This is a genomic window from Arthrobacter horti, assembly GCF_030731045.1.
Lineage (GTDB): Bacteria > Actinomycetota > Actinomycetes > Actinomycetales > Micrococcaceae > Arthrobacter_E > Arthrobacter_E nanjingensis.
On record NZ_JAVALS010000001.1, the window covers coordinates 112772 to 227834 of the forward strand.

The following is a 115063-nucleotide window of genomic DNA, read 5'->3' on the forward strand; positions in this document are numbered from 1 at the left end:
TGAGGAGGAACTGTTCCGGGTTGTACCGGGTCTTGTCGCCGCGGAACGCCGGATCGGAGGACCCGGGCAGTTCCGGGAGGCCGGGCAGCTGGATGACGTGATCCCGGGAGTACTCGCGGTACGAACTGGTGCCCGTTCCCAGATTCCCGGTCCAGTCCACGGTCACGTCGTAATGGTGCAGGTCGATCGCCATGTGGCCAGCCTAAACGCCGGAAGGCCCGGGGCGGCGGGGTGACCCACCGTCCCGGACCTTCCGTACGGTCCGGTCAGGCGTCGGCGGCCTGGGCGCGAAGAGCCCGCTCCACGGCGTCGCGGCTTTCCAGCAGCGTGCGGCGGACGGCCGCACTGTCCCCGTCCAGGGCGTCCAGGAACGCGTTGGTCCTGTCCACGGTGGCCTGGGTGGTCTGGTAGGCCGGGTAGAGGCCGATCAGGATCTGCTGGGCCAGGGCCAAGGTGCGGGCCTTGACCACGGCCGGGACGGCCTCGAAGTACTTCTCCGTGTACGGGGCCAGGAGCGCCGCGTCATGCACGCGGGTGAAACCGCTGACGGCCGACCCCTGCAGTGCATTGGAGAGCGAACCCTCCTCGACGATTTTCCGCCAGGCGTCCGCCTTCGCCTCCGGCGTCGCGATCGCCGCCGAGGCCAAGGCGGCGGCGTTCTGGCCGTTGGCCGTGTTGTCCCGCTCGAGTTCGGCGTCGATCTGGGCCTGCGCGGCCCGTCCGCCGACCACCAGGGAGGTGAGGAGCTCCCAGCGGAGGTCCTGGTCGACGGCGAGGCCGGGAACCTCACGCGTGCCGTCCAGGATTTCGGCGACGGCGTCCAGCTGGGCCTGGCTGCGGGCGTGCAGCGCGAAGGCCTTGGTGAACTGGAGCTGGCTGTCGCTGCCCGGGGCCGCGCTCTCGGCGAGGACCAGCAGGGCGTCCGCCGCGTCGATGATGCTCCGCTCGCGGTGCTCCGGTGCCACGTAGAAGTTCAGGGTCGTGGCGAGCTGGCGCAGCTGGACCAGGATCACGGAGGAGTCGGTCTCCGCACCGATGTTGTTCAGCACCAGCTTGAGATACTCGCGGGCCGGGACCTCGGCATCGCGGGCGGCATCCCAGGCCGAGGCCCAGACCAGGGTGCGGGGGAGTGACTCGGCGAAGGCGGAGAGGTTCTGCTGGGCGTACGCCCAGGAGGAGGGATCCAGACGCACCTTCGTGTAGGCGAGGTCGTCGTCGTTGATGAGGATCAGACCCTCGTGCCGCACACCGACCAGCTCTGGCACCTCGGTGCGCTCGCCGTCGACGTCGAGCTCGAAACGGCGGGTCCGCGCGAGGCGGCCGTCCTCGCCCATCGCGTAGAGGCCGATGGCCAGACGGTGCGGGCGCAGCGTGGGGTGGTCGGCGGGGGCCGTCTGCAGGAGAGTGAAGGACTCGATGGTCCCGTCCGCGGCGAGGGAGAGCTCCGGCTTGACGGTGTTCACGCCCGCCGTCTCGAGCCACAGCTTGCCCCAGGTGCCCAGGTCGCGTCCGCTGGCGGCCTCGAGCTCCACCAGGAGGTCGTTCAGGACGGTGTTCTTCCAGGCGTGCTTGCCGAAGTAGGCGCGCACGCCGGCCATGAACTCCTCCTGGCCCACCCAGGCCACCAGCTGGCGGAGCACGGAGGCGCCCTTGGCGTAGGTGATGCCGTCGAAGTTGACCTCGACGTCGGCCAGGTCGTTGATTTGGGCGAAGATCGGGTGAGTGCTGGGCAGCTGATCCTGACGGTAGGCCCAGGACTTCTCCACGGAGGCGAAGGTGGTCCAGGCGTGCGTGAAGGACGTATTCTCCACGGCGGCCAGGTGGGACATGTACTCGGCGAAGGACTCGTTGAGCCACAGGTCGTTCCACCAGCGCATGGTCACCAGGTCGCCGAACCACATATGGGCCAGTTCGTGCAGCACCGTGATGGCACGGCGCTCCACCTGTGCCTGGGGGACCTTGCCGCGGAAGACGTAGCCCTCCAGGATGGTCACGGCCCCGGCGTTCTCCATGGCGCCGGCGTTGAACTCCGGCACGAACAGCTGATCGTACTTCTCGAACGGGTAGGGCACGCCGAACTGACCCTCGAAGAACTCGAAGCCCTGGCGGGTCAGTTCGAAGATGTTCTCCGCGTCCAAGTACTGCATGAGCGACTTGCGGGCGAAGACGCCCAGCGGCACGGTGCGGCCCTCGGAGTTGACCAGTTCGCTGCGCACCGACTGGTACGGTCCGGCGATCAACGCGGTGACGTAGGAGGACAGCCGCGGCGTCGGGGCGAACGTCCACGTGGCACGTGCGCCGCCGTCCTCGCCGGCGGGCCGGGCCACGGGCGCCGGGGTGGGGGAGTTGGAGACCAGGTCCCAATGGGCGGGCGCCGTGACCGTGAAGGCGAAGGTGGCCTTGAGGTCCGGCTGCTCGAACACGGCGAACATGCGGCGGGAGTCCGGGACCTCGAACTGCGTGTACAGGTAGACCTCGCCGTCCACCGGGTCCACGAAGCGGTGCAGGCCTTCGCCGGTGTTCATGTACGGGGCTTCGGCCACCACCGTGAGCTCGTTGTCGGCGGCCAGCCCGGGCAGCTGGATGCGGATGCCGTCGGAGACCGTGGCGGGATCCAGCTCGGTGCCATTGAGGGTGATGCGGGAGACGCTGTCGGTGACGGCGTCGATGAAGGTGGAGGCTCCTTCGGTGGCGGTGAAGCGCACCGTGGTGGTGGTCCCGAAGACGCGCTCGCCGCGGGTGAGGTCGAGGTTCACCGCGTAGGAGTCGACCGAGATCAGCGCCGAGCGCTCCTCGGCCTCGGCTCGGGTGAGGTTCAGTCCTGGCAAGTCGGTGCCTTTCCATGTGTTCCGTGGGGGTGGCACCACGGGGGCCACCATGAAACTGTCGTTTCACAACTATGCCGTGTGACCGCTCCTCTGCGCCAGAGAGTAGCGTGAAGTATATGGACAACGCCGAGGAAGATGAAACGCGACGACGGCGTGACGGGGCGGTGGACTGGAGGACCTTGCGTTTCGCCGTCGGCTTCCCGGTGCTGGTCGCCCTGGCGTTTCTGGTCTCGGCCCGCGCGGTGGCTCAACGGCTTCCCTCGCCGCTCGCCTTCCGCTGGGAGGACTCCGGAGGGGTCGCGTTCACGGACCTGCCGTCGTATCTGGCGCTCGCGATGACCCTCATCGTCGTCCCCTCCCTCCCGTTTCTGATCGCCTCCGGCTTCACCACACTGCCCGTGATCATGCGGCGGATCATGCTGTCCGTGGGGATCTCCCTGAGTCTCTTCCTGTGCACGGCGGCGGCCGCCGGCCTGGCCGGGCAGCTGGACCTGGCGGACGCCCGCCAGTCCCATGTGGACGGACTGGTCCTGCTCCTGGGCACCGGAGGTTCCCTCGGCCTCGGCATCCTGGTCCACTACGTCTACCGGCCGGACCCTCAATGGGATCCCCGGGACGACCGCGCGCTGCGGCGGGAGATGGAGTCGCTGGACTTCCCGGAGCTCGCCGCGGTGGAATCCGCGGTGTGGGCCCGGCCGCGGACCTCGGTCCTGGTGATGACAGGCCTCCTGGGGGTGTTCCCCGCGGCGTTCCTGAGCATCCTCAGTCCGTGGATCGGCCTGGTGCTGGTTCTCGTGGCCCTCTGCACGGTGCTCCTCCTGCTCCTGCGGATCACGGTGAGGCATGACGGATTGCGTCTGAAACTCGGGGGAGTCCTCCCGGTGGCGCGGCTCGGCCCGGAGGACATCTTCACCGCGGAGTCCGCCATGGTGCGGGCGGCCGACTACGGCGGCTGGGGGCCCCGGCATGGGGACGCCGGGCGGAGCTTCCTCGTGGCGAGCGGCCCCGCCGTCGTCGTCAGCACCGCCCCGGTCGAGAGCGGCCGGCGGCTCGTGTTCTCGGCGCCCACCGCGGACGCGGCCGAGCTGCTCGCGGCGGCCCTGAGGAGCCTGTCCACGCCACGCGGCGAAGGCCGCGCCGGGTAGTCTAGGAGGGACCCGACTCCTTCGAACCACCGGAGATCTCTGTGACCGACACCGTCGTCAAGCCCCGCGTCCACATCGCCACCGACCACGCAGGGATGGAGCTCAGCGCCCACCTGGTCACGCACCTCACGGCGCAGGGTTATGAGGTCATCGATCACGGTCCCGCCGAGTACGACGCTCTGGACGACTACCCGGGCTTCTGCATCAATGCGGCACTCGGCGTGGTGGCGGACCAGGAAGCCGGCGTGCACGCGCTCGGCATCGTGCTGGGCGGTTCCGGCAACGGCGAGCAGATCGCCGCCAACAAGGTCAAGGGCATCCGCGCCGCCCTGGCCTGGAACGACTCCACCGCCCGCCTGGCCCGCGAGCACAACGACGCCAACGTCGTCGCCGCCGGCGGCCGCCAGCACACCGTCGAGGAGGCCACCGCCCTGATCGAGGCGTTCCTCACCGAGCCGTTCAGCCACGACGAGCGCCACGTCCGCCGCATCGGCAAGATCGCCGACTACGAGCAGACCGGCGTCGTCCCGGCCTGATACCCACGGGCTCCCACCCACTGAAGGAGACGCTGTGCCTGAAGGGCATTCGGTCAGGCGACTGGCCATCCAGTTCCAGGACGTCTTCGCAGGCCGGCGCCTATCCGTGAGCAGCCCCCAGGGGCGGTTCGCGGAGGGCGCCGCCCTGTTGGACGGCCGGGTCATGACGCATGCCCATGCGCACGGCAAGCAATTGTTCCTCGGCTTCGAGGACGGCCTGTGGCTGCACGTGCACCTGGGGCTGTACGGGGCCTGGGAGTTCGGCGGCGACAGCAGTTTCCGTGGGGCCTCGAGCATCGGCGCCCCGCGCCGGATCGGCGAACGGGAGAAGTTCGACGACGACGGTGACGTCGCGTACGTGGGCCCGCCCGAGCCGGTGGGTGCCGTGCGTGTCCGCTTGGTGAGCGAGCACGGCTGGGCCGATCTGCGCGGGGCCAGCCGCTGCGACGCCGTGACCGGCACCGAAGCGGAGGCCGCCTGGTCCAAGCTGGGTCCCGATCCGCTGCATGATGGCTTCGAGGGCCATGACGGTGACGGGGCCGAATTCGTCCGTCGCCTGCGGGCGAAGCGCACCGCCGTGGGTCAACTGCTCATGGACCAGGGTGTGGTGGCCGGGATCGGCAACATCTACCGGGCGGAGATGCTGTACCGCGCAGGGATCGACCCGTTCCGGCCAGGAACGTCCTTGAGCGGAGAGGAGGCCGGAGCGCTGTGGCGGGACGCCGTGAAACTCCTGGCCGACGGAGTCCGCGACGGACGGATCATCACCACGGACCCCGGATCATGGGCCGGTGAGGCGCCTGCGGACGATGAGGCGTTTTACGTTTACCAGAAACAGGGCCGGCCCTGCGGACGTTGCGGGACGCCGATCGCGCTGAAGGAGATGGCCGGGCGCAAGCTGTACTGGTGCCCCGGCTGCCAGCACTGATCCCCAGGGTGAGCTGAGTGCTCAGTTGTGGTGGCCTGACCCTGTTTCAAGCCGCCAAGACTGAGCACTCAAGTCGGCGGCTTCAGGACCGGCTGTGGGCGTGGCGCTGCATAATGGGCAGCATGAACGTGGACGTCGAAGTGTCAGCCTTCATCGACCGGCCCGTGGATGATGTCGCCGCCTACGCGGGCGACCCCCGCAATGCGCCGGAGTGGTATGCCAACATCGCGACGGTGTCGGTGCACGGCGAAGGACCGCTCCGCCTCGGCACCACGATGGATTTCGTCGCCCGCTTCCTCGGGCGCCGGCTCAGCTACCGCTACGAGATCGTGGACTTCGCGCCCGGCAGGCGACTGGTGATGCGGACCTCCGACGGGCCGTTTCCCATGCAGACGGCATACCTGTGGGAAGCGGAGGGTGACGGCACCCGCATGCATCTGCGGAACACCGGTTCGCCGACAGGATTCGGGGCGGTCGCCGCACCCGCGATGCGTCTGGCCATGAAGGCGGCGACCACCAAGGACCTCCAGCGTCTCAAGGGGATCCTGGAAGCCGGTGCTTAGGCCCGCCCTGAGACCCGCGCGTCCCTTGGACAAAGAAAATGCCCCGGCTCACAAGAACCGGGGCATCGGGAGAGGGGACGACGGGAATCGAACCCGCGTAATCAGTTTGGAAGACTGAGGCTCTACCATTGAGCTACGTCCCCGTTGCGGGTTCGAGCTTAACAGCACGCGAGGCACATGGCAAAACGGGCGGCTTCGTGCGAGCGTCGTTCCGATTTAGGGATTGGGCGGCCCGGGCCTATAGACTGTCCTCTGCACTTACGGGGTGTAGCTCAGCTTGGCTAGAGCGCCTGCTTTGGGAGCAGGAAGTCGCAGGTTCAAATCCTGTCACCCCGACTCTGCGCACACATGAGCCATCGGTGCGTTCACTGCAAGCCGGCGGCGCAGAACTGAATCCAGACACCAATCAGGAGAACGAACGCCGTGAAGAGCGCTGTCGAGAACCTCACGCCCACCCGGGTCAAGCTCACCGTCGAGGTCCCCTTCGAGGAACTCAAGCCCAGCATCGACGAGGCTTACAAGACCATCGCCACCCAGATCCAGGTTCCGGGTTTCCGCAAGGGCAAGGTTCCGTCCAAGCTGATCGACCAGCGCGTCGGCCGCGGCTACGTCCTGGAGACCGCCATCAACGAGGGCCTCAACGGCTGGTACCAGCAGGCCATCGTGGAGACGGAGATCCGTCCCCTGAGCCGTCCCGAGGTCGAGATCACCGAGGTTCCGGACCCCTCCGCCACCGACGGTGAGCTGAAGTTCCAGGCCGAGGTGGACATCCGTCCCGAGGTCGAGCTTCCCGACTACGCCGGCATCAAGGTCGAGGTCGCCGTGGCAGAGGCCGGCGAGGACGACGTCGAGAAGGCCCTCGAAGACCTGCGTGGCCGCTTCGGCACGCTCGTCGCCGCCGACCGCCCGGCTGCCGACAAGGACTTCATCACCATCGACATCACCGCCAGCATCGACGATGAAGAGGTGGACACCGCCAGCGGCCTGTCCTACCAGGTGGGCTCCGGCACCATGCTGGACGGCCTGGACGAGGCCGTCACCGGCCTGTCCGTGGACGAGGACGCCGTCTTCAGCACCACCCTGGTGGGTGGCGAGAACGCCGGTAAGGAATCCCAGGTCAAGGTCGTCCTGAAGGGCGTCAAGACCCGTGAGCTGCCCGAGGCGAACGACGACTTCGCCCAGCTGGCCTCCGAGTTCGACACCATCGCCGAGCTGCGCGAGGACCTGGCCAAGCAGGCCGCCGAGGGCAAGATCGTGGAGCAGGGCGTCGAGGCCCGCGACAAGGTCCTGGACAAGCTCGTCGAGCTCATCGAGGTCCCGGTTCCCGAGTCCGTCATCGCCGAGCAGCTCGAGCAGCACTTCTCCGCCGAGAACAACCACGCCGGTGAGGATCACGACACCGAGGAGCACCGCGCCGAGGTGAAGGCCAACTCCGAGCGCGCCTTCAAGAACGAGATCATCCTGGACGCCATCGCCGACAAGGAGGAGGTGGGCGTCTCCCAGAACGAGCTCATCGACTACCTGGTGAGCACCTCCGCTCAGTACGGCATGGACCCGAACCAGTTCGCCCAGATCATCGACCAGGCCGGCCAGGTGCCGCTCATGGTCGCCGAGGTCCGTCGCCGCAAGGCACTGGCCGTGGTGCTGGGCCAGGCTGAGGTCGTCGACTCCGACGGCAAGGCCGTGGACCTGAGCGACTTCGTCAAGGGCCGCGAGGAGCTTGCCGCTGAGGCTGCTGAGGAGACGGTCGAGGAGACCGCCGACGCCCAGGCCTGAGCCTGAACGACGACGGCGCGTGGCCGCCGTCGTCGTCGATTGATCCGAGCGAAAGCCGCCGGGGGAGACCCCGGCGGCTTTCGCCGTCCCCGGACAGGGAGCCCGGGCCGGCGGGCCTGGCCCGTGCGCCTAAAGCGAACAGGGCCGTTTCCGCGAACAACGGCGCGGGGAAAACGGTTAGTGTCCAAGTAACCGAATTCCGTTTGCGGCCATCCACGAAAGAGGTAGGCAATCATGTCAGAGCAAACACCGGCACCCCGCATGGCGAGCGTCGATCCTGCGGCGCAGGACACGTACATCTACAACCGCCTGCTCAAGGAGCGCATCATCTGGCTGGGCTCCGAGGTGCGCGACGAGAACGCCAACGCCATCTGCTCCCAGCTCCTGCTCCTCTCCGCCGAGGATCCTGAGAAGGACATCTACCTCTACATCAACTCGCCCGGCGGTTCCGTCACCGCCGGCATGGCCATCTACGACACCATGCAGTTCATCCCGAACGACGTGGTGACCGTGGCCACCGGGCTTGCGGCCTCCATGGGCCAGTTCCTGCTCTCCTCCGGGACCAAGGGCAAGCGTTACGCCACCCCGAACGCCCGCATCCTGATGCACCAGCCGTCCGGCGGCATCGGCGGCACCGCCTCCGACATCAAGATCCAGGCCGAGCTGATCCTGCACATGAAGAAGGTCATGGCCGAGCTGACCGCCGATCAGACCGGACAGACCGTGGAGACCATCCTGAAGGACAACGACCGCGACAAGTGGTTCACGGCCAAGGAAGGCCTGGAGTACGGCTTCTTCGACAAGATCGCCGAGCACGCGGCCTCCGTCCCCGGTGGCGGCGGAACCAACAAGTAACCGGACAGATTCTCAAGGAGTCACTGCAATGAACTACAACTTCGGTTGGTCTGCCGGGAACCTGCCCAGCAACCGCTACGTGCTGCCGCAGTTCGAGGAGCGCACCCCGTACGGCTTCAAGCGCCAGGACCCGTACACCAAGCTCTTCGAAGACCGCATCATCTTCCTGGGCGTCCAGGTGGACGACGCGTCCGCCGATGACATCATGGCCCAGTTGCTGGTCCTCGAGTCGACAGACCCGGAGCGCGACATCACGCTCTACATCAACTCCCCGGGCGGCTCCTTCACGGCCATGACCGCCATCTACGACACCATGCAGTACATCCGCCCGGAAATCCAGACGGTCTGCCTCGGCCAGGCGGCCAGCGCGGCGGCCGTCCTGCTCGCCGCCGGCACCCCGGGTAAGCGCCTGGCCCTGCCGAACGCGCGTGTGCTGATCCACCAGCCGGCGCTCTCCGGTGGCCAGGGCGGCCAGGCCTCCGACCTGGAGATCCAGGCCAACGAGGTCATGCGCATGCGCTCCTGGCTGGAGGAGACGCTGGCTCAGCACTCCGGCCGCACGCCGGAGCAGCTGAACAACGACATCGAGCGGGACAAGATCCTGACCGCCGCCGAGGCCGTGGAATACGGCCTGGTGGACCAGGTTCTGGATTCCCGCAAGGTCAAGCGGAGCGCGATCGCCCGCTGATCTTCAGACGCCGCCGGGGCAACTTATCGCCCCGGCGGCGTTTGTCTTGGGCCAAAGTGTCGGGGCCCTGCCTTAGAGTGGAAAGACGACAGAAGCCCGGTGGCGTCCCGCCGCCGGGTGCATGAGGAAGGGATGTCCCCGATGGCCCGGATTGGCGAGAGCACCGACCTGCTCAAGTGCTCCTTCTGCGGGAAGAGCCAGAAGCAGGTGCGTAAGCTCATTGCAGGCCCCGGTGTGTACATCTGTGACGAGTGCATCGAACTCTGCAACGAGATCATCGAAGAGGAGCTGGCGGAGGTCAAGGACCTCGGGCCCACTGAACTGCCCAAGCCCCGGGAGATCTTCGACTTCCTGCAGCAGTACGTGATCGGCCAGGAACCCGCCAAGCGCGCACTCGCCGTCGCCGTCTACAACCACTACAAGCGCATCCGCTCCGGCAGCGCCGCGGGCAGCCTCGGGGAGAGCCTGGAGGACGTGGAGGTGGCCAAGTCCAACGTCCTGCTGGTGGGCCCCACCGGCTGCGGCAAGACCTACCTCGCGCAGACCCTGGCCAAACGGCTGAACGTGCCGTTCGCCGTCGCGGACGCCACCGCCCTCACGGAGGCGGGGTACGTGGGCGAGGACGTGGAGAACATCCTCCTCAAGCTGATCCAGGCCGCGGACTATGACGTCAAGAAGGCCGAGCAGGGCATCATCTACATCGACGAGATCGACAAGATCTCGCGCAAGAGCGAGAACCCCTCCATCACCCGTGACGTGTCCGGTGAGGGTGTTCAGCAGGCACTTCTGAAGATCCTGGAAGGCACGGTGGCCAGCGTGCCACCGCAGGGCGGCCGTAAGCACCCGCACCAGGAGTTCATCCAGATCGACACCACCAATGTGCTCTTCATCGTGGCAGGCGCCTTCGCCGGTCTGGAGGAGATCATCGGCTCCCGCGCCGGCAAGAAGGGCATCGGTTTCGGCGCCCCGCTGCACTCCGCGGAGGACCACACGGACAACTACGGCGACGTCATGCCGGAGGACCTGCTGAAGTTCGGCCTCATCCCCGAATTCATCGGCCGCCTCCCCGTCATCACCAGCGTCTCCAATCTGGACCGGCCTGCGCTCATCCGGATCCTCACGGAACCCCGGAACGCGCTCAGCAAGCAGTACCAGAAGATGTTCCACCTGGACGGTGTGGAACTCGAGTTCGAGCAGGAGGCCCTGGAAGCCATCGCGGACCAGGCCCTTGAACGGGGCACCGGCGCCCGCGGCCTGCGTGCCATCCTGGAGGAAGTGCTGCTGCCGATCATGTTCGACCTGCCCAGCCGGGAGGATGTGGCCACGGTGGTCGTCACCAAGGACGTGGTGACGGACAAGGCGGCCCCCACCCTCATCAGCCACGAGGTCCGGGCCAAGCGCAGGAACAAGTCGGCCTGATTCTCCGTTGAGGTGGACAGGAATGCGGAATCGCCGCACCACCGTCCAAGGAGGAACATGACCGCCGAACAGCAGCGCGCCGATTTCTGGTTCGATCCCACCTGCCCCTTCGCCTGGGTGACCAGCCGATGGATCGGCGAGGTGGAAGAGGTCCGTCCCATCACCACCCAGTGGCACGTCATGAGCCTGGCCGTGCTCAATGAGGGCCGGGAGCTTCCGGAGAAGTACCGGGACATGATGGAGAAGGCCTGGGGCCCGGTCCGCGTGATCATCGCCGCGAGCAAGGCCCACGGCGAGCAGGTCATCAAGCCGCTCTACGATGCCATGGGCACCGAGATCCACAACAACGGCAACAAGGACTACGAACAGGTCATCGCCAAGGCCCTCGCCGAAACCGGACTGCCTGCTGAGCTCGCCTCCGCCGCCGGCTCCGCTGAGCACGACGACGCCCTGCGCGCCTCCCACGAGGACGGCATCTCCCGCGTGGGCCAGGACGTCGGGACCCCCGTGGTGGCTTTCAACGGAACGGCGTTCTTCGGCCCGGTCCTGACCCGGATCCCGCGCGGTGAAGAGGCGGGCAAGATCTGGGACGCGGCGGTCACGCTCGGCGCCTACCCGCACTTCTTCGAACTCAAGCGCAGCCGCACCGAGAGCCCTGAATTCGACTGATCCCCGGCGGCTCCCAATCCTCGCAAGCTCGGATCGGGGCCCTCGCCGCCGTGGGCCCTCCAGCCGAATCGGCGGCGCTTCACCCACACCGGTGAGGCGCCTCCGTCGTTCATTGGAGGAAGCGCTGTTCATTTCAGGAAGCGGGACGTGCGCCGGTCCGCCAGGATCTTCCCCTTGGTCTGGCACGTGGGACAGTACTGCAGCGCCCGGTCGGCGAAGGAGACCTCACGGACGGTGTCGCCGCACACGGGACAGGGTTGCCCGGTCCTGCCGTGCACGCGCATCCCGCCCCGCTTGGCGTCCTTGAGCTTCTCCGGCGGCTTGCCCACGGCCTCCGCGACGGCACCGCCCAGGACCTCCCCGATCGCGGTGAAGATCCCGTCCCGGGTCTCCGCGTCCAGCGACTTCGCCACGGCGAACGGGGAGACCTTGGCGGCGTGGAGGATCTCGTCACTGTAGGCGTTGCCGATCCCGGCGATCACGCTCTGGCTCCGCAGGAGGCCTTTGATCTGCTGGGATGAGCCGGTGACGATCCCGTCGAACACCTCCTGGGTGAACGCCGGGTCCAAAGGCTCGGGTCCCAGAGTGGCGAGGGCCTGGATCTCCTGCGGGTCCCGGACCACGTGGACGGCCAGGCTCTTCCGGGTGCCGGCCTCGGTGAGATCGAAGCCGACGGCTCCTGCAGGGTGCTCCGCCGTGGCCGGGGCCGTGAATCGCAGCCGCGCGGCGATGGGACCAGCGCCGGGTTTGAGGGGCTTGTCCGAGGGTGCTTCCGTGAATCGCAGCCAGCCGGCCTTGGCCAGGTGGAAGACGAAGTGGATCCCGTCGGCGTCCAGATCCACGAACTTGCCGAAACGGTTCACCGCCGTGACGGTGCGTCCTTCCAGCGCCGTGTAGGGCGGATCCGCGGTCTTGAGAACCGCGAAGGAGGTGATCCGCACCGAGTCCACCACGGCACCGAGCAGCCGTGCCTCAAGGAAGGCCCGCAATCCGCTGACTTCAGGAAGTTCCGGCATGGCACCACTGTGCCACAGAGACGCCCCCGGCGGGCCGGCCAGCCCGCCTTCGCTGGGAACCGGGCCGGCCGGAATTACAGTCCAGTAGTTCACGGTGCGCCCTTGTGCCCGCCCGTGGGCAGGTCAAGAATAAGAGGTACCCGATTCGGAAGAACCGGGACGCGGATACCAGAGAAGCAGAGACGGGAACCTGACGCAGCCATCGGCGAAGCCAGGAACCGGCCACCGGTGACGAGGTGGCAAGACCTGCCGTCCGAGGAATCCGCCAGACCGCGCGGAACGTCACCAAGCGGCCGAAAGTCGAAGCCCCACCGACGGCGATTCGCCGATGGGGCTTCCCCTTTGCCCGGGTGCAGGTGCGTCCGGAGCGGCCCGTCTCAGCGCTGCGGACCCCTTTACGCTTGACGCTCCTTGGACGCGGCCCGCTGCTGGTGGGCCATCGACTTGAACTGGGCCAGACGTTCCGCCCGGAGGCGGGCATCCGTTCGTGCCGCCAGCCGGTCCGCTTCCCGCCGCAGCTTCCGGTAGCTGTCCAGCCGCCGTTCGGTGATCCATCCGGCGCTGATCGCGGAACGGACCGCGCACCCCGGCTCCCGGTCGTGGGCGCAATCGGAGAAGCGGCACTGCTCCGCAAGTTCCTCCAGATCGGAGAACGTCTCGCCCACGGCCACCTCCGAGCGGGTCACCCCGACGGAGCGGAGCCCGGGTGTGTCCAGCAGGACGCCGCCGCCAGGGACCGGGAGGAGCTCCCGCCAGGCCGTGGTGTGCCGGCCCTTGCCGTCCACGGCCCGGACTTCACCCGTGGCGAGCAGTTCGGAGCCGAGGAGACGATTGCCGAGGCTCGACTTTCCGGCCCCGGACGGGCCGATGAGGGCCACGGTGCCGTGGATCGCGGCGCGGAGCTCCTCCACACCGGCTCCCGTCCGGGAACTGGTGGCGATCACGTCCACGCCGGGCGCCAGGTCCCCGACCTCCACCACGGCGCTCTCCGGTGCGGAATGCTCGTCGGCTTTGGTCAGGGCCATCACCGGAGTGGCGCCGGAGGCCCAGGCGAGGGAGAGGAGACGCTCGGTCCGGGTGTGCCGCAGGGTCCCGGCAAGGGATACGGCGACCACCACGGTGTCCACGTTGACCGCCAGGATCTGCTCGCGGGAACTGCCCCCGGCGGAGGCTCGCGAGAGCACTGTGCTGCGCGGGAGCACGGTGAGGAACCGCGCGTCGTCGCAGGCTCTCCCGGGAAGGAAGGTGATCCAGTCCCCGGTGACGGGTGACGCTGCGGAATCGTGGCCGCCTGGCGGCACAGCGATCCGGGCCTGGCCGTCCGCGGTCACGACGTCGCAGAGACCGCGCTCGGCGCGGAGGACGCGCGCGGGGACGGCACCCGGCGTCGCGTGCTCGATGAAGGTTTCCTGCCACTCGGCGTTCCAGCCATGATCGTGCAGCAGGGGTGAATCCATGAGGTGAGAAGACACGAGAAGACTCTTTCGATGGGTCTCCTCGAGCGTCCGTGGCGCAGTCCGGCATGGGCCGGGGGCGAATCAGGACAGGTGGACGCTCAGGCGGAGACGAGGGAGGTGTGTGAGGTCGAAGCGTCGCCGGGCACGGCGACCATGAGCGCGACAGTCATGGTCACACCTCCTTTTCGTCTCGTGAGCCGCGGGCCGTGAGGGCCGCGTGATGCTGATCACCCTAGCATGAACCCCGAAGGGGTGGCCCCGCGCAGTGCGGGGCCACCCCTTCGGGACGATGGTGCGTGGTGTCAGCGCTGAATCGTCAGCCCTGGACGGGTGCCTCAGCGGGAGCCAGCTCGACGGCGCCCACGGTCAGCTCGCCGTCGGCGGCTTCCAGCGTGATCTCGCGGGCGTTCGCGGCGGCCTTGAGGTCGGACAGGCCGGCCTGAAGCTGCGCGACGCGGGCGGCGGACGCGGACACGGTCGCGGAGAGCACCTCGGTGCGCTGCTTGACCTTCGCCTCCGACTTGGCCTTGCGCAGACCGGACAGGGCCTCGCCCACGGTGCTGAGCAGGGTGGCGTCGCCGTCCACGGACAGCGGCGCCGGCCAGGCGGCGCGGTGCACCGAACCGGAACGCCACCAGCTCCAGACCTCTTCAGTGGCGAAGGGCAGGAACGGGGCGAAGAGGCGCAGCAGGGCGTCCAGCGTGGTGGCGAGGGCCGCCAGCACGGAGGCCTGGCCTTCCTCGCCCTGGGCTCCGTAGGCACGGTCCTTGATGAGCTCCACGTAGTCGTCCGTGAACTGCCAGAAGAAGGACTCGCTCACCTGCAGGGCACGGGCGTAGTCGTACTTCTCGAACGCCTCGGTGGCCTGGCGCACGACGTCGGCCAGCTGGTTCAGCAGGCCGCGGTCCAGCGGGTTGGACAGCACGGCGCTGTCCGCGCTGAGCACGGATGCCTCGGTGGCGCCCAGGTTCAGGACGAACTTGGAGGCGTTGAGCAGCTTGATGGCCAGGCGGCGGCCGATCTTCATCTGCGCGATCTCGTACGCGGTGTCCGCGCCGAGCTTGGCGGAGGAGGCCCAGTAGCGGACGGCGTCGGAACCGAATTCCTCGAGCACGGCGGTGGGGACCACCACGTTGCCCTTGGACTTGGACATCTTCTTGCGGTCCGGGTCCAGGATCCAGCCGGAGATGGCGGCGTGCTTCCACGGGGACACGTCCTGGAGGGCGTCCGCGCGGACCACGGAGGAGAAGAGCCAGGTGCGGATGATGTCGTGGCCCTGCGGGCGCAGATCGAACGGGAACACCTTGGCGAAGAGGTCCTCGTTCCGGCTCCAGCCGCCCACGATCTGCGGGGTCAGGGCGGACGTGGCCCAGGTGTCCAGCACATCGGCGTCGCCCACGAAGCCGCCGGCCACGCCACGCTGATCCTCAGTGAAGCCGGGGGCGGTGTCCGCGGCCGGATCCACCGGCAGCATCTCATCCGTGGGTACGATCGGGGACTCGTAGTCCGGGTTGCCCTCGGCATCCAGCGCGTACCAGACCGGCACGGGAACGCCGAAGAAGCGCTGACGGGAGACCAGCCAGTCGCCGTTCAGGCCCTCGATCCAGTTCTCGTAGCGGGAACGCATGAAGGCCGGGTGGAAGTCGATGTCGCGGCCGCGCTGGATGAGGCGCTCACGGCGGTCCTCATCGCGTCCGCCATTGCGGATGTACCACTGGCGGCTGGTGACTACCTCGAGGGGCTTGTCGCCCTTCTCGAAGAAGTTCACGGCGTGCATGATCTTCTTCGGCTCGCCGTCCAGGAGGTCCTGCTCGCGCAGCATCTCCACCACGGCCTCCTTGGCGGAGAACGAGGTCTTGCCGGCGATCCTCGCGTAGGCCTCGCGGCCGGCGTCGGTGGTGATCCATTCCGGGGTCTCGGCGGTCACGCGGCCGTCACGGCCGATGATCGCGCGGGTGGGCAGCTGCAGCTCACGCCACCAGGTCACGTCGGTCAGGTCGCCGAATGTGCAGACCATGGCGATGCCGGAGCCCTTGTCCGCCTTGGCGAGCGGGTGTGCCCGGACTTCCACCTCGACGCCGAACAGCGGAGAGGTGACCTTCTTGCCGAACAGCGGCTGGTAGCGCTCGTCGTCCGGGTTCGCCACGAGGGCGGCACAGGCGGCGAGGAGCTCGGGACGGGTGGTCTCGATGAAGATCTTCTCGCCGGTCTCCGTGAAGAACGGGTAGCGGTGGTAGGCACCGGCGACCTCACGGTCCTCCAGCTCGGCCTGGGCCACGGCGGTCCGGAAGGTCACGTCCCACAGGGTGGGGGCCTCGGAGAGGTAGGCGTCACCGGCGGCGTAGTTGGCCAGGAAGGCGCGCTGGGAGACGGCCCGGGACGCGTCGTCGATGGTCCGGTAGGTCATGTCCCAGTCCACGGACAGGCCGAGCGTCTTGAAGAGGTGCTCGAAGACCTTCTCGTCCTCCACGGCCAGGCGCTCGCACAGCTCGATGAAGTTTCGGCGGGACACCACGTCCCAGTCACGCTGGTTCTTGGCGGGCTCGGCCGGCGGCTGGTAGCCCTCCTGGTACGGGATGGCCGGATCGCAGCGGACGCCGTAGTAGTTCTGGACGCGGCGCTCGGTGGGCAGGCCGTTGTCGTCCCAGCCCATCGGGTAGAAGACGTTCTTGCCCTGCATGCGCTGGTAGCGCGCCAGGACGTCCGTCTGGGTGAAGGAGAACATGTGTCCCACGTGCAGCGAGCCGGAGGCCGTGGGAGGGGGCGTGTCGATCGAGTAGACTTCGGCCCGGGTGGTGTCCTGCTGGAACTTGTAGGTGCCGTCCTCAAGCCAGCGCTCGGTGAGCTTGGCTTCCAGGCCCTCCAGGGCCGGCTTCTCGGGAACGGTGATGGCGGTGGTTTCGGGCGTGTCTGTACCCTGCGTCGCGTCAGTCATAAGATCAATTCTTTCATGCCCGCCGCACGGAGCCGGCCTCAGCCGAGTGTGCCGGTGAACACCCACGGTTCGCGAGGGAGCCGCGCCGGGTCGAATGCGGCCAGGGCTTGCTCCAGCGGACCTTCCGGCAGAGCGAGCGATCGCAGCAGCGCGTCCCGGACTGCGCCGGCCGTCAACCCTTCCGCAGCCAGATCGGTGAGGGTCACCGCGCCGTCGCGCTTGGCCAGCCGCTTGCCGGTAGGCCCCAGCACCAAGGGCACATGCGCGTACGACGGCGGTGCGAAGCCCAGCACGCGCCCCAGGCGGAGTTGTGTGGGGGTCGAGGGGAGCAGGTCATCTCCGCGGACCACCTGGTCGATGCCCTGCGCGGCATCGTCGACGACGACGGCCAGGTTGTAGGCGACCGCGCCGTCGTTGCGTCGGAGGACGACGTCGTCCACCGGGCCCTCATGGTCGCCCGCCACGGCGTCGGTGAAGCGTTCCGTGCCGCCGCCCGAGCGGAAGCGCAACGCGGCGGGACGTTCGCGAAGGTGCTCCTGCCGCTCCTCCTCGCTGAGCTCGCGGCAGGTGCCGGGGTAGAGGGGGACCGGGCCATGGGCGGCGGAGGCGGCTTCGGCGATGTCCCGGCGGGTGCAGAAGCACTCGAAGGTGCGGCCGTCCGCCACGAGGCGGTCAAGCGCGGCGGTGTACAGCTCGCCGCGCTCCGACTGACGCACCACCTCGCCGTCCCAGGTCACGTCCACGGCGGCGAGGTCGCGCAGCTGTGATTCCTCCGCCCGGGCCCGCACGCGGTCCAGGTCCTCCACGCGGAGGAGGAAGCGGCGTCCCGTGCTGCGGGCGAAGAGCCAGGCGAGAAGCGCCGTGCGGAGATTGCCGAAATGCAGCTCACCGCTGGGGGAGGGGGCGAAGCGTCCGGCACCGGGGTTTTCCACATGGACACCCTAGCCGGGTCCCCGCGGAGAGGGCGGTGCCTAGCATGGGATATGGGCACACAGACGCAGGGAACGCTGAGCATCGCACGGATCTATGACGAGGTCCTGGAGGGGCCGTACCGGGTCCTGGTGGACCGGTTGTGGCCCCGGGGTGTCACCAAGGAACGGGCGGCCCTGGATGAGTGGCTCAAGGACATCGCTCCGAGCCCGGGACTCCGGAAGGATTTCGACCACATGGAGTCGCGGTTCGCAGCCTTCGCCGCCGCCTACCGGAGCGAGCTGGACGGGCACCACGAGCCGGTGGAGCATGTCCTGGACCTCCTCCGGTCCGGGACGGACGTGGTGCTGCTGTATGCGGCGAAGGACCGGGACGTGAACCACGCGACGGTGCTGAGGAACTACCTGGAGGGACGCCTCACCGGGTGAGGGGGCCGTCAGTGCTCGGGTGAAGGTCCATCGCCATGACGGTCCGGGCGTCAGCCGTGCCGGGACGATCGTCCTCGCGATGTTCCATGCCGAGCTTCTCCGCCACGCGGCGCGAGGCGAGGTTCTCCGGATGGATGATGGCCACCAGTTCCGGAGCAAGGAGGACCTCGCGGGCGTGGTCCCGGCAGGCGGATGCCGCCTCGGTGGCCAGGCCGTGCCCTTGGAACTCCGGCAGGACGTGATAGCCCACCTCGAGGCGTGGCAGACCGTTGACCCGCTGCCAGGTGAGCCCGCAATCTCCCACGAATCGCCCGTCGCGGTCCTCAAGGATCCAGAGCCCATAGCCGTGTTCGCGATAGTTCCGGCGGTTCCATTCGATCCAGTCCAGTGCCTCGGCACGAGTCTTGGGCCTTGGGTAGAAATGCATGACGTCCGGATCGCCGAGCAGCCGGGCCATGTCATCCACATCGGCCGGCAGCATTTCGCGGAAGAGGAGCCGGGCTGTCTGCTGGGGCGTCATGGATTCACCGTACGGGACGGCGTGGACGGACCTGCGGACGCGCCGACCTGGGAGACTGGCGGTGACTGACCGTCAGAGCGCCGAGGGCGGAGCTGAACTGAAGGAGCGTGCACCGATGGCCTGGCACTGGATCGCGGGGAGCTGGGGCACTCCAGATCACTGGAGTTTCGAGGAGTACACGCCCGCCGCACCCGGCGCCGGCGAAGTGACCATCCGCGTCCACGCCGCCGGGGTCAACCCCGCCGACGCCAAACACGTGGCCGCGCCCCGGCCCGGCATCGGACTGCCCGTGCCGATCGGCTACGAAGTCTCCGGCGAGATCACCGCCGTGGGACCCGGCACGTCCATCGTCACCGGGCCAGTGGCCGTGGGCGACGAGGTCCTCGCGTTCCGCGTCCGCGGAGGCTACGCCACGGAACTGACCGTCCCGGCGGACAAGGTCCTGCTCAAGCCTGCGTCCCTGGCGCACGCGGAGGCGGCGAACCTTCTCCTGGCCGGCACCACCGCTGCCGAGATGCTCGACGCGGCCGGTGCAGCGCCCGGCGAGACGATCCTGGTGCATGCCGCCTCCGGTGCCGTGGGCGCCGTCGTGCTCCAGCTCGCCGCGTTGCGCGGCATCACAGTCATCGGCACCGCCTCACCCGGACGCTTCGACGCGGTGACCCGGTTCGGCGGACACCCCGTGGCGCATGGGCCCGGGCTGCTGGCCCGCGTGCAAGCCACGCTGCGCGAGCTGGGCCGCTCCGGTATCGATGCCGCGCTGGATGCCGCCGGGACCGAGGAGGCCGTGGATGTATCCCTGGAGCTGGTGAAGGACCGGGACCGCATCGTGACCATCGCTGCCCCACGGCGGGCCGCGGGGTACGGATTCCGGGCGCTCGCGGGCACCCGGCCGGACAGTGCCCTGTTCCGCGATGCGGCGCGTGCAGATCTGGTGGCACTCGCAGGCAGGGGACTGCTGCGTGTACCGGTGGCCGCCACGTACCTGCTGGGCAATGCGCGGGAGGCCGTGCGGCATGTGATGCAGGGTCATCCCGGCGGCAAGGTCGTGTTGATCCCCTGAACCCCTGATCTCGTGTGCCCCTGATCTCCTGAAAGCGGCACGCCCGTGCGCCCCTTAAAGTGGTGTCATGACCTCCGCGAACACCACCGTGCCCCGTTCCGCCCTCGTCACCGGAGCCAGCACCGGCATCGGCGAGGCCACTGTCCGCCGGCTCCGTGCGGACGGCTGGACCGTGTTCGCCGTCGCACGCCGTGAAGACCGACTCGCGGCGCTCGCGGAGGAGACCGGCGCCGTCGCACTCACCGCGGATATCGCGGAGGACGACGACGTCGCGCGCCTCCTTGCGATCGTCGGCGAAACAGGCGGCATCGACACCCTCGTCAACGTCGCCGGGGGAGCACGCGGTGCGGACCGCGTGGCCGAGGCGTCTGTGGAGGACTGGGAGTGGATGTTCCGCGTCAACGTTCTGGGCACCCTCAAGCTGACCCGTGCCTTCCTCCCGATGCTCCGGGCCACGGGCCACGGCACCGTCCTGAATGTCACGTCCACCGCCGGCCACGTCGCCTACGAGGGCGGCGCCGGCTACAACGCGGCCAAGTTCGGCCAGGCCGCCCTCAATGACGCCCTGCGCCTGGAAGAGGCCGAGCACAACGTCCGCGTCATCGAGGTGGCACCGGGCCTGGTCCAGACGGAGGAGTTCGCCCTGCGGCGCCTGGGCGATGCGGACGCCGCCGCCAAGGTTTACCAGGGCGTGGAGAGCCCGCTGCTCGCCGAGGACGTCGCGGATCTGATCGCCTACGCGGTCCAGGCGCCGCACCATGTGAACCTGGCGCACGTCACCATCCGCCCGGTGGCCCAGCCCGCAGCCCACAAGCTCCTGCGCGGCCCGCTCGGCTGACTACTCCTTCCCGGGGGCGCCGCTCATCACGCCTGATAGCGAGTTCAGCGAGGAGCGGCGGGCATCGGAGGCGCCCGGGCGCGGGGACCCAGGCCGGGCGCCCATCCGCTAAACTGGACACAAAGCACCGACCCGGCCATCACCGGTGAGCTTCCGGAAGAAAACCCGCACCACGCGTCGTCGTACGCGCCAGCGGGTGAGTAGAACCGGACGGGCGCGCCCGTCACAGCGTCTCAATGAGAGGCCACCGGCCCGCGTGAGCGGGACGGGGGCAAGCGGGGTGGTACCGCGCCACCTGTCCCCAGCGGCAGGGAAGCGTCCTCGCGGTTGCACGCCGTAAACGCCAGGACGCCACAGTGACCATTTACCCCAAGGTCTCCTCCAGCGAGGATCGCACCGTCTCCGCCTCCGTCCGCTTCCCCGAGATCGAGAAGCGCATCCTCAAGTACTGGGATGAGGACGGCACCTTCCAGGCCAGCATCGATCAGCGTGACGCCGGGGTCGATGGGAGCAACGAGTTCGTCTTCTATGACGGCCCGCCCTTCGCCAACGGCCTGCCGCACTACGGCCACCTTCTGACCGGCTACGCCAAGGACCTGGTGGGCCGCTACCAGACCCAGCGCGGCAAGCGTGTGGAGCGCCGCTTCGGCTGGGACACCCACGGCCTGCCCGCCGAGCTGGAGGCCATGAAGCAGCTGGGCATGACGGACAAGACCCAGATCGCCGCCATGGGCATCGACAAGTTCAACGACGCCTGCCGCGCCTCCGTCATGAAGTACGCGGATGAGTGGAAGGACTACGTCCGCGCTCAGGCCCGCTGGGTGGACTTCGAGAACGACTACAAGACGCTCAACGTCGAGTACATGGAATCCGTCATCTGGGCCTTCAAGCAGCTGCATGAGAAGGGTCTGACCTACAACGGCTACCGCGTCCTCCCGTACTGCTGGAAGGATGAGACGCCGCTCTCCAACCATGAGCTGCGCATGGACGACGACGTCTACAAGAACCGTCAGGACCAGACCGTCACGGTCACCTTCCCCATCGTGGCGGGAGAGAACCCGGTCTCCCAGGAGCTGGAAGGCGTCCTGGCCCTCGCCTGGACCACCACGCCCTGGACCCTCCCCACCAACGCCGCGCTCGCCGTCGGCCCTGAGATCCAGTACGCCGTGGTTCCGGTGGGACCGAACGGCGTCAAGGCCTCCGAGGTGCCCGCCGACGCGCGCTTCCTGATCGCCGCGGATCTGCTGGGCGCCTATGCCAAGGATCTGGGCTACGACGACGCCGCTGCCGCCACCGAGGCGGTCACCGCCACCTACACGGGCGCCCAGCTCGAGGGCGTGGGCTACCAGCGCCTCTGGGACGACTTCGCCGATGCGGAGAAGTACGGCACCGAGAACGCCTGGCGCATCCTGGTGGCCGACTACGTCACCACCACCGACGGCACCGGCCTGGTTCACCAGGCCCCCGCCTACGGTGAGGATGACCAGAAGGTCTGTGAAGCCAACGGCATCCCCGTGGTCCTCTCCGTGGATGAGGGCGCCAAGTTCCTCCCGCTGTTCAAGCACGGCGAGCTGGCCGACATCGCCGGCGTCCAGGTCTTCGATGCCAACAAGACCATCACCCAGCACCTCAAGGCCGCCGGCCGTCTGGTCCGCCAGGCCAGCTACGAGCACAGCTACCCGCACTGCTGGCGCTGCCGCACGCCCCTGATCTACCGCGCCGTCTCCTCCTGGTACGTCTCCGTGACCACCTTCAAGGACCGCATGCTGGAGCTGAACCAGGACATCAACTGGATCCCCGGCAACGTCAAGGACGGCCAGTTCGGCAAGTGGCTGGCCAACGCCCGCGACTGGTCCATCTCCCGCAACCGCTTCTGGGGCAGCCCCATCCCGGTGTGGCAGTGCGACGGTGAGGAGTGCGAGCACCGTGAGGTGTACGGCTCCCTGGCCGAGATGCAGGAGGCTTTCGGCCGCCTACCCGTCAACCACGCCGGCGAGACGGACCTGCACCGCCCGTTCATCGACGAGCTCACCCGCGTCCACGAGGGCTGTGGCGGCACGCTGCGCCGTGTGGAGGACGTGCTGGACGTCTGGTTCGACTCAGGCTCCATGCCGTATGGCCAGGTCCACTACCCGTTCGAGAACGAGGACTGGTTCACCACCCACAACCCGGCGGACTTCATCGTCGAGTACATCGGGCAGACCCGCGGCTGGTTCTACATGCTGCACATCCTGTCCACCGCGCTCTTCGACCGCCCGGCCTTCCGCAACGTCATCAGCCACGGCATCGTCCTCGGCTCGGACGGGCAGAAGATGTCCAAGTCCCTGCGCAACTACCCGGACGTCTCCGAGGTCCTGGACCGTGACGGCTCCGACGCCATGCGCTGGTTCCTCATGTCCAGCCCCATCCTGCGCGGCGGCAACCTGATCGTCACCGAGCAGGGCATCCGCGACGGCGTCCGCCAGGTGCTGCTGCCCCTGTGGAACGTCTACAGCTTCTTCACCCTCTACTCCAACACCGCCGGCGGCGGCGCCGGCTACGAGGCGAAGCTCCGTTACGACGGCTACACGGACGAGCTGGACCGCTACCTGCTGGCCAACACGGGTGGGCTCGTGGAGACCGTCAAGGCGTCCCTGGACGCGTACGACATCTCCGACGCCTGCGACGCGCTGCGCGAGTACCTGGACATGCTCACGAATTGGTACGTCCGCCGCAGCCGCCAGCGCTTCTTCGACGAGAACGCCGACGCCTTCGACGCCCTGTACACCGCACTGGAGGCCGTGACCCGGGCCGCCGCCCCGCTCCTGCCGCTCGTAGCGGAGGAGATCTGGCGTGGCCTCACCGGCGGCCGCTCGGTGCACCTGACCGACTACCCCGAGGCCGCCCTCTTCCCGCAGGATGCCGGGCTCGTCGCCGCGATGGACCGCGTCCAGCAGATCTGCTCCACCGGTTCCTCCCTCCGCAAGGCCGCCAAGCTGCGCGTGCGCCTGCCGCTGCAGGAGCTCACCGTAGTGGCGCCCGCCGGAGCGACGCTGGAAGCGTTCGCCGGCGTCGTCGCCGACGAACTCAACGTCCGGAAGGTCCGCGTCCTGGACGCCGAGACCGCGTCCCCGGAGGAGTTCGGCATCGAACAGAAGCTCGTGGTCAACGCCCGGGCCGCCGGCCCGCGCCTGGGTAAGAACGTCCAGACGGTCATCAAGGCGAGCAAATCCGGAGACTGGTCCGTGGACGACGACGGCGTGGTCACCGCGGGCGGTCTGGCGCTCGAGGAGCACGAGTACGTGCTGGAGACCGTGGTCGCCGAGGCGGAGGGCGCCTCCTCGCGTGCAGCGGCTGTGCTGCCGGGCGGCGGCTTCGTGGTCCTGAACACCGAAGTCACCCCGGAACTCGAAGCCGAAGGCGTGGCCCGTGACATGATCCGCGCCATCCAGCAGGCCCGCAAGGACGCCGGTCTGGAGGTCTCGGACCGGATCCGCACGGTGGTGTCCGCCGACGCCGCCACCGTGGCCGCGCTCGGCACCCATGCCGAGCTGGTCAAGGGGGAGACCCTCTCCCTGGAGCTGGAATTGCAGGAGGCCGCCGAGGCGACCGTGACCGTGGAGAAGGTGCAGGCATGAGCGACGAATTCTCGGTGGAAAGCGTCTACGCGGAACTCCTGGGCCGTGCCCCGGAGAACAAGATGGAACCGCGCCTGGCTCCGCTGTTCCGGGCCATGGAGGTCCTGGGGGAGCCGAACAAGGCGTGCCCCATCGTCCACATCACGGGCACGAACGGCAAGACCAGCACCGCCAGGATGATCGAGCGCGGTCTGATGGCCCACGGCCTCACCACCGGCCGGTACACGAGCCCGCACCTGTCCAAGGTGACGGAGCGCATCAGCGTCAACGGTGAGCCCGTGGATGACGCCACCTTCGTGCGGATCTGGGATGAGATCCGCCCGTACCTGGCGATCGTGGACTCCGAGCTGGAGGCCGCGTCCCAGCCGCGCCTGACCTACTTCGAGTGCTTGACCATCCTGGCGTACGCGGTGTTCGCGGACCAGCCGGTGGATGTGGCCGTCATCGAAGTCGGCCTGGGCGGCATCACGGACGCCACCAATGTGGGCGACGGCGCGGTCTCCGTGATCACCCCGATCTCCCTCGACCACACGGATCTGCTGGGCGACACCACGGGGGAGATCGCCGTGGAGAAGGCCGGCATCATCAAGCCGGGCGGCTTCCTGGTGAGCGCGGCCCAGCCGCGCGACGCCGCCCAGGTGCTCCTGGAGAAGGCAAGGGAGCTCGACGTCCCGTTCCGCTTCGAGGGCGTCGAGTTCGGCGTGGACTCGCGCTCCGTGGCCGTCGGCGGACAGCTGGTCACCGTGCAGGGCCTGGCCGGCCGCTACGAGGACCTCTTCGTGCCGCTGCACGGTGCCCACCAGGCGGAGAACGCCGCCGTGGCCGTGGCCGCGCTGGAGGCGTTCTTCGGCGGTGGCGAGCGTGAGCTGGACCGGGACGTCCTCGTGGAGGCCTTCGCCGAGGTGACCTCCCCGGGCCGCCTGGAAGTGGTCCGCACCGCCCCCAGCATCATCGTGGACGCCGCCCACAACCCGGACGGCATCCGCGTCTCTGCCGAGGCGCTCCGGGAGGCGTTCAACTTCAGCAAGCTCGTGGTGGTCCTGGGCGTCCTTCAGGAGAAGGACGCCGAGGAGATCCTCACCCAGCTCAAGGAGTCCCTGGGAGACCTGGCGGAGGAGATCTGCCTGACGCAGTCCACCTCACCACGGGCGATTCCCGCCGCGGAGCTCGCCGAGCTGGCCGTGGACCTCGGCTGGGGCGAGGAGAACGTGCACATCGCGGAGAAACTGGACGACGCCATCGAATGGGCCGTGGAACGCGCCGAGGCCAATGACGACCTGGCCGGTGGCGTGCTCATCACCGGCTCCATCACCGTGGTGGCCGAAGCCCGTGTTCTCCTGCAGGCGAAGGAGGCGTGAGCATGGCGAAACCGACGCGCGCCCAGCGCGAGTGGCGTCCCGGGACCCCCAAGAAGGCACGCTCCGTCAAGACCACGTTCGCTTCCACCGTCCTGGTGCTGGAGGCCTTCGTGATGTTCTTCGCCGCCCTGGTGATCTTCGGGCTGCGCAAGAGCGACCCGATGGCCCCGGTGCTGCTCTGGGTCGGCATCGGGCTGAGTGTGCTGATGATCCTGGCGTGCGCCGTCCTGCGGAAGCCGTGGGGCTACGGCCTGGGCTGGGCCATCCAGCTGCTGCTGATCGCCGCCGGTTTCCTGGAACCGATGATGTTCCTGATCGGCGTGCTGTTCGCCATCGCGTGGTGGTACGGTCTGCGCGCCGGCGGCCGGTTGGACGTGGAGCAGAAGCAGCGGGACGCCGAGCAGGCGCGCTGGGAAGCCGAGCATCCGGACGAAGCCTGAGCCGCCGCGGTACCCCATAGAATCGTTACTGAACCGACCCTCTTCATCTGGAGAACCTGTGAGCACTGAGCGCACCCTTGTCCTCATCAAGCCTGACGGCGTCCGCCGCCAGCTGTCCGGCGCCATTCTGGCCCGCATCGAAGCCAAGGGCTATGTCCTGGCCGAGCTGAAGAAGCTGAGCGCCGGCCGCGAGCTGCTGGAGCAGCACTACGCCGAGCACGAAGGCAAGCCCTTCTACGAGCCGCTGCTGGAGTTCATGCAGTCCGGCCCCGTCGTCGCCGCCATCTTCGAAGGCGAGCGCGTCATCGAGGGCTTCCGCTCCCTGGCCGGCGTCACGGATCCGACGACGGCGGCGCCCGGCACCATCCGCGGCGACTTCGGCCGCGACTGGGGCCTGGCCGTGCAGCAGAATCTGGTGCACGGCTCCGACTCCGTGGAATCCGCCGAGCGCGAGATCGCCATCTGGTTCTGATCGCTTCCCTGAGACCAACTGGTCGGGTCTATCTGTCGTTATGAGGCTCTCATCCCGACAGTTAGACCCGACCAGTTGGCGTTAAGCGAGAGGTCACACGGCCAGCGGCCCCTGAACGAAGCCGGCCAGCCGTTCGATTTCGCGCGCCACGGCAAGGGCCTCGTGGTCGTGGAAGCGCCGGGCGACCACCTGGATACCGATCGGCAGTCCGTGAGCGTCGTGGCCCACGGGGACCGCGACGCTCGGCAGGTCCAGGATGCTCACGGCACGGCAGCTGGATGCCAGCTGGCCCCAGGGGACTTCGGTGCCTTCCACCTCCTCGCTGCTGGTGCCGATGAGCGGTGCCGTGACGCTCGCGACCGGCAGCAGAAGCACCGGGTGACGGTCCAGGAACGCCGTGACAGACGCGAGGACCGCATCACGGCGGAGAGTCGCGTCGAAGAGACTCGCCAGCGCCTCGGCGGCCGTCCGCCCGGAGAGCGAGGATCGGATGGCGCCGAGGTAGCTGAGAATGCCGGGCGTGATCTCCCCGGACCCCGGCTGCGCCTGGGCCGCCTGGACCGCGGCATCCACTTCGGGCAGGCCCTCGGCGTCCCGCAGTTCGATGAAGAGACCGGCCGCCTCGTCGAGCCGGGCCGGCCGTTCCTCCACCACGGACTTCACACTCCCGGCCAGCAGCCCGGCGACCCGGGCCAGCACGGCGACGATGTCGGCGCGCACGGGCACGTTCCCCTCACCCGCGCACCACGCGACGTCGAGCTCATTCAGGCGCACCTCGGACGACGGCGGAACCGCCACCGGGACACACAGGGAGTCGACGCCGTCGGGCCCGGCCATCAGCCGGACAAGGAGCTCGACGTCGGCCACGGTGCGGGCGATGGGTCCCACCGTCATGTGCCGGTGCAGGAAGGACGCGGAGTTGGGCGGGCCGATGGGGCTGGTCACATCGTAGGGGAGTGCGCCGGTGCCGGGCAGGAGCCCGATGCTGGGCCGCATGCTCACCACGCCCGTGCAGTGCGCGGGCCAGCGGATCGACCCGCCGAGGTCCGTCCCGATACCGAAGCTGGAGAGACCTGCGGCGACGGCCGCCGCCTCTCCGCCGGTGGAGCCGCCCGGGGTGCGGTCCAGGTCGAGCGGATTGCGGGTGTCGCCGAAGAGGAGGTTGCCGGCGTGGATGTCGACGGCGAACTCGGAGGTGTTGGTCTTCCCCAGCAGGATGGCGCCCGCCGCGAGGATCCGTTCAACGGTGGGTGCGGTGCTCTCCGGCACGTAGCCGGCCAGGATCGTGGAACCGGCGGTTGCGGGGAGACCCGCGACGGCGAGGGTGTCCTTCACGGTGAACGGCACACCGTGCAGCGGGCCGAGGAGCTCTCCCCGGGCGTGGGCCTCGTCAGCCCGGGCCGCTGCGTCGAGGGCGTCGCGCCGCAGCTCGGACAGTCCGGGGGAGACGATCGCACCGATCCGGCCGTTGAGGCGTTCGATGCGGTCCAGGCGCTCGGTGACAGCCTGGGTGGCCGTGACGGTCCCGTCGCGGAGCGCCTGCGCGAGTTCGACGACGGACAGGTCCTGCAGGGGTTTGGTCGAGGTGGCGGGGTTCATGCTCATTCCTTGTCGAAGTCACGGCGTCAGGCCGGCGCACGTCCATCATGGTCGCGCGCCGGCCCGGGGTTTGTGCGGACCGTTCAGCTTCTCAGCGTGTCCGGTCCCGCGGTTCTGGGCTGCACGACTGCGGTGCTGGCCGGGGAGGCGGTCACCGTGGCCGGGACGGCCTCCAGCTCTTCGACGGTGTCGTCCAGCTCGGAGATCTGCTCCAGGGAGCGCCCGAGGGTCTCCGGACCGAACTTCACGGCGACGGCGGCGATCAGGTACATCGCCACGACCATGCCGAAGATCCCGAATGCTCCGAAGGACTCCAGGACCTTGCCGGCGAACGGCGGGATGATCGAGCCGGCCATGGAGGCGATGAAGACTGAGGCGCCGACGCCGAAGGCACGGACGCGGGTGGGGTACATCTCCGGGGCCCAGACCCAGATGAGGGTGTTCAGGACCATGGACATGAGCTGGAAGAGCGAGCCGAAGAGCAGGACCAGGCCGAGGTTCGGCGACATGACGAAGCCGATGGCGGTGACGACGGCGCCGAGGCAGCCGTAGCCCAGGACGATCTTGCGGCGCCACTGGTGGGCGCCGAAGGCACCGAGGATGGAGCCGATCAGACCTCCGGCGTTGATGACCAGGGTGAAGCCGAGGCTGGTGGCCACGCCGTAGCCTTCCTTGACCAGGATGGACGGCATGAAGATGGTGATGGTGTCCTGCGCGCCGAAGGCCATGAAGGACACGATCCACAGGACCGCCGTGCGGCGGCGGAGGGCGCCGCGGAAGATGTCCAGAAGGCGGACGGACTCCTTGAGCGTGGTGCGGCCTTCCGGCGTCTTGACGAACTCGTGGACCGGGCCGCCGTCATTGCGGAGCCGGCTGCGGGAGAGCAGGCTCAGGACGGTGTTGGCCTCGTGCACCTGGCCGCGGGTCAGCAGGTAGCGGGGGCTTTCCGGCATGTAGCGGCGGTAGACGAAGACCAGGAGGGCCGGCACGGCGAGGACGCCCAGGAGCCAGCGCCAGCTCACATCGTCGCCACCGAACAGCTGTCCGCCCGGTACCAGGATGGCCCAGGAGAGAGCGCTGGAGAGGAAGATCCCGAGGCCTCCGCCGGCCACCTGGACGATCGCGGTGCAGGCGCCGCGGACCTTGGTGGGCACCATCTCGGAGACGATCGTAACGCCGGTGTTGAGCTCGCCGCCCAGGCCGATGCCGACCAGGATGCGTCCGATCACCAGGACAGTGAAGTCCGGGGCGAAGGCACAGACCAGGGCACCGAGCGTGTAGAGAGCCAGGTTGTACAGGTACGTGACCTTGCGGCCCCAGAGATCACCTGCGATGCCTGCCAGCAGACAGCCCGCGGCGACCCCGCCGAAGGTGGCGGTGCTCATGAGACCCACCTGGAGGTCCTGCAGGTGCCAGACCCGCTGGATCGCCGGGGCGGCGTAGCCGATGTTGAACTGCTCGATGGCGTCGAAGATGGTGCCGATCGCCACGAGCAGGATGATGATCTTCTGGGCCTTGCTGAGCCCGATGCGATCCATGGCATCGGCGAGCTGGGAATGCTGCTGCTGAGAAAGTGCGATGTCTTCCGGCGTGAGCTGAGTGCTCAAGGGGAGTCTCCCTTCTGCGGCAGGCCGGGTGGGGGCCACGTGCCTGCATCGTTGGAGGCGAACCGTGCGCCGAGCCGATGTGCTGCAGCGGGCGGTCTTCGCGCCAATGCGTTCCGGGCTCCAGCCGCCGAAGGTGGGGTGCTACTGGAGGGGAGCAGTTGGGATCCCGGATTGGGATCCCAAAATCACCATAGTGTGACGTGGAACACGCGTCAAGGAGGTTCTGAAAAGTCGTCCACAAATTTGTCACAAACATGACAAGAACGCGCGCTCGCGGGAGCGCCCTTGCCGGAAAACGGCAAGGGCCGGTCCCGGGGAATCCCGGACCGGCCCTCAGGAGCACCTGTCGATCACATGGTGGAGGGGAAGAACACGTTGCTGAAGCGGAACAGGATCGAGGCGATGACGCCGAGGTAGAGCAGGGCCACCACTGGCCATGCGAAATCGCCCACGCTCCGGCGCAGCCGTGCCGGTGCCGGGATGACGCCGTGCGCGATGTTGCGCGCGGTGACCCAGACGAACATCGGGATCATCATGGCCCAGACCGCCATGCAGAGCGGGCACAGGATGCCGATCGTGTACAGCGCCTGGGACCAGAGCCAGCACACCAGGGCGAAGCCGAGCGTGACGCCGGTCTGCAGGCCGAGCCAGTACCACCGGTTGAAACGGGCGCCGGCGAACAGTGCCATGGCAGTGGCGACGATGACCGGGAACGCGAAGACCCCGATGAACATGTTGGGGAATCCGAAGAGCTCGGCCTGCCAGGTCTGCATGACCTCGCCGCAGGAGATCCACGGGTTGATGTCGCAGATCGTGGTGTGATGCGGGTCCTTGAGCACGTCCAGCTTCTCGATGACGAGCCACCAGGATGCGGCGAAACCGACGATCCCGGTCACCAGCAGGAGCCAGGCGAAGGGCCGGGGGCGTGTCATCGCCGGCAGACTCTTCTCATCCGGGGGCAGGGTGGAGGCGGCTGCCGCGGCCTTGCTCATGTGTGGGGATTCCTCTCGACGCGGTGATTGCCGTACGGCCCTATGCCGCTGATTGTAACCAGGTGACCTCGGCGGAAACCCGAAAGGCCGGTGCCCCGTGCCGAGGGGCTCCGGCCGATCTTTTGTGGGATGATGGGAGCGGCTGGATCCGGTCCACACCCGGAATCCCGGCCCAGTGTGCAGCCCGCAAGATCCACGTGATGCGTCGGGCGCCCGGAATGGATCGGATGAGTGAGACATCCGCCCGGTGCCCGGTCGCCCTGAAGCCACTGTGGCACCTTGGCCGTAATTCCGTACGGCGGGTTCCCGGCTCCACTGGCCCGCAGCTGGTCGGCAGGCCGCGTTCGCGCGGAGTTCTGCCGCCGGCGGGTAGAGCTGACTTTCGCCGGTGCCCGAGGGTGCCGGCTTCGCGAAACGTCCCGCGTGGGGCCTGGTGTGGAGGCCTCCGGGGGACGGGAATGTTGTTAATAGATGGATACCGAGAACGTCCCGGCCGAGTCAACGCCCGCAGTGGAGGACGCCGCCGCGGCTCCCCGGAAGCCCGCGCGCACGCGCCGTCGGGCTTCCGCCCCGGTCGGTGCCCCCGCCGAAGCCGTCGTCGCAGAGGCCGCGAAGGCCGAGCTGTCCGACGAGGAGAAGAAGGCGCAGCGCGCCGCCAAGGCCGCCGCCACGCGGGCGGCCAACAAGGCCAAGAAGGAAGCGGAGAAGGCTGCGGCCGAAGCCGCGGCCTCCGCCCCGGAGGAGCCGGCGAAGGCCCCCGAGCGCAGGCCGAGCCGCCGCCGGGTGGCCCAGGCCCCTGTTCAGACTCCGGCGCCTGTCGAGATTCCGGCACCGGTGGAGGCTCCCGCACCCGAGGCCGCCGCCGTGCAGCCCGCCAAGACCTCGGAGGCCGGGCCCGCCGCTGCGCAGCAGCCCGAGCGGAGCCGTAAGAGCTCGTCCTCCCGCCGTCGCCGGAAGACGCGCGAGGCGCCTGCGGTGGAAGCCGAGGCTGTCGCCGAGCACGCCGTGGAGGAAGCTCCCGCCCCGGCCGCCCGGCGCCGTCGTGCCAGCAAGTACAAGGCCGCGCCGGTTTCCGAGGAGGCCGTCGTCGAGGCGGCGGAGACCGCCTCCGTGTCCGCCCCGGCCGTAGAATCCCCGGCCGTGGAGGAGACGCCTGAGACTGCGCCCGCCGTGGTGGAGACCGAAGCCGAGGCGACCGCCCCCGAGGCGCCGGCCGTGGAATCACCGGCCGCCGAATCACCGGTTGCCGAATCACCGGCTCAGGGCAGCCTCTTCCTGACTCCCGCGGACGCCACCTCGCTGCTCTTCCACGCCCCGGATCTGACGCGCGCCTTCCAAGCCGAGGATGCCCAGGACGAAGAGGACGACGAGGACGAGGCCGAAGAGAGCGGCGAAGGCGCCGCCAGCCGCTCGCGCCGCCGCCGTCGCGGCCGTTCCCGCGGCCGTGCCGGGGACGCCACCGAGCAGGAGGCCGACGACGACGTCGAGGGTGAGAACGACGGCGTGACGTCCCGCCGCCGTCGTCGCCGTCGCCGCGGCGAGATGGACCTGGAACTCACCGGCGGACTGGATGACGATCCGCCCAACACGGTCACCCGCGTGCGTGCCCCTCGCACTCCCTCCGAGAACGTCTCCAACAAGGTTGCGAGCGTCCGTGGCTCCACCCGTCTGGAGGCCAAGAAGCAGCGCCGCCGCGAGTCCCGTGAGTCGGGCCGCCGCCGTCAGGTCATCACCGAGGCCGAGTTCCTGGCCCGCCGCGAGTCCGTGGACCGCCAGATGGTGGTCCGCCAGAAGGACGACCGCATCCAGATCGCCGTTCTGGAGGACGGCGTGCTCGCCGAGCACTTCGTCTCCAAGACGCAGCAGGACTCCCTGATCGGCAATGTGTACCTGGGCAAGGTCCAGAACGTGCTCCCCAGCATGGAGGCCGCGTTCGTGGACATCGGGCGCGGCCGCAACGCCGTGCTGTACGCGGGTGAAGTCAACTGGGACAACGCGAACCTGGATGGGGCTCCCCGCCGGATCGAGAACGCCCTGAAGTCCGGCGACACCGTCCTGGTGCAGGTCTCCAAGGACCCGATCGGTCACAAGGGCGCACGCCTGACCAGCCAGATCTCCCTGCCGGGCCGCTACCTGGTGTATGTGCCGGGCGGCTCCATGACCGGTATCTCCCGCAAGCTCCCGGACGTGGAGCGCAACCGTCTGAAGAAGATCCTCAAGGACCGCCTGCCGGAGAATGCCGGCGTGATCGTGCGCACCGCAGCCGAGGGTGCGTCCGAGGAGGAGCTGACCAACGACATCAACCGTCTGCGGGCGCTCTGGGAGTCCATCGAGTCCCAGACGAACTCCACCAAGGTGCTGGCCCCCGAACTGCTGTACGGCGAGCCGGACCTGACCATCAAGGTGGTCCGCGACGTCTTCAATGAGGACTTCTCCAAGCTCATCGTCTCCGGCGAGGACGCCTGGGACACCATCGAGGCCTACGTGACGTACGTGGCCCCGGACCTGGTGGGCCGCCTGGAGAAGTGGAGCGGGGAGAAGGACATCTTCTCCGCATGGCGCATCGATGAGCAGCTGCACAAGGCGCTGGACCGCAAGGTCTTCCTGCCCTCCGGCGGCTCCCTGGTGATCGACCGCACCGAGGCCATGACCGTGGTGGACGTCAACACGGGCAAGTTCACGGGCAGTGGCGGCAACCTGGAGGAGACTGTCACCAAGAACAACCTGGAAGCTGCCGAGGAGGTGGTGCGCCAGCTCCGTCTGCGGGACATCGGCGGCATCATCGTCATCGACTTCATCGACATGGTCCTGGAGTCCAACCGGGACCTGGTGCTGCGCCGTCTGGTGGAGTGCCTGGGCCGCGACCGCACCAAGCATCAGGTGGCCGAGGTCACCTCACTGGGCCTGGTCCAGATGACCCGCAAGCGCATGGGCACCGGTCTGCTGGAGGTCTTCGGCGAGCAGTGCGAGGCGTGCGCCGGCCGCGGTGTCATCACGTACGACGAGCCGCTGGAGAATCGCCGCCCGAGCGGCAATCTGGAACACCAGCACGGTGTGCGCCCGGAGAACACCAACCAGCAGAACCCGCGCTCGGAGCGCAAGCGCCGCCGTGGCCGTTCCGGGAACACCCCCGTGGAGGAAGCGGTACCCGCTGCGCCTCAGCCGGCGGAGCCGGAGACCGAGGAGAAGGCCGCGAAGGCGGCCGCCACCCGCGCCGTGTTCGCGAACATCGCCGCAGCCGCGCACGCCGCACACGTGCACGACGACGAGCTGCACGCCGCGCAGGAGGGGGCGGAGCGTCAGGCTGCCGTCTTGACCATCGGCGGCGAAGAGGTCGAGCTGCCGCACGGCTCCGCCGAGGCTCCGGCACCTGCCGTGGCCCCGGCCTTCAGCCTCGACGCCCTGGCCGCGGCTTTCGAGGGACTCGGCGAGCCGGCGGAGGCGGCGTCCGCCGGTCCGGTGACGCCGGAGCTGGCCGCAGCCGAGGCGCCCGCCCTGGCACGGCGCAGCCCGCGCCGCAGCCCGCGCCGCAGCCGTGGTTCCCGCCGTGCGCAGAGTGCGGCCGGCGCCTCCGAGGTGCAGCAGGTCGAGGCGACCGCGGCGGAGGAGACCGGCACCGTGCGCCGCGCCTCCGTCAGCCAGGCGTCCAAGGCCACTGGGCCGAGTGGCGAGGAGCCGCTGGTGCTGGGCGTCGGGGTTCCGGCCTCGGAGCTCTGAGGCCCACCGGGCAGATATGACGGACAGCGCAGGGACGTGGTACATGCCGCGTCCCTGCGCTGTATTACATTGGTGGCACATCCCCCGATTGGAGCTCCCATGACCCGTGTGCCCGCCGCCTCCTCACTTCAGCCCGTTCCCGGCAAGCCCCGGCCCCGGGTGCTCAGCATCGCGGGCTCGGATCCGAGCGGGGGCGCGGGCATCCAGGCCGATCTGAAGAGCATCGCCGCCAACGGCGGATACGGCTTGGCGGTCATCACCGCCCTCACCGCCCAGAACACCCGGGGAGTCACCGGCGTTCACGTTCCGCCCGTGGAGTTCCTGACCCGGCAGCTGGAGGCCATCAGCGCCGATGTGACGGTGGACGCCGTGAAGATCGGCATGCTCGGCAACGCCGAGGTGATCGGTGCGGTGGCCGACTGGCTCGGCGCGCACCGGCCGGCCGTCGTGGTGCTGGACCCGGTCATGGTGGCCAGCAGCGGTGACCGCCTGCTCGACGCCGATGCGGAAGCCGCGCTGGGCCGCCTCATGGCGCTGGCCGACGTCGTCACCCCCAATGTGCCGGAACTCGCGGCGCTGCTGGGTGAAGCCGTGGCCGCGGACTGGGAGTCCGCGCTGGAGCAGGGCAAGCGCCTGGCCGCCGAACACGGCGTGTCCGTCCTGGTCAAGGGCGGTCATCTGGACGGGGACATCAGCTGGGACGCGCTCGTTGATCTGAGCGGCGCGTCGGCCTCGGACGTCACCGTGTTCGAGGCGCCGCGGGTGGACACGGTCAACACGCACGGCACAGGCTGCTCGCTCTCCTCTGCGCTGGCCACCCTCCTGGGTGCAGGTCTGGTCCCCACGGAGGCGGTGGGCGCTGCCAAGGCCTGGCTGCTCGAAGCCATCGCCACCTCCTCCGAACTCGCGGTGGGCGCCGGGCACGGCCCGGTGAACCATTTCCACCACGGTGTCCTGCCGTCCGCGCGTGACGTCGCCGGCTACGCCGCTGATCTGTGGACGACGGCGGCCGGTGACCTCGAGCGGATCTATGAGCTGCCGTTCATCGCCGCCCTCGGCGACGGGAGCCTCGAAGAGGCCGACTTCGCGTACTACCTGGCCCAGGACGCCCTCTACCTGAACACCTATTCCAGGGTGCTCGCCGCGGCCAGTTCCCTGGCGCCCACCGAGGCCGAGCAGGCCTTCTGGGCCAAGGGCGCCCGGGAGTGCCTTGATGTGGAGGCCGAGCTGCACCGCAGCTGGCTGGTGGGCCGTGAGGTGTCCATGGTGCAGGGGCCGGAGACCAAGCAGTACGTGGACCACCTCCTGGCCCGTGCGGGAGAGGGCGACTACGCGGTCCTGGTGGCCGCCATCCTGCCGTGCTACTGGCTTTACGCCGAGGTGGGCGCCGTGCTGTTCCGTGAGTTCGAGCAGGCCGGCGCGCCGGATTCCCACCAGTACGCGATGTGGCTGCGCAGCTACTCCGATCCGGCGTTCGCCGAGGCCACCCGCCAGGCGATCGCCTACACGGCCGAGGCTGCACGGCGGTCCACTCCCGCCCAGTGGACCGCGATGCAGGAGGCGTTCGCCCACTCCTCGCGCTTCGAAGTGGACTTCTTCGACGCGCCCAGCCGCCGTGTTCCGCGAGGACGAGCCTGAGATCCGGTAGACTGGATCGCTGGAAGGCGTCGGTGCGGCATGGCACGCATCGCGGCCTGCGTGCAAGACCGTCATTTGCGGGGTCGGCGCGCACTAGCGTAAGCTAGACCTTCGGTGCTAACGCCACACATGGGTATTGCGGGACGAACCACTTTCGGATTCACCCCGACTCCTTTATTCCGGGTCCTCGTCAGGAACCGGCGGCGCGTAAGGCACAGCTGGAACCACCCCGGGATTCCCCGGTGGGTTCCGCACGCAAACTTAGTAAGAATCGTCGAGAGAAGTGAGTTCCCAAGTGGTGTACGCGATTGTCCGCGCCGGCGGCCGTCAAGAAAAGGTCTCGGTTGGAGACTTCGTAACCCTGAACCGCGTCGCCGGTGAAGTGGGTAGCACCATCGAGCTGCCTGCCCTCCTGCTGGTGGATGGTGACAAGCTCACCACCAAGGCTGCCGACCTTGCCAACGTCAAGGTGACCGCCGAGATCCTGGAAGACCTGCGCGGCAAGAAGATCGTCATCCAGAAGTACAAGAACAAGACCGGTTACAAGAAGCGCCAGGGTCACCGTCAGGAACTGACCCGCGTCAAGATCACCGGCATCAAGTAAGACCCTTCGCGGGATTACTTCTACCAAGAAGGCAGGCATAAAGCATGGCACACAAGAAGGGTGCGAGTTCCACTCGCAACGGTCGTGATTCCAACCCTCAGTTCCTGGGCGTGAAGCGCTTCGGTGGTCAGGTCGTCTCCGCTGGTGAGATCCTGGTCCGTCAGCGTGGCACCCACTTCCACCCCGGCAACGGTGTCGGCCGTGGCAAGGACGACACCCTGTTCGCCCTGACCGCCGGTGCTGTCGAGTTCGGCACCCGCCGTGGCCGCCGCGTGGTGAACGTGGTCGGCGCTGCAGCTGAGTGATTTCAGCAGCATCCAGTCTGAAGGGGCGGGCCTGAGGCCCGCCCCTTCGGCGTTTAACACCGGTCCCGGCATTCCGGGACCATAGAATCTTTCCTGGGCACCGCGCACTCCGCGACCCGGGGCCGCCACGGCACGTGGCGTATCAGACCGACAAGAGGAGAACCCAGTGGCGAGCTTCGTGGACCGTGTGGTCCTGCACGTCTCCGGCGGCAATGGCGGGCACGGCTGTGTGTCCGTCAAACGGGAGAAGTTCAAGCCACTGGGTGGACCCGATGGTGGCAATGGCGGCAACGGCGGCGATGTGATCCTGCGCGTGGACACCCAGGTCACCACGCTCCTCGAGTATCACCACTCACCGCACCGTCACGCCGGCAACGGCGGCCCGGGCATGGGCGACTGGCGCGGTGGCAAGGCGGGGGAGACGCTGGTGCTCTCCGTTCCGGAAGGCACCGTGGTCAAGGACCGTGACGGCAACGTCGTGGCCGACCTGGTGGAGCCGGGCACCGAGTACGTCGCCGCGGCCGGCGGCCAGGGCGGCCTGGGCAACTCGGCGCTCGCCTCGGCACGCCGCAAGGCGCCCGGCTTCGCACTCCTGGGCATCGAGGGGGAGCAGCGGGACATCATCCTGGAGCTGAAGTCCATCGCCGACGTCGCACTGGTGGGCTTCCCGTCCGCCGGTAAGTCCAGCCTGATCGCCGCCATGTCCGCGGCACGGCCGAAGATCGCCGACTACCCGTTCACCACCCTGGTGCCGAACCTGGGCGTGGTCCAGGCGGGCGACGTGCGCTTCACCATCGCCGACGTGCCGGGACTCATCGAGGGCGCCAGCGAAGGCAAGGGCCTCGGACACAACTTCCTGCGCCACGTGGAACGCTGCGCGGCGATCGTGCACGTGCTGGACTGCGGCTCCCTGGAAAGTGACCGGGACCCCCTGAGCGATCTGGCCATCATCGAGGGCGAGCTGGACCGTTACGCCGTGGACATGGCCTACGGCGACGGTGAAGTGGTCCCGCTCAATGAACGTCCCCGGATCATCGCCCTGAACAAGGTGGACCTGCCGGACGGCAAGGACATGGCCGAGTTCGTACGCCCCGATCTGGAGGAGCGCGGTTACCGGGTCTTCGAAGTGTCCGCCACGAGTCACGAGGGCCTGCGGACTCTCGGCTTCGCCATGGCGGAGATCGTGCAGGAGGCCCGCGACCGGATCGCCGTGGCCCCGCCGAAGGTGGCTCCCGTGGTGCTCCGCCCGAGGGCCGTCAATGAGACCGGTTTCATCATCCGCCGTGAAGAGCGCAATCTGGAACCGCTCTTCCGGGTGCTGGGCGAGAAGCCGGAGCGCTGGGTCAAGCAGACCGACTTCGAGAACGAGGAGGCCATCGGCTACCTCGCGGACCGCCTGAACAAGCTGGGCGTGGAGACCGAACTCTTCAAGATGGGCGCCAAGCCGGGCGACACCGTGGTGATCGGCGACGACGGCGGCGTGGTGTTCGACTGGGAGCCCACCATGGCGGCGGGCGCCGAGCTCCTGGCCTCCCCGCGCGGCACGGACATCCGCATCGCGGACACCGGCGCACGCCCCACCCGTGCCCAGAAGCGCGAGGAGCAGCAGGAGCGGCGCGACGCCAAGGCGGCCGCCCGTGCCGAGCTTGAGGCCGAGCGCAAGGCCGGCGTGTGGACGGAGTCCGCGCAGGCACGCCACCAGGAGAAGCTGGGCGCCGTGGAGCGTGACTTCGGAGCCTGGGGCGACGAGGACGAGGAGTGAGCCTGGATCTTGCGACCGCTGCGGGGCGGGAAGCCCTGCGGGACGCCAAGCGCGTGGTGGTCAAGGTGGGCTCCTCCTCCTTGACGAGCATCAAGGGCGGGATCTCTGAGAAAGCCGTCCTGGCTCTCGTGACGGCCCTGGCGGAGCGGCGCAATGCGGGCACCGAGGTCATCCTGGTGTCCTCCGGCGCCATCGCGGCAGGCCTGGCACCGCTGGGCCTGGCCCGCCGGCCGAAGGACCTCGCCACCCAGCAGGCGGCCGCCAGCGTGGGCCAGGGACGGCTCATGTCCCGCTACACGCAGGCGTTCTCGGCGCACGGCATCACGGTCAGCCAGGTGCTCCTCACCGCGGAAGACCTGGTCCGGCGCACCCAGCACGCCAACGCCTTCCGCGCCCTGGACCGGCTGCTCAACCTCGGCGTCGTGCCGATCGTCAATGAGAACGACACGGTCGCCACGCATGAGATCCGCTTCGGCGACAACGACCGCCTGGCCGCCCTCGTGGCGCACCTGGTGCGGGCGGACGCCCTGTTGCTGCTCTCCGACGTCGACTCCGTGTACGACGGCCCTCCGAAGGACGGTGCCAAGCGCATCTCCGAGGTACGGCACACCGGTGACCTGGACGGCGTCGTCGTCGGCAGTGCCGGGAAGGCCGGCGTGGGCACCGGTGGCATGGCCACCAAGGTGCAGGCGGCGAGCATCGCGGCCGGTTCCGGGATTCCCGCGCTCGTGACGTCGACGGCCAACGCCTCGCAGGCGCTCCGCGGTGAGGATGTCGGCACCTGGTTCGCGGTGCAGGGCGACCGCAAGCCGATCCGGCTGCTGTGGCTGGCGCATCTGGCCACCGCGCGCGGTGAACTGGTGCTCGACGCCGGCGCCGTGCGCGCCGTGACGGAGAACCACCGCTCGCTGCTGCCGGCCGGCATCACGGACGTCCGCGGTGACTTCGAGCCGGGCGACCCGGTGGAGCTCCTCGGCCCGGACGGTGCCGTGGTGGCGCGTGGCCTGGTCAATTACGCGGCACATGAGCTGCCGCGCATGCTGGGCCGTTCCACCAAGGAGCTGGCGCGTGAGCTGGGTCACGAGTATGAACGTGAAGTGATTCATGTTGACGACCTGGTTGTCCTGGACCGGATGCCGCTGGCCTAAACTTGTGTCATGACTGACACCGCCATCTCCACCGGCCTGCCCGGCGACGGCGTGGACGACGTCGAGCGCGCCGTCCACGCGATCGCCGATCGGGCACGTCTGGCCTCCCGCCGGATCGCCCGGGCGCACCGCTCCCGCAAGGATGAAGGGCTGCGAGCCATTGCCGCGGCCCTGGTGGAGCACGCCCCACGCATTCTGGCCGCCAACGCCAAGGATGTGGAACGCGGCCGGGAGAACGGCACGTCCAAGGCCATGCTGGACCGGCTCAGCCTGAGCCCGGTCCGCATCCAGGGCCTGGCCGACGCCCTGGAGAACCTGGCGTCCCAGCCCGATCCCGTGGGCACCGTAGTCCGCGGCCAGACCCTGCCGAACGGCTTGCGCCTGCGCCAGGTGAGCGTCCCCATGGGCGTGGTGGCGGCCATCTACGAGGCCCGTCCCAATGTGACCGTGGACATCGCGGGCCTGGCGCTGAAGGCCGGGAATGCCGTGATCCTGCGCGGCGGCTCCGCGGCCCAGGTGACGAATGAGACGCTCGTGGAGATCCTCCGTGACGCGCTGGATTCCGTGGGCCTGCCGGCCGAGGCCGTTCAGACCGTGGACGCTTACGGCCGGGCCGGCGCGAACGTCCTGATGAAGGCCCGCGGCCGGGTGGACGTGCTGATCCCGCGCGGCGGGCGCGAGCTCATCCAGACCGTGGTGCAGAACTCCTCCGTTCCCGTCATCGAGACCGGTGAGGGCAACGTCCACATCTACATCGACGAGTCCGCGTCCGAGGACATGGCCGTGGAGATCCTCCTCAATGCCAAGACTCAGCGCCCCAGCGTGTGCAACACGGTGGAGACACTCCTGGTGAACTCGCGCTCCAGCGTGCTGCCCGCCGTCGCGCGCGCCCTGAGGGAAGCCGGCGTGCGGCTGCACGTGGACGGCCGTGTCGCCGCGCTCCTGCCCCCGGGCGAGGATGTGCTGGCCGCCACCGACGAGGACTGGGCCACCGAGTACATGGACCTGGACCTGGCTGTCGGCATGGTGGACAGCATGGATGAGGCCCTGGAGCACATCCGCACCTGGAGCACCGGCCACACGGAGGCCATCCTGACCAACGATCTGGGCAATGCGGAGAAGTTCATCGCGGAGATCGACTCGGCAGCGGTGATCGTCAACGCCTCCACGCGTTTCACGGACGGCGGCGAATTCGGGCTCGGTGCCGAGGTTGGCATCTCCACGCAGAAGTTGCACGCCCGAGGCCCCATGGGCCTGGGGGAGCTGACCACCACCAAGTGGATCGTCCAGGGCGAGGGCCAGACCCGAGCCTGAGCCGCGCTCCGTGGCGTGCTGCATGCCGTGGGGGAGCGAAACAGACTAGGATTACAGGAAGTCACGACGGGCGGTCCGCCGCCCGTCACCGGAGCGATCCGGGCACGAACACTCTGAAGGGAACACCATGTTGGCTCAGCTGGCCACCACCGTCATCCACGTCAGCGCGGAGGCCGCCGAAGCGCCCGCCCCGCTGATCGCACCGCCCTTCGTGATCGGTGGGTCCATGTTCGCCCTCCTGCTCGTGCTGCTCTTCGTGTGCCTGTCCTTCATGAGCCTGGGCAACCGTCACGAGGCCGTGGAGGAGCACGCGGACCCGCACCGCCAGCACACCAACAAGCACGATCACGGCCAGGCTGAGCCTCAGGGTCACTGAGATTCAGTCCTCCGGCCAGGAGCCGCGCCGTCACCGTCTGGGAGTGATGGGCGGCACCTTCGATCCGATCCACCACGGACACTTGGTGGCCGCCAGTGAGGTGGCCGCCAAGTTCCATTTGGACGAAGTCGTCTTCGTCCCCACCGGCGAGCCGTGGCAGAAGGCCAAGCGGCGGGTCAGCACCGCCGAGCACCGCTATCTGATGACCGTGATCGCCACGGCCTCCAACCCGCGTTTCTCGGTCAGCCGTGTGGACATCGACCGCCCCGGTCCCACCTACACGATCGACACGCTGCGGGATCTGCACACTGAGCGTCCCGGCTCTGACCTCTTCTTCATCACAGGCGCGGACGCCATGGAGCAGATCGTCTCCTGGAAGGATTCCGAGGAGCTCTGGGACCTGGCGCACTTCGTGGGCGTCACCCGTCCGGGTCATGAGCTCACCGACCTGGGCCGGGACGGCGTCAGCCTGCTGGAGGTGCCGGCCCTGGCGATCTCCTCGACCGACTGCCGGGACCGTGTGGCCGATGGCAATCCCGTCTGGTACCTCGTGCCGGACGGCGTGGTGCAGTACATTGCCAAGTACGGCCTGTACGACCGGGATGAACCTCCGACGCCGCCGGGGAACCTCGCAGGGGTCTCGCGCGTTGGCCCTCGAGACAAGCAATAGTCGATAGAGAGCTTTCAGGGCGTCCGGCATGGGCGCAGAGCAACTGAGGCAGCACTGGATGATGAACTGATGAGTCAGGAAGAGCAACCCCGTCGCACGCGACGTCAATTGCGTGAAGAACGAGAGCGTGCCACGGCCCAGGCCGGGGACGCCTCAGAGGTGACCCTGGAGGACGCTCTTCCTGCCCCGGCCGAGAGGGCCCCGCGTCCGGAACCCGGCATGCACAGTGGAATGATCGACGCCGTGCCGACGGCCCTGACGGCGACCGTGCCGGCTGGGGGGCCTTCAGGGTCCGCGCCGACGGTTCCCGGGCCGCAGACCGCTCGCAACCGTCGGGTCGCTGCGGGCCCCGTGGATGCCGTCCCGGAGCGGGAGGAGCGTTCCTCCCAGGCGCGGGCCCGCGACCGCGCGGCGCTGCGCACCATCAAGGATCTGGCGGCCAAGGAGGAGCAGCTCAGCGGAGGCGTCCAGACCCGGCGCCAGCGCAGGCTGCAGGAACTGGCCACGGAGACCACGCAGCGTCCCGTGGTTCCCCCGGCGTCCGGGTCTGTTCCCGGGGCACCGGGCGGCCGCCCGGACATGGGTGTCTCCGCGCGTCCGGATCCTGCCACGGCACCTGTCCGGGTGAATCACCGTCCCGTGGGCGATGAGATCCCCGAGGACATGAGCGTGGAGGAGGCTCTGGCCGAGCGTGAGCGCTTCACGGCCGAGGCACAGGAGTACTTCGAGCGCATGGCGGAGCGCCCGGGCGGCAGCACCGGCGAGGTCGATCCCAAGGTCCTGGCCGAGCAGATCGCGATGGCCGAGCGCATCGCCATTCTGAACCAGCGTGCGCAGCGTAAAGAGGAGCTCGCACGCGAAGCCGACGCGGCCAAGGGCCGGCCGCAGAGCGAGAGTTCCTCGGCGCCCACCATGGCGCACAACCTGGGGTCGGTGACCCGCCAGGAGACACGGAAGGTGCCCGGTGTCGCCCATGAGGTAATCGCCGCCCCGACCACGCAGGTCCCGGTCAGTCTGCCCCGGCCGGCGGCGCCGGCCGTGGGGGAACCCGCGCCGGAGACCGTTCAGGTCCAGCGGGTCGAAGCCCCGGGGGCGTCGCAGTCCGCTGGAACGCCTGGTTCGAAGAAGGCGAAGAAGTCCGCCAACCGGCGCGCACAGCTGCTGGCACAGGCGGAGGCGATCGCCAATGCCGAGGAAGCTCTGGACGCGCCGGATGGAGGCCGCATGGTCCCGGCTCCGGTTGCGGCCGCCGTCGTTCCTCAGCCCGTGAAAGCCGCCCCGGCGGCAAAGCCTGTGGCGCAGACCTCGGTGTCTGTCGCCGCCCGGCCTTCCGCGGCGGTGAAGCCGGGTGAGCCCGCTCAGGTAGCCGCCCGAGATGCTCACGGCCTCGACCCGCTCGACGTCGGCACGGCCGGCGTGCAGACGGCCATCCGTCTGAGGCTGCTCCACTGGGGCGCGCTCGGGCTGGGCGCCGTCGCACTGGTGGTCGGCGTCATCCTGGCGGTAACCGCCGGCGGCCGATGACCGCCCTTGAAACGAAACCCCTTGGGCCCCGGAACACCGGAGGCCCTCAATCCCGATGTGAGGAGATCCGTGAGCGCCAGCGCTTCGGCAATTGAGACGGCCCGACTGATCGGCAAGGCCGCCGACGACAAGCAGGCCGAGGAGATCGTGGCCCTGGACGTCAGCGAACGCATGCCGTTCTCCGACATCTTCGTGATCGCCTCCGCCGAGACGGAACGTCAGGTGAAGTCCATCGCCGACGAGATCGAGGAGCAGCTGCTGGCCAGCGGCCGCAAGATCCTCCGCCAGGAAGGCCGCGCCGCCGGCCGCTGGATCCTGCTGGACTTCTCCGACGTGGTGGTGCACGTGCAGCACGGCGAGGAGCGGGCGTTCTACGCACTGGAGCGCCTGTGGCAGGACTGCCCGTCGGTGGACCTTGAGCTGCCGGAACACCCGGGCCGGGATGCTGTCAGCGCCTGAGCGGATTTGCTGCTCAGAGGCCTGATGGTCTATGCTGGATGAGTTGCCGCGGCCGGGAATGAACGTTCCGGAGGCGGGAAAACAACTCAATACGGGGGTATGGCGCAGTTGGTAGCGCGTCTGCATGGCATGCAGAAGGTCAGGGGTTCGAATCCCCTTACCTCCACAGATGAAGGGCCGGTCGGAAGACCGGCCCTTCGGCGTTTGCGGCCAGGGAATCGCCCGCCCGGTGAGCGTCAGAGGCCGGTTGCTGTTCCTCGCGTCGTTGTGAAGGCGTTACGAGGAACAACAACCGGCTCTGGAGATTTTACGGCCTAGAGGGCCGGAGGCGTATGCCAGATTCCGTTGATGTAGTCGCGCATGGAGCGGTCCGACGAGAAGAATCCGCAGCGGGCCACGTTGAGGATCGCCGCACGGTTCCAGGCATCCTGGTCGGCGTAGGCGGCGTCCACCTCTCGCTGGGCCCTGATGTATTCCGCGAAGTCGGCAAGGACCATGAAGCGATCGTCGTAGAGCAGATTGGAGACCACGGGTTCGAAGGTGGACCGGTCGCCGCCGGAGAAGGCCCCGGACGCGATGAGGTCCAGTGCCCGTCGGAGATCCTCATCGGCTTGGTAGAACTCACCTGGCCGGTAGCCGGTGCTCCAGAGTGCCTCGACCTCGGGTTCGGTCATGCCGAAGAGGAAGAAGTTCTCGTCTCCCACCAAGCGACGGATCTCGACGTTGGCGCCGTCGTCGGTGCCGATGGTCAGCGCACCATTGAGGGCGAACTTCATGTTGCCGGTGCCTGAGGCCTCCTTGCCGGCCAGAGAGATCTGTTCCGAGAGGTCCGCCGCAGGGATGACCCGTTCGGCGAGCGTGACGTTGTAGTTCGGCGGGAAGAGGACCTTGAGACGACCCTCCACCCGTGGGTCATCGTTGATCACGGAGCCGACGGCGTTGATCAGGTGGATGATGCGCTTGGCCATGGCGTATCCTGGGGCGGCCTTGGCTCCGAAGATGAAGGTCCGAGGGGTGACCTCGGCAGCGGCGACTCTGCCGGAGGCGATGCCTTCGTACAGGCTCACGATGTGCAGGACTTTGAGCATCTGGCGCTTGTACTCGTGCAGTCGCTTCACCATGACGTCCATCAGGTGATCCTCGCCGACCACGAGGCCGTCCCGGGCGAGGAGCTCGTGCCGGAGCCGGACCTTGTTCTGAGCCTTGACCTCCGCGAACGCCGTCCGGAAGCCGGCGTCGTCGGCGTAGGCTTCCAGTCCCTGCAAGCGGTCCAGGTCGGTTTCCCAGCCTGGGCCCACGGCTTCCGTGATCAGGGAGGAGAGGCCCGGGTTCGCCAGACGCAGGAAGCGGCGCGGCGTCACGCCGTTGGTGACATTGGTGAACTTGCCGGGGAAGAACGCGGCGAAGTCGGGCAGCACCTTGTCCCTGAGCAGCTGGGAGTGGAGTTCTGCGACGCCGTTGACCTTGGCACCTGCCACGGTGGCCAGATAGGCCATCCGGATGGCGCGTTCGGGATGCTCTGCGATGATCGACATGTTGCGGATACGCAGTTCGTCGTCGCCGTAGGTTTCCCGCACCTCGGCGAGGAACTCCTCGTTGATGCGGTAGATGATCTCCAGGTGACGGGGGAGGAGCCGTCCCAGCAGGTCCACGGACCACTCCTCGAGAGCCTCCGGCAACAGCGTGTGGCAGGTGTAGGCGAAACAGCCGCGGGTGATCTCCCAGGCAGCGTCCCATTCGAGGCCACGCACGTCGACCAGCACCCTCATGAGTTCCGGTACCGCGATCACCGGATGGGTGTCGTTGAGCTGGAAGATCACGCGGTCCGGCAGTTTCGTCAGATCGAATCCGTCTGCCAGGTGGTGGTCCAGGAAATCGCTGACGGATGCGGCAACGAAGAAATACTGCTGCTGCAGCCGCAGTTCCTTGCCTTGAGGGGTCGAATCCTCCGGGTAGAGCACCTTGGAGATGTTGGACGCGAACGTCTGTGCCCGGACCGCTTCGGCGTAGTCGCCCGAGTTGAAGATCCGCAGGTCAAAGGCGTGAGTGGCGACCGCGCTCCAGAGCCGGAGGGTGTTGACCCGGCCGTTGTGGTAGCCCGGGACCATGTAGTTGTATGGCACGGCCTGAACGTTCCATGCCGGAATCCACCGGGTGCGTTCGACATCCCCGTCCTGGTAGCGCTCGGTGTGACCACCGAAGGAGACGATCTGCGCGGCTTCAGGATGCGGGAACTCCCAGGGAGAGCCGAGTGCCAGCCACTGGTCAGGCTGCTCGGCCTGCTGCCCGTCCACGAAGGTCTGCCGGAAGATCCCGTACTCGTAACGGATGCCGTAGCCGATGGAGGGGACACTCATGGTGGCCAGAGAGTCGACGAAACATGCGGCGAGGCGGCCCAGACCGCCATTTCCGAGTCCTGGTTCCACCTCCAGGCCCCGCAGTTCGTCCAGGTCGATCCCACAGACCGACATGGCCTCAGCGGCGATGCCGCCGAGATCGGAGGCGAGGAGGTTGTTGTCCAGCTGCCGGCCGAGCAGGTACTCCGCGGAGAGATAGCAGACCCCCTTGGACTGGCGCTCGAACTGGGCGCGCTGGTCCTCCAGCCACCGGGCCATCAGGTAGTCGCGCACGGTCTGGGCGAGTGCCAGGTAGCGGTCGTTCTGGCTGGACGAGGACAGGGCGACACCCTGCCGGAAGTTGAGGTTGTTGAGGAACTCCTGGACGAAGCCGTCAACGGTGCTGGCCGGCGGAATGACCGGGGCCAGGGCGAGTGTGTGAGTGGCGCGAATCTCGGACATGGCAAGACGGTATAGGACTGGCGGCGAAGATCAAGCTGAAATCAGATATGTTTCGGACGCTTCGCGAAAGGCGATGAGACCGCGGTGGGACGCGACGGTGGTACAAGGGAGCTTTTCCTGGAACGCCGTTCAGGGAACGATACAGCTCCCTGAACGGCGATCGGCAGATGGAGTTCGCCTCGCAGTGACAGCCGTCTGCCGCCGTACGCCAGACCACCCGGAACGAACTATGGGACGGTGGTCGCTGCCTCTGCTGCGTGCTCGGCCACCTCGCGACCGTCCAGGACGGTGGCGACGACGGCGGTCCTGGCCAGCTCTTCGGCGCTCACCGACAGCGGGTCTGCGGCGAAGACGGTGAAGTCCGCGCGCTTTCCCGGCGCGATGGTCCCCGACGCGGCGGACAGCCCGGCCGAAGCGGCCGCGTGGCTGGTGTACCCCTCCAGTGCCTGGAGGGAGGTGAGACCCTGCTCCGGCTGCACCGGCGCCCAGTGCGGGCGCTCCACTGGCCGCCGCAGCATGGAGTCGGCCATCATGGCCCGCGGGTCGTACGGGGTGATGGGCCAGTCGGAGCCGAGCGCAAGGATTGCTCCTGCCTGGCGGAGGTCCTGGCATCGCCAGCCGTGCCCGGCTCGTTCCTCGCCGAGCCGCACAGACCAGTTGTCGCTCCGGTCCGCCTTGGTGTGGTGGGTGCCGTGGACAGGCTGCATGCTCGCGGCCACGCCCAGGGCGGCGAACCGGGGCACCAGATCGTCCGGGATCGTCTCGATGTGCTCGATCCGGTGCGCCGCCAGCCCCCGGACGTCTCCCAGGCCCTCCAGTGCGTCCAGGACATACCGCACACCCTGATCCCCGATGGCGTGCGTGGCCGTCGGCACGCCGCGGGAGGCGAAGAACCCCAGCGCCCGGCGGTACTGCTCGGGGTCCGTCCACACCGGATCGGTGCCCTGACCGTACAGGTCCGGGTGCTCCAGCCAGGCCGTGCCGTTGTCCACGGTCCCGTCGATCAGGAACTTGACGCCCTCGATCACCCAGCGGCGACCGCTCCGGCCCTGAAGCCCGGCGATGGCCGCCCAGCCATCCTCGCTCAGGTGCGGCTGCACCATCGGCGAGAAGCGCAGGCGCACCGGCAGTTCGCCGTCGCGCTCCAGCTCCTCGACCAGCGCCACGGCGTCGTCCGCGAGATCCAGCACATGAGTGGCAGTGATCCCCGTGGCGGCCATGCCGTCCAGGATCTCCCGCAGCCGTGCCGCACGGACCGGGAAGGGCTCCTGCGGGATGGCCGCCAGTGCCAGCTCCATGGCCTCGAACTCCACCAGATACCCGGTCGGCCGGCCGTCGTCCCCGAGCGCCACGAGGGACTCGTCGGAGAACTCCTCGTCACCCGTGATCCCGGCCTGTCGGATGGCCGCCGAGTTCACCACAGCCGAGTGCCCGTCCCTCATCCGCAGGAACAGCGGCACCTCGCCGGTGGCGCCGTCGAACACCAGGCCCTGGAAACCGATGCCCGTGAACAGATTGGGGTCCAGCCCCCAGCCCTGCAGCCACTCGCCGCCGGCCAGCCGTGCGGCGGCCTCGGCGAGGCGGCGCTGCACCTCTCCGAGCGGCCCGACGTCGGTCAGGTTGAGTCCGCGCGCCAGGTCCAGGCCCAGCACCACATGGGTGTGGCTGTCGGTCAGGCCCGGGACTGCGGTGGCCTGGCCGTAGTCGAGCACCGTGGTGGCAGGTCCGGACAGGGCGAGGATCGCCTCGCGATCTCCGGCGCGGATGATCCTGCCGCCGGAGATCGCGACGGCGGTGGCCTTCGGCAGGTCCGGATCGAGGGTGTGGATGGTCTGGGCGAGGAGGATGGTCTCGGCCGGGGTCATGGGGATTCCTTTCACGGGAGGATGCTCAGAGGGCTGCCGAGTCGACGACGGCGGCCGGCGGCTGGGGCGCCGCGGTTCCGGGAGCGACGGCGGAGCCTTCCTTGAGGCTGTCGAAGAGCCGGTTCACGCGCTCCCGCTCAGCCGTGGGGGCGGGCTTGAGCAGCGAGATCGCCAGATACACCATGAGATTGACCACCAGGCCCACGCCGCCGGAGGTGAGACCACCGAGCCACGGCACGGACAGCGGGTAGTTCACCTCGAAGTAGACGGCCACCAGGATGCCCGTGATCATGCTGGCGTTCGCTGCCAGGGCCGTGCCCCGGCGCCAGAAGATGCCCAGGAGCAGCATGGGCGCCAGCTGGCAGATGGCCTGGTAGGAGATCAGCGCCAGGATGAACAGGCCGCTCGTGACATTGGCGGTGGCCAGGGCGGCGATCGCGGAGACGACCGTGACGGCGGCGACCGCGATCTTGGCACCCTCCGCGGAGCCGGCGCCCGCCGCGCGGCCCGGCCGGACGACGTCGTTGGCCAGCTGCGTGCCGATGGCCTGCAGATTGGCGCCCACATTGCCCATGGTGGCTGCCACCACGCAGATGCCCGCGGCGGTCACCAGTCCCACGCCGCCCAGGCCCGCCAGGATGAACCACGTGGTGTCCGGCGCCTCGGTGACCCCCGGAACGGTGGTGGCCAGGAGGGTGACGGTGGTCAGCGCACCGGAGAAGAGGAAGAGCAGTGGCGCCGCCTGCACGGCGGACTTCTGCACGCCCCGCGGGGACTCCACACTGAAGAGCCGGACGAACAGGTCCGGCCAGGACCAGGCGCCGAGCAGGCCCGTGAGGACCAGGGAGAAGAGATAAAGCGGCCCCACCGGGCTGTCCAGCGGTGGCAGGGACAGCAATGCGGGATTGACCGCGCCGAAACCGTGACCGTTGCTCAAAAGCCAGACGAGGAAGCCGATGGCCATCAGGAATCCGATGCCATAGGCGAAGACGCCCTGGACCATGTCGCTGATGATGAGGCCGCGGGTGCCGTAGCGGACGGTCCAGGCCTGGCGGGCGGCGATGAAGAGGATGCCGATCACGGTGGCGGCCACCGGGGTGACCGCACCGAAGGACAGGGCCGCGAAGACCACGCCCAGGGACTGCATGCCCAGGACCACCCACGGGATGGAGGCCAGGACGCCGATCACTGCTGCGATGACGCGCACCGAGGTGGAGCCGTACCGCAGCCCCAGGAGGTCTGCCTGGGTCTTCAGATCGTGCACGCGGCCCCAGGTGTTGACCGGGCGGCCCAGGAAGAACATGAGGACGACGGCAAGGACTGAGTAGGAGAGCGAATAGAAGCCCAGCACGCCCTGGGTCACCGTGAATCCGGCGAATGCCACGAAGACGGAGCCGGCCAGCCAGGTGTTGAGGAAGGTCATGGTGCCGAACCAGGGGCTGAAGCTGCGACCGCCGGTGGCGTATTCGCTGAGGCTGGTCTTCTTGCGGCCGGTGCGGCTCATGGCCACCAGGACCACGATGGTGAAGACGGTGATGCCTCCGTAGCCGATGAGCATGTTCACGAGTTTTTCCCGCTTCCGTTCTCCAGAGCCCACAGGAGGGGCAGGGACAGCACCACGGCGGCATTGCCGAGGATGAAGTAGAGGTATGCGGCGGGCTGGGTGCCGGGGCCGAACAGGAGGTACACGAGGGGACAGAGGAGCACCAGCAGGTCCGCGGCGAAGATCAGCCGGCGGGCGGCTCGTCTTCCGGAGGGCAGTGGGGGATGGTTTGGCATGACGGGTCACTCTTCCTCACCGCGGTGTGCGGCGGGTCGGTTGTCTGAGGCGGGGGAGGCGCGACGGCCAGGGTCCCACCCAAGGGTGAAGGGTGATGGATCGTTGGTGGAACGTTCCATCAATGACACCAGTGTGAGTGCGGTCACGTCCGCTGTCAAGGGAGGTGGACGCATAGAATGCCCTTATGAGCCCGCGCCGCGTCACGATCGTCGACATCGCCCGGGAGCTGGGCATCTCCAAGTCCACTGTGGCGAACGTCCTCAACGGCACCGGCCGCTTCTCTGCGGAGACCGATTCGCAGGTGCATGGCGCCGCGCAGCGCCTGGGCTATGTCTCCAACCGGGCCGCCCGGAGCCTGCGGGCCTCACGCATCGGGGCGATCGGTCTGTACGTGCCGCGCTCGGTGCGCAATCTGTCCTTCTACATGGAATTCGCCTTCGGCGCCGCCACGGGGGCCGAACGTTCCGGGGCCGACCTCATGCTCTTCTCCCCGGAGCCCCGTGGGCCGCGAGGATTCCAGGTGGACGGTGCGTTGGTGATCGATCCGGAGCCCGCGGACCCGATGGTCCAGGCGCTGCTGGACGCCGGGGTCACGGTGGTCAGCGTGGGCGAGTTCCACGGGGCGGGGCGGGAACGGATCGCGGGGACCCTTCAGGCGCGGCACCGGGATCTTCAACGGGAGGTCTTCCAGGATCTGCTGCGCCGGGGGAGACGGACGCCCGTCTTCCTGGGAATCGACCACCATCACGCCCCGTCATGGGGTCTCGACACGGCGGAGAACTACCGGCAGTGGTGCCGGGAGGCCGGGCTGGAGTCCGTGCTGTATGAGCTTCCGCTGGATCTTGAGCAGGACGGCCTCGACCGGCTGCTGGACCGGATCGTGGAGACGCCGGGTGCGGACGCCTTCATCTGTGCCGGCCAGGGGTACACGCGCCCGGTCCTGGAGCGGCTCCTGGCGGCGGGCCGCACTCCTGGATCAGACGTCGATCTGGCTTCCCTGGCCGCGTCCCACGACGAGTCGGAGAGTGGCGAGCTGGCCGCCATCGATCTGAAGCCGCACGCTTATGGCATGGCCGCCGTCGCGCTCCTCGGCGATCTGCTGGACGGCGTGCAGGCGCCGGTGCACCGGTGGTTCGACGACGCGGAGTACCGCCCGCCGTCGACCTGATGCGGCCGTCCGCCGGGCGGCCGCATCAGGAGGCGTCTGCGGGTGGACGGCCGGTGGCCGTGGGCATGGCGGTGGCGGTGAGGCCGGCGGCGAGAGTGCGGGCGAGGAAGTCGAAGCGGTCGATCCGCTCCTGGGCCGTGGCCGTCTGGGCGCGGAGCAGGTGCGGGAACTCCATGGCATTCGGGTCTGGGACCTTGAGCGCATTCTCCATGGTCTGCATGTCCTGTGCCGCGCCGATCGCGGCGCTGTCGATCGCTTCGATCGCGGGCAGGATGAAGCGGTCCGGAATTCCCGCGGCCAGAAGCGCTTGGGCGATCCGGTCGTAGATCGCGAGGACTTTCAGGTTGGTCACGGGCTGAACCAGGATCAGCGGCAGCAGCGCAGGGACGCTCTGATACGTGGTCCGCAGGGTGTCGAAGACCTGCGTGACCAGCGTGGGGAGATCCCCGGAGAGCGGGCCGAGCACCACGCGCTCGGACAGGGCGCCGCGGGCCAGCTCCACGATGTCGGCCCTGCTGCTGACATGCTTGTAGAACGCCGATTGGCGGACGCCGAGGCGTTCCGCCAATCGGGGCAGTGAGAGGAAGCCCTCCTCCTCGAGGAGGGCCAGCGCCTCATGTCCGATCTTGTCCACGCTCAGGCGTGGCGTGCTGGGACGGCCGAGCCGGTGGGCCCGGCCGTCCTCGGGGTGCGCTTCCTGCGCAGGGCTCATTTACGAGTGTCCGATCCGTGCGAAGACGTCAGTCCTGTTCTTCTTCAGCCACCACGCTACGCCAAGGCCCAGGACGAAAGTGACCGGGGCGATCACCAGAAGGGTCGTGTTGATCGGGTCGCCCGCCGGGATTCCGGTCAGGTACTGGATGTTGGTCACGCTGAGCCAGATGACCACCACCATCACCAGGGTCGCCAGCACGGCGGACGGGATGACATACCAGCGGGTGTCCCGCTCCCGGCGGCGCAGGAAGAACATCACCACGCCGATGCCCATGAGGGCCTGCAGGCCGAGGATTCCGATGATCCCCGGGGAGTTCAGCCAGACCACGAACTGGGTGAACGGGTCCAGGGACAGTGCGGCGCCCACGACGACGGCGGCCACGCTGAGTCCTGTCTGCAGCACTCCGGCGTTCCCGGGCGTCTGGTGGCGGCTGATACGGGCCATGGCACGGGGGAAGATGCCTTCCCGGCCGAGCGAGAGGGTGTACCGGTTGATGGTGTTGTGGAAGGCCAGCTGGGAGGCGAAGATGCTGGTCACGATCAGCACGCTCATGAGATTGACCAGCCAGTCACCGGCGAAGGTGCCGGCCAGGACGTAGGCGGTGTCCCCGGAGTCCAGGTGCTTGCCTGCGAACTCCTGGATCGCGTCGAATCCGCCCGCCTGCACCAGGACCCACACGGCGAAGGCGTAGAAGGCACCGATGAAGGCGATGGAGATGTAGGTGGCACGGGGGACGGTGCGGTCCGGATTGCGCGCCTCTTCGCGGTAGAGGGCGCCGGACTCGAAGCCCATGAAGGCGGAGAACCCCATGCTGAGCACCGCCGCCATGCCGGGCGTGAACACCGCGGACGGAGTGAAGGAGTCCAGGTTGATGCCGTGCGCTCCGCCGCGGGACAGGACCGCCACGGCGAGGATGACCACGATGACCGTCTCTAGCGTCAGCAGCACGCCCACCACCTTCGCGCCGACGTCGATGCCCCGCCAGCCGAGGTAGTGCACCGCGGCGATGGACACCAGTCCGTACACCCACCAGGGCAGGTCCAGGCCGGTGAACTGCTTGACGGCCAGATTGGCCTGAATGCCGAGCAGGCCGTAGAGCCCGATCTGGATGCCGTTGTAGCTGAGCCATGCCGTCAGCCCGGCGCCCAGGCCGGCCACACGGCCGAGCGTCTTTGCGATGTATCCGTAGAAGCCGCTGTAGGACAGGATGTGCCGGGTCAGGGCCATGAAGCCGACGGCGAAGAGGGCCAGGCCGAGCGCGGCGGCCACGTAGATGACGGGTGCGCCGGCGCCGCCGACGGCGAGGGCGAGTGGGGAGACGCCCACCACGATGGTCAGCGGCGCCGCTGCCGAGACCAGCATGAAGACGATGTCACGCGTGCCGAGGGAATTCTTCTTCAGGCCGGCCTGGGGAGCGCCGGACGCGGTCGGCTGGGGATCCGCCGCGGATTTAGTGAAAGCCATACACTTAAATGTGAGGCACGCCATAGGGGTCGTCAAGAGGTTCGGGCCAGAAAATTTCCAGCGATTTTCGGACGGGTCATTCCGTTGCCAATACGGGGATTCTGGCCGTATTCCGGGGAATTCGGGGCACGACTGAGAGGCCCGCGACCGAAGGGTCGGGGCCTCTCGGGGCGGGTGGGACGCCGCGTCCGCTCAGTAGAACCAGGGCACCGCGTCGTGGTTGAAGTCGCGGAACGCGCCGAACTTTCCTGAGTAGAACGCCAGCGGTTCGCCGTCGCGGTACCGGGCGGACTTCACCTCACCGAAGAAGACCTGATGGTCTCCCACCGTGATGCTCTGCACCACCTCGCATTCGGCCTGGGAGAGGGCTCCCGCGACCACCGGCAGGCCGCCCGGGGTGAGATCGAAGACCCCGTCCTCGAAGCGCCTGCCCCCGCGGACGGCGAACTGCCGGCCGACTCCTTCCTGCTTGGCACCCAGGATGGAGACCCCGAACCGCCCGCTGCCCGTCAGGGCGTCCCCCGTGCGCGTGCCGAAGTTCAACGACACCATGAGGATGGGCGGTTCCAGGCTGATGGACGTCAGCGAGCTGATGGTCATTCCGACCTTCTCGCCGTCGTGTTCGGCCGTCACCACGGCCACGCCGGTCAGGAAGCGGCCCAGCGTCCGCCGCATGTCCGAGGAATCCGGGGTGACGAAGGCCGGGGGAGCCACCTCAGGCCTCTTCCCGCGGGTAGTAGCGGACCTCGAACATCCGGGCGCCCTCCTCGGAGACCCACGGCCCGTGCTCCATGCCCGGCGGGCGGGTGGCCCAGTCCCCGGCCTTGAAAACCTGGTTCAGGCGCAGGTCCCGGAACGAGCCGGAGAAGATGAACACCTCTTCCCAGAAGTCGTGACGGAGCGCCCCGTTCGGCGAGGTGTCGGTGCCGGGCTCGAACTTCAAGATGCGGGTGACGGCGTCACTGCTGTCATCCCGCGCCAGGATCGCCTCGGACAGTCCCTCGATGTGCGGAGTGCAGTCGGTGAATTCCACCCGGTCCACGGGTCCGAACTCGAATTCAGGCTTGGCCATGGTTCAGGCCTCCTCTCCGGCGCCCACCAGCGCCTCCAGGGCCGGGGATCCGGCCGTTCGTCCATCGACGGTGTAGCCGGCCAGGAACTCGTCCAGCTCCGCCACGTGCAACTCAAACCCGAAGTTGCGGTAGGTGTAGACGCCCTTCACCACGAACGGTGCACCGGCGTAGAACAGCTCGTACTGCTGGTGACGGCCGGCGAATTCGGTGCCGATGATGTCCCAGGCGAGCCGGAACAGCTTGATCCGTTCCTCGCTGCTGACGTTCGGGGACGCCACGTACTTCTCCACGTCCGCCGCGGTGACCTCGCTCTTCATGTCCGCCACGCCGGAGGGCAGCTGCAGAACGCCTCCGCCGGCCAGATCGCGCAGGATCTGGATGACGCGCGGGTACGTCTCGGACTGCAGGCCCATGATGCCGTACAAGGCCCGCTTGCCCGGGACCATCATCCCGTCGGCGTCGGGGGAGGCGCTGTACTCCGCGGCCAGCAGCGCCGACTCCACGGAGGAGACGACGGCGGCCAGCTCGCCCAGACGCTCCTGGACGCCGGGGATGCGGTCGGTGCCGTTGACGGCCGCGATCTTGCGGGCCACGGCGGCGATGAACTGCAGCTTGACCGTCAGGCGGGTCTGGGCCTGCCAATTGCCCAGGGCGTGCGCGCCCGTGTCGAAGAACTGGCGGCGCAGTTTCTCCACGTCGCGGTCGATGAACACGCGGTCCCACGGCACCAGCACGTCGTCGAAGATGACCAGGGCGTCCGGCTCGTCGTAGCGGCTGGTGAGCGGGTAGTCGAACTCGCTCGTGGCGCTCGTCGCGTAGGGGCGGCGGCAGAGGAACTTCAGACCCTCGGTCGCGGCCGGCAGGGCGAAGGAGACGGCGAAGTCCACATCGTCCGGGCCGAGCGGCTTGATGCACGTCACGAACACTTCGTCGCTGATGGCGCCGCCGGTGGCGAGCATCTGCGAACCGCGGACGATCAGGCCCTCCTCGGTCTCCCCGACCACGCCGACCTGGATGTTGTCGCCCTCCCAGCCGGACGCCGTCGTCGCCCGTGAATACTGCGGCGGGATGATGGCGTAGGAGACGTAGAGGTTCTCGCGCAGGATGCGCTCGTAGTAGCGCGTCAGGTTGCCCGCGAAGTCGCGCTCGTCGTGCGCGAAGACCTCGGGGTGCGCGGCGAAGGCCGCGAAGAAGGTGCCCACGTGATCGGGGCTCCGGCCCACCCAGCCGTGGGTGTGCTTCGCCCAGCGTTCTACGGCGGCGCGGCGCGCCTTCATGTCCTCCGACGTGCGCGGGATGCTGAACACCCGGTTGGCCGGGCCGTCGATCTCCGGGCTGTGGTACTGCATGCCGTTGGCGGGGTCCGCGGCGATGTCGAAGAGTTCTCCGACGGTCTGGACGACCTTGCTGAACGCGGGATGCCCGGCGACATCGCGGACGGCCTGGCCGTCGATCAGGACGGTACGGCCGTCGTTGAGGGATGAGATGTACTCGGCTCCGGTCCTCATGGTTCAGGCTCCTTCGGAAGTGGTGGACGGGGAGGTGGTGTACTGATGGCTGATGCTGGAGCCGTCCGGGAGGCTGAGTTCCAGCGTCCACTCGGTTCCGTAGACGAAGGTGCCGCCCAGCAGCGGCAAGGTGCCGCCCAGGCAGACGAAGTCTCCGTCGCCGGGCTGCCTGCGCTGCAGGAAGAGTCCGACGACGTCGGCCGGGGTCCGGAGGTTGGACAGCGTTCCTTCCTGGTAGAGCTCGCCGTCCACCCAGCTGCGGGCGGTGCACTCGTCCAGGGAGAGCGCGGCGAGATCGTCGACCGGGATCACGGTTCCGGCCACCGGCTTGGGGCAGGCCTTCTTGGAATCCCCGATGTCCACCGTCTCCAGCCGGCGGTCGGTATGGTCCGAGGCGATGCCGAGGTAGTACCGGCCCGCATGGCGGATGTAGAGCGGCTCGATCTCTCCCGAGGTCTCCGCGCCGGTCACGTGGAAGGCCGCGGAGGTACTCACGCTCTCCGGGGCGACCGGGTAGAACATGGGGACTTCGGGCGGCGGGGCGACGCCGATGGCGGCGAGTTCGTCGATGTGGTGCTGCACTGCGGCGGCGTCGCGCCCCGTGTAGCCGGCGACGACGGCGGTGAACTCGGTCAGTTCGATCCGCTCGCCGGTTCCGGACACGGCAAAGCTGAGGGCATGGGGCATGGAGGTTCCGTTCGATCGGGGATCGGGTGGGTCTGGGTGGTTCGTCCGGCCCGGCAGAGGGGCCGGCTCCGTCAGTGGTTCAGCGAGGCGTAGTCGGCCAGGCGGTCCGTGATGACGGGGAATTCCCGGCGGACGGTGTCCACCTGAGAGGGGTCGATGGTGACGCGGAGGATCTCCTCCTGCGGTCCGGCTTCGGCCAGGAGGCGGCCGGCGGGGTCCACGACGCGGCTGGTGCCGCCGAGTTCCACGCCTTCCTGCACGCCCGCGGCGTTGCAGGCCAGGACGAACATCTGGTGTTCGACGGCGCGGGCCGACGTCAGGAGCCTCCAGTGTTCCCGGCGGGCGGCAGGCCAGGCGGCGGGAACCACGACGATCCCGGCGCCGCGAGTGCTCAGCTCGGACCAGAGGCCGGGGAAGCGGAGGTCGTAGCAGGTGATGCCTGCGACGGTCCCGAAGGGGGTTACGGCGACGGGCAGGCTGTCGCCGGGGGTCAGGAGCTCGGCTTCCAAGGACTGGTAGCCGAAGACGTGGATCTTGGAGTACCGGTGGACGATCGCGCCATCCGGGCCCAGGAGGAGCGAGGTGTTCCGGAGCGCCCCGGAATCCGTGCGCTCGACGATGCTGCCCAGGTGCACATGGGTTTCGAGTTCCCGGGCCACTGCGGAGCACATGGCCACCGTGGGGCCGTGAAGGTCTTCCGCGAGGTCCGGGTACTCATCGAAGTGGAAGTATCCGGCGCTCCAGAGCTCGGGAAGGACGATGAGGTCCGCCCCGTCCTGGGCGCGGATCAGGCTCTCGGCGCGGTCGATGCGCTGCGCCTGGCTCTCGGTGTCCGGGCTGGACAGCTGGATCAGCGAGATCTCCATTGATGCTCCTGGGTGGGTCTGCGGCGGCCTGTCAGCTCGACGGGCCGGGACGGTGGGGTATGTGAAGGGCGGTGAGGGTCGAGTTCAGGTGGGCCAGTGACGCCGCGGAGGCTTTGTCCGGGTCGCCGGTCTGCAGCGCCTCGACGATCGTCTGGTGCTCGTCCAGGACGCGCCGGCTGCGCTCTTCGCTGCCGACCACCGCCCTGAGGCCCATGCGGAGCTGCTTGAAGCGCTGCGCCTCGTAGACGGAGGCGAAGATCGGATTGCCGGCGGCGCTCACGATGCGCTGGTGGAACAGGACGTCCGCCTCGATGAAGGCGACCGGGTCCTGGAGTGCTTCCGCCTGGCGGTTCAGGAGCTCCTGGAGCTCCTCCACGGGGACCGGTCCCTGGGACACCTTGCGGACGGCCCAGTCTCCGATCACCCGCCTGACTTCCACCATGTCGTCGATGTCCCGCCCGGTCAGGGCGGGGACGAAAGCCCCCTTGTGAGCCACCCGGCGGATGAGTCCGGATGCCTCCAGGCGAAGCAGTGCTTCCCTCACCGGAGTTCGGGAGACCCCGGCGGCCTCTGCGATGGCCGACTCACTGAGGAAGATCTCCTGGTCCCAGGGCAGGGCGGAGATCTCCCGGCGCAGCCATTCATAAGCGATTTCAGGCGCCGTCGGTGCGGGCTTGTGATAGATCGACATGATGGCCAGCCTAGTGCGTTGCGGTCTCGGGTCGGCGCCGTGGTTGTGGCGACACTCACACTGTAGACGATCGGTATACAACTTGTCTACAGGTCATCCCGAACCTCGGCGAGCAAGCCGGCCACCCCAGGGTCTTGAGGGAGGGGTGAGCTGCGTCATAGAGTTATAGTGAATTACTTTCACTTAATGATCGATGGCGATCATCGTCTGCCCGGAGGTTCACGCATGGCTCCCACCCTCTTCCATAACGCCAGGATCTTCACCGCGAACGGGGGTGACGGTGACGACTGGGCCGAGGCGCTTGTGGTCGAGGCGGGCGTGATCACCTACGCCGGCGGCCTTGCGGGAGCCCGGGAGGCAGCCGGCCCGGAGGCGGAGCACGAGGATCTGGGCGGTCGTCTGGTGCTGCCGGGTTTCGTGGACGCCCATACGCACCTGCTCATGACCGGCGAAGCGCTGGGGAAGGTCGAACTGACGAGTGCCCGGAGCCTGGAGGAGATCCAGCTTCGCCTGGCGCAGGCGCGCGCCGCCACCCCGGACGCCGCGCGTCTGCTCGGCCGCGGCTGGCTCTTCGATTCGGTCCCCGGCGGTGAGCCGACGGCCGCCATGATCGACGCCGTCGTCGCCGATGTTCCGGTCTATCTGGACGCCAACGATCTCCACTCCTGCTGGGTGAACTCCGCGGCATTGGCCGAACTCGGGATCACGCGGGACACCCCCGATCCGATCGGTGGGCGCATCGAACGGAACGCGGACGGTGAGCCCACCGGCATGCTTTTCGAAACGGCGGCCCAGCAGCACGTGTGGACACTGCTGGCCGAGGCGAGCAGTGACTCCGAGCGCGACGCCGCCATCGACCGGACCTTCGAGGCCTACCTCGCGGCCGGGGTCACCGGGGCCGTGGACATGGCCATGGACGAAGTGGGCCTCGCCACGCTCGAGCGGGCGCTGGAACGTCATGGAGGCGAGCTTCCGATCCGGGTCGCGGCACACTGGTTCATCGAGAACACCGGCGACGACGCGGCAAATCTCGCTCAGGTGCGGCGGGCCGCCGAGCACGCGGAACGGCTGAGCCATCCGTCGCTCCGCGTGGTCGGCGTCAAGTTCATCATCGACGGTGTCATCGATGCCTGCACCGCCGCCATGCGCCGTCCCTATGCTGACGGACGCGATGCCGAGGCCATCTGGCCTCTGGAGCGGCTGAAGCCAGCCTTGGCCGCGGCCGACGCCGCCGGCCTGCAGGCCGCACTGCATGCGATCGGCGACGCGGCCAGCGATATCGCGCTGGCCGCCGTCGAGCACGCCATGGAGGTCAACGGCGACCGTCCCCGCCGCCACCGGGTGGAGCACCTGGAGTACGCGGCTCCCGGGACGGCGCAGCGGCTCGCGGCGCTGGGCGTCACCGCATCGATGCAGCCGGTGCACACGGACGCCGCCGTCCGCGCGAACTGGGACGCGATGCTGGGGGATGATCGCGTGGAGCGTGGCTTCGCCTGGCCGGAGTACGAGGAGGCCGGAGCGCTGCTGGCGTTCTCCACGGATGCGCCCACCGCTCCGCATGCCGCTCTGCCGAACATGTATGTGGCCACCACCCGCAAGTCCGCTCTGGATCCGTCCTACGAAGCCGTCCAGCCGGAGCTCGCAGTACCGCTGCTGAGGGCCATCGGACACGCCACGCGGGACGCTGCTGCCTCAGCAGGCGATGGGCTGACGCACGGCAGGCTCTCCGCAGGGTACGCGGCGGACTTCGCCGTCGTGGACATCGATCCGTTCGCACTGGGCGACGAATCGCTCCTGAGCGCGAAAGTCCTCCGCACCGTGGTGTCCGGACGCACGGCCTTCGACGTCGCATGAGCATCGAAAACACCCCGCGGCCAGAGGGTCTGGACCTGTCGAGCTGGCAGGAACCGGAAAACCTCCGATGGTCTTTCCAGCACATGGATTCGCTGTTCCCCGTTCGCGCCATCGGCGCTCGGGGCCCGGCGGCGGAGCTGGTGACGGACCCCATGGACGTTCACAAGCTCCCGGTCGCGATGCCCGGAGGGGTGTCCAGCACTGTGACGGACATTCTTGATGCCACGGACACCGATGCCTGGCTCCTGCTCCACGGGAACAGGATTCTGGCGGAGGAGTACCGCGCCGGGATGAGCGCGAGCAGCCCTCATCTGCTCATGTCCGTCAGCAAGTCCCTGGTTTCTTCGGTGCTCAGCACCTTGGTCGATGACGGACGTGTTGGCCTGGGTCAGAGGATCGGGGAGTGGATTCCAGCGCTCCGGGGCTCCGGCTATGGGGACGCGACCGTGCGCCAGGTCCTGGACATGCGCAGCGGAGTCCGCTTCTCCGAGGACTACCTCGATCCGCAGTCCGAAGTGCGTGGACTGGATGCCGCCGTGGGCTGGGCTCCTCCGCTGCCCGGCGGCCCGGGAACCCTCCGCGAGTTCCTGGCGGGACTGGAAGCGGATCGTCCGCACGGCGGCTACTTCCAGTACCGCAGCTGCGAGACCGATGTGCTTGGCTGGCTGTGCGAGGCGGTGTCCGGCCGCCCGTTCCCGGAGCTCGCCTCCGAGGTGCTGTGGTCCCGTGTCGGATCCGCTCACGACGCCTACATCACGGCGGATGCGGCCGGCCAGGGAATGTTCGACGGCGGCATCTGCGCCACGCTGCGGGATCTCGCCTGCTTCGGCGCCATGATCCGTGATGGCGGCCGCTCGCTGACAGGCGAGCGGGTGCTCTCCGAGGAGTGGGTGCAGGACATCTTCGAAGGCGGCGAGGACGCGGCCGAGGCGTTCGCCGCCGGACCCGAAGGCGCCTCATTCCCCGGCGGGCGTTACCGGAGTCAGTTCTGGTTCCCTTCAGAACGCCAAGATGTGGCGCTGTGCCTGGGCATTCACGGTCAGATGGTCTACATCGATCGCAGTGCCGGCCTGGTCGGCGTGAAATTCTCCAGCACCGCACTTCCCGTGGACCCCGGGAAAGGCCAGTCAACCGTGGCGCTCTTTGAAGCGATCGCGCGCGAGCTGGATGGCTGACGGGCCGGCGCCGCCCGGAAGCTGAGCTCTCCCTCCAGCACCGTGGCGAGCACCGGATTGTCCGCCTGCTCCTCCGGGCTGAGGTCCACCGGGTTGGCCGCGAAGACGGTGAAGTCGGCGGTCATCCCCACCTCCACCCGGCCCGCGCGCGCCTGCCGGCCCCCTGCGAAGGCGGCCGCGCGGGTCATGCCGCGGTACGCCTGGCGCACATTGAGAGCCTGCTCGGCCTGGACGGGCCGGACCGTCGGGTCCTCCACGGGTCGGCGCAGCTGGGCATCGGCGAGTCCCACCCGCGGGTCGCCCGGGCCGATCGGCCAGTCCGAACCGAGCGCCACCACGGCGCCGGCGTCGAGCAGGTCGCGGGTCCGCCAGCCGTGGGCCGCGCGGTCCGTGCCGATGCGGCGCGACCAGTTGTCCTCGCCGCCGGCGTCGGTCAGACGTGCGCCGTGGCTGGGCTGCAGGCTCGCCACGACGCCGAGCTCCGCGAAGCGCGGCAGCAGTCCGTCCGGAATGGACTCGAGGTGTTCGATGCGGTGCGGACCGCCCGATGCCGGCCCGGCCGCTTCGATGGCGTCCAGGGCGTGCCGCACGGCACGGTCGCCGATGGCGTGCGTGGCGGTGGGGATGCCCCGGGCGGTGAAGAACGCGATGGCGGCGCTGAACGCCCGCGGGTCGCGCCACAGGGCATCCCGGTTCTCTCCGTGGCAGTCCTCCTGCTCGAACCAGGCGGTGCCGTTGTCCGCTGTCCCGTCCAGCATGAACTTCACGCCTTCCACCACCCAGCGCCGGCCACCGCGGCCCATGAGGGACGCGGCCTCCGCCCAGGCCTCGGGCCCGGAATCCGCGGGGATCAGCGGTGAGCAGCGCAGCCGCACGGGGAGCTCTCCCTGCTCCTCGATCCAGCGGTAGACGTCCTCGCCGGGCTCGCCGAAGTCCAGGGCGTGGAGCCCGGTCAGGCCCTGCGAAGCGAACTTCTCCAGCTGTGTCTTGACGTATTCCGCGGATTCCTCCAGCGGCAGCACCGGATAGTGTTCGAACACCAGGTCCATGGCCTGGAGTTCCAGGATGTAGCCGCTCGGGTGGCCGTCCTCGGCCAGCTCCACGGAGGATTTGTCATCGAATGACTCGGCTCCCGTCAGTCCCACCACCTCCACGGCGCGCGGGCTGATGATCAGGCTGTGCGCATCGGCGGTCAGCAGGGAGACGGCCGTGTCCGGGAACCGTGCGCCGAGGAACCGCCCTTCCGGGGTGCCGGGGAAGACGTTGAGATCCAGGCCGTAGCCCGTGATCCAGGTTTCCCCGGCCTTGAGCGGGTGCTCGGCCAGGAGATCCAGGACCTCCTCCAGCGTGGTGGCGCCGCCGAGGTCCGCGCCCTGGCCCTGCTCGATCGAGCCCCAGACGGGGTGGCTGTGCGCGTCCACCAGGCCTGGGACGAGCGTGGCCCCCGGGAACTCGTGCACCCGGGTGCCCGGGCCGGCCAGGGCGTCCGCATCCGCCCCGACCGCCAGCACGCGGCCGTCCCGGACGGCGACAGTGACCCCCAGCGGGTCCGGGGTGTGGCGATGCGAGGTCGCCGCGCCGTCGTCGGCGTTCACCGCATCGTCGAAGTTCTCCACGGCCGCGACGCGGAAGAGCGCGTCGGCGAGGTGTGCTGTCACGTCCGGCATCAGGCGCAGACCTCCCGGAAGAGTCCGAAGCGGCTGGTACGGCCCACCAGGAAGTAGACCGCGGCTGCCACGGCCATGCCGGCCGGGATGGCGAGGCTGGCACCGCCGGCCGCCTCGGCCCAGGGGCCGGTCCAGAAGCTGGTGGACACGAAGAGTGTCGCCACCAGGCCGCCGACCACCATGGCGGCGATGCCCGCCCAGTTGACGCCGCCGTCGTACCAATGGGCACTGCCGCGGCTCTCGTCCAGCAGCTGCTTGCCGTCGTAGTGGTTGCGGCGCATCAGGATGTCCGTGACGAAGACGGCCATGGCCGGGCCGGTGACCACCGTGACGAGTTCAAGCATCGTCTGAACGCTGGTGAGGAAGTCGAAAACCAGGATCGAGTACAGCGTCATGGCCGTGCCGAGGATGCCGATCACCAGCACGCCCCAGACCCGGCTGATGCGCAGGCCGATGGACTGCAGGGTCAGGCCTGCGCTGTACGCGGTGAGCCCGTTGTTGCTGACTGTGTTCAGGACCACCGCCACCACGAACACCGGAACGAACCAGCCGGGCATGATGCCTTCCAGGGCCTTCTCCGGGTCGCTCATGTCCAGTGCGGTGGCGGCGAAGGCTCCCATGGCGGTGAAGACGACGCTCGGCAGGAAGCCGCCGAGGAACGTCCAGCCGGCGACGGCGGACGGCCGGGTGTCGCCGGGCAGGTACCGGGCGAGGTCGGGGCTGTTGTTGTAGGACAGGGGAGCCGAGGCGATGATCACGAAGCCGCCTGCCAGCGCGGCCCACAGCGGCGCGCCTTCCAGCTGCTGCTGCGGCTGGTAGCCCCAGTCGGTGTTGGCCAGGATGAAGGCGCTGAGCACCACGAACACCACCGTGAGCAGGACGCTGAGCGGGCCGTAGAGCCGCAGGATGGTGTTGTGCCCGTAGACGGCGACGGCGATCGTGGCTGCGGCGATGACCACGATGACCACGCCGCTGAGCACCGCGCCGCCGCCCAGGCCCATCTGCTGGGCGAGCCCCACCCCTGCCACCGACGCCGCCGACCAGTTGAGTGCGAGGTAGGCGGCCGCGATGAGCCAGCCCGTGAGCACGAGGACCACCTTGTTGCCGCGGATGCCGTAAATGGCGCGGGTGATGACGGATCCGGTGGTGCCGGCAGAGGGACCGCTGACCGCGATGACTCCCGTGAACGCCCAGAAGAGATTGCCGGCCACGATCACCCACAGGGCCTGCGCCAGGCTGAGCCCCATGAGGATCAGGGCCGAGCCCACCACCAGGCTCAGGTAGCTGACGTTGGGCGCCGCCCAGACGGCGAAGAGCCCACGGGCCTTGCCGTAACGCTCACCTTCCGGGATGTAGCCGATGCCGTGGGCTTCGAGAGTGCCGGAGGAATCAAGGGTCGTGGTCGCCGCGGCCGTCACCGTGGGGGCGTCCTCGCCCTCCTGTCCGGTGCCGATTGCGACAGGGATGCTGTCCAGTACAGCCATGCGTTTCCTCCGGGATCGAGGCGGGGAGAGTCTTTCCAGTGCTATTGGTCACATGTCCAATAAACGTGACTCATCTAATAGGATGGAGGCCATGGTGTCAAGACTCACGGCCCCGCGGACCCGGAAAGCCCCCGCCGAGCGGCGCGATGAGATCCTGCGGACCGCGGCCCGGATCGCTCTGGGGGAAGGGCTGGAACTCATCACGGTGCGGCGAGTCGCGGAGGAGCTGGACGTCCGCCCCGGACTCATCAGTCACTACTTCCCATCCGCCGAGGAAATGGTCAGCGAGGCGTTCTCCCGCGCGGCTCTCGGCGAACTGGAGACCCTGCTGCCGAGGGCATCCGGAGCACCCCTGGAACGCCTCCGGACCTTCTTCCGGCGTTCCGAGGGGGAGGGCTACCTCGCTCTCAGCCGGCTCTGGCTCAACGCCCGGCATACCAGCCGCTTCCGCCCCCGCCTTCAGGCCGCCGTGGAGCAGCAGGAGGGCATCATGCGGGACCGTCTTCTGGACCTGGTCCGCGACGGCGTGGCCTCCGGCGCCTTCCACTGCGAGGACCCCATGCAGGCCACCCTGGAGATCCTTGTGGTCATCGACGGCATGGGGTCCTACGCCAACGCCTCAGACAGGTTCTGGCACCCGAGCCTGGACGGCATGATGACCCGCGCCGCCGAACGCGTGCTCGGCCTGCAGGCCGGGGCCCTGCAAGGCTGAGGGAACGACGGCGCGGCATCAAGCCGTCGCAATACGAAACTTTTTCCTTTGCTATTCTCCGCCGGGCTTCCGCTGCGATAGCGTCACCGGAGCGGCTCCACCGCTCCTCCCCGCCTTGGCCCACCCAGGCCGATCCCCCCCGAAAGGCCCGACGATGACCCGCCGCGCACTTCTGACCCTGTCCACGGCAGCCTCCCTGGCCGCACTCACGCTCAGTGGGTGTTCCATGCAAAGCGGCCCCGCGCCGTCGTCGTCCACTCCGGTGGCCGGGACCACCATCACCGTTTACAACGCCCAGCACGCCGAACTGACCTCGGCCTGGGTCGCGGAGTTCACCCAGGCCACCGGCATCAAGGTCATCCAGCGCAATGGTGACGACCTGGAGATGGGCAATCAGATCATCCAGGAGGGCAAGGCGTCCCCTGCGGACGTGTTCCTGACCGAGAACTCGCCCGCCATGGACCAGGTGGAGCAGGCGCATCTGCTGGCCACGCTGGATCAATCGACCTTGGACCAGGTTCCGGCGGGGTACCGGCCCGCGGCAGGGGACTGGACCGGCATCGCGGCACGGTCCACCGTGCTGGCGTACAACGGAAATGAGCTGAAGGATCCGGAGCTGCCGAAGTCCCTGATGGATCTGTCCGGTCCGTCCTGGAAGGGCAAGATCGGTGCTTCGACCGCCGGAGCCGACTTCCAGGCCATCGTCAGCGCGATGTACCAGCTCAAGGGCAGTGACGCCACCTTGGCGTGGCTGAAAGGCATCAAGGACAACGCCAAGACCTACCAGGACGACACTCCGGTGCTCGCCGCGGTCAACAAGGGTGAGATCGAGGCCGGCATCCTGTACCACTACTACTCGTTCGTGGACCAGGCGGCGACGGGCGAGAACAGCAACAACGTGAAGCTGCACTACTTCAAGAACCAGGACCCGGGTGCCTTCGTCTCGGTCTCCGGCGGAGCGGTTCTTGCCTCGAGCAAACATCCCGCGGAAGCCCAGGCGTTCCTCAAATTCATCACTTCCAAGACCGGTCAGCAGGTCCTGGAGAACGGCAAGTCCTTCGAATACACGGTGGGCTCCGGTGTCCCCGCGAACCCCAAGCTGGTGCCGCTTTCTCAGCTCCAGGCGCCGAGCGTTGACCCCGGCACCCTCAACAGCCCCGCGGTCAACGACCTGATGACCAAGGCCGGACTGCTCTGAAGGGTCCTTGACGCCGAGTCCCGGGGGTCCTCTCCGGCGACTCGGCGTCTGCCTGAGCATTCTCGCGTGCTCCAGGAGGACTGACTCCCGGAGCGCCCAATGGTGCACTATGCAGTATTTGATCTCAGGCTTCGGAATATACTGCGGTATGCACTATGAGAAGGGCTGCCGGGAACGGCTCTGACGGTGCTGCGCAACCAGCTCGGGAGGGGAGCTCTGATGGCCGATATCTCCTTGACGGGATACCTCGTCCTCGGCGTGCTCAGTGTGAACGATGCGTCGGCCTACGAGCTGGTGGAGCAGTTCAGCAAAGGCATCGGCGAGGTGTGGCGCCGCGCCGACCGGAACCTCTACGACGTGCCCAAGCGGCTCACTCAGCGCGGCCTGCTCACTGCTCGGCAGGAGACCTCTGTGGGGCGCCGCAAACGCACCGTCTACTCGATCACGCCGGCGGGCCGGGAAGCGCTCAAGGCCTGGATCGGGACCGACATTCAGCCGGCGGCCATGGAGTTCGAAGGACTCGTGCGGCTGCTCTTCGCGGATCAGGGCGGAGTCGACGAGCTGCGAGCCACCTTGGCCACCGTCGCGGAACAGGCCCGTGAGCGGCGAGACCTCTTCATCTCCCACGCCGAGTACATCCTGGCCACGGCCGGCGGAAGTCAGCCGGAGCGGGCGCATGTTTTCGCGTTCGCCAACCGCTACATGATCGACCACTTCAGTCTGATGTCCGACTGGGCCGAATGGGTGCTCGGAAGCATCCGGGACTGGCCGGACACCGTCACTGCGCTCGTTTCGGATCGGGAGCGTACCCGGCGGATTTTCCGGGACAATGCGCTCCCCGCCTCCGCCCGGCCGGTGGAGCCGCTGCCGGTCGCCGCCCTGCGAACGGAAGCCACGACGCCGGAAGGCGAGCTGCGGCAGGCCCTGCTCAGGGCGGCGTCGGCGCACATCCCCCTGGTCTCCGCGCATCTGATGATCGCCGACGCGATCCCTCCGGACTCCATGCGGCGCTCCGCCCGCCTGGCTCACCGTGCAGAGGCCTTCGCTCACCAATGGTGCGCCCTCCTCGAGTCGCCGGGCATGGACCCGGCGTGCGTCGTCGAACTCATCGACGCGGAGACCACCCTCAGTTCCTCGGATGGGCGGAGGATCTCCGGTGTGGAGGACATCTGCGCCTGGTTCGCCGCCACGGCCACCGCCGTCGCCCAGGCGGCCCATTCGATCACGGCCTTCCATGCCGAAGAGCGGGACCCGGGCCGGGTCCATGTGACGCTCGAATTCGCCTGGCAGGGCCTGGCGGAGGCCGGGCAGGCCATGCGCGCCCGGACTCGTCATGAGTGGACGCTGCAGGAAGGGCCTGGCCGGCTGCCGGTCCTGAGAAGGTTCCGCGTGGAGATCCTGGAGCCCTTCGCGCCCGCTTCGGTGGAGCAGGTTCTGGCGTCCCTGCGGTCCGTGTGGGCCTCCTGAGTCCGCCGGGCCTCATCGCCTGACTTATTAGGGCATGTGCGGGTGACCTAATTTGGAAGTTAGGCATACCTTCCTCCATGATGGTCCCGGGACATCGTCACGGTCCCGCCGCGCCCCGCCGGGCCCTCCCGGCACGAGTGAAGTTGGACTCCGCATGCCCCAGAAGCCCGCCGCGACGATGGCCGACGCGATCGCCGCCTACCACAGCTACGTCTCGGGACAGCTCGACGAGCTGAGGAACCACCTCGGCACGCTGCGCGCCGCCGTCGCGAACGCCGACACTCCCGGTGCGCAGGGCGCCTGGCTTCAGGCGCAGCAGTGCTGGCAGCGCGTCGGTGCCGCCTATGGAAGCTTCGGCGAACTGGGCGATGCGATCGCCCCGGGTTCCCGTGGCCTTCAGGGCGGATCCGCCGATCCGGAGTTCAAGGGACTCCGCCGGATCGAGTACGGGCTGTGGCACGGCCAGGGCGCCCCGCAGCTTCTGCCGGCGATCGACCAGCTGGCCAAGGACCTTCAGGCCCTGGCGGCGAAGCTTCCCGGGCTGTCCACGGATCCGGCCGACATGCCGCTGCGGCTGCACGAGATCCTGGAGGACTCCCAGCGGGACCACCTCTCCGGCAACGGGGACCAGGGGTCCGGCATGGCGATCGCGCTGACCCGCGCCGATGTGGAGGCCACCCAGGAGGTCCTCGATCTCCTCCGCACTCTCCTGCAAGGACTCAAGGCCGGTTTCCCCGCACTTCTGGACCAGCAGCTGGCCGCCCTGCTCAAGGTCATCGACCAGACCCGCACGGGCGGTACCTGGACGCCCTATCGCTCGCTGTCCCTCCTGCAGCGGCAGCGGATCAACGGGGCGCTGGGCCGGGTGCTCGAGTCGCTCGCACTGGTGCCCGCACTCTTCTCCACCGACTGACGCCGGACCGCCCGGCCTCGCCGGACCGCCCGGCCTCGCCGGACACCCGCTCCACGAATGACCTGACGAAAGACCTCCCATGAATCTCGAACGCCGCTCCTTCCTGATGGGCTCCGCGACCACCGCCGCCGGCGGCCTCCTGGTGGCCTGCGCGCCGGAACAGAAGGAACAGAGCCCGGCCGTGACCGACGTCGTGCCCTTCCACGGGGACAACCAGGCCGGCGTCTACCGCCCCGCCGATCAGCAGGCGTCCGCCTGTTTCGCGTCCTTCACCGTCATTGCGGACAACCGGGCCGAGCTGAAGACCTTGTTCCAGCGGCTGACCACCAAGGCGCGGATCCTCACGGGAGGGCACCGTCATGACCAGGCGCTGCCGACGGAGGAACTCAATGGCGTGGACGGGGCGCCTCCCGTCAATTCCGGAGTGCTGGGCGAGGACGTCCCCGCGGCGAACATCTCCCTGAGCTTCGGGGTGGCCGGCAGCCTCTTCGACCGAGAGGAGTTCGGCCTGAAGGCCCGCAAGCCCAAGGGGCTCACGGAGATGAAGGTGTTCCCCAAGGACCAGATCGACGCCGCCTGGGTGGGGGGAGACCTCATGATCCAGATCTGCGCGGACTCCCAGGATGCGGTCCACTACGCTCTGCGCGACATCATGAAGGCCACCCGTGGCCAATTGCAGCTGGCCTGGAAGATCAACGGCTTCCACAACAAGCCGCGCCCGGACGGGGCGCCCCGCAACCTCTTCGGATATAAGGACGGGATCGTCAATCCGGCCTCCACGGAGAGCCTGGTGTGGATCAACGGGAACTCCGGCCAGCCGGGCTGGACCGAAGGCGGCACGTTCCTGGTGGTCCGCCTGATCCGCATGCTCGTGGAATTCTGGGACCGGGTGGGCCTGGGGGAGCAGGACGGCATGATCGGCCGGCACCGTGCCTCCGGCGCACCCCTGGGCAAGGACAAGGAGACGGACGAGCCGGACTATGCCAATGACCCGGAGGGGAATGAGATCCCGCTGGACGCGCATATCCGCCTGGCCAATCCGCGCACCAAGGAGACGTCCGGGTCCCGGATGCTCCGCCGCGGTTACAACTACGACCTGGGCGTCGATCTCAACGGCAATATGCAGGCCGGCCTGATCTTCGCCTCCTATCAGCAGAACATCCAGGAGCAGTTCGAGGCCACCCAGACCCGGCTGGCCGATGAGCCCATGACGGATTACATCGAACCCTTCGGCGGCGGGTATTTCCTCATGCTTCCCGGAGTGAAGGATGAGAACGACCACCTGGCCAGCGGGCTCTTCGCGTGAGCGGCCGCCTTCCTGACGGGCTTCAGTCCGTCAGGAAGGCGGTGACGGCCTCCGTGCACACGTCCGGCTGATCGATCCAGGGAAGATGCCCGGCGTCCTCCACCACCTGGAGACGGGCGTGCGGCATGAGTGAAGCCAGTGCCTGGCCGGCCTCGGGCGGCCCCAGGGGGTCCTGCCGTCCCCAGAGAAACAGTGCCGGTGCGGTGATCCGGGACAGCTCGGGGCGCAGAGCGTACGTGGCGATCAGATCGCGGGCCATCAGGCCCCGTCCTGGTGGCACGAACACCTGTTCCACCATGGTGGTCCAGCTCCGGCTGGCCCCCGGCAGCCGGCTCCCGGCGGCCAGACAGTCCCCCAATTCCTCCGGGACGCGTTCGGGGTGGGTGACCAGCCGGGCCTTCCGCCAGGAGGCCCGGACGCCGGCGGCGTCGTGCGGCGGCCGCAGCGCAGTTGCGTAGAGGAGGGAGTTGAGCCCGCGCGTGCCCACCATCCGGTGGAACCGGCCCGCAGTAGGGGAGGAGCCGGCGGGTTCGCCGAGAAGGACTAGCTTCTTCACATACTCAGGGTGGGCCAGCGCCAGGCATAGGGCGAAGTACCCGCCCATCGAATTGCCCACGATGCTGACGGGTCCGAGCCCGAGGCCGTCGCAGACGTGCTTGAGGAATCCGGCGCCGTGGGCCTTCAGATCCACCCCGCGGTAGTCGAATGGCCCGGTGAGCCCGCATCCGGGCCGGTCCACCAGGTGGAGGCTGAAGTGATCCACCCGGCCAGGGAGCAGGGGGAGCCACGAGGCCGACGAGCTGTTCCCGCCGTGCACCAGCAGCACCGCCTTGCCGCCGCGCCCGGCCTCCAGGACGTGCGCGCGAAGGGGCGGCGAGCCCAGGGTCAGGTACCGCGACGTCGCCTCAACGCCGTAGGAGGCCAGCGCCTGCCGCTGCAGGTGCATGAAGTCCGCGCTGCCGGGCCGGTCCATGGCGTCTCCTCTATATTCACTGAGCGATACTCACCGAATATGAACTATCGTGAACCTCATGGCTGACAACGTCAAGGGCCGCTCCTACGTCTCTCAGGCCCGCCAGGCTCAGGCGGAGGCCACCCGGACCCGGACTCTCGCCGCGGCGGCCGAGCTCTTCCTCGCGAACGGATACGCAGGCACCAGCGGACGGGCCGTGGCTCAGGCGGCCGGCGTGTCCGAGGCCACGGTCTTCGCCGTCTTCGGGTCCAAGGCCGGGTTGCTGCTTCAGGTGATCGTGGGCCGCGTGGCGGACGACGGCGACTTCCCCATCCGGAGGCTGGAGGCCTGGGAGGGTCTCGGGCCGGGTGGTCGGCTGGAGCGTTTCGCGCGGATCGTGCGCCGCGCACACGAGCGGAGCTGGCGCCTGCTGGCGATCTGTGCGGCTGCGGCGGAGTCCGACCGGAAGCTGGCGGACGCGATGGTGCGGGGTGCGGAACGCCGTCACGGGGACATCGCCTGGCTGCTGCGGGAGGTGTTCGGCGTTCCGGAGACGTCGCTGGGCCGTGTGGCGGACGAGGTGTGGGCCGTGTCGAGCGTGGACGGCTACCGGCAGCTGGTGGTGGACCGTGGCCGCCCGGCGGAAGACTATGAGGCCTGGCTGGTCCGTGTCACGGGGGCTCTGGTCTGACGTACTGGTTGGAGCGCCGGCCTGACGCGCCGGAGGGCTTGCTGGAGAAGCCAGAGGTGCGGCCGGTGACCGCACCTCCCCCCAACACTGCTCCGCTGACTGAGGCAGCGCGGGGCGGCCGATGTCAACCCGTCCAGTGTAATCCCGGACGATGGATTAAACAAACCGATCGCCCGGTTTAATGGCCCGGTTCAATGGGTAGTGACGAGGCGGTCAGAGCCCGGCATCCCGGTAGGCCCGCCACGTCCCGGCGTCCGGCAACCGCGGACCCAGGTCCACCTGTGGGAGCGCTGCACGGAGCGCCTTCACGGAGTACCAGTGGTCCTGGGTCACCAGTTCCACCTGATGCGGGCTGAATCCTTCGGCCTTCAGCGCCGCCTTGGCCTCCGGCGCCTCGCTGCCCGCCTCGAACCGTGGCCGGGGCGTACCCAACTCCCGCTCCACGGCCGCCAGCAACTCGGTGACGCCCGTCGGTCCGGAGGCCGCCGCGTGGAACGCCCTGCCTGGGAGGGGGTCGCTCAGCGCGAGCGAGGCGAGGATCCGGCCGAGCGCGCCGACGTCGATCATGGACAGACGGGCGGATCCGTCACCCGGCCAGCGGCCGGCCCGCATCATCCGCACGATGCCGGGGATCACCCACCGGTCACCGATGCCGAACACCAGATTGGGCCGCACCACGGTGCCGCCGAAGTCCAGGACCTCGGCTTCGGCGACCGCCCGGCCGGCACTTGCCGCCGACTGCGGATGATAGCCGGCGCCGTCCTCCGTGATGCCCCGGTGCAGCCCGCTCCCGTAGACGCTCGTGGTGCTCAGCTGGATCACGCGCCGGATGCCGAGGCTCCGGCATCCGGCCAGGAGGTTCCTGGTCCCGGTCACGTTGACCTCCCGGGCAAGGGCCGCGTCGCGGCCCACATAGGAGGCGGCATTGATGACGACGTCGACGCCGTGCAGGGCGTTCGCAACGGCGCCGGGGTCCCGGAGATCGCCGACGAGGGTGGTAGCGTGTGGGAATGGGGGCGGTTCGAGGGTGCGCCGTGACATGGTCACGAGCCGTATCCCGCCGGCAGCCAGGAGCGATGCAGCCACTCGGCACCCCACGAATCCCGTGGATCCGAGCAGGAGGACCCGGAGTCCTGGCGTCGCGAAAGGCCCCGCGTGCTCCGTCCCGGCAGTGGAAGCATTCATGGGGACCAGTATGGCCCGTGACGGCGTGAAGAAAGGACCTGAGCCGCCATGCAGCAGCGAGCCATCGAGACCCGTAACGCCGTGATCGAGGGCTCTTCCAGAGTCTTCGAGGCGTCCGGCTACGGCGATACGAGCCTCAGCGACATCGCCTCCGAGTCCAGCGTCACCAAGGGTGCCCTGTACTTCCACTTCAAATCCAAGGAAGAGATCGCGCTCGCGGTGATCGCCGAGCAGCACAATCGTTCCCGCCTGGCCGGCGAACGCGTCATGGAGCGCGGGCTCCCGGCGCTGGCCACCATGCGGGAGCTGTGCCGGGTGTTCGGGCAGCAGATGCTCGACGACGCGGTGGTCCGGGCGGGCATCCGTCTCACCTTTGAGGCCTCCGCCTTCGACGCCGATGTCACCGGCCCGTACCAGGACTGGGTGGACACCATGACCTTCCTCGGATCCAAGGCCCAGGACGAGGGGGACATGCGGCCGGAGATCAACGTGCAGGACTTCGCACGGTTCCTGGTGGGCACCTTCACGGGCGGCCAGATGGTGTCGAATGTGCTCACCGGCCGTGCCGATCTGATGGAGCGCATCGAGCAGATGTGGGGCTTCATGCTCCCCGCCATCGCCGTGGAGGGCTGGGCCTGACCGCTCACGGCGTCAGGCCCAGCCGGCTCGCACCTTCGCGAGCTGCTGCCCCGCGTGGCTGATCACGGCCACGGCCTCCGTGTCCGAAAGCAGCGTCAGTTCGAGCTCCGGATCGTGCCAGAGCTCCACGATCCGGCCGAAGTCCGCCGTGAACGCGGTGACATCCAGTCCTGGCCGGCCCGTGCCCAGCCGTACCGCCTGCCGCACCGCCTCCAAGAGGAGCATGCCCGGCACGTGATCCAGCGGGTGATCGAAGAACGCCGGGTGTGCCGTGTCCACCACGAGGGGCCACACCCCTGCGCCGCGGCCCACGCCCAGCACCACATTGCGGGGATCCTGGTGCCCCACGGCGGCGGGGTCGAGACGGCGCGGGGTGCGGTACAGCGATTCGTGCTGCATCCGTGCCGCCCGGAAGCGGCGGTAGGTGGCGGCGTCGAGCATCCGTGCGGCGGCGCCGCCCTCGCCCAGCACAGTGCCGTCCGTCAGCCGGAAGCGCGCCGTCACGTCCAGCTCCGCGAGATTCCCGGACCGGACGGTCGCGGCATCGGCGGTGGTCTCCAGGATCACTTCGGCGGGGCGGAGCGGGTCCAGGAGCGCCGGGACCACCTGGAGTGACATCCGGGGCATGAGGAACTTGTGGTCCAGTGGGACGCCGCAGCCGTGCGCCAGGAGGATGACGGCCTGGCGCAGGGTCTCCGCCATGAGGGCCGAATCGGGGGAGCGCTCGGTGCCCGTGTAGAAGAAGTGCCGCCGGGGCCACTGGGCGGCTATGAGGAATCGCGCCTCCTGAATGCGCGTCATGCCCGTGGGGAAGACCTCTGCGAGGGACGCGCGGTGCACCATATGCCGGGAGATGGTTGCGTCGAATCGGAGGGGGTCCTCCAGGGGCGGTCCCTCGTACCTTTCACCGGTCGCCCCCACGGCCGTCGAGTGCCATTCCATGCCAGCATCCCTCCGTAGGACGATGCTATCCCCGCTGGGCCGCTCCGGTGGAACGGGCCGGAAACAGCCGGGAACGGCAAGGGGCGGCCCACCCGAAGGTGGACCGCCCCGCGGTGCCGTGATCGTCAGTTGGCCACGAAGTACAGGCGCTTGTTGACGAACTCGTCCATGCCCAGCGGGCCGAGCTCGCGGCCGAAGCCGGAGCGCTTCACGCCGCCGAAGGGCAGCTCGGCACCCTCGCCGGCCGGGGTGTTGACGTTGGCCATGCCCACCTGGAGCTTGTCCGCGATCTTGCGGGCGCGGGCCTCGTCCTTGGCGAAGACGGCGCCGCCCAGGCCGTACGGCGTGTTGTTCGCCAGTTCCAGGGCCTCTGCATCGCTGGAGACCTTGTAGACGACGGCGACGGGGCCGAAGAGCTCCTCCTGGTAGGCACGCATGTCCGGGGTGACGCCGGTCAGGACCGCGGGGGAGTAGTAGGAGTCGCCGCCCTCGGAGAGCACGCCGCCCGCGTGCAGGGTGGCGCCCTTGGACACCGCGTCCTGGACCTGGGCGTTCAGGTCCTCGGCCGCACGGCGGGAGGACATGGGGCCGTAGGAGTTCTCGCCCGGTTCCAGCGGGTTGGCCGGGGAGACGGCCTGGGCCAGGGTGGTGAGTTCGGCGACGAACTCGTCGAAGATGTCGTCCATGACGATCATGCGCTTGTTGGAGTTGCAGGCCTGGCCCGTGTTGTAAATGCGGATGCCCCAAGCCTGGGACGCGGCGCCCTTGATGTCATCCGAGTCCAGGATGACGTAGGGGTCGGAGCCGCCGAGTTCCAGCACGGCCTTCTTCAGGGCCTTGCCGGCCTGGGCGCCGATGATGGCGCCGGCACGCTCGGAGCCGGTCAGGGAGACGCCCTGCACGCGGTTGTCCTCGATGATCGTGGAGATCTGCTCGTGGGTGGCGAAGAGGTTGATGTACGCGCCCTCGGGGACGCCGGCGTCGCGGAAGATCTCCTCGATGGCCAGGGCGGAACGGGGGCAGGACTCGGCGTGCTTGAGCAGCACGGTGTTGCCCAGCACCAGGTTGGGGCCGGCGAAGCGGGCGACCTGGTAGTACGGGAAGTTCCACGGCATGATGCCCAGCAGCACGCCGATGGGCAGGCGCTGAATCATGGCCTTGCCGTCGGCCAGAGTCGGGACCTCCTGATCGGCCACGAAGGCCGGGCCGTGCTCGGCGTAGTAGCCGACGATGGCGCTGGAGAACTCCGCCTCCTCGATACCCTCGTGGAACGGCTTGCCCATCTCCGTGGCGGCGATGCGGGCGAGCTCCTCCTTGCGCTCCTCGAAGAGTTCGGCGGCACGCTGAACGATGGCGGCGCGCTCCTGAATGGTGCGCGAACCCCAGTCCTCATATGCGGCCTGGGACTTGGCCAAGGCCTCCTGCACCTCGGCATCGGTGGAGAAGCCGAACTCCTCCACAACCTCGCCGGTGGCGGGGTTCGTGACCCGGTAGCCATTTGTTGTGGTCGTCGCCATTGAACGTGTCCTTTTCACTTCAGCTACGAGGCCCGGAGAGTCCGGGCCTAATTTCCTACACGCATTCATTTTCCACCGGAAGGGTGCGCATGGCCAGCCCGGCGCGCCAAGGATTGTGACTCCCATCACGCGGCGGCATGTAAATACTACGGTTCCAGAGGTTTTATTGCCAGTCGGCGGAAGCCGTCTCGTCCACCGCCGATGTTCCCACCCTGGCCGGGCTCTTGCTAGCCTGCCAATGTCCTGTGGCCCGGATCACCATCCAGCGGGCCACCTCATCCCGGACGGCGGCGGTGGATCCTGACCGCCAGGCCCGGGCACCCGGAACGGAGCCACCATGGAACTGTCCTCGACCGCCGCACTCGTCACCGGAGGGGCCTCCGGGCTCGGCGCCGCCACGGCCGCCGCCCTCGCGGCGCGCGGTGCCACCGTCTACGCCCTCGACCTCCCCAGCCAGATCGAGGCCGTGGTGAGCTCCGGTGCGACGGTGCCGGAAGGAGTGACCTTCATCCCCGGGGACGTGACGGACGCCGCCCAGGTGCGGGCCGCCGTCGAGCAGGCCGCCTCCGCCGTCCCGCTGCGGACCGTGGTGAACTGCGCCGGCATCGCTCCCAGCCGCCGCATCCTCGGCCGTCAGGGGCCGCATGACACCGAGCTGTTCGCCCGCGTGGTGTCCATCAATCTGGTGGGCACCTTCACGGTGATGGCCCTCGCTGCCGAGGCGATCGCCGCGACGGAGGCCGACGACGCCGGCCAGCGCGGCGTCGTCGTGAACACCGCCTCGGTGGCGGCGTTCGAAGGGCAGATCGGCCAAGTGGCCTACGCGGCGTCCAAGGGCGGTGTGGTGGGCATGACCCTTCCGGCGGCCCGCGACCTGGCGCGCCACGGGATCCGGGTCTGCACCATCGCACCCGGGATCGTCGACACCCCGCTGCTGGCCACGGTCAGCGATGAATACCGCGCCGGGCTCGCGGCCAGCGTCCCGTTCCCGCAGCGTCTCTGCCGCCCGGACGAGTACGCCCGGATGGTGACCATGATCGTGGAGCACGACTACCTCAACGGCGAGACCATCCGGATGGACGGGGCGCTGCGGATGGCGCCTCAGTAGCCGGCCGGGTGATCCCCAGCTTGGGAGCGTAGAGTGAAGGTGAGGGAATGGTGCCCCGTGAACTAGGGTCGCGCCGAGCCTCCCACGCATCGGCGGAAACAAATGAAGAACGACCTGGCGCAGCGACCCGCGCAGCCCAACCCCGTGGTGAACAGCTTCGTGGAACTGCAGCGGCAGGTGAAAGGGGCCGGGCTCCTGGGCCGCCGCCGCCGCTTCTACCTCACGCTGTTCTCGATCCTCCTCCTCGCCTGGGGCGGGGCCTGGACCGGGTTCGGACTCCTGGGACACAGCGGTTTTCAGCTCCTGGTCGCCGTCGGTCTGGGGATACTCATGACCCAGTTCGGCTTCCTGGCGCACGAGGCGGCCCACCGCCAGGTCTTCTCCTCGTGGGGTGCCAATGACTGGTTCGCCCGCCTCGTGGCCACGGGCCTCTCCGGTATCAGCTATGCCATGTGGCAGCAGAAGCACACCCGCCACCATGCGAACCCCAATATGATCGGCAAGGACCCGGACATCCGGCCGGGGTTCGTGGCCTTCCACGATGAGGCGGCGGCCAAGCGTCCCCGCAGGCTGCATTTCATCGCGAAGATCCAGGGGTACCTTCTCTTCCTTCTCCTGCCGTTCCTCGGTTTCAGCCTGCAGGTGGACTCTTATCGCCACCTGCTCAGCAAGGGCAAGGTGGACCGGCGTGCTCTGGAACTCGTCATCCTCACCGCGCGGATCGCGGTGGTTCCGGTACTCGGCTTCATCTTCCTCCCGCCGGCCCTGGCAATCGGCTTCGTCCTGATCCAGCAGGCCGTCTTCGGCTTCTACATGGGTGCCACCTTCGCTCCCAATCACAAGGGCATGAAGGTGTTCGCCGAGAATGAGCGTGCCGACTTCCTGACGCGTCAGGTCCGGTCCTCCCGCAACATCAGCGGGGGTCCGTTCATGGACTTCCTCATGGGTGGTCTCAACTACCAGATCGAGCATCATCTCTTCCCTTCCATGCCGCGCCCGGCATTGCGCAAGGCCGCCGCGTTCGTCCGGAACAGCTGCCGCGAACAGGACATCCCCTACACCTCCGCCTCCCTGCTGAGGTCCTACGGCATCGTGATCAGGTACCTGAACGCCGTGGGCCACGGGCAGGGCTCGGTGTTCTCCTGCCCTCTGGCCCAGGAACTGCGGCAGCCCCTGGTGCGTCCCTGAAGCAGCCGGGGCTGTCCGGCGGTTCCGGACAGCCCCGGCGCAAGACCTGGTGGGCAGGCCGACGATGCCCTGCTCGCCAGGGCCGCTGAGGTTCAGTCCTGACTGAACACCCGGAGCGGCACGTGGACCAGCCGCACGCCGCCGGCCGCCACGGCCTGCGCGACGGCGGGACGCACCTCCGCCGCGGAGGACACCGTTACACCGTGGCCGCCGAACGCCGTGGCGAGGGCCGGCCAGTCGGGCTGGTGGAGTTCCACGCCCACCGCCGGGATACCGCGGTCCGCCTCATTCTGCTTGATCTCGGCGTATCCGCCGTTGTCCACGCAGATCACCACGAGGTCCAGCCCCTGCTCCACCGCGGTGGCCAGTTCCTGCACAGCGAACATGAGTGCGCCATCGCCCACTACGGCCACGACGGGACGTTCAGGTGCCCCGACCTTGGCGCCGATGGCGGCGGGCAGGCCGTAGCCGAGGGTGGCGTAGGCCGGGGTGTACAGGAACGAGTGGGGCGCGTCCTGCGGGATGAACGTGGACGTGCCGAAGTAGGTGATCTGTGAGGAGTCGCCCGCGATCACGGTGTCCGCGGGGACGGCCGCCTGGATTTCGCATGCCAGGGCTGCGAGTTGCGGCGCCATGGCCCGGGCGCCATCCTTCAGCTCCGCCCGCAGCGCCGACAGGTCCCGGGGCTCAGCCGCTTCGGGGCGGAGAGCCGCGACTGCCTCGGCGAGCTGAGGCAGCACGGCCGCGCTGTGGCCCACCAGGCGCACGTCCGCGGTGACGTTCGTGTCCATCTGACGTTCCAGGATGTCCACGCGGATCACCGTGCCCTGCGGGGCGACCTCGCCGCCCCAGAGTTCGGCCTCCCCGAGCTTGGAACCCACCATGAGCAGGACGTCCGCCTCATTGCAGAGCGCCTGGGCACCCGGCAGGCGGATGTCCGAGCCCAGGGAGAGCGGGTGGCTTTCCGGGAGCGCGCCCTTCCCGTTGAGGGTGGTCACCACCGGCGCGCCGAGCCGCTCCACGAGCTCCAGCAGGGCGCCGCGGCCGGGCAGCGAGCCGCCCCCGGCCAGGACCGCCGGCCGTTCCGCCCCGGCGAGGAGACGCGCGGCCATGGCGACGGCGTCGTCGTCGGCAGGCTGCGGGGCGGGGGCCGGGCGGGCGGCGAGCAGTGCCTCGGACGGCTCCGCCAGGCCCTCCAGTACGTCGAGCGGGATCTCGATGTGGACGGGCCGGGGACGTGTGCCGCGGAAGAGGGCGAATGCCCGGTGGACGGCCTCCACGGCCTCCTCAGCCGATGAAACTCTGAGGCTCCATTCGACGATGGCGCCCGCTGCGCCGGTGGAGTCCTTGGTCTCATGAAGGGTGCCTCGGTCCGCGAACTCATCGCCGAGGGCCGGGCCGGGGGAGAGCAGGAGCAGCGGCCGGGACTCGCAGTAGGCGGTGCCTGCCGCGGAGAGGGCGTTCAGCAGCCCCGGGCCGGACGTGGTGATGACGACGCCGGGCAGTCCGGTCTGCTGAGACCAGCCGTCCGCGGCGTACCCGGCGCCCTGCTCATGGCGGCTGGTGACCGGGCGGATGCCGAGGGGCGCCAGATGGCGGTAGAGCTCCAGATTGTGGGTTCCAGGGATGCCGAACACGGTGTCGATGCTGTAGTTCCTCAGCGTGGTCATGACGGCGAGCCCGGCGTTGCGATGATCCGAGGCCGTGTTGGCCGGGGTGAGAGGGGAGACGGTGAGGGTGGGCGTGGTGAGGGTGCTCATGGGTCACTCCTGGGTGGCGAGGACGGGGGCGGGGGACGCAGCGGCGACGAAGCGGCACTCGCCGTCCACCCAGGTCTGCAGGACCCGGACGCCGGCGATCTCCTCCTCCGGGACGGTGAGCGGGTCCGCGGAGAGGACGGCGAAGTCGGCGCGCTTGCCGACGGCGAGGGAGCCGAGGTCCTCCTCGCGCCCGATCGCCCGGGCGGCCGTGAGGGTGTGCGCCTTCAGCGCTTCCTCGCGGCCGATCCGCAGATCGAGCGGGCCGAGGCGGTGTCCACGGCGCGTGACGCGGGTGACGGCGGCCTGGACGGCCTCCAGGGGGAGCGGTTCGGCGACGGGTGCGTCAGAACTGATGGTGACGGGGACCCCGGCCCGGACGAACTCGCCGAGCGGATTGAAGCGTTCGCCGGGAGTGCCGACGGCCGCCGTGACGCCCTCGCCCCAGTTGAAGTAGTGCTGCGGCTGGTTGACCGGGAAGATCCCGGCGTCCGCCATGCGGCCGATCTGCTCCGGGGTGGGCAGCCCGCAGTGCTCGATCCGGTGCCGGGAGTCTGTGTCCGGCCGTTCGGCGAGCGCCGCTTCGATGGCGGAGATGACCATCTCCAAGGCGGTGGGAGACTGTGCGTGAGTGGCGGTCTGGATCCCGGCCGCGTGGGCCTTGCGGATGAGCTCCCGGTACTCGGCTGGCTCGTGGTACAGCTGCCCGGTGCGGCACGGATCGCCCACGTAGCCGTCGGGGAAGTAGGCGGTCCAGCCGCCCAGCGTCCCGTCGGCGTACAGCTTGATGCCCGCGAAGCTCAGCATGTCATTGCCGAAGGCGCCGTGCAGGCCCATCTCCAGGGCGTCGTCGAGCAGGTGGGAGAGCAGGTACATGCTGACGCGGGTCTTCAGCCCGTCCGCGGCGGCGAGCCGGAGGTACATGTCGAACTCGCGGCGGGACACCTGCGCGTCACCGATCGTGGTGACGCCGCCGGCCAGGAAGCGCTCCTGCGCGACGGCGAGCTGCCGCAGGTGCTCCTCGGGGGCGTCCTCGAGGTGGAAGTTGGGGCCGTGGTGGCCCACCTTCACGCCGTGCACGCCGGTGAGGATGTTGCAGGCCGCGTCGGAGAGCTCACCGGTCAGTTCGCCGTCGGCGTCGCGGAAGAATTCGCCGCCCGCCGGGTTGGGGGTGTCCCGCGTGACGCCGTGCAGCTCCAGGGTGAAGCTGTTCACCACACCGCCGTGACCGGAGGCGTTCATCAGGTAGACCTCGCGGTCCGTCGCCACCTGGTCCAGCTCGCGCCGGGTGGGGTGGCGCTCCTCGGCCAGGTTCCTGTGCTCGTAGCCGAAGCCGCGCACGGGCCGTCCCGCCGGAAGCTCCCGAGCGGCCTCCTGGAGGAGGGCGATGATCTCCGGGATGGATCCCGCCTTCTCCGGTCCGCAGTCCACCCAGCTCAGGAGCTGGCCGTACATGAGTGGGTGAGCGTGGGCGTCGATGAAGCCGGGGACGACGACGGCGCCGTCCAGGTCCCGCAGCTCAGGCTCGGCGGGGCTGAGGGCGGCCGCCTCGGCGCGGCAGTGCGCCATGGTGCCGGCGGCGGCGATGTCGGAACCGAAGACGAGCACGGCTTCCGGGGCCGGGCCGTCCTCCAGGGTGTGGAAGGTGGCGTGATGGAGGATGAGCGGCCGTGCGGCGGCGGCCGGGCGGTGGAACGATTTGAGGGTGCGCATGGTGGGCTTTCGCTGGTGGTCTGAGCGGGTCAGAGGACTTTGGAGAGGAAGGACCGGGTGCGGTCGTGCTGCGGGTTCAGGAGGACGTCGTCCGGAAGGCCCTGTTCCACGATCACGCCGTCGTCCATGAAGACCACGACGTCCGCCACCTCCCGGGCGAAGCCCATCTCATGGGTGACCACGATCATGGTCATGCCGCTCGCGGCGAGCTGCTTCATGACGTCCAGGACTTCGCCCACCAGTTCCGGGTCCAGGGCGGAGGTGGGCTCGTCGAAGAGCATGAGGTCCGGTTTCATGGCCAGGGCGCGGGCGATGGCGACGCGCTGCTGCTGGCCGCCGGAGAGCTGGGACGGGTAGTTGTTCGCGCGGTCCGCCAGGCCGACCCGGGCCAGGAGCTCGCGCGCCTCCGTCTCCGCCTGGGCCTTGGGAATCCTGAGCAGCTTGGTGGGGCCGAACATGACGTTCTCCAGGGCGGTCATGTGGCCGAACAGGTTGAAGTTCTGGAACACCATGCCGATGGTGGAGCGGCGGCGGTCGATCTCCGCGTCGGATGCCTCCACGAGGCGCTCACCGTGGACGTCGTAACCGATCATCCGGTCGTTGACCAGGATGGCGCCGGAGGTGGTGACCTCCAGGTGGTTGACGCAGCGCAGCAGCGTGGATTTTCCGGAGCCGGAGGGGCCGATCAGGCAGACCACCTGGCTGGGCTCCACCCGGAAGTCGATGCCCTTGAGCACCTCGACGGGGCCGAAGCTCTTGTGGACGTTGAGGAACTCGACGGTGGCCATCAGCGGGCCTCCTTCCGGGCGGGCTTGGCGACGGTGCGGGCGGTGCCGCGGGAGTAGCGCTTCTCCAGCCGGGACTGGAACCAGCTGAGAATGGTGGTCAGGACGATGTACCAGATGCTCGCCACGATCAGCAGGGGGATCTGTTTGAGGTTCTGGGCGTAGATCTGCTGTGCGTTGTACAGCAGATCGCCCACGCCGATCACGATCACCAGGGAGGTGGTCTTGAGCATGGAGATCACGTTGTTGCCGATGGGCGGGATGATGACCTTCATGGACTGGGGGATCACCACGTACCAGAGGGTTTTCAGATGGCTGAAGCCCATCGCCCGGCTGGCCTCGCTCTGGCCTGCGGGGACGCTGAGCAGGCCGGCACGGATGATCTCCGCGGTGTAGGCGGCCTCGTTCAGGCCGAGGCCCAGGATGGCGGCGCCCATGAGGGAGATGACGTCATTGGTGTTCCACTCGATGAAGTTCGGGCCGATGAACGGGATCCCGATGCCGATGGTGGGGAACAGGGCGGCCGCGAAGCCCCAGAACAGCAGCTGGACCAACAGCGGGGTGCCGCGGAAGAACCAGATGTACACGCCGGCCACGCCGGCGATGAGCCGGTTGGGGCTCATGCGCATGACGGCCAGGATCATGCCGACGGCGAAGCCGATGACCTCCGCGATGACCGTCAGTTCCAGGGTCAGGAGGAGACCGGCGAGGATGCGGGTGTCGAAGAGGTACTTGCCCACCGTGACCCAGCCGAAGCCGGGGTTGGTGACCAGGGTCCCGGCTGCCAGGACGATCAGGAAGGCGATGACGATGACGGACACGATCTGCCCGGGCCGCCGCCGCTTGAGGACGGGCCGTCCGGACATGGCCACGTAGTCGATCCGCTCGTGTTCGGAGACGACGGTGCCGGTGGGACTCATGGGGTGCTCCTGCATGGGGGTCCGGGGCCTCACTGGGCCGGGTTGATCTCGGACGAGGTGATCTCCGAGGCGGACATGCCCCAGGCGGAGAGGATCTTCTTGTAGCTGCCGTCCGCCATGAGCGAGCCGATGGCCTTCTGGAACGCCTTGGCCAGGCCGGCGTTGTCCTTGTTGGAGATGACGCCGCTGACGGCGGGCTCCACCAGGATGCTGTCCACGGAGGTGAACACGTCCGGCTGGAGCTGGGCGTAGTAGGCCACCAGGGCGTTGTCCGCGGCCATGGCCTGGGCGCGGCCGGTGGAGACGGCCTGGTTGACGTTGTCCTGCTGCGGGAGGATCAGCGGGGTGACAGTGCCCTTGCCGGCATCCGCGCACTGCTTCTGGAATGCCGGAAGGACGGAGAGGGCCTGCGTGGTGCCGGTCTGCGCGGCCACGGTCTTGCCACAGAGGTCCATGACCTGGGCGATCTTGTCCGGATTGCCCTTCTTCACCATGACAGAGGTGCCGCCCTTCATGTAGCTGACCATGTCCACCTGGGCCTCGCGGTCAGAGGTGATGGAGAAGGCGGCCCAAGAGGCGTCGTACCGCTTGGCCTGGATGCCGGCGATGATGCCGTTGAAGTCGCCCTTGCTGAAGTCGCTCTTGAGTCCCATCTTCTTCGCCACGGCGAGGGCCAGATCCGGCTCCAGGCCCACGATCGCGCCGGTGCTGTCCGTGAAGGTGATGGGCGCGTAGGTGGGGTCGGTGACCAGGCTGAGGGTGCCCTTCTGCTTGATCGCCTCGGGCACCAGGGCCTGAACGGCGGGATCCGCCTGGACGGCCTCAGCGGCGGCGCGACCTCCCGCCCCGACCCCCTGCGCGGCGCTGGTTCCGGTGCCCGCGGCGGCGGCCGGCGTCGTCGTCTCCGAATTGGTGCAGGCGGTGGAGCCGGCCACGAGTGCGACGGCGGTCAGAGCCAGGGCGGTACGCCCGGCGAGGCGGCGGGAGGCGATCTTCTTCATGGGATGTCCTTGCGGGGAGTCGGGAGGCTGACGTGCTGTTGAAAACTTCAATAAGTTCAACTTATTATTTGAGTGATACGGGTCACTGTCAAGGGAGATCCGCTAGCGTTCTGAGTGTCACGTCATACCGGGAAAGGGGAAAACCGCATGGGCACCGTGGTGCGCCGCAGGAGCAACGCGATCACCGAGGAGGCCATCGCCGAACGCAGGGTGGAGATCCTGCGGGCCACAGCGGAGGTCATCGTGGCCTCCGGCCTGAACGGCTGTTCCTTCGGGGCCGTTTCCGACGCCACGGGCTTCAGCGTGGGCATGATCCAGCACTACTTCCGCACCCGTGACAAGCTCATCGACGCCTGCGTGGACCACCGGATGGAGGAGTCCGAGTCCGAGTGGCGGCGCACCGCCGCCGCGGACGGTGACGCCGTCCGGCGGCTGCGCGCGCTGATCGACTACGCCGTGATGGGGGAGAAGGACTTCTCCAACGCGTGGGGCTTCTGGTTCGAGCTCTACGCCGCGGCCCGGCTGGATCCGCGCCTGGCGGAACGCGTCAACGAGCGGCTCAGCTACTGGCGACGGCTGTTCGCGGAGGCCATCGAACAGGTGTTCGCGGCCGGCCTGGCCGCCGGCACGCGGCCGCTGGACGAGGTGGTCAACGCGCTCCTGGGGCTCACGGACGGGCTGGCGTTCCAGACGATCAACGGCACCTTCGGCATGACCGTGCCCAGGATGCACCGGCTCCTCTACGGCTTCGTGGACGCGGAACTGGGCCTCTCCCTTGGCGAACCCGATCTGGCGAGCGCCAGGTACCACTGACCATCCGGCACGGCCGGAGAACACACCGACACGAGCGAGGCAACGATGAGCACCACGCCAACCTTCCTTCAGCCGGCGGCCCGGGCGGCCGGCTACCGTCCCTCACCGGTGAGGGACTTCTGGGAGGTCTCCATGCAGCCGGGATTCATCTCCCTGGCCGGTGGGAACCCGGACCTGTCCGTCCTGCCGCTGGCGGAGCTGGGGGCCACGGCCTCCCGGATCATCACCGAGCGGGGGATGGACGCCCTCCAGTACGGCTCCGGCACCGGCACGCCCGGCGCGCGCGACGCCGCGGCGCGCGTCATGGCGGCCGAGGGCAATCCGGTGGATCCGTCCGCCATCCAGATCACGGCGGGTTCACAGATGGCGCTGGAACTGGTGGTGAAGCTGCTGTGCGACCCGGGGGACGTGATCCTGGCGGAGGGACCGACCTATGTGGGCGCGCTCGGCGTCTTCGCCGGGATGGAGGCCGAGGTGGTGCATGTGCCCATGGACGCCGACGGTCTGCAGCCTGACGCGCTGGAGGAGACGATCGGGCGGCTGCGCTCGCAGGGCCGCACCATCAAGGCGCTGTACACGATCCCGAACTTCCACAACCCCACGGGCATCACGCTGTCCGCCGAGCGCCGTCCCCGCGTGGTGGAGATCTGCTCCCGGGCCGGCATCCCCATCATCGAGGACAACCCGTACGGTCTCCTGGCCTTCGACGGGAGCACACTGCCGAGCATGCACCAGCTGGATCCGGAGAACGTCATCTACCTGGGGTCGTTCTCCAAGATCGTGGCGCCGGGCCTGCGGGTGGGCTGGGCCGTGGCGCCGGAGTCGTTGCGCCGTCCGCTCCAGCTCGCTTCCGAGGCCACCACGATCTGCGCCTCGGTGCTGAGCCAGACCCTCATCGAGGAGTACGTCCTGGGCAGCGACTGGCAGGGGATCCTCGACAAGGCACGGGCCCTGTACCGGGAGCGGTCCGCCGCGGTGCAGGAGGCACTGCGTGAACACCTGCCCTCCGGGACCCGCTGGAGCGAGCCGCGGGGCGGCTTCTTCACCTGGCTGGACCTGGCCGAAGGCTCGGACTGCCATGCGGTCCTGGACGCCGCGATCGACGCCAAAGTGGTGTTCGTCCCCGGCACGGCGTTCTACTCGGGCCCGGACCGGGGCCCCGGGGCGCCGGGCATCTCGCAGCTGCGGCTCGCCTTCTCTCTTGAGGACGCCGACACGCTGCGGGAAGGCGTCAAGCGCCTCGCCGCCGCGATCCGCGGCTGAGCCCTCCCCCTGACGCGGCAGGCCGCCGTCGTGCACTCTGCGAAGAGTGCGCGACGGCGGCCTGTGTGCTTGCGCCGGGCGGTCGGGTCAGATGACGCCGAGGGCCAGCATGGCGTCGGCGACCTTGATGAAGCCGGCGATGTTGGCGCCCGCGGTGTAGCTGCCGGGGACGCCGTAGTCGTCGGCGGTCTCGAGGCAGCGGTCGTGCACGCCGCGCATGATCTCCTGAAGGCGGTTCTCCGTGTATTCGAAGGTCCAGGAGTCGCGGGAGGCGTTCTGCTGCATCTCGAGGCCGCTGGTGGCCACGCCACCGGCGTTGGCGGCCTTGCCGGGGGCGAAGGTGATGCCGGTCTCGGCGAAGACCTTCACGGCGTCCGGGCTGCAAGGCATGTTGGCGCCCTCGGCGACGATGGTGCAGCCGTTGTAGGCCAGGACCTTGGCGTCGTCGCCGTTGAGCTCGTTCTGCGTGGCGCACGGGATGGCGATGTCACACGGAACGTTCCAAATGGTGGAGCCGGTGATGAAACGGGCCTGCGGGCGCTGCTTCACGTACTCCTCGATGCGGGCGCGGCGGACCTCCTTGACGTCCTTCAGGAGGTCCAGGTCGATGCCGTCCTCGTCCACGATGTAGCCGCTGGAGTCGGACACGGCCACGACCTTGCCGCCGAGCTGGTGGACCTTCTGGACCGCGTAGATGGCCACGTTGCCGGAGCCGGACACGACCACGCGCTTGCCGTCGAAGGACTCGCCGCGAGTCTTGAGGATCTCCTCGGCGAAGAAGACCACGCCGTAACCGGTGGCCTCGGTGCGGACCAGGGAGCCGCCCCAGGACAGGCCCTTGCCGGTCAGAACGCCGGACTCGTAGCGGTTGGTGATGCGCTTGTACTGGCCGAAGAGGTAACCGATCTCACGGCCGCCCACGCCGATGTCGCCGGCCGGGACGTCGGTGTGCTCACCGATGTGGCGGTACAGCTCGGTCATGAAGGACTGGCAGAAGCGCATGATCTCCGCGTCGGAGCGGCCCTTGGGATCGAAGTCGCTGCCGCCCTTGCCGCCGCCGATGGGCAGGCCGGTGAGGGAGTTCTTGAAGATCTGCTCGAAGCCGAGGAACTTCACGATGCCGAGGTACACGGAGGGGTGGAAGCGCAGGCCGCCCTTGTACGGGCCCAGGGCGGAGTTGAACTCGACGCGGAAGCCACGGTTGAGCTGGGTGACGCCCTTGTCGTCAACCCACGGCACACGGAAGATGATCTGGCGCTCGGGCTCGCACATGCGCTGGATGATGGCGGCGTTGGTGTATTCCGGGTGCTTGGCGACCACGGGGCCCAGGCTGTCCAGAACCTCATGGACGGCCTGGTGGAACTCGGCCTCGCCGGCGTTCCGCTGGAGGACAACGTCATAGATGTCCTGCAGGTCGGGATGCAAAATTGCCATGGATTCACCTGATTCGTAGTGGGACAGTGGTGCGGGGGCACCCTGGAGTATCCGGGGAGTGGGACTCTTCACACCAGTGTCCGGCCAAGCGTTTTTCTCAACGAATGTGACTGGAGACCCATAAAATCTGAAGTATGTCTGAAACTCTGCCTCCGTGCCCCGAATGCTCCAGTGCCTACACCTACGAGATGGGCGCCCTGCTCGTCTGCCCCGAATGCGGTCATGAATGGGAGGCCGCCGCCGAGCCGGACGGCGTGTCCGCCGACGACGGTGTGATCCGGGATGCCGTGGGGAACATCCTGGCGGACGGGGATTCGGTGACGATCGTGAAGACCATGAAGGTCAAGGGCAGCCCGACGCCGTTGAAGGCCGGGACGAAGGTCCGCAACATCCGCCTGGTGCCGGGCGTGGGCGACCACGACATCGACGCCAAGGTGGACGGTTTCGGCCCCATGCAGCTGAAGTCCAGCGTGGTCAAGAAGGCCTGACCGCCCGGGCGGCCGCGCGCCGTCGTCGCTGGCCAGAGGTATTTTCCTCGGCGAGTCCCTTGTGCCGCCCGCCGTGCGGGTGTTGGGTGGAGACTAGTGCGGGCCACGGGGCCAGGGCGGCTCTGAAGTCCGTTTCGTCAAGCGGAGCGAAGGAGCATGTGTCATGGCACCACACGGCGGAGGGGACGCCTCCGGAACCGCATCCATCTACACGGACGACGGCGCGGCGGGGCCTGCGGGAGCGGTGGTCAAAGTCGCCGTCGTGGCGGCCCTGGGCGGCTTCCTGTTCGGGTACGACAGCGCCGTGATCAATGGGGCGGTCTCCGCGGTGGAGTCGACGTTCACCGTGGATCCCGTTTCACTCGGCTTCGCGGTGGCGTCCGCACTGATCGGTGCCGCGGCCGGTTCGCTGCTGGCAGGGACGATCGCAGACCGCCTCGGCCGGCTGTCCGTCATGCGGATCGCCGCCGTGTTCTTCCTGCTCTCGGCGCTGGGCGCCGCCTTCGCGCCGGCGCTGGGTGTGCTGGTGGTGTTCCGCATCATCGGTGGCCTGGGTGTCGGCATGGCGAGTGTGATCGCACCCGCGTACATCGCCGAGGTGTCGCCCGCCCATATCCGCGGGCGGCTGGCGTCGCTGCAGCAGCTGGCGATCGTGACCGGCATCTTCATCTCGCTGCTGGTGGACTTCCTCCTGGCGACGGCCGCGGGAGGCTCGGGCGCGATGCTCGGCGGCATGGAGGCCTGGCGGTGGATGTTCCTGGCCATGGCGGTGCCGTCGCTCGTGTACGGGGGCCTGTCCTTGACCATTCCCGAGTCGCCGCGCTATCTGATCTCGAAGCACAAAGTCAGCGAGGCAACGGTCATTCTGAAGAGGCTGACGGGTGGGATCGACGTGGGAGCCACCGTGGCGCGGATCCAGCAGTCGGTGGAGCGGGACACGGCGCCGTCCTGGCATGATCTGAAGAATCCGGGCGGAAGGATCGCCGGGATCGTGTGGGTGGGCCTGTTGCTGTCCGTCTTCCAGCAGTTCGTGGGCATCAACGTGATCTTCTACTACTCGAATGTTCTGTGGGAGGCCGTGGGCTTCAAGGAGGACCAGGCGTTCGTCATCACCGTCATCAGTGCGACGATCAACATCCTCACCACGCTCGTGGCGATCGCGACGGTGGACCGCTTCGGCCGTAAGCCGCTGCTGATCATCGGCTCGATCGGCATGACGGTCACGCTGGCCACCATGGCCGTCATCTTCGGCACGGCGCCCGTGGTGAACGGGGCGCCGGAGCTCAGTGGGGCGGCGGGCCCGATCGCGCTGGTGGCGGCCAATCTGTTCGTGGTGGCGTTCGGCATGTCCTGGGGCCCGGTGGTGTGGGTGCTGCTGGGGGAGATCTTCCCCAACCGCATGCGGGCCGCCGCCTTGTCCCTGGCCGCCGGAGCACAGTGGGTGGCGAACTGGGTGATCACGGTGTCCTTCCCGGGGCTGAAGGACGTGTCCCTGGCGCTGGCGTACGGGCTGTACGCGGCGTTCGCGCTGCTGTCTCTGTTGTTCGTGATGCGGTTCGTGCACGAGACCAAGGGCAAGACGCTGGAGGACATGAAGGCGTAGTGGCCGAAGCTTGCTCGGGGGCCGCATGGGCCGGCCCCGGAGCTTGTGTCCTGGGTGGTCAGGCGCGAGGAGCAGAGCCGGCGGACGAAGGCGCGGACGCTGGGGCCTTTGCGGGGGTGGCCTTCAGGAGCCGGGGAACGGCGAGGAGCGGGGTCCACGGGACCAAGGTGAAGAGGACCGGGGTCGCCAGGCACATTGCGACGGGGATCAGGGCCGGCCAGTTCTTCCGGGCCGCCATGACCACCAAGGCGACCGACGCCAGGCAACGGAGCACGAAGCTCCACGACGGGTCAGGTGTATTTCCCTGATTGGTGATCAGGAAGCCGATCCACGCTCGCCACGTGTCTCCGTCGATCAGGAAGCCGATGCCGACGATCGCCGCAACGGTGCCTGCTCCTATGCTGAACCGCTTCCACTCGCCGCGCGCTGCGAACCACACGAGGCCGACGCCGGTGGTGACCTTGGTGAGCGCGGCCCAGGCGAACGCCCAGGGGTGGCGAAGCCCGATGACCGCGACGAGTGCCAGGAACACCCAGATGTTCCCCACGACCAGGTCGAGGAGGCCGGAGATACCGATCGGCACGGCCCACTGCCACTTCAAGGGGCGGACCAGCCAATAGATGATGGCAGCCCCGATGAGCACCCAGAGGGCGCAGAACACCGGCCAGGGGAGCCAGGTGAGCGGGCGGATCAGCATCAGGAAAAATGGCGAGTACAGGAAGGCGTCCCGCGTGCCGGGAGGCCGTCCGTAGGGGTCCGTGGACTGAGCGGCCAGCCAGTATGCATGTGAGTCCTGACCGGGCTCGCCGCCCATGACAAAGAACTTCACCGCGGTCGCAATGACTGCCACTGCAAGGATCCAGAATCCGATGGGCGCGAAGCGTGTCAGCAGCGGGAATTTCGCTGCGAAGACCTCCACGACATCAGGAGTGTGATTCATTTCGGACTCTGTGCGTCCCCCCATTGGCACCATGGGTCGATTCTCGCATCGGAGAAGGCCGTCGTGAACGGTCTTGAGGAACATGACAGCTGAGCGTGTGCTGGTGCATCCGGCGCCGATTTGGGGGATCGGCGCCGGATGGTCTAAGCTAGATGAGTCGCTTCGACGGGGGAACTCAGCGAAGCGATGACTTATGAATACGGGGGTATGGCGCAGTTGGTAGCGCGTCTGCATGGCATGCAGAAGGTCAGGGGTTCGAATCCCCTTACCTCCACAGATGAAGGGCCGGTCGGAAGACCGGCCCTTTGGCGTTCTTCCCGTGGGAACCGCCCGGCCTTGGCTGCACCGTGATCGGACCTTGTGAGTTGTCCCTGGCGGGGGTTTGTACGTTGAACGGTGGAACTCTGAATCGGGAGATGCATGGTGACTGGCTTGTCCCGTGACCTGAATTCTTCAGGTGGGTCCTGGACGGGGTGCCTCTTGTGTTTTGCTTCGCTGTGGAGGTAAACAAGGCGGGTGGGGATGTTCGTGGGGGATCTCTGGCAGTCGCTCATACTGCCGAACTTCGGTTGGCTGATTATGGCGCTGGCCGCTATTGCCGTCTTGCTGTGTCCAAGTCCAGGTCGGGGGCCACGGTCTTCGGCGCGGGATCCGTGGCGAACCTTCAGATTCGGTCCGCGGGCCGAAGTGATTCGTCGCGCGGGCGGGCGATGCGAAGCCCCGGTGTTGCTTGTCTGGGGGAGATGCCACGAAGCCGCCGTAGAAGTGGATCACGTCTATCCGTGGTCCAAGGGTGGGCCGACCATTGTGAGTAACGCTCAGGCCTTGTGCAGGGGCCACAACCGTCGCAAGGGTGCAGTGACACCACCTTGGTGGTATGTGGCCGGCCTCGAGCGGAGGCGCCGCAAGTATTTCCCGGCTGCGGGATCGGTGCGAGTCAGTTGCGCTCCGGTTTCCGACTGACCGGGTGGAATTCGTATGTTGAGGACCCTGTCAGCAGCAGGAGCGGCATCGTTGGCAAACGCGACGTTCGGTCACGATACCTGCCGCGGATACCTCTGTGACAGAGAGCGCCGACAGCTAGGAACTCTGGGGGAAATTGCAGGTGCCAGCATTGGCTGACAATGGCGGGGTGTTCAGGAGGCACAGGTGGCTTTGGCTCTTGGTTGTTATGCCTGTACCGCTTGGCTGGGCTTGGGGTCTTGTGGCAATGGCAAGTATTACCGTCTGCGGTTTCAATAGCTGCCGAGCCTCGAGATCGGGGATCAACGTCGGTGGCCCGCTGATGGAATTGATTGGTGCGGTCGCAATAGTGTGTACCCCACTTGCCCTGGTGCCATGGATCCGGAAGCCCTGGCTGAGGACGGTCCTCGCTCTCTTCATTGCGATCGTGCTCGTCGGCGGCGCGTTTGGGACGCTCATGTGGGAGAACCGATAGGCCGGGTGTGACGTCCAAGGACAGCGGGGGTTAGCCGACGAATCGACTCGGTGAGCGCTTGGAACGAGGGGCGCGGGGGTTCGAATAAGTTCTCAGAATCTCCACGGATGAAGGGCCGGTCGGAAGACCGGCCCTTCGGCGTTTCCGGCGTGATCTATAGGAGCCTATCGATGCGGGGCAGGGGGCCGTGACGTGCGTAACCACGGCAAGGTGACTGCGCACACGATCGCGGTCCGGAGTAGGTGACGGCCAGGCTCATTTCTGGAGGGGCCGGTCCGGTGGGCCAGGCCGACGGGTGGACCTCGCAGGCGGACTGCAGCTGTGGGACGAGAAGAATGAGATGATCAGCCACCCTGTAAGTGCGAGTCCGTAGTCGGGTTCAAGCTGGTCGTACGATACGCCGTCTACGACACCTGCTTCTCGGTGCCCAGCCGCGAACGAGACTGCGAGAACGGTGAATCCGACGAGGACTCCGAGAAACCCGAGGTACCAGTGCTTGACCCACCACCGTCGTACAGGTGGGATCAACCTCAGCGGTAGACCCAGGACTGCCGTAACCGATAGCGTCACCGCGGGAACGAACGCGAGGGCGAGAGCCCAGGTGATGAATGAAGCCGCACCGTCGTAGGTGATGACGATACCGGTCAGGATGAATATTCCCACAGCGAGGAGCACCGCATATCCGATCATCATCTGGCGGACGACGGAGATCGCATTCCCCTGCTCTTTTCGGCGGCGGCCATAGCCGACAATTCCTGTCGGTGGATGTGAGGGGACAGGGCCGCCGCCTGACATCGGATGGTTCTCCATCGTGAACATCGCCTTCCCCAAAGCTGCCTGGATTGTCGTCTTTTCTGTGAAGAATGGCACGCGCATCGCAGGGTGGACAACACCAACGATATTGCGGGCGCCGGAGGCCTATCCAGCAGGCGGGATGATGGTTTTAGGCATGACATTGTGAGAAGACCGGAGGCTCACGCGCACGCATGGAATTTCGCTTCTCCTGAGACCCGCAATTTGGGGCAGCGTGATGTGCTGGCTCTGTCTGGGAATCCCGTGCTCCTTGAGACCCCATATTATATCCGCCGTTCAGGTCCAGACTTCGAGTAGATTTTCAGTAGATTCGCAGATGAATGGCACGTCGAAAGGCGTGCTCTTGGCGCTTCGCTGGGACTCATTTCCGAGTTTTGTCCTTGCGATGCGACCGGCGAAGACGAACTGAAATTCGAGGATGACGATGCGGCAGAAATTGATCCTAGGCAGCGTACCAACGTCCTGAGCCAGTTCATTGTGGTCCTTGTCGTGGTTCGGGTCCGGGCATAGCCTTGCTGAGGTAGCGGCCTGCGGGAGGGCTGCTTGCTGAGGGGGTGAGTGAGAACAGTGTTCTCCGGTTCGGTCAACGCAATGCAGGCTGAACAGATCGTGGAGGACCCGCCCCTGAGCCTCCTGGTGTTTGCTGGAGTACTCGCCATCGCGTTTGTCATCAGTGCCTTCACTGTGGTCCGCAGCAATGTCCGGAATCGCCCCGCGCGGGCGGTCTACAAGAATGAAGACGATGTATACGTCAGGCGCGTTCATGCGGCCTTCTGGGTCACGTTCCCCTACTGGACTTCTTTGAATGGGTGGACGTACTTGGAAGTGAGGGAGACCACCCTTCGGGTTGGCCAACCGATGATGGGGAGGGTATTGGGATCAGAACGGATCTTCTTTACGAAGGACTGTGAAATCTGGATCGTTCAACGCCTGGATAGTCTCCGGCCGGAACCACATATTCTGATCCGGGCGAAGCACGGCCCGGGTATGGCTCTGGTCGCGATTAGACCTGAAGCCAACATGTACGTCGTGTTCGACATCCTCGTGAAGGCCGGTGCTAAGCCCGTCGCGCCCCCTGTCGACGGGTGGCGTATTCCATAGCCGACGCGAGGCGATGGGCACAAGTGCCCGGTCGACCGGTGGTCGATCTGGCATGCCTGGTGGCCGTCCGGGATATTCGAGACGTCACGATATCCGCAGCCGGTTGTCGCGGCCTCTGCGCCTCGGGCGATGAGGAAGTGAAATTCGCCGCTGCTGGAGTTATCGATCGGGCCGAGTGATCGGTGGCGGTAGAATCGGTCGGAGGGCAAGCAGAGCCTCTGCTTACTCCGGAGGTTGATCAAGGACCCGGTCCGGCCGGTCCGTCCGACGAACACTCAAACGCATGATCTTGTCAGGTGAGACTCAATGGCGATCGTCAGCTGGGGGAAGCGCAGAGTTCTTGCAACGATCCTCGTCGCCAGCGTTGCCTTGGTCTTGCTGGCAGCCGTCGGTGTCGTCGTTGCCGGGACTCTCTTGAGGCCCCGTAAGATTCCACCATTTGAGCTCGTCAACGATACAGCTTCCCCCGTCCTGGTTTCGAGGTGCTCGCAAGACAAGGCCCCTGCCCCGTTCGAAATCTCGCCTGGGTCTCGGCTGCAGTTTCGCAACGCCTGGCTGACTCCCGACGATGAAGGCTATGCCTGCTATCTCCACATCGGCGATCGTTCATTGGGCGCATGCCTGATCATGCCGACAGGTGGTCGAACCGATTTCTCGTATCGTGCGTCGGCGGCGGACCCGGGCACATCGGAGAAGGACTGCATGGCGCTGACCGCTCCGCATCTGTGAACTCCAGGACCCCTGTTCCATCGACGGAAATGGGACCAATGTGGCCCCGCGGAAGCGTGCACAAAATTCTCCCCTAATAACAGCACTTCGTGGGTGTCCTTGGCGGTCCAGCCCGGATAAGGTCGTGCGGTACGGCACAAAATCAATCGTGTTCCAGTTCTTGCTGAGAGCGGAGACCAGATGATACCCCTCGCGCCTGCACTGTTCGGACTTTGCGTGCTGCTGATGTCCTGGCTCCTATACTCATGTCGGAAGTGGCTCGCCAAGGTCGGATCGACCGACTATTACGGCCAACCGATTGAGTCTGGATTTCGCTCATATAGGAATTCGCTGAGGACGATAGTGATCGGAGCCCTGGTCGTGGCGGGCCTTGGTACAGTTTTTCTTGCTATCGCATTCCTCCTGGCAATCGTCAATTAGACGGAGTGTCAACGACCCTACGTTCTGCCCATCGACGGCCGGTAGATGTGCCCGCTGATAGCATGTGAAACTGCCCGCGGTGGCCAACAGATCCGCTCACAGATTGCTTCGGCGGGGCCCATATGTCACATACGGACGGTGCGGGGGCGCTAATTAAGTGGCTCGACGCGGCATGCGTTGGCAGGGTCAGGGAACTACTTGAGATGACTCATCTGTCGATTGAGCGGATCACGCAGCTCTACAGGGTCGGCACATCGGTCACCTTGTGCGAGCATCTCCGTCGCACGGTGAGAGCGACACCGAGCGCGTACAAGCGGTCCTTTGACCTCCGGACCCCGGGACTGCAACGCGGTTCCTCAGGGAACGTCCATAACGATATCTCCTGCGCCTGCGCCTGCGTCTCAACTCCGGCTTGGGCATCCGTAGTAATTCGACGGTGCCAGGTCCGGACCACGCAGCATTCAGCGGGGTCAGCAGTACCGGTTTTCTGCCCCGACTTCGTAGGCGGAGGAGGGCCAGGGCGAGATATTGGCGGAAGCTTCGACACAGATACCTCTGCCATAGAGGGAGACCGGCCCGGCGTAGTAAGCGTATGTTCCTGAGTCGGAGGCGATGCCTTGGCGGCCCACGTAGTTCAGGGTGACGGAGGTGAAGAGCGGCTTGCCCCACGTTGAGCCGTAGTGCACTGTGCGCGCACAGTTGTACCCGGTGGTGGAGTTGTAATAGACGTCCAGATACGCATAGGTCGTGCCGTTCAAGGACAGCGGATTGTGACCGACCAAGGTGCCGGAGCAGGTTCCGGTCGCAGCTTCGGCGCCAGTAGCGCTCACGGCGCCGAAGGAGCCGGCAAGAGCGAGTGCCGCGCCTGCGGCGAACAACTTCACGACTTTGCGTTTCATGATTTCCCTGCCAATCCTGTGACGGCCTGCCACCGAGTAGTTGCCTGCAGGATACAAGCCTCATGGCCCAGCGCCTAGGTTCGAACAAGTTCTCAGAAGCTCCACAAGATGAAGGGCCGGTCGGAAGACCGGCCCTTCGGCGTTGAACGGGGGATACGTACCGGATCAGGCGACGACGACGGTGAAGGTCCGGCTGTCGATAGGCTCTGATTCCCAGGCTCTTTTGAGCTCGAACCGGATTTCAGTCTCTCCCGTGTGCTTGGCCATGAACGTGAACTTCTGACTGCTGCTGGACCCTACTGCGGCCGGAAGCCCGGCCGCAGTGGTTCCGGCAGCGGGGGGTGCCACATGCTCTTCGACCAGTTCGACGGCGTCGGGAACCTGCACCACTGACCATTGGTAGCCAGTGGACGGGTTCGCCGGCAATTCGACGGCGAAGAGCTCACCACTCTCGACAGTGATCACGTGCGCCGGCTCATCCCCTCTTCAGACGATTCCGTTCCTGTCACGCCCACCACTTGTGATACATCGACGAGTCGGTCCCTTCGACGAAGCAGTCCAGGCGCCCGGAAGCCCATGAACTGACGCCGACGCCGGAGGAAAGCGTGCCTCCCAGGTTCTCCTCCCCGCTCCACGCGTTGTCCCACCACTTGTGCATCATGGCGAAGGTGGAACCGGGGTAGAAGATGTCGATCCGGTTCGGTCCCCAGGATACTGCCGCCGGGTCGCCGCCGACATAGCCACCGAGGTTCTCCCAGCCGCTCCATCCGGCGCCCGCCCACCACTGGTGGTACAGCTGACTGTCGGTGCCTTTGACGAAGGTGTCCAGCCGGTTCGCCGACCACGAAGCCGCCGCCGGAGCCGAGTCAAGGACTCCTCCGAGGCTTTCCCAACCGCCCCAGTGGGTGCCGTCCCACCAGAGGTGCCACATGGCCGAGTCCATCCCGCGGGCGAAGACGTCGATGCGGTTCGGACCCCAGGAGACCGCGGCCGGATCAGACGACAGCATTCCGCCCAGGGCCTCCCAGCCACTCCACGTCCCGTTGAACCACTTGTGGTACAGCTGATGGTCGGTGCCGACCACGAAGGTGTCCAAGCGGCCGGATCCCCACGAACAGATCGCAGGGCCGCTCTGGCAGCTTCCGCCCAGCGACTCCCAGCCGTTCCACGCAGAGCCGTCCCACCATCGGTGCCACATGGCGGAATCCGTTCCGCGCGCCACCACGTCGATCCGGTTCGCCCCCCAGGAGACTGCTGACGGCTTCGAAGTGATCGTGCCGCCAAGCCCCTCCCAGCCGTGCCATGACGGAGCCGCCGGGACGATGATGCCCTGCGCCGTGGCCCACGCGTAGGTGTCGAAGTTGCACTGGCCGTACCCGATCTTGAAGAATCCGGCCATACCCCAGCCGGTGCCCCAGGAGTTCTTGGCGATCCAGCACTGCTCCGAGTCGGAGTACCCGATCACTTCGACGCAGTGCCCGCCCCGCAGGGTCCCGCTCTGGTAGGTGTAGACGCCACTTGAGTAGTGGTAGAAATCATCGTAGACATCGAAGCAGGCCGCCATCGGCCCGTGATCGTTCAGATACTGCTTGCGGGCCGCCAGGTCGGTGATGAGCCCATGGCTGGTGATTGAGACCTGGGTGCTCGCGCGATTGGGAGTCGGCCGTACGTAGGCCTTCCACAACGACGTCGCCGGGTCGATCACAGGAGGATTGTCGAATGCGCTCATGTACCCCAGTGCGCCTTCGCTGACTTCTCCCCGGGCCTGCAGCTGGGCCATGCAGGAATCCGTGTCCCAGCCGGCACATGACGGCCCATGGCTTGAATTGAAATGCGAGTCCGCCTCTGAAAGGTCGAGCAGTTGGCCAAGCTCGATCGAGGCCATGGATTCCACGACTGCCGTGCACCCGAATGAGACGCAGGACCCGCAGTATTTCTGGTCCGTGACTGCGGTGACGTGATTTCCGTTGTTGTTTCTCCAATCCAGTTCCGTGGCGACTCCGGCCGGCAGCGGTGCGCTGAAGTCGTGCTTAATTCCTGATTCCCTGAGCGCGATGTCAGAAGGTGTGAAGATGACGCCCAACAGAGCCGACTTGTCTTCGTCACTGAACTGGGACTGAGGGGTGTCGCGTGCAATCCATTTTGCATTCGTCTGTTTGAGAGCAACGGTGAGTGCGGATGTTTCCAACTTGGCCATTGTGATTCGCTCCTACGCGAATGCGGCCTTCCTCCACTGTGGAAGACCGCAGATCTGGTGCCAAAGGAGAGTGGTTGGGTGGGAGGAGTACGCCCTATGGGCGACCGAACTCCCCGTGGCCGCCCAACCCGCAACACTAAAATGCTAGGAGCGGGGAGAACGCCGGTCAAGATGATCCGGAGTGAAGCCGACTATCACTTGACTCATATGTAACCCTGCCCGGTTCTGATTGACCGGAACCGAACGCATGGCGGTCACGGCGCCTGCGGGTTCTTGCTCGCTGTCGTTGAGAATCGTGCCCCTGGCCTGGCCGTTTTCTCTATTCTTTGGAATGTGGATAGTTGCGGCCGGGGAACCTTGCCGTGAAATTAATTCCACGGTTTCGACCGGTATTCGCGAAGTATTCGGGGTTGTCCCAGAATCCGAGCACCTACTTCTTTCCTGCCTGTCCTTATCCCGGGGCGGCTCTCGTACTCACAGGGATCGCAACGTCGGCTCTTGTCCCTCATCGGGTCGGTTCGGCTTTCAAAATGCATCAGCATCTGCGGGTTCGGGAACTGCAGGGGACCAGCGGGCGGGACCAGCCTGGATATCGGTGGACCTCCGGCGGAACACATCAGTGCCGCTCTCGTCATCGCCGTGCCACTGGCGATCGTGCCCTGGATTCCGCGGACACGGATCCGAGCGGTGGCTTCGGGCCTCCTGGCCGTGGCTCTCGCCGCATGAAGGGCCCGGCCCGGATGCCCGGCAGCGTGGCAGGCTCCGTGGTGCGCGAAGTCCCGTGCGACGTCTGCATCGCGGGCACCACCGTACAGTCCTCACCGCTTCCGGATCAGGCCCCCATGGCCGACGATGGGGGCCTTTTCGTGTCTCCGAATCCCGCTTCATTGAACTGCGACGATGCCGCGGCACAGGGAGTGCGGCATCCCCGTATCGCGGCAAATATGACAGTGAGCACCCGAATCGCATTGACCGCCTGTGATCTTCGCCATACGATTATTCCACACTTCAATAAAAGAGTTCCACATTATGGAAGGCGTCCCAATGGGGGGATGCTGACCGACGGGTGTGGAACCGTCAGCATCGAAATGGAGCACCCTTGCAGACGAACCCCACCCCGGCGGAGCGCAGTACCGCCCAGAGTCCGGCACCTGCGGCCGGCGGTCATATTCACCTTCATGAGGCCGAATTCGCCGGCGATCTTCCCGGTCTGTCCCGGGCCGCCGGTGTTGAACTCAGTGAGCATCTGTACAACAAGGATCTGGCCCCGACGCGTAGGGCCGGGCGTACCTGGTCCGCGTACAGCATTTTCACTTTGTGGGCCAATGATGTGCATTCGCTGGGTAATTACGCGTTCGCGGTGGGCCTGTTCGCCCTGGGGATGGGGGCGTGGCAGATCCTGTTGGCCCTGGGGGTCGGTGCCGTGCTGTTGTTCTTGTTGCTGAACTTCTCCGGGTTCATGGGGCAGAAGACGGGTCTGCCGTTCCCGGTGATGAGCCGGATCAGTTTCGGTATCCGGGGGGCTCAGATCTCCAGTCTGATCCGTGGCGCGGTCGCGGTGGCCTGGTTCGGCATCCAGACCTACCTGGCCAGTGTGATTCTGCGGATCATGCTGATCAAGCTCATCCCGGGCCTGGCCCCGATGGACCAGAACTCCATCCTGGGCCTGTCCTCCCTGGGCTGGATCGCGTTCGGTGCGTTGTGGATCATCCAGCTGATCATCGTCAGCTACGGGATGGAGATGATCCGCAAGTACGAGGCCTTCGCCGGTCCCGTGATCCTGGTGACCATGGCGGCCCTGGCGATCTGGGTGTTCGTCCAGGCCGGGGGCAGCATCCAGGTTCAGGGCATCAAGCCGATGAGCACCGGGGAGATGTGGCGCAACGTTTTCGCCGGCGGGGCCCTGTGGGTGTCCATCTACGGCACGTTCGTGCTGAACTTCTGTGACTTCACCCGGAACGCCACCACCCGTAAGTCGATCGTGAAGGGCAATTTCTGGGGCATCCCGATCAACATGCTCCTCTTCGGCGCCATCACCGTGGTCCTGGCCGGGGGCCAGTTCAAGATCAACGGCAAGCTGATCTCCTCGCCCTCGGATGTGGTGCAGCTGATCCCCAACACCGTCCTGCTCGTGGCCGCCTGCCTGGCCCTGCTGGTCCTGACCGTCGCGGTGAACCTGATGGCGAACTTCGTCGCCCCGGTCTACGCCCTGACGAACCTGTTCCCCAAGCACCTGGACTTCCGCCGGGCCGCCTGGGTCTCCGGGACCATCGGGCTGATCATCCTGCCCTGGAACCTGTACAACAACCCGATCGTGATCGTGTACTTCCTCGGCGGCCTGGGCGCCCTCCTCGGCCCCCTGTTCGGGGTCATCATGGCCGATTACTGGCTGGTGCGCCGCGGCCGGGTCGAGGTGACCAAGCTCTACACCCAGGACCCCACCGCCCCGTACTTCTACCGCAAGGGCTTCAACCCCAAGGCCGTCACGGCCCTGCTCATCGCCGCCGCCGTGGCCCTGACCATCGCCTTCGTCCCCGCCCTGGAAGAAGTCGCCCCGTTCGCCTGGTTCTTCGGCGCCGGCGTCGCGGCCCTGGTCTACTACCTCATCGCCGAACGCGGCACCCGCTACACCGACACCGACGGCGAAACCATCGCCATCGCAAGCACCCACTAGAACACGGCAACACCGCGACGGCGGGGCACCACCATGGTGCCCCGCCGCCGGCGTCTCCCAGGGGCTGGCGTCCCGCCGGACAGGCGACGAAAATATGCTCTGTGACCGGATCCCTTCCCACCCCGGACCTCCGTCTCAGTGGCCACTGAGACGGCAGGCTCCTCCTGGGCGCCCCTCCGGCGCCCCGTCTTCCGCGCTCTGTGGCTCGCCCAGACCGGCTCGAACCTCGGCGGCTGGATGCAGACCGTCGCGGCACAGTGGTTCCTGGTCCAGGCGGGCGCCGGCTCCGCCGTCGTCGCCTGGGTGCAGGCCGCCAGCCTCCTGCCCGTCCTGTTCCTTTCGCTGATCGCCGGCGTCCTCGCCGACCGCCTGGACCGCCGCGTCTGGCTGCTCGCCATGAACGGCACGTCCGCCGTCCTGGCGCTCGTGCTCACCGTCTTGTCCTGGACCGGAGCCCTGACGGCGCCGTCGCTCCTGGTCATGACCTTCCTGCTCGGTGGCTCCGCCGCCCTCGCCATGCCGGCCTGGCAGGCCATCCAGCCCGATCTGGTCCCCCGCGAGGAGATCCAGGCCGCCGCCTCGCTCGGCAGTATCACCGTGAACGCGGCCCGCGCCGTCGGCCCCGCGATCGCCGGCCTGCTGGTCGCGGCCACCGGCCCCACGCTCGTCTTCGCCCTGAACGCCGTCTCATTCCTGGGCGTGGTGCTGCCCCTGCTCCGCTGGAAGCGGGGCCGCACGGCCGAGGCCGCCTGGCGCGAGCCCTTCGGGGACGCTCTGAGCGCCGGCATCCGGTATCTCGCGGCCGGGCCGGTGGTCCGCAGACTCCTCCTGCGCTCCTTCCTGTTCGCCCTCCCTGCCGGCGCCCTGTGGGCGCTGCTGCCGTCTGCGGCGGAGGGCCGGATGGGGCTCGACGCCGCGGGCTACGGCGTGCTGCTGGCCATGCTGGGAGTGGGGTCCATCATCGGGGCGCTGGTGATGCCCGCGCTGGCGCGGCGGTACTCTTCCTCGGCGGTGCTGGGCGCGTCGGCCGTCGTCTTCGGCCTGGGTACGGCGGCGGTGGCGTGGTGGCCGTTCGCGGTGGTCCTTCCGGTGCTGCTGGCGTCCGGCGTCGCCTGGACCGGCACGTTGACCACGCTCAACGCTGCGATGCAGCTCAGCGCGGCTCCCTGGGTACGGGCCCGTGCGATCGCCGCCTATCTCCTGATCCTCATGGGTGGCCAAGGTGTGGGAGCCTTCCTCTGGGGCGCCGTGAGCGCGGGCCCCGGCGTCGTCGCCGCGCTCACCATCGCCGCGGTCCTCCTGGCCCTGGTGGGTCTCAGCGTCGTGGTCCTGCCACTTCACCCGGCCACCGGGACTCTGGACCGCTCGATCCAGCCCTTCTGTGCCCCCGAGCCTCAGCTGCTCTTCGATCCGGATCCCACGGACGGCCCCGTGCAGATCTCCATCCGCTACCGGGTGTCCCCGGAGGGCGGCGCCGAGTTCCTGCGGTCGATGATCCAGCTCCGGGACAGCCGCCGCCGCACCGGGGCCACCGGATGGAGCCTGGTCCGGTCGGGGGAGGAGGACGGGCACTACCGCGAGGAGTTCCGGATCCGTTCCTGGGGCGAGTACCTCGCCTCGCGCACGGGGCGCTGGACAGGGCACGACGCCGCAGTGCAGGCGGCCGTCGTGGAGCTCGCGGACGTTCTGGGAGAGTCCCACGAGTTCGTCGTCCGCCTGAAGAAGCGGCGGGCGGCCGGCGGAAACAGTCAGTGAAGCTGCTGCGCCGGCATCGGCTTCAGGCGAAGCGCGATGACGGCACGGCTGATCACCAGGACGTTGAATCCGAGGCCGGCGATGGACACGCTGCCGTGAAGGCCCGCGGCCTGAATCGCGTTGATGCCGATCATGATCAGGGCGAGCCCGGCGATCACGATCGCGCCGATCAGCGGGCCCCTGGCCGTCCCCTTGCGGGCTGCCAGATTCCAGATCCCGAATCCGGTGTACAGCAGTGCTTCCACCACGTACCCGACCGCAGTGATCAGCACCTCCAGTGAGGTGTCCTCATCCAGGGTCCCTTTGTTGAGCAGCAGAGCCTGGAGCCCCGCGGCGAAGAGCGCGAAGGCTGCGAACACCAGCAGCACGACGCCGATCATCGTCCGGTGCCTGCGTGACCGTTCGGCGTCGGCCGGACTCAGCCCGGGTGCCTGTGGGGGCCAGGTGGCCGTCTGCCGCTGCCAGGGCGCCGTTCCGTACTGCTGCTGATCGCTCATCGCGTCTCCTTGAAACCGGGGGTGATCCCCACCACCCCTCCGGAGGAAATCGTAGACGGCATCGGCCGGAACGGTGCGGAGGCTCACATCACGGTGTCATCCAGTGCGTGAACCGGGTGTATTCTCAATGAGTCAGGTGCCGTTCGTTAGCTGAGGCTCCTTCATGTACACAGGCCAACGACCCTAAACGTCGAGAGACGCCACGGGTCAGGACAGGCCGCCCCGGCTTAAGGGGCTGCCCCGATTGGCTCCCTCCCAGGAGGGTCACGACATGGAGTGCCAAAGGTCTTACGAGAGAAGGGCATCCGGTCTCTTCCGGAACCCCTCCACGGCGCGCGTGCCGATGCAGGAGGTGATGATCCGTGTCCAGCGGTGATAGTAGTCCCTCCGTGCATCCCTTCTGAGCCTTCACGGCTTCCTCCCCGCCGCGCCCGTGCACCACCGATCGCGCGTGTCCCGGCCGGGAGCATTCATCCCCGGGCAGTTCCCTGCGCCGTGACCCACCCGTCACGGCGAGGACGGCCCGCGCCTTCCCCTGGGAGTTCCCATGCCTGTTCTGCGTCCACTGTCCGGCGCCGGAGCACTCCGCCGACCGGCCCTCCGCTGGACCGACCTGCTGGTGGGTGTCGCCATCATCGTGGTCTTCTACCTCACCATCCGGGCCACGCTCGGCGCCGCCTCGCCGCTGGACCTGGCCACCGCGCCGTCGTCCATCTCCACCGACCCCGCCCACCTGCCCTACTACGCGCTGCGTTCGCTGCTGCGCATGTTCGTGGCACTGATCGCCTCCACCGTGTTCACCTTCATGGTGGCGACGGCGGCCGCCCGGCTGCCGCGCGTGGAGAAGATCGTCCTGCCCGCCCTGGACATCCTCCAGTCGGTCCCCATCCTCGGCTTCCTGTCCGTGACCGTCACCGGCTTCATCGCGCTCTTCCCGGGCTCCACGCTGGGGCTCGAGGCCGCCTCCGTGTTCGCCATCTTCACCTCCCAGGCCTGGAACATGGCCTTCTCCTTCCACGCCTCCCTGGTCAGCCAGTCGCGCGATCTGGATGAGGCCGCCCGGCTCATGCGGCTGAGCAAATGGCAGCGCTTCTGGAAGCTGGACGTGCCATCCGGCATGATCCCGCTGGTCTGGAACGGCATGATGAGCTTCGGCGGCGGATGGTTCTTCCTGGCCGCCTCGGAGGCCATCTCCGTGGGTGACAAGACGTATGCCCTGCCCGGGGTGGGCGCCTACGTGGCCGCCGCCGTCGAACAGGGTCAGCTGGACCGGGTGGGGTGGGCCATCCTGGCCATGATCGTCATGGTCCTCGGCACCAACTTCCTCTTCTGGAGGCCCCTGGTCGCCTGGGCCGAGCGCTTCCGCCAGGAGGACACCGCCGCCGTGGACCGGCCCCGGAGCCTGGTGCTGGACCTCCTGGCCCACTCGTCCATCCCACGTGGCCTCGGCAGGGCCTTCGCCCCGGTCGGCCGCGGGCTGGACCGCGCCACCCGGCCCTTCGGCGTCGCCGAGCACCCACTCTTCGTGCCGAGGCTGCGCCGCCGCGCCGGCGATGTCGTGATGGCGCTCGTCGTGATCGCCGGCATTCTCTACGGGGCGTACTGGGCCAGCGAGTTCATCGGCTCCACAATCGGCTTCGGCTCCTTCGGCGAGGCGTTCGGGCTCGGCCTCATCACCTTCATCCGTGTTCTGGTCATCATCATCCTGGCCACTCTGATCTGGGTTCCCGTGGGCGTGTGGGTCGGCATGAACCCCAAGGTCAGCAAGCTCGCCCAGCCGGTGGTCCAGCTCCTGGCGAGCTTCCCGGCGAACTTCCTCTTCCCGTTCGTCATCGCCTTCTTCGTCGCGGTGGGCATCCCCCTGGACATCGGAGGCATCCTGCTGATGGCGCTCGGCTCCCAGTGGTACATCCTGTTCAACGTGATCGCCGGCGCCAGCGCCATCCCCACGGATCTGCGCCAGGCCATGGAGAGCTTCCGGCTCACGCCCTGGCAGCGCTGGCGCAAGCTGATCCTCCCAGGGATCTTCCCGGCCTATGTGACCGGTGGGATCACGGCCGCCGGTGGCGCGTGGAACGCGTCCATCGTCTCGGAGATCGTGAGCTACAACCACAACACGCTGATCGCGCCCGGCCTCGGCTCATACATCGCCCAGGCAACCAGCGGCGGGGACATGGCCCGCGTCCTGGTGGGCGTGATCGTGATGTCCGTGTTCGTCGTCGGGCTCAACAGGCTCTTCTGGCGCCGCCTCTACCGCGTCGCCGAAACCCGCTTCTCCCTCTGACCACCTCCCAGCCCCCAAGGAGGCTCTCATGAACAACACCACCCTGATCGCCGTGGACGACGTCACCAAGGTCTTCGCCACTGACGGCGGCGAGAAGACCGTCCTGGACGGCATCAGCCTGACCATCAACCACGGCGAGATCGTCGCCCTGCTCGGCCGCTCCGGATCCGGCAAGAGCACCCTGCTGCGCTGCATCGCCGGACTCATCGGTCCCAGCACCGGCACCGTCAGCTACAAGGGAACCCCGTTGAACGGCTCCAACCCCGGCACCGCCCTGGTGTTCCAGTCCTTCGCGCTCCTGCCGTGGCTCACGGTGCTGGAGAACGTGGAGCTCGGGCTCGAGGCCAAGGGAATCAAGCCCGCGGAACGGCGGGAGCGGGCGCTGAAGGCCATCGACGTGATCGGCCTGGACGGCTTCGAATCCGCCTACCCGAAGGAGCTCTCCGGCGGCATGCGGCAGCGCGTCGGCTTCGCCCGGGCGCTGGTGGTGGAACCGGACGTCCTGCTCATGGACGAGCCGTTCTCCGCCCTGGACGTGCTGACCAGCGAGAACCTCCGCAGCGAGCTGGTGCGCATGTGGAGCGAGGGCACCATGCCCACGCAGACCGCTCTGATCGTCACCCACAACATCGAGGAGGCCATCCAGCTGGCCGACCGGATCCTGGTCCTGGACTCCAACCCGGGCCGGATCAAAGCGGAACTGACGGTGGAGCTGCCCAAGCCGCGCGACCGCCGCAGCCCCGAATTCGAGGATCTGGTGGATGAGGTCTACGGCATCCTCACCGGGCAGCAGGCCGAACCCCGGCGGGCGGCCGTGAACGGCGGCGGCCCCGATGCCGCGGCGGCGGCCCAGGGCCTGGAGACCCCATTGCCCACGGCGAGCACCGGGTCACTCGGCGGCATCGTCGAACTCCTGGCCGCGCACGGCGGCAGCGAGGGACTGGCGGAGATCGCGGATGAGCTGCGTTACGAGATCGACGATCTGCTCCCCGTGGTGGACGCCGCCCAGTTGCTGAAGCTGGTGCGCACCCAGGACGGTGCCCTGCGGATCACGGAACAGGGCCGCCGCTACGCCGGCGCCGATCTGCTCCGCGCCAAGGAGCAGTTCGCCACGCTGGCCGTGGAGGCGGCGCCCCTGGTCCGGCACATCGTGAAGGAGCTGCGCCGCAGCGATTCCGGCGCGATCCGGGCCGACGGCGTCCTGAGCGACCTCCGTGCCCTGTACGGCGACCAGGAGGCTCAGCAGCAGCTGGACACCGCGGTGGACTGGGGACGCTACGGTGAGCTCTTCGAGTACGACGCCGACTCGGGCCGCCTCCTGCTGCCCACCCACCCGGACGCCACCGCCGCCGCTGCCGGCCAGACGGTGGACGCCTAGAAAGCGCTCCGGGAACGGACGACGGCGGCGGCCCGCCGTCGTCGTCCGGCGTTTCTCAGGAGGCCGGTTCTCAGCGGGCTGCGCCGGCGAGCTCGGGCTCACGCACCGAGCGCATGGCGCGGGACCAGGCTTCGAGCTGGTCGAACAGGGTGGCCGCGAACTGCCGGTGGATCGGCGCCGGCGCGAACGTGGTGAAGTTCTCGAAGTCGGTGAACCCGTTGAATGCGAGCGACTGGCGGACGTGGGCGAGCTGCAGTTCCGAGGCGATGGCCCGCAAGTGCTCGACGGCGCGGGCCCCGCCTACGGCCCCGTAGCCGACGAACGCGGCGGCCTTGTTGTTCCACTCCTTGTAGAGGTAGTCCAGGGCGTTCTTCAACACGCCCGAGGTGGAGTGGTTGTATTCCGGGGTGACGAAGATGAAGCCGTCGAAGGAGGCGATCTTCGCCGCCCACGCCTTGGTGTGCTCGCCGGCGTACCGGCCCATGGCCGCGGGCAGTGCCTCATCCAAGTGGGGGAGCGGGAAGTCGGCCAGATCGAGAAGTTCATACGTCGCGCCGTCACGGCCCTGTGCCTGAGCGAGGACCCATTCGGCCACGGTCCGGCCCTTGCGGCCCGGCCGGGTGCTGCCGACGATGATGGCGATGCGGAGATCGGACATGGGAAACACTCCTTGAGATGGTGAAGGGATTGGAAGGTTCGGGGTCAGTGCTGACCGGCCGGCGCCGTTTCGGCCTTGCGGACGAAGAAGGAGCCGACGACGGCGATCAGCGAGAGTGCTGCGCCGACCGTGAACGCGAGCTGAACGCCGTGGGCGGCGGCCGCCGTCGGCTCCGCACCGGAGCCGGACGCTTGGGCGGTGCCGAGGGCAAGGACGGTGATGAACAGGGCGGTGCCGATGGCGCCCGCCACCTGCTGGACGGTGCCGACGATCGCCGAGCCGTGCGAATACAGCCGGGGGCCGAGCGCGCCGAGCGCCGAGGTCATGAGCGGGGTCATCATGAACGACACGCCCAGGGAGATGCCGGCCAATGCCAGAGCCGCGACCACGGGCGGCGTGTGATCCGTGACCAGCGTCATGGCCCACAGCACCGCCGAAGCGATGATCGCGCCCGGCATCACCAGCGGCCGGGGCCCATACCTGTCGTACAGGCGTCCGACCAGCGGCGCCACCAGGCCCATGACCAGTCCGCCCGGGAGCAGGAGAAGACCGGTGGTGGCCGAGTCGACCCGGAGCACGTTCTGCAGGTAGATGGGGAGCAGGATGATCGCCCCGAACATGGCGGCCATCGCCACCGTGACGAGGGCGATGGCGAGGGAGAACGTCCGTGAACGGAAGGTCCGCAGATCGAGCAGAGCCCGGTCGGTGCGCTGCAGCGTCAGCTGCCGCCACACGAACAGCGCCAGGAGGACGACGCCGGCAGCGAGGGCGGTGGCCCCGGCTGTGACCGGTGCGTCCGGCCCGCCGCCCAGGGTGCTGATGCCGTAGACAAGGCCTCCGAAACCGCCGGCCGCGAGGGGCAGGGAGGGGATGTCCAGCGGCGCGGAGCTGCGCTCGCCGACACTCTTCAGGCGCAGTGCGCCCACCACGGACATGATCACGGCGATCGGCAGGATGGTCCAGAACAGGAAGTGCCAGGACAGCGTGTTCAGAATGAAGCCGGACAGTGCCGGGCCGAGGGCGGGGGCGACCGCCATGACGATGGTGATCCGCCCCATGAACCGTCCCCGCTCGTGCGCGGGGACCAGTGTCATGATGGTGGTCATCAGCAGCGGCATCATCATGGCGGTGCCGACGGCCTGCACCACGCGTGCTGCCAGCAGGACGGTGAAGTCCGGGGCCAGGGCGCCGATCAGGGTGCCTGCCGTGAACGCGGTCATGGCTGACAGGAAGACCTGGCGGGTGGTGAACCGCTGGAGGAGCCAGCCGGTGGTGGGGATGATCACCGCCATGGTCAGCATGAAGGCCGTGGTGGTCCACTGGGCGGTGGAGAGCGTGATGCCGAGGCCGGACACGAGGTGGGGGATGGCCACGCCCATGACGGTCTCGTTGAGCATGGTGACGAAGGCGGCGCCGAGCAGCAGCCAGATCACACCGGTGCCGGATCCTTGCGATGCCGCACGTCCGCGCCGCGTGGAGGCGCCTGCGTCGAGGGTGGAGGTCATGGCGGTCAGGCCCCCAGCAGCCGGAGGACCGCGATGGCGATCCCGATGAGCATCATGACGATGTTCGGCACGAACTTCTCGCCGTGCCGGCGGTGGGCGAAGACCGCCAGGAACTGGATGAGAGCAAGGCCGAGGGCGGCGAGCGGGGCCAGAAAGGTGGCGATCCCGGTCAGCGGGGGAAGGATCAGGCCGAGGGCGCCGAGCACTTCGGCGATGCCGATCCACCGGACCTGGGCGTCACTGTAGCCGGCCAGGGTGGGCATGGGACGGTCGCCGCCGTGCGGCTTGAGAATCTTCATCCCACCGGCCATCAGATTGGCGAGTGCCAGAAGCCCGGACAGGACCCAGGTGACGATGATGAGTGCAAGCATGAGTCAAACCCTTTCGAAGTTACTGATGGTAACTGAGGTACCATCGGTAAGTATTCCCAGAAGGGTGTCAGGGAAAGCAACGTAACCGGGTTACGTTCACGTAACCGGGGGTCACCGCCGCAGTGCGGGCGGACCCCTGGGAAGGGCGAGGAGGATCCGATGACCATTGAGGGCCGGATGGCGAGCATCCATGAGCCGCGGATGCATTCGATGTGCGGGCATGATCCGCAGGAGGCGGAGATGTTCCGCTCGATCCTGTCCCGGATCGGGGACAAATGGAGCGTGATGCTGGTGGGCATGCTGCATGAGGGGCCCCTGCGGTTCACCGAGCTCAAACAGATGACGTCCGGGATCTCCGCCAAGATGCTCGCCCACACCTTGCGTCAGCTGGAACGCGACGGGCTGGTGGAACGGGAGATCTTCGCGGAGATCCCGCCCCGCGTGGTCTACCGTTCCACACCGCTGGGCAAGAGTCTGGCCGTCCCGATCATGGCCGTCGCCGAATGGGCCTCCGCCCACCAGGCGGAGATCGCCGGGAACCGGGACCGCTACGACGCGGTCCCCGACTCCGGCGCGTAGCTCAGGACGTCCGGTCCTCCTGAGGTTCGGCGCGGGCGCCGTCGGTGGTCCGGGCGAGGACCGCCGTGAGCAGTTCGACCTGCCGGGTGAGCACCTCGATCCGCTCTTCGAGCGCCTCCAGCGGTTCCAGGGCGGCGGCGGTCTCCTCGGCGCTCTTCTCCGCAGCCTCCGTGGAGACGGTCTCCACCAGCCAGGAGGCGATCGACGCGGTCACGACGCCGAGCACCGCGATGCCGGCCACCATGAGGCCGGCCGCAGCGAGCCTTCCGACGAGGGTGACCGGGTAGTGGTCGCCGTAGCCCACGGTGGTGATGGTGGCCAGGGCCCACCAGAGGGCGTCGCCGAAGGTCTTGATGTTGGCCTGGGGGTCGTTCTGCTCGGCGTCGAGCGCTGCCAGGGCGCCGCAGTAGACCAGGATCGCCGCCGCCCCGAAGACGTAGCTGAGGATCTTCCCGCGCAGGGCGTTCCCAGCCCGGGTGTGGATGAGCTTGAGCAGCAGGACGAGCCGGAGCAGGCGTAGCGGCCGCAGCGCGGGCAAGGCCAGGATGGCCAGTTCATGGAGGTTCATGACGAACCACCGCCCGCGCTGCGGTGCCAGCCAGAGGCGGGCCGCGTAGTCCACGGCGAACACCGCCCAGGACGCCCAGACCACCGCGTCCGCCCAGAACCCCTCGGCGTCGGACAGATTCGCGATCACCTGGATGGAGTACGCCACCAGGAAGATCAGCGCGGCTCCGATGAGCGGCCATTCGGAGGCCTTCTGCCAGCGTTCAAGCGTCATGCCATGCAGAGTAGCTCACGGCAGGGCGGGGAGAACCTCAGTGGTGGAATGCGTCCGGGCGGCCGGTTTCCGAAGGAGGTGCGGTCAGGGAGTTCAGGTGATCCACGGCCTTCTTCAGATCCGCCAGGAAACTGGCGGCGAGGTCCTTGGTGAAACCGTTCCGCACCACGATCCGCTGCACCGTGAGATCCGCCATCCCATCCGGCATCGGGTAGGCCGGCACCAGCCATCCGGTCATCCTCAGACGGTCTGAGAGGTCATGGAGATCCCAGCTCCCGGAATGCCCGTCGGACAGCCGCCAGGCGAAGACGGGGATGTCGGATCCGTCATTCCAGAGTTTGAAGTCGTCCATGGCCCCGATCTCGTGGGCCAGGTACTTCGCCACGTCACGGGATGCAGAGTGGACGGCCCGGAAGCCTTCGAAGCCGAGCCGCAGGAACAGGTAGTACTGCAGGACCACCTGCGCGCCGGGCCGGGAGAAATTCAGCGCGAAGGTCGGCATGTCGCCGCCCAGGTAGCTGACGTGGAACACCAGATCCTCCGGCAGTGCGGCTTCGTCCCGCCACACCACCCAGCCGACGCCGGGATAGACCAGGCCGTACTTGTGCCCCGAGGTGTTGATGGAGATCACCCGGTCCACCCGGAAGTCCCACGGCAGTTCGGGCTGGAGGAAGGGGGCCACCATGGCCCCGGAAGCACCGTCCACATGGATCGGGATGTTCAGCCCGCTGTTCTCCTGGATGACGTCCAGGGCGCGCGCGATCAGTTCAACGGGTTCGTACATGCCGGTGTAGGTGACGCCCATGATGGCGACGACGCCGATGGTGTTCTCATCGGCGTACTTCTCCAGCTCATGTCCGTCCAGGACGGGGTGCTCCGGGCTGATGGGGACGTAGCGGGCCTCCACCTCGAAGTAGTTGCAGAACTTCTCCCAGCAGACCTGGACGGCGGAGCTCATGATGAGATTGGGCCGCTCGGTGCTCCTGCCGGCGGCACGCCGCGCGTGCTGCCAGCGGCGCTTCATCGCCAGCCCGGCAAGCATGCAGGCCTCGGAGGATCCGATCGTGGAGGTCCCCACCGCGTGCTCCGGGTCCGGGGCGTGCCAGAGATCGGCCAGGATCCGCCAGCACCGGTGCTCGATCTCCGCGGTCTGCGGGTACTCGTCCTTGTCGATCATGTTCTTGTCGGCGGTTTCGGAATACAGGCGGTCCGCCTGTGGCTCCATCCAGGTGCCGACGAAGGTGGCGAGGTTGAGCCGTGCGTTGCCGTCCAGCATCGCCTCGTCATGCACCACCTGGTAGGCCGTCTCCGGCAGCGCTGAGCCGTGCGGAAGGGTGAAGCGCGGGAATTGGCTGGCCTCGCCGGGCCTGCTGAACAACGGGTTCAGCTCGATGTCGCCGGTGTTTCCGCTGCGGACGCTGTGGCTAGTTCTGCGGGATGCCGTCACGGTCCCAGCCTATCGCCGACGGCTCCAGGACATCGCTTCGCCCGGGCCGAAGCGATCCACGGCGGTCACGGGGGAACAGTGCCCGCGGGCCGAGTGAAACACGTGCGGACCGACCGTCCGCGCCTTCCCCAGTCTCCGGGGCGTTCTGCATCAAGCCATGCCAAACACGTGTTAGGTCTTGACGGGTGACGAATCTCACATCTATGGTGGTTGTGGCCCAAGTGTCCCTCGGGACCGGCCCGGCGCGCGAATCCCAGGCGCCCGGGAAGGGGGAGTGGCGCGTGGCGAGCCATTCGCGCCGCGTGCCCACCCGTGTCCGCGACACCAACCATCCCTCGAGATTCGAGCAGATCCCCCATTAGTGACGTTGGGGTCTTTCTGCCCGCGACCTAACTCGTGTTAGGTCGCGGTGATTCTCACCATCACGACAAATGAGGTGCACATGTCCTCTCTCCTCTCCACGACAACCAGTCGCCGGAATCTCTTGCTGGGTGGCGCCAGCCTGCTTGGAGCGGCAGGCCTCGCAGCCTGCGCTCCCGCGTCTGGGGGATCCGGCGGCTCCGGATCCAAGACGCTCAACGTCCTCTTCTTCGGCACGCAGCAGAAGGCGGACGAGACGGCGAAGGTGGCTGAACCGTTCATCAAGGCCAATCCCGGGGTGACCGTGAAGTTCACCGGGATCAACGGAACCGACTGGAACGATTTCTTCACCAAGGTCCTGACCCAGATCGCCGGAGGTAACCCGCCGGACATCGTTTCGGTCGCCACGGAAGGCGTCCAGCTCTTCGCCCAGAAGAAGCTGGCGCATCCGCTGGATGAGTACGTCAAACGGGACAAGGATCAGCTGGCCTCGTACTTCAAGGACGTCCATCCGAGCCTGGTCGAAGCCATGATGTACAAGGGCAATCTGTATGAGCTGCCCACCGACTTCAATGCCGGCAACATGTACTTCAACACCAAGGTGCTCAAGAGCTCCGGCCTGGAACTGCCCAAGCCGGACTGGACCATGGACGAGTTCAAGACGCTGGCCACCGCGATGAAGAAGGGCTCTCCGGACGCAGTGCCGTTCGACTGGGTGGTCCGTCTCTGGGGCAGCTGGACCAGCTTCATGTACGCCAATGGCGGCAACCTCCTCACCGAAGGCAAGTACAGCGGTGGCGACTGGCTCTGGAACGACATGTACAAGGGTGTCACCGGCGCCGAGGGCCGCGGCGGCGGCTGGCAGTGGGGCGCTCCCACGGCCAACTCTGACGCCGTCGTCGAGTCCCTGGACTTCGTCCACGAGCTGATCGCGGGCGGCCTGTCCGCCAAGCCCGACGTCGGTGGCGGCTCCACCCTGCAGGGCCTGTTCTCCAACGACAAGATCGGCATGAGCATCGGCGGCGGCTTCTGGGCCGGCGGTCTGCACAACGCCGGCATGAAGCCGGACGCCTTCGATGTGCAGTTCTTCCCGAAGTGGAAGGTCCAGCGGCATCTGTTCGGCACCGGCGGCTATGGCATCTTCGAGTCCTCCAAGAACAAGGATCTGGCCTGGGAGTTCCTGAAGTCCCTGGTGGAGCCGAAGTCCATCGAGGTCCTCACCGCCGGCAACTCCACCACGCCCGCCCGGCGTTCCATGGTCACCGAGGAGCGCTACGCGCCCACCGGTCCCAAGAACTGGAAGGTCTTCTACGACACGCTGGACAAGCTGCCGAACTCGGCTCCGATCCCCGCGCCGCCGTACTACAACGCCATGGCCACCGCGCTGAACCAGCGGACCACGGAAGCCATGTCCTCCGGCAACGTCAAGCAGGCGCTCGACGGTCTCCAGAAGGATCTGGAGACCGCCGCGGCCTCCACCGGGAGCTGACGCGCGATGACAACCGTCCCCGCACGCGGGGGGCTCCCCGGCGCACGCCGCGCCGGGGGGCCGCGCCCCCGCCCTCACCACACACCGGCCATGCGCCAGGAGAGCCGTTTCGGCTGGATGATGTTCGCGTTGTCCGGCCTGGCGATCCTGGTTTTCACGGCA

General features: G+C 67.8%; 97 protein-coding genes, 4 tRNA genes, 1 pseudogene and 1 riboswitch (2 of these 103 cut by a window edge). Of the genes and pseudogenes, 55 read left to right on the top strand and 47 right to left on the bottom strand.

What is annotated here, in order from left to right:
* A protein-coding gene (locus Q9R02_RS00545; protein ID WP_305994691.1) for an OsmC family protein crosses the window boundary here: on the bottom strand, positions 1-193 show its start. Its footprint begins 278 nt before the window's first position; 193 of the gene's 471 nt are visible here — the first part of the coding sequence; its start codon is at positions 191-193; its stop codon lies beyond the left edge, outside the window.
* Positions 194-266: 73 nt separating this feature from the next.
* Positions 267-2828, bottom strand: a complete 2562-nt coding sequence (gene pepN, locus Q9R02_RS00550) for an aminopeptidase N (RefSeq protein WP_305994692.1) — start codon at positions 2826-2828, stop codon at positions 267-269.
* Positions 2829-2944: 116 nt separating this feature from the next.
* Here pepN and Q9R02_RS00555 point away from each other — a divergent pair, with 116 nt between their 5' ends.
* From Q9R02_RS00555 to Q9R02_RS00570, 4 genes are all read left to right on the top strand, one after another.
* A complete protein-coding gene (locus Q9R02_RS00555; RefSeq protein ID WP_305994693.1) occupies positions 2945-3973 on the top strand; it encodes a hypothetical protein in 1029 nt (342 codons plus the stop codon).
* 41 nt (positions 3974-4014) lie between these two features.
* The gene (locus tag Q9R02_RS00560; protein WP_425279186.1) at positions 4015-4509 is read left to right on the top strand and encodes a ribose-5-phosphate isomerase; all 495 of its coding nucleotides are present in this window, start codon (positions 4015-4017) and stop codon (positions 4507-4509) included.
* Positions 4510-4543: 34 nt separating this feature from the next.
* On the top strand, positions 4544-5437 hold the full coding sequence (locus Q9R02_RS00565; protein WP_305994694.1) for an Fpg/Nei family DNA glycosylase: 894 nt from the start codon (positions 4544-4546) through the stop codon (positions 5435-5437).
* A 122-nt stretch (positions 5438-5559) separates the two neighbouring features.
* Complete coding sequence (locus Q9R02_RS00570) at positions 5560-6000, top strand: SRPBCC family protein (protein WP_305994695.1); 441 nt, start codon at positions 5560-5562, stop codon at positions 5998-6000.
* Between the two features lie 72 nt (positions 6001-6072).
* On the opposite strand, the gene Q9R02_RS00575 is transcribed toward Q9R02_RS00570, so the two are convergent.
* Positions 6073-6143, bottom strand: a tRNA-Gly gene (locus tag Q9R02_RS00575).
* Between the two features lie 118 nt (positions 6144-6261).
* Here Q9R02_RS00575 and Q9R02_RS00580 point away from each other — a divergent pair.
* The 6 genes from Q9R02_RS00580 to Q9R02_RS00605 all read left to right on the top strand — a co-directional run bounded on the left by Q9R02_RS00580 (position 6262) and on the right by Q9R02_RS00605 (position 11407).
* Positions 6262-6336: transfer RNA gene (locus tag Q9R02_RS00580), tRNA-Pro, on the top strand.
* Between the two features lie 87 nt (positions 6337-6423).
* Positions 6424-7776, top strand: coding sequence for a trigger factor (tig, locus tag Q9R02_RS00585; protein ID WP_305994696.1), 1353 nt, complete (start codon positions 6424-6426; stop codon positions 7774-7776).
* A 261-nt stretch (positions 7777-8037) separates the two neighbouring features.
* The gene (locus tag Q9R02_RS00590) at positions 8038-8631 is read left to right on the top strand and encodes an ATP-dependent Clp protease proteolytic subunit (RefSeq protein ID WP_305995303.1); all 594 of its coding nucleotides are present in this window, start codon (positions 8038-8040) and stop codon (positions 8629-8631) included.
* A 28-nt stretch (positions 8632-8659) separates the two neighbouring features.
* Positions 8660-9319: an ATP-dependent Clp protease proteolytic subunit gene (locus Q9R02_RS00595; protein WP_305994697.1), complete on the top strand. Its 660-nt coding sequence runs from the start codon at positions 8660-8662 to the stop codon at positions 9317-9319.
* Positions 9320-9460: 141 nt separating this feature from the next.
* On the top strand, positions 9461-10738 hold the full coding sequence (gene clpX, locus Q9R02_RS00600) for an ATP-dependent Clp protease ATP-binding subunit ClpX (RefSeq protein WP_305994698.1): 1278 nt from the start codon (positions 9461-9463) through the stop codon (positions 10736-10738).
* Between the two features lie 57 nt (positions 10739-10795).
* The gene (locus tag Q9R02_RS00605) at positions 10796-11407 is read left to right on the top strand and encodes a mycothiol-dependent nitroreductase Rv2466c family protein (RefSeq protein WP_305994699.1); all 612 of its coding nucleotides are present in this window, start codon (positions 10796-10798) and stop codon (positions 11405-11407) included.
* A 128-nt stretch (positions 11408-11535) separates the two neighbouring features.
* On the opposite strand, the gene Q9R02_RS00610 is transcribed toward Q9R02_RS00605, so the two are convergent.
* The 4 genes from Q9R02_RS00610 to gluQRS all read right to left on the bottom strand — a co-directional run bounded on the left by Q9R02_RS00610 (position 11536) and on the right by gluQRS (position 17747).
* Complete coding sequence (locus tag Q9R02_RS00610) at positions 11536-12423, bottom strand: Fpg/Nei family DNA glycosylase (RefSeq protein ID WP_305994700.1); 888 nt, start codon at positions 12421-12423, stop codon at positions 11536-11538.
* Between the two features lie 395 nt (positions 12424-12818).
* On the bottom strand, positions 12819-13895 hold the full coding sequence (rsgA, locus tag Q9R02_RS00615; protein ID WP_305994701.1) for a ribosome small subunit-dependent GTPase A: 1077 nt from the start codon (positions 13893-13895) through the stop codon (positions 12819-12821).
* Between the two features lie 301 nt (positions 13896-14196).
* On the bottom strand, positions 14197-16815 hold the full coding sequence (valS, locus tag Q9R02_RS00620) for a valine--tRNA ligase (RefSeq protein WP_305994702.1): 2619 nt from the start codon (positions 16813-16815) through the stop codon (positions 14197-14199).
* A gap of 38 nt (positions 16816-16853) precedes the next feature.
* Positions 16854-17747: a tRNA glutamyl-Q(34) synthetase GluQRS gene (gene gluQRS, locus Q9R02_RS00625; RefSeq protein ID WP_305994703.1), complete on the bottom strand. Its 894-nt coding sequence runs from the start codon at positions 17745-17747 to the stop codon at positions 16854-16856.
* 51 nt (positions 17748-17798) lie between these two features.
* Between gluQRS and Q9R02_RS00630 the strand changes: the two genes are divergently transcribed.
* Positions 17799-18173 (top strand): DUF488 domain-containing protein, encoded by a 375-nt coding sequence (locus Q9R02_RS00630; protein ID WP_305994704.1) that lies wholly within the window; start codon positions 17799-17801, stop codon positions 18171-18173.
* On the opposite strand, the gene Q9R02_RS00635 is transcribed toward Q9R02_RS00630, so the two are convergent.
* Entirely contained in the window at positions 18163-18693 is a 531-nt protein-coding gene (locus Q9R02_RS00635) for a GNAT family N-acetyltransferase (protein ID WP_305994705.1), read from the bottom strand. The two genes, Q9R02_RS00630 and Q9R02_RS00635, sit on opposite strands and share 11 nt — an antisense overlap.
* A 115-nt stretch (positions 18694-18808) precedes the next feature.
* Between Q9R02_RS00635 and Q9R02_RS00640 the strand changes: the two genes are divergently transcribed.
* From Q9R02_RS00640 to ndk, 6 genes are all read left to right on the top strand, one after another.
* Positions 18809-19756 carry an NADP-dependent oxidoreductase gene (locus tag Q9R02_RS00640; RefSeq protein ID WP_425279205.1) on the top strand — a complete coding sequence of 316 codons (948 nt, stop codon included), beginning with the start codon at positions 18809-18811 and terminating at the stop codon, positions 19754-19756.
* 67 nt (positions 19757-19823) lie between these two features.
* Positions 19824-20594, top strand: coding sequence for an SDR family oxidoreductase (locus Q9R02_RS00645; protein WP_305994707.1), 771 nt, complete (start codon positions 19824-19826; stop codon positions 20592-20594).
* A 356-nt stretch (positions 20595-20950) separates the two neighbouring features.
* Positions 20951-24211 (top strand): isoleucine--tRNA ligase, encoded by a 3261-nt coding sequence (ileS, locus tag Q9R02_RS00650; protein WP_305994708.1) that lies wholly within the window; start codon positions 20951-20953, stop codon positions 24209-24211.
* Positions 24208-25569, top strand: a complete 1362-nt coding sequence (locus tag Q9R02_RS00655; RefSeq protein ID WP_305994709.1) for a bifunctional folylpolyglutamate synthase/dihydrofolate synthase — start codon at positions 24208-24210, stop codon at positions 25567-25569. Before ileS ends, Q9R02_RS00655 begins: the two co-directional genes overlap by 4 nt.
* A gap of 2 nt (positions 25570-25571) precedes the next feature.
* Complete coding sequence (locus tag Q9R02_RS00660; protein WP_305994710.1) at positions 25572-26009, top strand: DUF4233 domain-containing protein; 438 nt, start codon at positions 25572-25574, stop codon at positions 26007-26009.
* Between the two features lie 58 nt (positions 26010-26067).
* The gene (gene ndk, locus Q9R02_RS00665; RefSeq protein ID WP_305994711.1) at positions 26068-26481 is read left to right on the top strand and encodes a nucleoside-diphosphate kinase; all 414 of its coding nucleotides are present in this window, start codon (positions 26068-26070) and stop codon (positions 26479-26481) included.
* A gap of 93 nt (positions 26482-26574) precedes the next feature.
* On the opposite strand, the gene Q9R02_RS00670 is transcribed toward ndk, so the two are convergent.
* The 3 genes from Q9R02_RS00670 to Q9R02_RS00680 form a co-directional block, all read right to left on the bottom strand.
* Positions 26575-28080, bottom strand: a complete 1506-nt coding sequence (locus tag Q9R02_RS00670) for an amidase (RefSeq protein WP_305994712.1) — start codon at positions 28078-28080, stop codon at positions 26575-26577.
* Positions 28081-28163: 83 nt separating this feature from the next.
* Positions 28164-29687 carry an MFS transporter gene (locus Q9R02_RS00675; RefSeq protein WP_305994713.1) on the bottom strand — a complete coding sequence of 508 codons (1524 nt, stop codon included), beginning with the start codon at positions 29685-29687 and terminating at the stop codon, positions 28164-28166.
* Between the two features lie 350 nt (positions 29688-30037).
* A complete protein-coding gene (locus tag Q9R02_RS00680; RefSeq protein WP_305994714.1) occupies positions 30038-30679 on the bottom strand; it encodes a vitamin K epoxide reductase family protein in 642 nt (213 codons plus the stop codon).
* 471 nt (positions 30680-31150) lie between these two features.
* Between Q9R02_RS00680 and Q9R02_RS00685 the strand changes: the two genes are divergently transcribed.
* From Q9R02_RS00685 to Q9R02_RS00740, 12 genes are all read left to right on the top strand, one after another.
* Positions 31151-34396: an Rne/Rng family ribonuclease gene (locus tag Q9R02_RS00685; RefSeq protein ID WP_305994715.1), complete on the top strand. Its 3246-nt coding sequence runs from the start codon at positions 31151-31153 to the stop codon at positions 34394-34396.
* Between the two features lie 99 nt (positions 34397-34495).
* Positions 34496-36034, top strand: coding sequence for a bifunctional hydroxymethylpyrimidine kinase/phosphomethylpyrimidine kinase (gene thiD, locus Q9R02_RS00690; RefSeq protein WP_305994716.1), 1539 nt, complete (start codon positions 34496-34498; stop codon positions 36032-36034).
* Between the two features lie 295 nt (positions 36035-36329).
* Positions 36330-36638: a 50S ribosomal protein L21 gene (gene rplU / locus Q9R02_RS00695; protein ID WP_305995304.1), complete on the top strand. Its 309-nt coding sequence runs from the start codon at positions 36330-36332 to the stop codon at positions 36636-36638.
* A 44-nt stretch (positions 36639-36682) separates the two neighbouring features.
* Positions 36683-36943, top strand: coding sequence for a 50S ribosomal protein L27 (gene rpmA, locus Q9R02_RS00700; RefSeq protein ID WP_305994717.1), 261 nt, complete (start codon positions 36683-36685; stop codon positions 36941-36943).
* A gap of 166 nt (positions 36944-37109) precedes the next feature.
* A complete protein-coding gene (gene obgE / locus Q9R02_RS00705) occupies positions 37110-38705 on the top strand; it encodes a GTPase ObgE (RefSeq protein ID WP_305994718.1) in 1596 nt (531 codons plus the stop codon).
* Between the two features lie 2 nt (positions 38706-38707).
* Positions 38708-39853, top strand: coding sequence for a glutamate 5-kinase (gene proB / locus Q9R02_RS00710; protein ID WP_425279206.1), 1146 nt, complete (start codon positions 38708-38710; stop codon positions 39851-39853).
* Between the two features lie 9 nt (positions 39854-39862).
* Positions 39863-41167, top strand: a complete 1305-nt coding sequence (locus tag Q9R02_RS00715; RefSeq protein WP_305994720.1) for a glutamate-5-semialdehyde dehydrogenase — start codon at positions 39863-39865, stop codon at positions 41165-41167.
* A 127-nt stretch (positions 41168-41294) separates the two neighbouring features.
* Positions 41295-41543, top strand: coding sequence for a hypothetical protein (locus tag Q9R02_RS00720; protein ID WP_305994721.1), 249 nt, complete (start codon positions 41295-41297; stop codon positions 41541-41543).
* 1 nt (position 41544) lies between these two features.
* On the top strand, positions 41545-42213 hold the full coding sequence (gene nadD / locus Q9R02_RS00725) for a nicotinate-nucleotide adenylyltransferase (protein WP_305995305.1): 669 nt from the start codon (positions 41545-41547) through the stop codon (positions 42211-42213).
* 69 nt (positions 42214-42282) lie between these two features.
* A complete protein-coding gene (locus Q9R02_RS00730; protein WP_305994722.1) occupies positions 42283-43737 on the top strand; it encodes a hypothetical protein in 1455 nt (484 codons plus the stop codon).
* A 69-nt stretch (positions 43738-43806) separates the two neighbouring features.
* The gene (rsfS, locus tag Q9R02_RS00735; RefSeq protein ID WP_305994723.1) at positions 43807-44196 is read left to right on the top strand and encodes a ribosome silencing factor; all 390 of its coding nucleotides are present in this window, start codon (positions 43807-43809) and stop codon (positions 44194-44196) included.
* 93 nt (positions 44197-44289) lie between these two features.
* A tRNA-Ala gene (locus tag Q9R02_RS00740) sits at positions 44290-44362 on the top strand.
* Between the two features lie 148 nt (positions 44363-44510).
* Here the strand turns inward: Q9R02_RS00740 and Q9R02_RS00745 are convergent.
* The 4 genes from Q9R02_RS00745 to Q9R02_RS00760 all read right to left on the bottom strand — a co-directional run bounded on the left by Q9R02_RS00745 (position 44511) and on the right by Q9R02_RS00760 (position 50638).
* A complete protein-coding gene (locus Q9R02_RS00745) occupies positions 44511-46994 on the bottom strand; it encodes a glycogen/starch/alpha-glucan phosphorylase (RefSeq protein ID WP_305994724.1) in 2484 nt (827 codons plus the stop codon).
* Positions 46995-47221: 227 nt separating this feature from the next.
* Entirely contained in the window at positions 47222-48859 is a 1638-nt protein-coding gene (locus Q9R02_RS00750) for an amidohydrolase (protein WP_305994725.1), read from the bottom strand.
* A 25-nt stretch (positions 48860-48884) separates the two neighbouring features.
* Positions 48885-50417, bottom strand: a complete 1533-nt coding sequence (locus Q9R02_RS00755; RefSeq protein ID WP_305994726.1) for a sodium:solute symporter family protein — start codon at positions 50415-50417, stop codon at positions 48885-48887.
* Between the two features lie 2 nt (positions 50418-50419).
* Complete coding sequence (locus Q9R02_RS00760) at positions 50420-50638, bottom strand: hypothetical protein (protein WP_305994727.1); 219 nt, start codon at positions 50636-50638, stop codon at positions 50420-50422.
* Between the two features lie 185 nt (positions 50639-50823).
* Between Q9R02_RS00760 and Q9R02_RS00765 the strand changes: the two genes are divergently transcribed.
* On the top strand, positions 50824-51807 hold the full coding sequence (locus Q9R02_RS00765) for a LacI family DNA-binding transcriptional regulator (protein ID WP_305994728.1): 984 nt from the start codon (positions 50824-50826) through the stop codon (positions 51805-51807).
* A 25-nt stretch (positions 51808-51832) separates the two neighbouring features.
* Here the strand turns inward: Q9R02_RS00765 and Q9R02_RS00770 are convergent, their stop codons facing one another.
* The 8 genes from Q9R02_RS00770 to Q9R02_RS00805 all read right to left on the bottom strand — a co-directional run bounded on the left by Q9R02_RS00770 (position 51833) and on the right by Q9R02_RS00805 (position 58811).
* Complete coding sequence (locus Q9R02_RS00770; protein WP_305994729.1) at positions 51833-52519, bottom strand: TetR family transcriptional regulator; 687 nt, start codon at positions 52517-52519, stop codon at positions 51833-51835.
* Positions 52520-53986, bottom strand: coding sequence for an APC family permease (locus Q9R02_RS00775; protein ID WP_305994730.1), 1467 nt, complete (start codon positions 53984-53986; stop codon positions 52520-52522).
* A gap of 192 nt (positions 53987-54178) precedes the next feature.
* Entirely contained in the window at positions 54179-54700 is a 522-nt protein-coding gene (locus tag Q9R02_RS00780) for a flavin reductase family protein (RefSeq protein WP_305994731.1), read from the bottom strand.
* 1 nt (position 54701) lies between these two features.
* On the bottom strand, positions 54702-55058 hold the full coding sequence (locus Q9R02_RS00785; protein ID WP_305994732.1) for a cupin domain-containing protein: 357 nt from the start codon (positions 55056-55058) through the stop codon (positions 54702-54704).
* 3 nt (positions 55059-55061) lie between these two features.
* On the bottom strand, positions 55062-56567 hold the full coding sequence (locus Q9R02_RS00790) for a 4-hydroxyphenylacetate 3-hydroxylase family protein (RefSeq protein ID WP_305994733.1): 1506 nt from the start codon (positions 56565-56567) through the stop codon (positions 55062-55064).
* Positions 56568-56570: 3 nt separating this feature from the next.
* On the bottom strand, positions 56571-57254 hold the full coding sequence (locus tag Q9R02_RS00795; protein WP_305994734.1) for a DUF2848 family protein: 684 nt from the start codon (positions 57252-57254) through the stop codon (positions 56571-56573).
* 71 nt (positions 57255-57325) lie between these two features.
* Positions 57326-58120: a carbon-nitrogen family hydrolase gene (locus Q9R02_RS00800; RefSeq protein ID WP_305994735.1), complete on the bottom strand. Its 795-nt coding sequence runs from the start codon at positions 58118-58120 to the stop codon at positions 57326-57328.
* Between the two features lie 31 nt (positions 58121-58151).
* Positions 58152-58811: a GntR family transcriptional regulator gene (locus tag Q9R02_RS00805; RefSeq protein WP_305994736.1), complete on the bottom strand. Its 660-nt coding sequence runs from the start codon at positions 58809-58811 to the stop codon at positions 58152-58154.
* Between the two features lie 225 nt (positions 58812-59036).
* On the opposite strand from Q9R02_RS00805, the gene Q9R02_RS00810 reads away from it, so the two are divergent.
* Entirely contained in the window at positions 59037-60665 is a 1629-nt protein-coding gene (locus Q9R02_RS00810) for an amidohydrolase (protein ID WP_305994737.1), read from the top strand.
* Complete coding sequence (locus Q9R02_RS00815; RefSeq protein WP_305994738.1) at positions 60662-61840, top strand: serine hydrolase domain-containing protein; 1179 nt, start codon at positions 60662-60664, stop codon at positions 61838-61840. The genes Q9R02_RS00810 and Q9R02_RS00815 overlap by 4 nt, the downstream gene beginning before the upstream one ends.
* Positions 61841-61875: 35 nt before the next feature.
* On the opposite strand, the pseudogene Q9R02_RS00820 reads toward Q9R02_RS00815, so the two are convergent.
* Together Q9R02_RS00820 and Q9R02_RS00825 are read right to left on the bottom strand one after the other, a co-directional pair.
* Positions 61876-63507: pseudogene (locus Q9R02_RS00820) on the bottom strand (amidohydrolase); the annotation flags it as partial.
* Positions 63507-64991 carry a purine-cytosine permease family protein gene (locus Q9R02_RS00825; protein WP_305994739.1) on the bottom strand — a complete coding sequence of 495 codons (1485 nt, stop codon included), beginning with the start codon at positions 64989-64991 and terminating at the stop codon, positions 63507-63509. The pseudogene Q9R02_RS00820 and the gene Q9R02_RS00825, both read right to left, overlap by 1 nt.
* 91 nt (positions 64992-65082) lie before the next feature.
* Here Q9R02_RS00825 and Q9R02_RS00830 point away from each other — a divergent pair, with 91 nt between their 5' ends.
* The 5 genes from Q9R02_RS00830 to Q9R02_RS00850 all read left to right on the top strand — a co-directional run bounded on the left by Q9R02_RS00830 (position 65083) and on the right by Q9R02_RS00850 (position 70587).
* Entirely contained in the window at positions 65083-65703 is a 621-nt protein-coding gene (locus tag Q9R02_RS00830; protein ID WP_305994740.1) for a TetR/AcrR family transcriptional regulator, read from the top strand.
* Positions 65704-65857: 154 nt separating this feature from the next.
* A complete protein-coding gene (locus Q9R02_RS00835; protein WP_305994741.1) occupies positions 65858-66901 on the top strand; it encodes an iron ABC transporter substrate-binding protein in 1044 nt (347 codons plus the stop codon).
* A 219-nt stretch (positions 66902-67120) separates the two neighbouring features.
* Positions 67121-68368 carry a PadR family transcriptional regulator gene (locus tag Q9R02_RS00840; protein ID WP_305994742.1) on the top strand — a complete coding sequence of 416 codons (1248 nt, stop codon included), beginning with the start codon at positions 67121-67123 and terminating at the stop codon, positions 68366-68368.
* A 154-nt stretch (positions 68369-68522) separates the two neighbouring features.
* Positions 68523-69281: an EfeM/EfeO family lipoprotein gene (locus tag Q9R02_RS00845; RefSeq protein WP_305994743.1), complete on the top strand. Its 759-nt coding sequence runs from the start codon at positions 68523-68525 to the stop codon at positions 69279-69281.
* A gap of 79 nt (positions 69282-69360) precedes the next feature.
* Positions 69361-70587, top strand: a complete 1227-nt coding sequence (locus Q9R02_RS00850) for a Dyp-type peroxidase (protein WP_305994744.1) — start codon at positions 69361-69363, stop codon at positions 70585-70587.
* 22 nt (positions 70588-70609) lie between these two features.
* On the opposite strand, the gene Q9R02_RS00855 is transcribed toward Q9R02_RS00850, so the two are convergent.
* Positions 70610-71560 carry an alpha/beta fold hydrolase gene (locus Q9R02_RS00855; protein WP_305994745.1) on the bottom strand — a complete coding sequence of 317 codons (951 nt, stop codon included), beginning with the start codon at positions 71558-71560 and terminating at the stop codon, positions 70610-70612.
* Positions 71561-71618: 58 nt separating this feature from the next.
* On the opposite strand from Q9R02_RS00855, the gene Q9R02_RS00860 reads away from it, so the two are divergent.
* On the top strand, positions 71619-72230 hold the full coding sequence (locus Q9R02_RS00860) for a TetR/AcrR family transcriptional regulator (RefSeq protein WP_305994746.1): 612 nt from the start codon (positions 71619-71621) through the stop codon (positions 72228-72230).
* Between the two features lie 213 nt (positions 72231-72443).
* Here the strand turns inward: Q9R02_RS00860 and Q9R02_RS00865 are convergent, their stop codons facing one another.
* Positions 72444-73415: an NAD-dependent epimerase/dehydratase family protein gene (locus Q9R02_RS00865; protein WP_305994747.1), complete on the bottom strand. Its 972-nt coding sequence runs from the start codon at positions 73413-73415 to the stop codon at positions 72444-72446.
* A gap of 48 nt (positions 73416-73463) precedes the next feature.
* Here Q9R02_RS00865 and Q9R02_RS00870 point away from each other — a divergent pair, with 48 nt between their 5' ends.
* Positions 73464-74054, top strand: coding sequence for a ScbR family autoregulator-binding transcription factor (locus tag Q9R02_RS00870; protein ID WP_305994748.1), 591 nt, complete (start codon positions 73464-73466; stop codon positions 74052-74054).
* A 12-nt stretch (positions 74055-74066) separates the two neighbouring features.
* Here Q9R02_RS00870 and Q9R02_RS00875 read toward each other — a convergent pair whose 3' ends face one another.
* Positions 74067-74996 (bottom strand): ScbA/BarX family gamma-butyrolactone biosynthesis protein, encoded by a 930-nt coding sequence (locus Q9R02_RS00875; protein WP_305994749.1) that lies wholly within the window; start codon positions 74994-74996, stop codon positions 74067-74069.
* Positions 74997-75121: 125 nt separating this feature from the next.
* Positions 75122-76513 (bottom strand): NAD-dependent succinate-semialdehyde dehydrogenase, encoded by a 1392-nt coding sequence (locus tag Q9R02_RS00880; protein ID WP_305994750.1) that lies wholly within the window; start codon positions 76511-76513, stop codon positions 75122-75124.
* Between the two features lie 337 nt (positions 76514-76850).
* Here Q9R02_RS00880 and Q9R02_RS00885 point away from each other — a divergent pair, with 337 nt between their 5' ends.
* Together Q9R02_RS00885 and Q9R02_RS00890 are read left to right on the top strand one after the other, a co-directional pair.
* Positions 76851-77621, top strand: a complete 771-nt coding sequence (locus tag Q9R02_RS00885) for an SDR family NAD(P)-dependent oxidoreductase (RefSeq protein ID WP_305994751.1) — start codon at positions 76851-76853, stop codon at positions 77619-77621.
* Positions 77622-77723: 102 nt separating this feature from the next.
* Positions 77724-78809: a fatty acid desaturase family protein gene (locus tag Q9R02_RS00890; RefSeq protein WP_305994752.1), complete on the top strand. Its 1086-nt coding sequence runs from the start codon at positions 77724-77726 to the stop codon at positions 78807-78809.
* A 92-nt stretch (positions 78810-78901) separates the two neighbouring features.
* Here Q9R02_RS00890 and Q9R02_RS00895 read toward each other — a convergent pair whose 3' ends face one another.
* The 5 genes from Q9R02_RS00895 to Q9R02_RS00915 are packed head-to-tail and all read right to left on the bottom strand — an operon-like array spanning position 78902 to position 84985.
* Positions 78902-80569 (bottom strand): thiamine pyrophosphate-binding protein, encoded by a 1668-nt coding sequence (locus Q9R02_RS00895; RefSeq protein WP_305994753.1) that lies wholly within the window; start codon positions 80567-80569, stop codon positions 78902-78904.
* A 3-nt stretch (positions 80570-80572) separates the two neighbouring features.
* Entirely contained in the window at positions 80573-82279 is a 1707-nt protein-coding gene (locus Q9R02_RS00900; RefSeq protein WP_305994754.1) for an amidohydrolase, read from the bottom strand.
* A 29-nt stretch (positions 82280-82308) separates the two neighbouring features.
* Positions 82309-83067: an amino acid ABC transporter ATP-binding protein gene (locus tag Q9R02_RS00905; protein WP_305994755.1), complete on the bottom strand. Its 759-nt coding sequence runs from the start codon at positions 83065-83067 to the stop codon at positions 82309-82311.
* Positions 83067-83984, bottom strand: coding sequence for an amino acid ABC transporter permease (locus Q9R02_RS00910; protein ID WP_305994756.1), 918 nt, complete (start codon positions 83982-83984; stop codon positions 83067-83069). The genes Q9R02_RS00905 and Q9R02_RS00910 overlap by 1 nt, the downstream gene beginning before the upstream one ends.
* Positions 83985-84013: 29 nt before the next feature.
* A complete protein-coding gene (locus tag Q9R02_RS00915) occupies positions 84014-84985 on the bottom strand; it encodes an ABC transporter substrate-binding protein (RefSeq protein ID WP_305994757.1) in 972 nt (323 codons plus the stop codon).
* Positions 84986-85132: 147 nt separating this feature from the next.
* On the opposite strand from Q9R02_RS00915, the gene Q9R02_RS00920 reads away from it, so the two are divergent.
* Complete coding sequence (locus Q9R02_RS00920; RefSeq protein ID WP_305994758.1) at positions 85133-85798, top strand: TetR/AcrR family transcriptional regulator; 666 nt, start codon at positions 85133-85135, stop codon at positions 85796-85798.
* 45 nt (positions 85799-85843) lie between these two features.
* Entirely contained in the window at positions 85844-87061 is a 1218-nt protein-coding gene (locus Q9R02_RS00925; RefSeq protein WP_305994759.1) for an aminotransferase-like domain-containing protein, read from the top strand.
* 87 nt (positions 87062-87148) lie between these two features.
* Here Q9R02_RS00925 and gdhA read toward each other — a convergent pair whose 3' ends face one another.
* Entirely contained in the window at positions 87149-88495 is a 1347-nt protein-coding gene (gdhA, locus tag Q9R02_RS00930; protein WP_305994760.1) for an NADP-specific glutamate dehydrogenase, read from the bottom strand.
* A 134-nt stretch (positions 88496-88629) separates the two neighbouring features.
* On the opposite strand from gdhA, the gene Q9R02_RS00935 reads away from it, so the two are divergent.
* Positions 88630-88983: a zinc ribbon domain-containing protein YjdM gene (locus tag Q9R02_RS00935; RefSeq protein WP_305994761.1), complete on the top strand. Its 354-nt coding sequence runs from the start codon at positions 88630-88632 to the stop codon at positions 88981-88983.
* Positions 88984-89146: 163 nt separating this feature from the next.
* A complete protein-coding gene (locus Q9R02_RS00940) occupies positions 89147-90586 on the top strand; it encodes a sugar porter family MFS transporter (protein WP_305994762.1) in 1440 nt (479 codons plus the stop codon).
* Between the two features lie 58 nt (positions 90587-90644).
* Here the strand turns inward: Q9R02_RS00940 and Q9R02_RS00945 are convergent, their stop codons facing one another.
* A complete protein-coding gene (locus Q9R02_RS00945; protein WP_305994763.1) occupies positions 90645-91526 on the bottom strand; it encodes a glycosyltransferase family 87 protein in 882 nt (293 codons plus the stop codon).
* Between the two features lie 201 nt (positions 91527-91727).
* On the opposite strand from Q9R02_RS00945, the gene Q9R02_RS00950 reads away from it, so the two are divergent.
* Positions 91728-91800, top strand: a tRNA-Ala gene (locus Q9R02_RS00950).
* A 305-nt stretch (positions 91801-92105) separates the two neighbouring features.
* Positions 92106-92489 (top strand): HNH endonuclease, encoded by a 384-nt coding sequence (locus Q9R02_RS16450; protein WP_367575460.1) that lies wholly within the window; start codon positions 92106-92108, stop codon positions 92487-92489.
* Positions 92490-93219: 730 nt separating this feature from the next.
* Here Q9R02_RS16450 and Q9R02_RS00955 read toward each other — a convergent pair.
* Positions 93220-93834, bottom strand: a complete 615-nt coding sequence (locus Q9R02_RS00955; protein WP_305994764.1) for a hypothetical protein — start codon at positions 93832-93834, stop codon at positions 93220-93222.
* Between the two features lie 219 nt (positions 93835-94053).
* On the bottom strand, positions 94054-94542 hold the full coding sequence (locus tag Q9R02_RS00960) for a hypothetical protein (RefSeq protein WP_305994765.1): 489 nt from the start codon (positions 94540-94542) through the stop codon (positions 94054-94056).
* Between the two features lie 642 nt (positions 94543-95184).
* Between Q9R02_RS00960 and Q9R02_RS00965 the strand changes: the two genes are divergently transcribed.
* A complete protein-coding gene (locus tag Q9R02_RS00965; RefSeq protein WP_305994766.1) occupies positions 95185-95607 on the top strand; it encodes a hypothetical protein in 423 nt (140 codons plus the stop codon).
* Between the two features lie 890 nt (positions 95608-96497).
* On the opposite strand, the gene Q9R02_RS00970 is transcribed toward Q9R02_RS00965, so the two are convergent.
* From Q9R02_RS00970 to Q9R02_RS00980, 3 genes are all read right to left on the bottom strand, one after another.
* The gene (locus Q9R02_RS00970; protein ID WP_305994767.1) at positions 96498-96926 is read right to left on the bottom strand and encodes a hypothetical protein; all 429 of its coding nucleotides are present in this window, start codon (positions 96924-96926) and stop codon (positions 96498-96500) included.
* Between the two features lie 165 nt (positions 96927-97091).
* Positions 97092-97391: a protease inhibitor I42 family protein gene (locus Q9R02_RS00975; RefSeq protein WP_305994768.1), complete on the bottom strand. Its 300-nt coding sequence runs from the start codon at positions 97389-97391 to the stop codon at positions 97092-97094.
* 40 nt (positions 97392-97431) lie between these two features.
* Positions 97432-99123 carry a DUF8189 domain-containing protein gene (locus Q9R02_RS00980; RefSeq protein WP_305994769.1) on the bottom strand — a complete coding sequence of 564 codons (1692 nt, stop codon included), beginning with the start codon at positions 99121-99123 and terminating at the stop codon, positions 97432-97434.
* Positions 99124-100333: 1210 nt separating this feature from the next.
* Here Q9R02_RS00980 and Q9R02_RS00985 point away from each other — a divergent pair.
* Both Q9R02_RS00985 and Q9R02_RS00990 read left to right on the top strand, forming a co-directional pair.
* Entirely contained in the window at positions 100334-101797 is a 1464-nt protein-coding gene (locus Q9R02_RS00985; RefSeq protein WP_305995306.1) for an NCS1 family nucleobase:cation symporter-1, read from the top strand.
* Between the two features lie 138 nt (positions 101798-101935).
* Positions 101936-103552: an MFS transporter gene (locus tag Q9R02_RS00990; protein WP_305994770.1), complete on the top strand. Its 1617-nt coding sequence runs from the start codon at positions 101936-101938 to the stop codon at positions 103550-103552.
* Here Q9R02_RS00990 and Q9R02_RS00995 read toward each other — a convergent pair.
* Positions 103546-104049: a hypothetical protein gene (locus Q9R02_RS00995; protein ID WP_305994771.1), complete on the bottom strand. Its 504-nt coding sequence runs from the start codon at positions 104047-104049 to the stop codon at positions 103546-103548. The two genes, Q9R02_RS00990 and Q9R02_RS00995, sit on opposite strands and share 7 nt — an antisense overlap.
* 135 nt (positions 104050-104184) lie before the next feature.
* A riboswitch (M-box (ykoK) riboswitch) is annotated at positions 104185-104355 on the top strand.
* A 241-nt stretch (positions 104356-104596) separates the two neighbouring features.
* Between Q9R02_RS00995 and Q9R02_RS01000 the strand changes: the two genes are divergently transcribed.
* A complete protein-coding gene (locus tag Q9R02_RS01000; protein WP_305994772.1) occupies positions 104597-106333 on the top strand; it encodes an ABC transporter permease in 1737 nt (578 codons plus the stop codon).
* A 28-nt stretch (positions 106334-106361) separates the two neighbouring features.
* Positions 106362-107711 (top strand): ABC transporter ATP-binding protein, encoded by a 1350-nt coding sequence (locus Q9R02_RS01005; protein WP_305994773.1) that lies wholly within the window; start codon positions 106362-106364, stop codon positions 107709-107711.
* A gap of 70 nt (positions 107712-107781) precedes the next feature.
* Here Q9R02_RS01005 and Q9R02_RS01010 read toward each other — a convergent pair whose 3' ends face one another.
* From Q9R02_RS01010 to Q9R02_RS01020, 3 genes are read right to left on the bottom strand one after another with little or no spacing between them, the layout of a single operon-like run.
* Entirely contained in the window at positions 107782-108369 is a 588-nt protein-coding gene (locus Q9R02_RS01010; protein ID WP_305994774.1) for an NADPH-dependent FMN reductase, read from the bottom strand.
* A 44-nt stretch (positions 108370-108413) separates the two neighbouring features.
* Complete coding sequence (locus tag Q9R02_RS01015) at positions 108414-109874, bottom strand: MDR family MFS transporter (RefSeq protein ID WP_305994775.1); 1461 nt, start codon at positions 109872-109874, stop codon at positions 108414-108416.
* Positions 109875-109879: 5 nt separating this feature from the next.
* Entirely contained in the window at positions 109880-110245 is a 366-nt protein-coding gene (locus tag Q9R02_RS01020) for a DoxX family protein (protein ID WP_305994776.1), read from the bottom strand.
* A gap of 159 nt (positions 110246-110404) precedes the next feature.
* Between Q9R02_RS01020 and Q9R02_RS01025 the strand changes: the two genes are divergently transcribed.
* On the top strand, positions 110405-110824 hold the full coding sequence (locus tag Q9R02_RS01025) for a winged helix-turn-helix transcriptional regulator (protein ID WP_305994777.1): 420 nt from the start codon (positions 110405-110407) through the stop codon (positions 110822-110824).
* A gap of 1 nt (position 110825) precedes the next feature.
* Here Q9R02_RS01025 and Q9R02_RS01030 read toward each other — a convergent pair whose 3' ends face one another.
* On the bottom strand, positions 110826-111605 hold the full coding sequence (locus Q9R02_RS01030) for a potassium channel family protein (RefSeq protein WP_305994778.1): 780 nt from the start codon (positions 111603-111605) through the stop codon (positions 110826-110828).
* A 37-nt stretch (positions 111606-111642) separates the two neighbouring features.
* Positions 111643-113052, bottom strand: coding sequence for a glutamate decarboxylase (gene gad / locus Q9R02_RS01035; RefSeq protein ID WP_305994779.1), 1410 nt, complete (start codon positions 113050-113052; stop codon positions 111643-111645).
* A gap of 442 nt (positions 113053-113494) precedes the next feature.
* Between gad and Q9R02_RS01040 the strand changes: the two genes are divergently transcribed.
* Together Q9R02_RS01040 and Q9R02_RS01045 are read left to right on the top strand one after the other, a co-directional pair.
* Positions 113495-114901 carry an ABC transporter substrate-binding protein gene (locus Q9R02_RS01040; RefSeq protein ID WP_305994780.1) on the top strand — a complete coding sequence of 469 codons (1407 nt, stop codon included), beginning with the start codon at positions 113495-113497 and terminating at the stop codon, positions 114899-114901.
* Positions 114902-114991: 90 nt separating this feature from the next.
* Positions 114992-115063: the 5' portion of a carbohydrate ABC transporter permease gene (locus Q9R02_RS01045; protein ID WP_305994781.1), read on the top strand. The gene runs 801 nt beyond the window's last position; 72 of the gene's 873 nt are visible here — the first part of the coding sequence; the start codon lies at positions 114992-114994; its stop codon lies off the right edge, out of view.

Coding starts and splice junctions, on each gene's coding strand:
- Q9R02_RS00555 (WP_305994693.1), top strand. CDS start 2,945: ATGGACAACGCCGAGGAAGATGAAACGCGACGACGGCGTGACGGGGCG.
- Q9R02_RS00570 (WP_305994695.1), top strand. CDS start 5,560: ATGAACGTGGACGTCGAAGTGTCAGCCTTCATCGACCGGCCCGTGGAT.
- Q9R02_RS00590 (WP_305995303.1), top strand. CDS start 8,038: ATGGCGAGCGTCGATCCTGCGGCGCAGGACACGTACATCTACAACCGC.
- Q9R02_RS00595 (WP_305994697.1), top strand. CDS start 8,660: ATGAACTACAACTTCGGTTGGTCTGCCGGGAACCTGCCCAGCAACCGC.
- clpX (WP_305994698.1), top strand. CDS start 9,461: ATGGCCCGGATTGGCGAGAGCACCGACCTGCTCAAGTGCTCCTTCTGC.
- Q9R02_RS00605 (WP_305994699.1), top strand. CDS start 10,796: ATGACCGCCGAACAGCAGCGCGCCGATTTCTGGTTCGATCCCACCTGC.
- Q9R02_RS00610 (WP_305994700.1), bottom strand. CDS start 12,423: ATGCCGGAACTTCCTGAAGTCAGCGGATTGCGGGCCTTCCTTGAGGCA.
- valS (WP_305994702.1), bottom strand. CDS start 16,815: ATGACTGACGCGACGCAGGGTACAGACACGCCCGAAACCACCGCCATC.
- Q9R02_RS00630 (WP_305994704.1), top strand. CDS start 17,799: ATGGGCACACAGACGCAGGGAACGCTGAGCATCGCACGGATCTATGAC.
- Q9R02_RS00635 (WP_305994705.1), bottom strand. CDS start 18,693: ATGACGCCCCAGCAGACAGCCCGGCTCCTCTTCCGCGAAATGCTGCCG.
- Q9R02_RS00640 (WP_425279205.1), top strand. CDS start 18,809: ATGGCCTGGCACTGGATCGCGGGGAGCTGGGGCACTCCAGATCACTGG.
- Q9R02_RS00645 (WP_305994707.1), top strand. CDS start 19,824: ATGACCTCCGCGAACACCACCGTGCCCCGTTCCGCCCTCGTCACCGGA.
- Q9R02_RS00655 (WP_305994709.1), top strand. CDS start 24,208: ATGAGCGACGAATTCTCGGTGGAAAGCGTCTACGCGGAACTCCTGGGC.
- Q9R02_RS00660 (WP_305994710.1), top strand. CDS start 25,572: ATGGCGAAACCGACGCGCGCCCAGCGCGAGTGGCGTCCCGGGACCCCC.
- Q9R02_RS00670 (WP_305994712.1), bottom strand. CDS start 28,080: ATGAACCCCGCCACCTCGACCAAACCCCTGCAGGACCTGTCCGTCGTC.
- Q9R02_RS00680 (WP_305994714.1), bottom strand. CDS start 30,679: ATGAGCAAGGCCGCGGCAGCCGCCTCCACCCTGCCCCCGGATGAGAAG.
- Q9R02_RS00685 (WP_305994715.1), top strand. CDS start 31,151: ATGGATACCGAGAACGTCCCGGCCGAGTCAACGCCCGCAGTGGAGGAC.
- thiD (WP_305994716.1), top strand. CDS start 34,496: ATGACCCGTGTGCCCGCCGCCTCCTCACTTCAGCCCGTTCCCGGCAAG.
- rpmA (WP_305994717.1), top strand. CDS start 36,683: ATGGCACACAAGAAGGGTGCGAGTTCCACTCGCAACGGTCGTGATTCC.
- Q9R02_RS00715 (WP_305994720.1), top strand. CDS start 39,863: ATGACTGACACCGCCATCTCCACCGGCCTGCCCGGCGACGGCGTGGAC.
- Q9R02_RS00720 (WP_305994721.1), top strand. CDS start 41,295: ATGTTGGCTCAGCTGGCCACCACCGTCATCCACGTCAGCGCGGAGGCC.
- Q9R02_RS00730 (WP_305994722.1), top strand. CDS start 42,283: ATGAGTCAGGAAGAGCAACCCCGTCGCACGCGACGTCAATTGCGTGAA.
- Q9R02_RS00745 (WP_305994724.1), bottom strand. CDS start 46,994: ATGTCCGAGATTCGCGCCACTCACACACTCGCCCTGGCCCCGGTCATT.
- Q9R02_RS00750 (WP_305994725.1), bottom strand. CDS start 48,859: ATGACCCCGGCCGAGACCATCCTCCTCGCCCAGACCATCCACACCCTC.
- Q9R02_RS00755 (WP_305994726.1), bottom strand. CDS start 50,417: ATGCTCATCGGCTACGGAGGCATCACCGTCTTCACCATCGTGGTCCTG.
- Q9R02_RS00760 (WP_305994727.1), bottom strand. CDS start 50,638: ATGCCAAACCATCCCCCACTGCCCTCCGGAAGACGAGCCGCCCGCCGG.
- Q9R02_RS00765 (WP_305994728.1), top strand. CDS start 50,824: ATGAGCCCGCGCCGCGTCACGATCGTCGACATCGCCCGGGAGCTGGGC.
- Q9R02_RS00770 (WP_305994729.1), bottom strand. CDS start 52,519: ATGAGCCCTGCGCAGGAAGCGCACCCCGAGGACGGCCGGGCCCACCGG.
- Q9R02_RS00775 (WP_305994730.1), bottom strand. CDS start 53,986: ATGGCTTTCACTAAATCCGCGGCGGATCCCCAGCCGACCGCGTCCGGC.
- Q9R02_RS00785 (WP_305994732.1), bottom strand. CDS start 55,058: ATGGCCAAGCCTGAATTCGAGTTCGGACCCGTGGACCGGGTGGAATTC.
- Q9R02_RS00790 (WP_305994733.1), bottom strand. CDS start 56,567: ATGAGGACCGGAGCCGAGTACATCTCATCCCTCAACGACGGCCGTACC.
- Q9R02_RS00795 (WP_305994734.1), bottom strand. CDS start 57,254: ATGCCCCATGCCCTCAGCTTTGCCGTGTCCGGAACCGGCGAGCGGATC.
- Q9R02_RS00800 (WP_305994735.1), bottom strand. CDS start 58,120: ATGGAGATCTCGCTGATCCAGCTGTCCAGCCCGGACACCGAGAGCCAG.
- Q9R02_RS00805 (WP_305994736.1), bottom strand. CDS start 58,811: ATGTCGATCTATCACAAGCCCGCACCGACGGCGCCTGAAATCGCTTAT.
- Q9R02_RS00810 (WP_305994737.1), top strand. CDS start 59,037: ATGGCTCCCACCCTCTTCCATAACGCCAGGATCTTCACCGCGAACGGG.
- Q9R02_RS00815 (WP_305994738.1), top strand. CDS start 60,662: ATGAGCATCGAAAACACCCCGCGGCCAGAGGGTCTGGACCTGTCGAGC.
- Q9R02_RS00825 (WP_305994739.1), bottom strand. CDS start 64,991: ATGGCTGTACTGGACAGCATCCCTGTCGCAATCGGCACCGGACAGGAG.
- Q9R02_RS00830 (WP_305994740.1), top strand. CDS start 65,083: ATGGTGTCAAGACTCACGGCCCCGCGGACCCGGAAAGCCCCCGCCGAG.
- Q9R02_RS00835 (WP_305994741.1), top strand. CDS start 65,858: ATGACCCGCCGCGCACTTCTGACCCTGTCCACGGCAGCCTCCCTGGCC.
- Q9R02_RS00840 (WP_305994742.1), top strand. CDS start 67,121: ATGGCCGATATCTCCTTGACGGGATACCTCGTCCTCGGCGTGCTCAGT.
- Q9R02_RS00845 (WP_305994743.1), top strand. CDS start 68,523: ATGCCCCAGAAGCCCGCCGCGACGATGGCCGACGCGATCGCCGCCTAC.
- Q9R02_RS00850 (WP_305994744.1), top strand. CDS start 69,361: ATGAATCTCGAACGCCGCTCCTTCCTGATGGGCTCCGCGACCACCGCC.
- Q9R02_RS00855 (WP_305994745.1), bottom strand. CDS start 71,560: ATGGACCGGCCCGGCAGCGCGGACTTCATGCACCTGCAGCGGCAGGCG.
- Q9R02_RS00860 (WP_305994746.1), top strand. CDS start 71,619: ATGGCTGACAACGTCAAGGGCCGCTCCTACGTCTCTCAGGCCCGCCAG.
- Q9R02_RS00865 (WP_305994747.1), bottom strand. CDS start 73,415: ATGAATGCTTCCACTGCCGGGACGGAGCACGCGGGGCCTTTCGCGACG.
- Q9R02_RS00870 (WP_305994748.1), top strand. CDS start 73,464: ATGCAGCAGCGAGCCATCGAGACCCGTAACGCCGTGATCGAGGGCTCT.
- Q9R02_RS00875 (WP_305994749.1), bottom strand. CDS start 74,996: ATGGAATGGCACTCGACGGCCGTGGGGGCGACCGGTGAAAGGTACGAG.
- Q9R02_RS00880 (WP_305994750.1), bottom strand. CDS start 76,513: ATGGCGACGACCACAACAAATGGCTACCGGGTCACGAACCCCGCCACC.
- Q9R02_RS00885 (WP_305994751.1), top strand. CDS start 76,851: ATGGAACTGTCCTCGACCGCCGCACTCGTCACCGGAGGGGCCTCCGGG.
- Q9R02_RS00890 (WP_305994752.1), top strand. CDS start 77,724: ATGAAGAACGACCTGGCGCAGCGACCCGCGCAGCCCAACCCCGTGGTG.
- Q9R02_RS00895 (WP_305994753.1), bottom strand. CDS start 80,569: ATGAGCACCCTCACCACGCCCACCCTCACCGTCTCCCCTCTCACCCCG.
- Q9R02_RS00900 (WP_305994754.1), bottom strand. CDS start 82,279: ATGCGCACCCTCAAATCGTTCCACCGCCCGGCCGCCGCCGCACGGCCG.
- Q9R02_RS00905 (WP_305994755.1), bottom strand. CDS start 83,067: ATGGCCACCGTCGAGTTCCTCAACGTCCACAAGAGCTTCGGCCCCGTC.
- Q9R02_RS00910 (WP_305994756.1), bottom strand. CDS start 83,984: ATGAGTCCCACCGGCACCGTCGTCTCCGAACACGAGCGGATCGACTAC.
- Q9R02_RS00915 (WP_305994757.1), bottom strand. CDS start 84,985: ATGAAGAAGATCGCCTCCCGCCGCCTCGCCGGGCGTACCGCCCTGGCT.
- Q9R02_RS00920 (WP_305994758.1), top strand. CDS start 85,133: ATGGGCACCGTGGTGCGCCGCAGGAGCAACGCGATCACCGAGGAGGCC.
- Q9R02_RS00925 (WP_305994759.1), top strand. CDS start 85,844: ATGAGCACCACGCCAACCTTCCTTCAGCCGGCGGCCCGGGCGGCCGGC.
- gdhA (WP_305994760.1), bottom strand. CDS start 88,495: ATGGCAATTTTGCATCCCGACCTGCAGGACATCTATGACGTTGTCCTC.
- Q9R02_RS00935 (WP_305994761.1), top strand. CDS start 88,630: ATGTCTGAAACTCTGCCTCCGTGCCCCGAATGCTCCAGTGCCTACACC.
- Q9R02_RS00940 (WP_305994762.1), top strand. CDS start 89,147: ATGGCACCACACGGCGGAGGGGACGCCTCCGGAACCGCATCCATCTAC.
- Q9R02_RS00945 (WP_305994763.1), bottom strand. CDS start 91,526: ATGAATCACACTCCTGATGTCGTGGAGGTCTTCGCAGCGAAATTCCCG.
- Q9R02_RS16450 (WP_367575460.1), top strand. CDS start 92,106: ATGGCGCTGGCCGCTATTGCCGTCTTGCTGTGTCCAAGTCCAGGTCGG.
- Q9R02_RS00960 (WP_305994765.1), bottom strand. CDS start 94,542: ATGAACGCGCCTGACGTATACATCGTCTTCATTCTTGTAGACCGCCCG.
- Q9R02_RS00965 (WP_305994766.1), top strand. CDS start 95,185: ATGGCGATCGTCAGCTGGGGGAAGCGCAGAGTTCTTGCAACGATCCTC.
- Q9R02_RS00970 (WP_305994767.1), bottom strand. CDS start 96,926: ATGAAACGCAAAGTCGTGAAGTTGTTCGCCGCAGGCGCGGCACTCGCT.
- Q9R02_RS00980 (WP_305994769.1), bottom strand. CDS start 99,123: ATGGCCAAGTTGGAAACATCCGCACTCACCGTTGCTCTCAAACAGACG.
- Q9R02_RS00995 (WP_305994771.1), bottom strand. CDS start 104,049: ATGAGCGATCAGCAGCAGTACGGAACGGCGCCCTGGCAGCGGCAGACG.
- Q9R02_RS01000 (WP_305994772.1), top strand. CDS start 104,597: ATGCCTGTTCTGCGTCCACTGTCCGGCGCCGGAGCACTCCGCCGACCG.
- Q9R02_RS01005 (WP_305994773.1), top strand. CDS start 106,362: ATGAACAACACCACCCTGATCGCCGTGGACGACGTCACCAAGGTCTTC.
- Q9R02_RS01010 (WP_305994774.1), bottom strand. CDS start 108,369: ATGTCCGATCTCCGCATCGCCATCATCGTCGGCAGCACCCGGCCGGGC.
- Q9R02_RS01015 (WP_305994775.1), bottom strand. CDS start 109,874: ATGACCTCCACCCTCGACGCAGGCGCCTCCACGCGGCGCGGACGTGCG.
- Q9R02_RS01020 (WP_305994776.1), bottom strand. CDS start 110,245: ATGCTTGCACTCATCATCGTCACCTGGGTCCTGTCCGGGCTTCTGGCA.
- Q9R02_RS01025 (WP_305994777.1), top strand. CDS start 110,405: ATGACCATTGAGGGCCGGATGGCGAGCATCCATGAGCCGCGGATGCAT.
- Q9R02_RS01030 (WP_305994778.1), bottom strand. CDS start 111,605: ATGACGCTTGAACGCTGGCAGAAGGCCTCCGAATGGCCGCTCATCGGA.
- Q9R02_RS01040 (WP_305994780.1), top strand. CDS start 113,495: ATGTCCTCTCTCCTCTCCACGACAACCAGTCGCCGGAATCTCTTGCTG.